We start from the raw sequence: 109,510 nt of genomic DNA on the forward strand, positions 1-109,510 counted from the left end.
CAAGAGAAAGTGACCCGCATGCGCAGCAGGCGGAAGCCGTTGACTTTCGTGACGAAGAGACGAAAGCAAAGCCAAAGCAAATCCTCCCCAACCCTCCTTTGATAAAGGAGGGRGCCAAAAGCCAGAGAAAGTGACCCGCATGCGCAGCAGGCGGAAGCCKTTGACTTTCGGTCTGAAAAGACGAAAGCAAAGCAAGAGCAAATCCTCCCCAACCCGCCCGGCCAGCAGGCACAGCCTGCCGGCGTTCAGCCGCGCACGAACCTGCGGTTCGTAAGCCGCACGGCTTCACCCTTTTACAAAGGAGGGAGCCAGAAGCAAAGACGCAACCTGGGGGGCAAGAAGACGCCAAAGGCACTGGACGTCCGGCTCCGTCGAAGTAAAGCCGAGCCCGCCTTCGCGGCGATGACGAGCAACAGCCAAAGCCAAGCGGATTCGAAGAGCGGGAAGCAACGAGCCAGAGGCAAGGACAACCTCAGACCCCAGGATCAGCTCAAGCCCCGGGCTTGTTCGCAGCCGCCGGCACAGGATCAACCGCAGGAGTCGCCTCAGGAGCGGGAGCGGGAGCCGGAGTCGGCGTCGCCGCCACCGTAGCCCCCTGCGGCGCGAGCGCGCGACGCGGGCCGAAACCGAAGGCCTCGTCGCTGCGTGCCGACACGATCATGCGCACCATGCTGGTCGGCACCATCAGCTCCAGCGAGATCGGCCGCCCCTCGCTGGTCTGCATCTCCAGCGTCATCTCGATCAGCGCGCCGGCGGTGTCGATCTCGCGGCACAGCACGTGCGGCCCGGCCGGCCCGTCTAGCAGATACGGCTTGATCGCTTCGCCCAGCGCCTCCATGGCCTGCGGAAAAAGGAATACGGCGTAGCCTCGGGACTCTTCCATGGGCGGATCCCCCTGTCAGGATCGTGGTTCGAATGATGGATGGATGCGCCTAGCGCAGCTCGATGTCCAGTGCCGCGGCCGCGCGCCGCGCGTGTTCGCGCGCGCCGTCGATGTCCTCGGCCACGGCCAACGTCACCGCGACCCGGCGCTGGCCTTCCACCCGCGGCTTGCCGAACAGGCGCAGCTGGGTGTCGGCCTGGCTCAGCGCGGCGTCGACGCCGTTGAACACCGGCACGCCGTGCCCCTGCGCCAGCACCGCGCACGAGGCCGACGGCCCGTGCTCGCGGATCAGCGGAATCGGCAGGCCGAGGATCGCGCGCGCGTGCAGCGCGAACTCGCTCAGGTCCTGCGAGACCAGAGTGACCAGGCCGGTGTCGTGCGGACGCGGCGAGACCTCGCTGAACCAGACCTCGTCGCCCTTCACGAATAGCTCCACGCCGAACACGCCCCAACCGCCGAGGTCGTCGGTGATGCCGCGCGCGATGCCCTGCGCGCGCGCCAGCGCGCGCGTCGACATCGGCTGCGGCTGCCAGCTCTCGCGGTAGTCGCCGTCGCGCTGGAGATGACCGATCGGCGCGCAGAAGGTGGTGCCGCCGACATGGCGCACGGTCAGCAGGGTGATCTCGTAATCGAAATCGATGAAGCCCTCGACGATGACCCGGCCGGCGCCGGCGCGGCCGCCGGTCTGGGCGTAGTCCCAGGCCTTGTCGATGTCGTCGGCGCTGCGCACCAGGCTCTGGCCCTTGCCCGAGGACGACATCACCGGCTTGACCACGCAGGGCACGCCGATCTGCGCGACCGCGGCGCGGTAATCGTCCAGGGTGTCGACGAAGCGGTAGGGCGAAGTCGGCAGGCCCAGGGTTTCGGCGGCCAGGCGGCGGATGCCTTCGCGGTCCATGGTCAGGCGCGCGGCGCGCGCGGTCGGGATCACCCGGGTGTGGGTGCCGCGCTCGGCGAATTCCTGTTCCAGCTCGACCAGGGTCTGGGTGTGGATGGCCTCGATCTCGGGCACGATCAAATGCGGCCGCTCGGCCGCGATCAGCGCGCGCACGGCCTGCCCGTCCAGCATGTCCAGCACGTGGCTGCGGTGCGCGACCTGCATCGCCGGCGCGTCGGCGTAGCGATCGGCCGCGATCACCTCCACACCGTAACGCTGCAGTTCGATCGCCACCTCTTTGCCGAGTTCGCCCGAACCGAGCAGCAGCACGCGGTATGCGTGCGGGGACAAAGGCGTACCGAGGGTGATCATGCGCGTTCCTGAGAGGGGCCGTAGGCTGACGCTAGTCTAACTTTCCGCGCGCCCGACCGGGTCCGGATCTGTATCGGCGCGGGGGCCGCATGCGATGCTGTAGGCATGCCGCGTTCCGTGTCGCTACCGCTGCGCGCCGTCGTACTTGCCGCAGCCCTGGCCGTGGCGAGCGCCTGCGCGCGTCACGAGCCCGGCGAATCCGGCAGCGAGCTCAGCGGCATCCTGGTCGACGGCCAACTCGACGAGATCAGCGGCCTGGCCGCCTCGCGCCGCCACCCCGGCGTGCTGTGGATGATCGACGACGGCGGCAATCCCGAACGCCTGTTCGCGGTCGCCGACGACGGCGAGCGCCTGGCCACCTTCCGCATCGAAGGCGTGACCAAGACCGATTGGGAAGACATTTCCTCGTTCCGCTTGAACGGCCGCAACTATCTGCTGATCGCCGACACCGGCGACAACGGCGGCCTGCGCCGCAGCCTGCAGCTGCACATCGTCGAGGAGCCGGCCAAGCTGGAGAACGCGCGCCTGCGCCCGGCCTGGTCGATCGCATTCCGCTGGCCCGACGGCGCGCGCGACTGCGAGGCGGTGGCGGTGGACGCCGCCAACGGCCGCATCCTGCTGATCTCCAAGAAGCGCCAGCCGCCGGAACTGTTCACCCTGCCGCTGCGCCCGGCCGGCACCGGCCTGCTCACCGCGCAACGCAGCGGCGCCCTGGCCGGGGTGCCGCAGCCCAGCGCCGAGGTCCTCAAGCGCAACCCGCGCAGCGCGCGCCTGCAAAGCCAGGTCACCGCCGCCGACGTCTCGCCCGACGGGCGCACCCTGGCGGTGATGACCTACCGCTACCTGCTGCTGTACCCGCGCCGCGGCGGCCAGAGTTGGAGCGCGGCCGTGGCCGCGCCGCCGAAGCAGCTGACCCTGCCCTGGCTGCCGCAGGCCGAAGCCCTGGGCTGGTCCGCCGACGGCCGCAGCCTGTACGCGACCGGCGAGTTCGTGCCCGCGCCGCTGTACCGCATCACGCCCTGAGCCCCGCCCCCTGTAGGGGCGGCGCAAGCCGCGACCGCGCAACTGGGACGCCGGCGCCTCGGTCCGATAGGGCCGTTCGACCTCCCGTCTCCCATCGCCCCTGCGCCCGCCATCCAGCACCGCGACCGTGCGGGTCGGGGTCGCGGCTTGCGCCGCTCCTACCCTCAGGACCCGGATTAGGCAGCCTACCGCTCGTCCGAAACCCCTTGCGCCGATAGATATCATTTTGATATCACATGTTGAACCCATCGACGACGCGAGCACGCGCCATGAAAGAGAACCCGACCCACTCCCTGCCCGGGATCCCGACCCTGCTGTTCCTGCTGCTGGTCGGCGCCTTCGGCTTCTGGCTGTTCATCGGCGGGGTCGCGGCCAAGGCCGACCTGCAGATCGGCGCCGCCATCGTCGTCGGCATCCTGGTGTTCCTGGCCCTGACCGGCCTGTACAAGGTCGAACCCAACCAGGCCGCGGTGCTCAGCCTGTTCGGCAAGTACGTCGGTACGGTCAAGGACAACGGCCTGCGCTGGAACAACCCCTTCTACGCCAAGAAGAAGATCAGCCAGCGCGTGCGCAACTTCGAAAGCGGCAAGCTCAAGGTCAACGAACTCGACGGCAGCCCGATCGAGATCGCCGCGGTCATCGTCTGGCAGGTGGTCGATTCGGCCGAGGCGGTCTACAACGTCGACGACTACGAAAGCTTCGTCCACATCCAGTCCGAATCGGCGCTGCGCGCGATGGCCACCAGCTATCCCTACGACCAGCACGAGGACGGCCAGTTCGCCCTGCGCAGCCACGCCGCCGAAATCTCCCAGCACCTCAAGGACGAGTTGGCCGAGCGCCTGGCCGACGCCGGCGTGCAGGTGAACGACGCGCGCATCAGCCACCTGGCCTACGCGCCCGAGATCGCCCACGCCATGCTGCAGCGCCAACAGGCCAACGCGGTGATCGCCGCGCGCACCCGCATCGTCGCCGGCGCCGTCGGCATGGTCGAAATGGCGCTGGCCGAGCTGCAGAAGAACGGCGTGGTCCAGCTCGACGAAGAACGCAAGGCGCAGATGGTCAGCAACCTGCTGGTGGTGCTGTGCGGCGACCGCAGCACCCAGCCCATCGTCAACGCCGGCACCCTGTATTGAGGCGAGGCACGCATGGATCAGTCCACCCAAGCGCTGCTGCTGCCCGCGATCATCGTGGTCAGCGGGCTGCCGATCCTGATCGCCGCGGTGCTGGTCGCGCGCGGCAACCTGCACCTGCTCAACGGCCTGGATGCCTCGCGCCTGCGCGATCCGGCCGCGGCCGCGGCGCGCTTCGCACGATTGCTGGCGCTGATGGCGATCGCGATCTTCGTGTCCGCGCTGGGCTACTACTGGGCGCACGGCGACGACGGCCGCATGCTGTGGGTCACCGTGGCGCTGCTGGTCGCGGTCAACGGCTTGGCCGTGGCCTTGATGCTGGCGCTGGCCCGGGCCAAGCGCGACTACCGCCAGCCGCGCGACGACGAACGGACCGGCCGCCGGTGAGCGAGAAGAAAGCCTACCCGCTGCGCATCAACGCCGACGTGCTGGCCGCGGCGCAGCGCTGGGCCGACGACGAACTGCGCTCGCTCAACGCCCAGATCGAATACCTGCTGCGCGACGCGCTGCGCAAGGCCGGCAGGCTGCCCCACCCCAAACCCGCAAACCCTGAAGGAACGGACGACGCATGAACCACACCCAATGGAAATACCACGTCAGCGAGATCGGCCTGCAACTGTTCGGCGCCTCCGCCTTCGACCGCATCCGCGAGGAGCTCGACAAGCGCGGCGCCCTGGGTTGGGAGCTGGTCACGGTCGCTCACAATTCCAACAACTCCAGCACCTGGCTGTACTTCAAGAAACCGGCCTGATCGCTTGCGGCGAACCATCGCCGCGCACTACCTGGGAGCCCGTCATGCTGCATATCGTCAAACTGATCGAACGCCGCTATCCGCGCCACGACCCGGCCCGCCCGGCGCCGCTGGCGCGGCTGGCCACGGTGGCGCTGCTGGCGCTGTCGGCGGCCGCGTTGATGGCCGGCATGCTGTTGCAGCTGCGCTGAGATGAGCCGCTACGCCATCTCCGCGCCGGGGCCGGGCGCCGCCCTGGTGCCCACGGTCTCGCTGCTGCTGGTGCTGATCGGCATCGTCTTCGCGGTGCTGCGCGCACCGCAGGACCCCAAGATCCTGCAGTTGCTATGGATCGCCGTGCCGGTGCTGGCGTTGGTCGGCGGCCTGATCTGGCTGGGCGCGCGGCGGCGATCGGTGGAACTCGAATCCGGCCTGCTCACGGTCAAGGCCGGGCCGCATACCGTGCGGGTCGCGGTGGCGAGGCTGGACCTGGATCGCGCGCGCATCGTCGACCTGGACGAGCACGTCGGCCTGCGTCCTTCGATCAAGACCTTAGGCTCCGCCCTGCCCGGCTATCAGGCCGGCTGGTTCCGGATGCGCGATCGCTGGCGCAAGGCGTTTTACCTGCTGACCCAGCGCCGGCGCGTGCTGTGGCTGCCCGAGCGCAACGACGGCCCCTCGCTGCTGTTGTCGCTGGAGCAACCGCAGGCCCTGCTGGAGGCGCTGCAGGACGTGGCAAGGCGCGCGCGCAGCCGTTAACCTGCGCGCATGCGCGGCATAGTTCCGGTCCTGATCAATACGCCCGAGATCGAGCTCTGGCCCGGCGGTCTGCTGCGTGCGCGCAGCAACCACGACGCGCGCGCACTGGCGCGCGCGCGCCACGTGCTGCGGCGCAAGCGCGACGGCCAGTACCTCGCCGCCGACCTGCCCGAAGGCCTGCTGCCGCTGATCCCGCGCCTGGGTCACGAGCCCGGCTTGGACGCCGCGCTGGACGCGCTGGAGCACTACAGCCAAAGCCGCCGCGCCGGTCTGGAGCGCGTACGCGAGCTGCCGCTGGATCGCCTGGAAGAACGCCTGCACGCGCTGGGCCTGGACGATGGCTACGGCGAGCGCACCGGCCTGGCGCTGGTGCCCGAACCCGATCGGCTCGGTTTCGCCGGCCACGACCGCTACCGCCGCCCGCTGTGGCTGCACCCGTCGGCGGCGCGCGCCTGGGCCCACCTGCACGCGGCCGCCCTGGGCGACGGCGTGGTGCTGGAAGCGATCTCCGGCTATCGCAGCCACGACTATCAACTGGGCATCTTCGAACGCAAGCTCGCGCGCGGCCAGAGCGTGGAACAGATCCTCACCGTCAACGCCGCGCCCGGCTACAGCGAACACCACTCCGGCCTGGCCCTGGACATCGGCGCGCCCGACCAGCCGCCGGCGGAGGAATCCTTCGAAACCACCGCCGCCTTCGCCTGGCTGCGCGCCCAGGCCGGCGGCTACGGTTTCGTCATGAGCTACCCGCGCGACAATCCGCACGGCATCGTCTACGAGCCCTGGCACTGGCGTTTCGCACCGCCCTGACTCGTCGCCATCGCAGCCCCGGGCTAGGATGCAGGCCCGCGCCGCGCGCGCCGCTCCGGGAGTGCCGCCTTGATCACCTGCTATCTGCGCTACGTGCTGGATCCGGCCAAGCTGGCCGAATTCGAAACCTATGCGCGCATGTGGATTCCGCTGGTCGCGCGTTTCGGCGGCACCCATCACGGCTATTTCCTGCCCGGCGAAGGCCCCAGCAACATCGCCCTGGCGCTGTTCTCCTTCCCCAGCCTGGCCGAATACGAGACCTACCGCAGCCGCGCCGCCGACGATCCGGACTGCCAGGCCGCGATGCGCTACTACGAAGACACGCGCTGCTTTCTCAGCTACGAACGCAGCTTCTACCGCCCGGTCTTCGAGTGAGCGCGATGAGCGAGGTCGAGGTGCGCCTGCTCGGCCGCGACGAGATCGCGGTGCTGGACCGCGTCGCCGCCGACGTGTTCGACCACGCCGTCGCCCCGCGCTGGGCCGGCGAGTTCTTCGCCGACCCGCGCCACCATCTCGCGGTCGCCGTGCTCGATGGCGTGGTAATCGGCATGGCCTCGGCCCTGCATTACGTGCATCCGGACAAGGCGCCGGCGCTGTGGGTCAACGAAGTCGGCGTGAGTGCGGCGCAGCAGCGCCGCGGCATCGGCCGGCGTTTGATCCAGGCCTTGATCGCGCATGCGCGTGAGCTGGGCTGCAGCGAAGCCTGGGTCGGCACCGAGCTCGGCAACGCCGCCGCACGCGGCCTGTACGCCTCGGTGGGCGGGCAGGAAGCGGCGATGGTGGTGGTGGCACTGCCGCTGCACGGCGCCGGCTGAGCGCATGCCCTTCACGCCCATCCACCTCGGCCCCGGCTTGGCGCTCAAGGCGATCGGCGGCCGCCATTTCAGCTTCATGGTGTTCGGCGGCGCGCAGGTGCTGATGGACATCGAGCCGCTGATCGGCATCCTGCGCGGTTGGCCGGTGCTGCACGGCCGTACCCACAGCCTGCTCGGCGCCCTGTTGATCGGCCTGCTCGCGGGCGCGATCGGGCGGCCGATCAGCGCCGTCTGCCTGCGCTGGCTGCGCATCCCGCATGCGCCGTTCACCTGGCGCGCCGCGTTCGCGGGCGGCCTGCTCGGCACCTACTCGCACGTGCTGCTGGACGCGATCATGCACTACGACATGCAGCCGGCCTGGCCGCTGTCGCTGGCCAACCCGCTGCTGCGCTGGATCTCGGTGGACCAGCTGCATCTGCTCTGCGTGGGCCTAGGCCTGTTCGGCGCCGGCTGGATGATCGTGCGCGCCGCCTGGAACAGCCTGGAATAGGCGGGCCGCGCCCGCAGCGTCGGCCGGCCCGCTTCGGGCACAATGCGCCGGACCCGCTGTGTTCGGCGACCGAATCCCATCCGCTCACGACTCATGACGCCGCGCACCCTGGCCGAGGGCCACGCCCAGCCCCGCAACAACTTCAACCTGATCCGCCTGGTCGCGGCCTGGCTGGTGATCTACGGGCACAGCTACGCGGTCACCGCTAGCGGCGGCCAGGACCTGCTGCTGCAGCTGGTGCGGATCAAGTTCGCCGGCGGCATCGCGGTGGACATGTTCTTCGTCATCAGCGGCTTTCTGATCGCGGCCAGTCTGGAGCGCAACCGCCTGCCCGGGTATCTGGCCGCGCGCGCGCTGCGCATCTTCCCGGCCCTGATCGTGTGCGTGGCCCTGTCGGTGCTGGTGCTGGGCCCGCTGCTGAGCACCGCGGCCGACTACTGGCGCTCGCCGATCACCTGGAAATACCTGAGCGCCAACGCCCTGCTCAGTCGCGACACCCAATACTTCCTGCCCGGCGTGTTCGAGACCCTGCCCAGCCACGCCATCAACGGCTCGCTGTGGTCGCTGCCGATCGAGGTGCGTCTGTATCTGTGGCTGGCCCTGATCGGCCTGCTGCGCCTGCTGCCGCGCCTGCGCTTCAACCTGCTGTGCCTGGGCCTGCTGGTGTTCGGCTACGCCAAATACGGCGGCCAGAGCCTGTCGCCGGAGAAGATCAACTGGCTGTACTGCACGGCCTACTTCCTCACCGGCAGCCTGGCCTGGGTCAACCGCGACCGCGTGCCGTTGCGCGGGTGGTTGCTGGTCGCGGTGCTGGCGCTGGCCGCGCTGTTGCGCGACAGCAGCTACTACTACCTGGGCTATTTCGTCGCGCTCAGCTACACCACGCTGTTCCTGGCCTTCGTACCTAAGCTGCCGCAGATCCGCCGCACCGATCTGTCCTACGGGCTCTACCTATACGGCTGGCCCGCGCAACAACTGGTGCAGTACTACGCGCCCAGCACCGGGCCGCTGATGAACACCCTGTGGGCGACCCTGATCGCGGGCACGCTCGCGGCGCTGTCCTGGCATCTGATCGAACGCCCGGCGCTGCGCCTGAAATCGCGCTTCGGCGGCCGCAGCGATCCGCACGCACCGGCGGCGGTCGAGGACGCGGCCGTCGCGCCGGCCACGGCGCAGCGCGAATGAGCGCCTCCGACGACGAGGCGGTGCTCGCGGCCTGGCGCCGCAACGCCGCGCCCTGGACCCAGAGCGTGCGCGCGGGCGGCATCGAGAGCCGGCGCCTGGTCACCGACCGCGCGATCGTCGACGCGGTGCTGCGGCAGGCGCCGCGCACCGTACTGGACCTGGGCTGCGGCGAGGGCTGGCTGGCGCGCGCGCTGAGCGAACGCGGCCTGGCCGTGACCGGCGTGGATGCGGTGGCGGAACTGGTCGACGCGGCGCGCGCGGCCGGCGGCGGCGAACGCTATCTCGCCTTGTCGTACGCGCAGATCGCGCAAGGCGCGTTGGACGCGCGCTACGACCTGGCGGTGTGCAACTTCTCCCTGATCGGCGAGGCTGAGGTCGAGACCTTGCTGGGCGCGTTGCCCGGCCTGCTGCACGCCGACGGCCGCGCGATCGTGCAGACCCTGCACCCGATCGCCGGCTGCGGCGATCTGCCCTATGCGGAAGGCTGGCGCGCGGGCTCCTGGGCCGGCTGCGACGGCGACTTCGCCGATCCCGCGCCCTGGTACTTCCGCACCCTGGGCGGTTGGCTGGCCCTGCTCACGCGCTGCGGCCTGCGCACGCTCGCGATCGAAGAGCCGCTGCATCCGCGCACGGGCAAGCCGGCCTCCTTGATCCTGATCGCCGAGCCTATCCGCACTTAGCCCGCCGGATCTCGTCATAGGATGCGGTGCGCGCAGCGCACCGCATCGCGCTAGGCGGCGCGGCTTGCGAAGGTGCGTGTGGCGCGATGATGCGGTTCGCTACGCTCACCGCATCCTACGAATCCGCATCCGGAGGCCGGCAAATCTGCCGCATCGATCCTGATCGCCGAGCCTCCCCCCTCCAGATCGGGCCCAGCTTCAACACCTCGTAGGATGTGGTGAGCGCAGCGAACCGCATCGCGCTGCGCGGCGTGGCTTGCGAAGGTGCGTATGGCGCGACGATGCGGTTCGCTACGCTCATCGCATCCTACATACGGCAGCGGATCAATCCTGCGAGCGCTTGGTCTCGGTCTTGCTCGGCGCGGCCAGGTCGGCGATGCGCCACAGATACAGGCTGGCGTAGGTGCGGTATGGGCCCCAGCGCTCGCCGATCTCGATCAATTCCTTGGGCGTGGGCATGAGCGCGGCCTTGTCCACCGCCTGCGCGCCCTTGCGGATGCCCAGATCGTCCACCGGCAGCACGTCGGGGCGGCCTAGCCGGAACATCAGCATCATCTCCACCGTCCAGCGCCCGATGCCGCGGATCGGCACCAGCGCCTCGACGATGGCGTCGTTGTCCATCACGCTCATGCGGCGCAGGTCCGGAATCTCGCCGCGCGATTCGCGCAACGCCAGGTCGCGCAGCGCGAGCAGCTTGTTGCCCGACACGCCGCAAGCGCGGATGGTCGCGTCGTCGCAACGCGCCAGTGTGTCGCAATGGAAGCGGTCGCTGGCGATGGCCGTCTCCACCCGTCCCACGATGGTCGCGGCGGCCTTGCCGCTGAGCTGCTGGTAGAGGATCGCGCGCGCCAGCGCGTCGACCGGATCGAAACTTTTGCGCCAGCGCGGATCGGGCGCGATCGTGCCGACCCGTTTCATCCACGCGCCCAGCTTGCGGTCGCGCTTGGCCAGATGGGCGTAGGCGGCGTCGGTGTCGAAGCCGCGACTATGGCGCGGCACGCTCAGCGCCTCGCCGCGTCGGCCGCGTACAGCAGCCAGGCCAGGATCATCAGGCCGCCGCCGAACGGCAGCAGGCGGGTGCTGGTGCCGAAGAAATACGCCGAGGCCAGGCCGCCGGCGAACAGCAGCACGCCGATCAGCAACGCGGCCAGCGCGATCCGCGCCAGCCGGCGCGCCGCCGCGGGCGCGAGCGCGGCCAGGGCGATGCCGTGGCCGAAGGCGAACAGCGCCGCCATCTGCAGGCGCGACTGCGCGGTCGGATCGGCGACGTGCGCGGCATAGGCCGACAGCGCCACCGACAACGCGGCGAGCAGCGCGCCGGCGACGGCCAGCGCGCGCGTGGAAGGAAGCGAAGAGGTGGGCGACGTCATGCGAAGGGTCCGCTCGTGCGTGTCGGCACGATAACAGGCGGGGTGCGCGTGGCAAGCGGCGCAGCTTGCGATTCGGTGTGACGGTGAGTTCGGGTTTGGGCGTGTTCGGCGGGTGCGTGGCCGGTCGAATTCCACCCGGTAACGAATCGCGGCTTACGCCGCTCCCACAGAAAGCGGCGACGCGGCTTCGGCTTTCTGTGGGAGCGGCGTAAGCCGCGATCCCCACTCCGGTGCTGGAGCCGATCCATCCGCCGAACGACCCCACAAAAAAACGCGCCGCGGAATCCGCGGCGCGTTCGGTGTAACGCAGAACCGGAAGACTTATTCCTTGACGGTCCAGTACACGTCGTAGTCGCCTTCCTCGGTGAAGCTCTTCTCGACGCCGGCCTTCCAGGTCTCGTACGGACGGTCGATGGTCTCGTCGCCCTGGGTCATGGCCCACGCGCGCAGCGCATCGCGGACCTTGGCCAAGTTGGCCATGTGACCCTTGAACGGGACAGTGGCGACCTTGGCCGGGCCCAGGAACACCGACTTGACCGGGCCCTCGAGGTTGACCTGCAGTTCGGTGGCCGGACCGGTCGCGCCGATCTTGCGCACCGGCTGGGCGACGTCGAACGAATAGGTCTCGGTGCCGAACTCGTTGGTGATGATGCGCACCGGACCGGCGGCTTCCAGGCCATTGGCGGCCATCACCTTCTTGATCCACTCGATGTTGCTGTTCATCTGCGCCTGGACCTTGGCGTTGTCGCGGTCCACGGCGGCGGTGACGATCAGCAGGTTCTCGGATTCGCGCTGGACGAACTTCGGCTTGTTGGCCGGGTTGTCCTTGCTCAGGTCGGCGTAGTCCAGGTTGGGCACCGCGGCCAGCATGTTGCTCAGGCGCGAGAGGCCGAGCTTGATGTCTTCGCCGACGCTGCTGCTGACGTACAGACCGGAATAGCGGCCCAGCATGTTCCAACCGTACTCGACGTCGTAGGTCTGGGTGATCTCGACGTTGCGGTTGTTGCGGCCGGTCGGACGCAGGGTGAACTCGGTGCGCTTGTTGTTGCCGCGCAGGATGTCGTCGATCTTGTAGGCGACGCGCTTACCCGGCTCGGAAGCGGTGATTTCCCAGCTGCCGTCGCCCAGGTTCTTTTCCTTGGAGGAGTACTCGAGGCGCGCGCCCACGCCGGCGTCCGGGCCAGCCAGCTTCAGCTGCATGTTCGGGTCTTTCATGACCAGCGGGTTCCAATCCTTGAACCGGTGCAGGCTGTTCAAGGTGTCGAACACGATCGTCATCTTGCGGTTGGTCTCAACCGAGTGCGACAGGTGGCGGCTGGACGGCAGCACGACGCCGACGACCAGGAACAGCACGGCGACGATCGCCAGGGAAATCAAAAACTCGATCAGACGGGTCATTCAGGTTTCTCCAAGGCCGGGACCCGGATCGGGCCGGGGCGCAGACCCACAATCGTATCAAGGAAGCTGCAATCGGGGCAGTCATCCGTCGCAACCGGCCGATGCGGGCAAGCCGGGGCCGGGGCGCCCCGGGGGCCGGCCCGGCGAAATCGCAAGCTACGGCAAGGCACGCTGCCGGCGTGCGCGGCGAACGCGCCGCGAGCCGTATCGATCGGGGCTGAAAGTGGGCGCAACGGGTGCGCAACGCCCCCGCCGCCGGGCCCGACGCGGCGCGCCGGGCCCATGGAGCGCTGGGCTCAGACCAACTGCAGCTCGAAGGCCTTGAGCACGGCCCGGGTGCGGTCGCGCACGCCGAGCTTCGACAGGATATTCGACACGTGATTCTTGATCGTGCCCTCGGCCACGCCCAGGGAGTTGGCGATCTCCTTATTGGAGAAGCCGCCGGCCATCAGGCGCAGGATCTCGGTCTCGCGCTCGGTCAGCGGGTCCGGGCGGTCCAGGCTGACGAAATCGTTGCGCATGTGCTCCAGGCCCGACAGCAGGCGCTGGGTCACCGCCGGTTGCACCAGCGAACCGCCGTCGGCCACGGCCTGGATCGCGCCGACCAGTTGCTCCAGCGACACGTCCTTGAGCAGGTAGCCCTTGGCACCGGCCTTGAGCCCGGCGAGCACCAATTGGTCGTCGTCGAAGGTGGTCAGGATGATGGTCGGCGGCAGGTTGCCGGCCCGGGCCAGGGCCTGCAAGGCCTCCAGGCCGGACATCACCGGCATGCGCATGTCCATCAGGACCACGTCCGGACGCACCTGCGGGACGATCTCGACCGCCTGGCGGCCGTCGCCGGCCTCGGCGACCACTTCGATGCCCTCGGCCAGCGCCAGCAGCGAGCGCACGCCTTGGCGGACCAAGGTCTGGTCGTCGACGAGCAGGACGCGGATGGTGCGGGCGGGACGGGCATTGTCGGAGCTGGGGGTCATGCGGTGACTCCTTCACAAGCGGCGGCCGCGGCCGCCGAGGCCGGCAACGTGAGGTGCAGGCAAAAGCCCGCCTCCGGCCGGGTTTCGATACGCAAATCGCCGCCGTACTGGACCAGGCGCTCGCGCATGCCGCGCAGGCCGTTGCCGGAGACGGGATTGTCGGCGCCGTGGCCGTCGTCGCGCGCGTCCATCACGATGCAGTCCTGGTGGCGACGCACCTGGATGTCGAGATGACGCGCGCCGGCGTGGCGCACGGCGTTGGTGATGATTTCCTGGGTGCAGCGCATCAGCACGTGGGCGCGCTCGGGATCGTCCAGGGTCAGCGGGGACTCGATGTCCATGCGGATATCGAGCGCGGGTACGTTCTCGGCCAGCGGCCGCAGGGCCACGGCCAGGTCGATCGCGCCGTTCTCGCGCAGTTGGCTGACCGCTTCGCGCACGTCGGTCAGCAGCAACCTGGCCAGAGTATGCGCCTGCTGCACGTGTTCCTTGACGCGGCCGTCGGACAGATGGCCGGCGACCTCCAGGTTCAGGCTCAGCGCGGTCAGGTGATGGCCCAGCAGGTCGTGCAGCTCGCGCGAGATGCGGGTGCGCTCGTTGATGCGCGCGCTTTCGGCCAGCAGGGCGCGGGTGGCGCGCAGCTCGGCGTTGAGGCGGCGCTGCTCTTCGCGCGCCTGGGTCTGCTGCAACGCGACCATCGCGGTCACGAACACGAAGCTGGAGAACCCCATGTACAGCAGCGACTGCAGCACCGCCACCAGCGGCGGGATGTCCAGCGCCTGCACGAACACCGGGGTGATCGCCAGGTTGCCCACCAGCAGCCAGACGATGCCCACGCGCAGCGGCAGCATCCACGGCAGCAGGCCGGCGATGACCATGAACAGCACGCTGCCCAGGCCGGTATTGGAGTAGTAGCTGACCCCGATCGCGCAGCCGGTCAGCACCAGCAGCAACAGGTGGTCGACGATGCCGGTCTCGCGCTCGCCCAGCGAACGGGTGATCCACCAGTAGACGACGCCGAAGGTCAGGTAGACCGCGACCCAGCGCAGCACCTGCAAGTAGACCGGTACCAGCGACTGACCCGGCTCGAGCTGGAAATAGCCCGGGTCCAGCCAAATCGAAAGCAGCCAGCAGCCCAGCAGGACCCACGTGAACAGGCCCGCATAGCGCAGCAATCGGGTATGGGTGAGGCGTGCCAGCATGAACGCATGCTAACGGCTGCGGCCCGCCCCGGAGCCGTCCGAAAGTAATGGAACGCCTGAGGGCACGCCCAGCGGCCCGATTCGGCATCTCGCCGGCCGTCGAGCGCGGCGGTCGCCCGGAGGGGTCCGCCATGCGATAATCGGCCCGCCGGCCACCTATTTCGTGGCCGGCTTCGAATACTGGAGCCCGGAATGTCGATCGTCGTCCGCGACGTGCGTGAGCACGAGCTGGATTCCGTCCTTGCACTGAACAACGCCGCCGGACCCGCGATCCTGCCGCTGGATGCAGCCAGACTGCGCCACTTCTTCGACCGCGCCGAATACTTCCGGGTCGCCGAACGCGACGGAACCATGGCCGGTTTCCTGATCGGCATGGGCAGTCATTGCGAGCACGACAGCAGCAATTTCCGCTGGTTCCGCGAGCGCTATCCGGACTTTTTCTATATCGACCGCATCGTGGTCGCCAGCCGCCGTCGCGGCGGCGGCGTCGGTCGCGCGTTCTATGCCGACGCCCAGAGCTATGCCGAGTTGCGCTATCCGCAGCTGGCCTGCGAGGTGTTCCTGGAAGGCGGCAACGACCCGGCCCTGCTGTTCCACGGCAGCTTCGGCTTCCGCGAGGTCGGCCAGCACGTGATGGCCGAGGCCGACGTGCGCGCGGCGATGCTGATGAAGCCCTTGTGCAGCTACGCCTGGGTGCGCGACACCTACGGCGACCAATTGCCCGATCAGCCCTGGCTGACCCGTCCGCGCATCGCACTCGCCCACGACGACTCCCTGGCGCAGCGCCCGACGGGCACCTGCCCATGAGCGTGGCGGTGGATTACGAGCAAGCGGGCGAACTCAAGATCGGCCAGGTCGGCATCGCCAATCTGCGCGTGCGCACCCTCGACGTCGCGCGCCTGATCGAGGAAATGCGCGGCCGCGTGCAGCGCGCGCCCAAGCTGTTCGGGCGAGCCGCGGTGGTGATCGATTTCGGCGGCCTCAGCCACACCCCGGACGCGGCCACCGCGCAGGCGCTGCTGGACGGCCTGCGCGCCGCCGGCGTGCTGCCGGTCGCCCTGGCCTACGGCACCAGCGAGACCGAGCGCCTGTCCGAGGCCCTGGGCCTGCCGCTGCTGGCCAAGTTCCGCGCTCAGTACGAGCGCGGCGACGACGAACCCGCGCCGACGCCGGCACCCGCCGCGCCGGCTGCCGCGCCCGCCCCGGCGCGCCGCGAAGCCGCGGCCGCCGCCGCGCCGGCCAAGCCTGCCGCGCCCGCGGCCGCGCCCGGACTGATCCAGTCCGCGCCGGTGCGCTCGGGCCAGCAGATCTATGCCGAAAACCGCGACTTGACCGTGCTGACCGCGGTCGGCGCCGGCGCCGAGGTGATCGCCGACGGCTCGGTGCATATCTATGGCCCGCTGCGCGGGCGCGCCCTGGCCGGCGCGCAGGGCAATCCGCAGGCGCGCATCTTCTGCCGCGAGTTCCATGCCGAACTCGTGGCGATCGCCGGCCACTACAAAGTGCTGGAAGACATTCCCAAGACCCTGCGCGGCAAGCCCGTGCAGGTCTGGCTCGAAGACGAACAAATCATGATCGCGGCGCTGGATTGAGGCCGCACTTTAGGAGGAATACAACTTGGCCGAAATCATCGTAGTCACCTCGGGCAAGGGCGGCGTCGGCAAGACCACGACCAGCGCCAGCGTCGCTTGCGGGCTCGCGCGCCGCGGCCACAAGGTCGCCGTGATCGACTTCGACGTCGGTTTGCGCAACCTCGACCTGATCATGGGCTGCGAACGCCGTGTGGTGTACGACTTCGTCAACGTCGTCAACGGCGAAGCGACGCTCAAGCAGTCGCTGATCAAGGACAAGCGCTTCGACAACCTGTTCGTGCTGGCCGCCTCGCAGACCCGCGACAAGGACGCGCTGACCAAGGAAGGCGTGCAGAAGGTGCTCGACGATCTGATCGCCGACGGCTTCGACTACATCGTCTGCGACTCCCCGGCCGGCATCGAGAAGGGCGCGTTCCTGGCCATGTACTTCGCCGACTCGGCGGTGGTGGTGGTGAACCCGGAAGTGTCCTCGGTGCGCGACTCCGACCGCATCCTCGGCCTGCTCGCGTCCAAGACCCGCCGCGCCGAGAACGGCGAGCGCGTCAAGGAACACCTGCTGCTGACCCGCTATAGCCCCAAGCGCGTGGAAACCGGCGAGATGCTCAGCATCGGCGACGTCGAGGAAATCCTCGGCCTCAAGACCATCGGCGTGATCCCGGAATCCGGCGACGTGCTCAACGCCTCCAACAAGGGCGAGCCGGTGATTCTGGAAACCGAGTCCGACGCGGCCCAGGCCTACGACGACGCGGTCGCGCGCCTGCTCGGCGACACCCGTCCGATGCGTTTCGTGCAAGTGGAAAAGAAAGGCTTCTTCAGCAAGATCTTCGGAGGCTGAACATGGGACTGTTCGACTTCCTGCTGGCCAAGAAGCAGACCGCCTCGGTCGCCAAGGACCGTCTGCGCATCATCGTCGCCCACGAGCGCGCCGGTCGCGGCGGCCCGGAGTACCTGCCGATGCTGCAGCGCGAGCTGCTCGAGGTGATCCGCAAGTACGTCAACGTCGACGTGGAGTCGGTCAAGGTGGACCTGGTCAAGGAGGGCGAGCACGACGTGCTCGATATCTCCGTGGCCCTGCCCGATCGGACCAATCCCGCGCAGGCGTGAAGCGAGGAGCGAGCAACTAGCTATGAGTGACTGGTAACGAGTAGCGGCAAAAGCGCCGCGCACTTGCTAGTCGCTCGTTACTGGCCACTCGTTACTAGCTCCATGCTCACCCTCTCCGACATCGACCCCGCCGCCGTCGCCGCCCTGCTCGCGCGCTACGGACTGAGCCTGGTGCGGGTGGCCGACGGCGAGCCCATTCCGGGCAGCTATTGGGGCGAGTGCGAGGCCGGGCTGATCGGCAGCCGCGTGTACGCGCGCGGCGACACGCCGGTGCATTCGCTGCTGCACGAAGCCGCGCATCTGATCGTGCTGCCGCCGCAGCGCCGCGCCGCGGTGCATACCGACGCCACCGACTCGGTGGAGGAAGAGGACGCCGTGTGCGTGCTGCAGAGCCTGCTCGGCGAGGCCCTGCCCGGCGTGGGCCGCGAGCGCGTGCTCGCCGACATGGATGCCTGGGGCTACACCTTCCGCCTGGGGTCGGCGCAGGCCTATGTCGAGCACGATGCCGACACGGCTTGGCGCTGGCTGCACGAGCGCGGCCTGGCCGACGCGACTCAGCGGACCCTGCTGCTGCCGACGACGTCCTGACGCCGACCGCCCGATCCCTCGACTACCGCGGCGCCGCCGCGCAGCGCGCCCGCAGGCGCTGCCCGGCGACGGCCACCGCGGCCGTCGCGCACGCCCTCCGGGCGCACGCATTGGGGCTCGCTACAGCCCCGCATCCGATACCGTCCCTGGCACGGTCGATCCAATGGGTACCCGCTACGGGCGATCCTTCGCCGCGGCCGCCGTCCTCCGGAGGTTGCCGCCAAGCCTGTAACTCCACACCCACCGCCATCGCCGCTGACGTCCCGACGGCTTCCCTAGCCGCCGACGACCGGTCCATCTCCTACCTCGCGCCCGCCGCTCCGCAGAGCGCCGGACGAGCATCCATGGCTCGGCACGGCCATCCAGGCCGACGCCGTCGAGCATTCGCTACCGCTCCCTGAAACCCCTTTCACGATCGGGCAACACCGCCGCCCCGCACTCCCGACGCCCTCCCCGGCGTCTTAATGGTCGGTCCTGCGCGGCGCGTGGCGCGCCTGCGCGAGTTCAGACCTTCCATGGCGTACCGGGCAACCATCCCCATGGCCATGCAGCACTGCCCTGGAGCGTCACCTTTCCCGCTTCTTCGTCACAAATCAAATGATTCTTTTATGACTGCTGTCGGTTTTAGTCGATGATCCGGGCCGCAACAAGCCCGGCTGACGCAAGGAGCTCAATCCGAAATTGCGTGCAGTTGGCGCCTTTAGAGTGCATGAAGCCGACCATTTACCAACATAACGGGCATCGTCTTCACCCGTTCTTCACGCAAGCATGAACGCCAGCTGTACGCAATTAACCAGCCGGTTGCCGCTCCGCGTCACCGATTCCGTTAGCGCCCGCCCGGGTCGGGCGCCGTTTGCGCGAAAAGCGCCGGCGCGCGCGCGCCGGTTCGCCGGAACCTGGCAAGCCGCCCGGCTGCCCGCGCACAGGTCGCGGCCAGCGCAGGCAAGCCGGCCTTCGCGGCCCGCGCCGCAGCCGCATGCGGGCACCCGGGTTCCGTCTTTTCGGCCTTGCGCCGCACCGGACGGCCCTCTAGCCTCGGGGCACCCCGCGCCCGGCGCGGTGCATTCGTCCCGGAGAGAACACCCTATGAAGCCCTTACGCGCCCTGCTCGCGCTCAGCATTACCGCCGCTGTGATCGGTCTGGCCGGTTGCAAGAAAGAACCGACCGCGCCCACCACCGGCACCGCGCCGACCACCGCGCCCCAGGGCGAGACCGCCGATCAGTTCATCGCCCGCGTCAACGCCGAATACAAGGCGATGTACCCGGAGATGAGTTCGGCGCAGTGGCTGTCGAACACCTACATCAACGACGACAGCGCGATGATCGCGGCCAAGAGCAACGAGCGTTGGCTGACCCAGCTCAACAGCTGGATCGAGCAGTCCAAGCGTTTCGAAGGCCAGCCGATGTCGCCCGACACCGCGCGTTCGATCCAGTTGCTCAAGCTGCTGACCTCGATGCCGGCGCCGAAGGATCCGGCCAAGCTCGCCGAGCTGACCAAGATCGCGACCAAGATGGACGGCATGTACGGCTCCGGCAAGTACTGCACCGGCGAAGGCGACGCCAAGAACTGCCGCCAGCTCGGCGACCTCGAGGACGTGCTGCGCAGCAGCCGCGACTACGATGCCCAGCTCGACGCCTGGCAGGGCTGGCACACCATCGCCCAGCCGATGCGCAAGGACTACACGCGCTTCGTCGAACTGGTCAACGAAGGCGCGCGCGACATGGGCTACGCCGACACCGGCGAGATGTGGCGCTCGGGCTACGACATGAGCCCGGCCGAGATCGCGGCCGAGACCGACCGCCTGTGGGGCCAGGTCAAGCCGCTGTACGAGCAGCTGCACTGCTACACCCGCACCAAGCTGGAAGCGACCTACGGCGCCGACAAGGGCCACGTCGCCGGCAACATGCTGCCCGCGCACCTGATGGGCAACATGTGGCAGCAGGACTGGGGCAACCTCTGGGATGTCCTGGCGCCGTACAAGAACGCCGGCAGCCTGGACATCAACGGCGCGCTGGCCGCGCAGTACCAGCAGCAGTTCGACGCCCAGATGGCCAAGAATCCGGACTCGCGCGAGCCCGAGCAGCAGGCCCAGCTGGAGGTCGACGCCCAGCTCGCCACCGCACGCCAGATGACCGAGCGCGCGCAGGACTTCTACGTTTCGCTGGGCATGCCGAAACTGCCCGAGACCTATTGGAGCAAGACCCAGTTCGTCAAGCCGCGCGACCGCGACGTGGTCTGCCACGCCAGCGCCTGGGACATGAACATGGCCGGCGACGTGCGCACCAAGATGTGCATCAAGCCGAACGAGGAAGACTTCACCACCATCTACCACGAGCTCGGCCACGTCTACTACTACATGGCCTACAACAAGCAGCCGCCGCTGTTCCAGGGCGGCGCGCACGACGGCTTCCACGAGGCGATCGGCGACACCATCGTGCTGGCGATGACGCCCAAGTACCTGCAGTCGATCGGCCTGGTCGGCGATCAGCAGCAGAGCAACGAGGCGCTGATCAACGCGCAGATGCGCATGGCCCTGGCCAAGGTCTCGTTCCTGCCGTTCGGTTTGATGATCGACCGCTGGCGCTGGGGCGTGTTCGACGGCTCGATCAAGCCGGGCGATTACAACAAGGCCTGGTGGGATCTGAAGGCCAAGTACCAGGGCGTGGCCCCGGCCACCGCGCGCGGCGAGGAGTTCTTCGACGCCGGCGCCAAGTACCATGTGCCGGGCAACACCCCGTACACGCGCTACTTCCTCTCGCACGTGCTGCAGTTCCAGTTCTACAAGGCGCTGTGCGACGCATCGGGCTACAAGGGCCCGCTGTACGAGTGCAGCTTCTACGGCAACAAGGAAGCCGGCGCCAAGTTCCAGGCCATGCTGAGCAAGGGCCAGAGCCAGCCCTGGCAGAAGACCCTGAAGGAACTCACCGGCGGCGAGAAGATGGACGCCTCCGCGGTGCTGGAGTACTTCGCCCCGCTGCAGACCTGGCTGAAGCAGCAGAACGAAGGCAAGACCTGCGGCTGGCAGCCCGACGGCAAGGTCGCCGCGGCGACCAAGCCCGCGGCCGGCAAGGGCTGATCGCCACGCGCCATGTTCCTAACGAAGGCCGGCATTCGCCGGCCTTCGTTTTTCTGCGGGCGTCGCGACGAACCCCGCCCCTTTCCCAGGAGCGGAACCGCCATTCATCCCACGCACCTTTCCAAAGAAGCACCGCCATTCATCGCCCCCTTTGAAAAAGGGGGCGGGCGCCCCGTACGAATCGGTGTCGATTGTCTACTCGCGGCGCCGGGGGATTTGCTGTTGCTCGCGCGAAGCCAAAGCAAATCCCCCCTAGCCCCCTTTTTCAAAGGGGGGAACGAGGCGACTTCGAAACAGCGCATCTCGCGCCGCCTCACAAAAAGGAGCCACCATTCATCGCCCCCTTTGAAAAAGGGGGCGGGCGCCCCNGGGGGGAACGAGGCGACTTCGAAACAGCGCATCTCGCGCCGCCTCACAAAAAGGAGCCACCATTCATCGCCCCCTTTGAAAAAGGGGGCGGGCGCCCCGTACGAATCGGTGACGATTGTCTACTCGCGGCGCCGGGGGATTTGCTGTTGCTCGCGCGAAGCCAAAGCAAATCCCCCCTAGCCCCCTTTTTCAAAGGGGGGGAACGAGGCGACTTCGAAACAGCGCATCTCGCGCCGCCTCACAAAAAGGAGCCACCATTCATCGCCCCCTTTGAAAAAGGGGGCGGGCGCCCCNCACTTCGATAATCCCCCCTAGCCCCCTTTTTCAAAGGGGGGGAACGAGGCGACTTCGAAACAGCGCATCTCGCGCCGCCTCACAAAAAGGAGCCACCATTCATCGCCCCCTTTGAAAAAGGGGGCGGGCGCCCCGTGCGAATCAGTGTCGATTGTCTACTCGCGGCGCCGGGGGATTTGTTGTTGCTCGCGTGAAGCCAAAGCAAATCCCCCCTAGCCCCCCTTTTTCAAAGGGGGGAACAAGGCGGCGCCGAAACGGATGCAGCGCATCGCGCAGTGCGAGCACGCATCTCGCCCCACCTCGCAAAGAGGAACCGCCATTCATCCCACGCGCCTTTCCCAAAGAGGAACCGCCATTCATCGCCCCACTTTGAAAAAGGGGGCGGGCGCCCCGTGCGAATCGGTGTCGATTGTTTACTCGCGGCGCCGGGGGGTTTGCTGTTGCTCGCGTGAAGCCAAAGCAAATCCCCCCTAGCCCCCCTTTTTCAAAGGGGGGAACAAGGCGACGCCGAAACGGATGCAGCGCATCGCGCAGTGCGAGCACGCATCTCGCCCCACCTCGCAAAGAGGAACCGCCATTCATCGCCCCCTTTGAAAAAGGGGGCGGGCGCCCCGTGCGAATCGGTGTCGATTGTTTACTCGCGGCGCCGGGGGATTTGCTGTTGCTCGCGTGAAGCCAAAGCAAATCCCCCTAGCCCCCCTTTTTCAAAGGGGGGAACGAGGCGGCGCCGAAACGGATGCAGCGCATCGCGCAGTGCGCGCACGCATCTCGCCCCGCATCGCTTCGTTGTGAGCCTCGTCAAGTTATGCCCGAGCATGCGCTGCTACGGTCGTCGACATGTCCAACCCCACGCCTACGGATAGCCGGGTGGTCTCGCGCCGGACCCTGCCCTTGCTGATCGCCGCGCTCGCGCTGGCCAGCGCGCTGGTGGTCGCGCTGGGCTGGCAGTTGCACCAGGCGCGCGAGAACCAGCGTTGGTTGGCGCAGCGCGCGACCCAGCCCTACATCGGCATGTACGTGCCGCGCATCGCGATGACCTCGCTGGACGGCGCCAGCCGCACGCTGGGCCAGCCCGAGCGCGACTACCAGGTGCTGTATTTCTTCACCACCGGCTGTCCGCACTGCCGCGCCTCGGCGCCGTTGGTGAAGGCCATCGCCGCGCAGCTCGACGCCGCATCCGAAGGACGCGCCGAAATGCTGGGCGTGGCCCTGGACCCGGCCGCCGCCGCGGGCGCGTATGCGCGCGAGCACGGTTTCGCGTTTCCGGTGATCTCCACCCAGGACCGACGCAGCGCGATGCTGTTCCGCGCGCGCAACGTACCCCTGCTGCTGGTGATCGGCCGCGACGGCCGCGTGCGCTATGCGCGCGTGGGCGCGATCAATACCAAGGAAGGCGTCAACGGCGTACTGACCGCGGTGCGGCGCAAGGAGGCGTCGGCAGCGGGCCCCACCACCAAGGAGAGTTGAGATGAAGCATCGGACACGCAGTGTGCGCATCGCCCTGGCTGCCTTGCTGTTCTCCACCGCGATGAGCTTCGGCGCATTCCAGGTCGTCGCCGGCGACGGTAGCGGCGTGCAAGCCGAAAACGAAGCCTGCAGCGCCTGGGCTTGTCGCCAGGAATGCCAGGGTTTCGGCGGCGACCTCGGTCCCGGCGGTCCGGGCCAGCCCTTGCAGTGCTATTGCTGCGGCTGAGCCCCGCTCCGGCACCATCGCAGTTCCCGACCGGCCGGCGGAGCGATCCGCCGGCCGGTCGCGTTGGCAAACCCCTTTGCGGACGGCACGCGCGCGGCGCAATACTGCGGCCATGAGCCCGCGCCCCACCCTCGTCGCCGAACTCGCGCCGCAGCCGCTGCAACACGCCACCGCCCTGCCCGCGCGCTACTACACCGAGGCCTCAATGGCCGCGCTGGACCGGCGCCTGATCTTCGATCCGGGCTGGCAGTTGATCGCCCACCTGTGCCAGCTGCGGCAGCCCGGCGATCACGTCGTGGCCGACCTGGCCGGTTTGCCGACGATCGCGGTGCACGGCGAGGACGGCGAGATCCGCGTGCTGCACAACGTCTGCCGCCATCGCGCCGGGCCGATCGCCAGTTGCGACGGCCTGGCCGCGCGTTCGCTGCGCTGCCGTTACCACGGCTGGACCTACGGCCTGGACGGAGTACTGCGCTCGGCCCCGGAAATGGGCCAGACGCCGGACTTCGCGGTCGCCGACGTGCGCCTGCCGCAACTGCGCGTGCGGATCTGGCAGGGCATGGTGTTCGCCTGCGTGGGCGAGCCTTCGATGAGTTTCGACGAACTGGTGCAAGGCATCGACGAACGCATCGGCGGCGAACGCGGGCTGGCCGACTACGGCCACCACCACCGGGTGAGCTACGACGTGGCCTGCAACTGGAAGGTCTACGTCGACAACTACCTCGAGGGCTACCACGTCCCGCACATCCACCCCGGCCTCAACCGCCTGCTCGACTACCGCAGCTACGTCACCGAGACCGCGCGCTGGTACTCCTACCAGTGGAGCCCGCTGGAAAGCGGCGACGGCCTCTACGGCGACGGCGACGCGCTGTACTACTGGCTGTGGCCGAACACCATGCTCAACATCCTGCCCGGGCGCCTGCAGACCAACCGGGTGGTGCCGGTCGGCGTGGACCGCTGCCGGGTGGTGTTCGACTTCTACTACCGCCGCGACGATTCCGGCGAAGCACGCGCGCGTCGCGACGCCGACCTCGCCTTCAGCGACGAAGTGCAGTTGGAAGACCTGACCATCTGCGAGGACGTGCAGCGCGGCCTGGCCTCGGGCTCCTACGTCGCCGGCCGCTTGAATCCGCTGCGCGAGAACGCGGTCCACCATTTCCAGGAACTGCTGCGCGCGACCTACCGCGACGCCTGGGCGCCGGACGGGGCGTGAGCGCCGTCGGCCGGCCGCTGGGCGTGTGGTCGGCCACCGCGCTGGTGGTGGGCAGCATGATCGGCAGCGGCGTGTTCCTGCTGCCGTCCGCGCTGGCGCCCTACGGCGGCGCGACCCTGATCGGCTGGGCGATCACCCTGTGCGGCGCGCTGCTGCTGGCGCTGACCTTCGCCCGCCTGTCGGCGCGGTGGCCGCACAGCGGCGGGCCCTATGTGTACGCGCGTCAGGCCTTTGGCGACACGCCCGGCTTCGTGATCGCGTGGAGCTACTGGATCTCGATCTGGTGCGCCAACGCCGCGATCGCGGTGGCGTTCGCCGGCAGCCTGGGCGCCGTGTTCCCGGCCGCGACCGCGACGCCGGCGCACGCAGCCGCCTGCGCGCTGGCGGCGCTGTGGCTGTGCAGCGCAGTCAACCTGGCCGGCATCCGCGAGGCCGGCCGCATGCAGCTGCTGACCACCGCCTTGAAGCTGCTGCCGCTGCTGCTGTTCGGCGGCGTCGCGCTGTGGTTCGCCGACACCCATGCGCGCATGCCGTTCAATCCCAGCGGCGAGTCCTTGCCGCAGGTAGCGCACGCGACCGCGGCGCTGAGCTTGTGGGCCTTCCTGGGCCTGGAGGCGGCGACCGTGCCGGCCGGCGCGGTGCGCGACGCCGAGCGCACGGTGCCGCGCGCGACCGTGTTCGGCACCTTGATCGCGGGCGCGGCGACCATCCTGGCCTGCACCGCGGTGCTGGGCGTGCTGCCGGCCGCGACGCTGCAGGCCTCGCAAGCGCCGATGGCCGACGCCGCGCGCGCCTTGTGGGGCGCGCCGGCCGGCATCGCGCTGGCGCTGGTGGCGGCGGTGTCCTGCTTCGGCGCGCTCAACGGCTGGGTGCTGCTGTCGGCGCAGCTGCCGTTGGCGGCGGCGCGCGACGGCTTGTTCCCGCAAGTGTTCGCGCGCGTGGACGCGCGCGGCACGCCGGTGGCGGGCGTGCTGATCGGCAGCGCGCTGGCATCGGCCCTGGTGCTGTCGAACTACAGCCGTTCGCTGGTGCAGCTGTTCACCTTCTCGATCCTGCTGTCGACCGCGGCCACCTTGCTGCCCTACGTGGCCGGCAGCGCGGCCTGGGCCTTACGCGGACGAGGCCGCGCCAGTCGCGCGATCGCGGTCGCGGCCTTGCTCTACAGCCTGTATGCCTTGTTCGGGATCGGCGCGCAGGCCCTGCTGTGGGGCGCGGCGCTGGTCAGCGCGGGCCTGCCGCTGCATTGGTGGCGGCGTCGACGCGCGGCAGCGGCGCCCCCGTAGCCGCAAACCTGTCCGTCGCCCGGCCGCCCGCCATTCGATCCGATCGCGCGGCGGCTTTCGCTGTAACGAATCGCCGTAACGAATCGCCGGACCTATTCGCCGTTCAGTTCGCGCAGCTCGGCCGCTCGATCGGCATTGAGCTTCATCGGGCAGTAGCCGTACATCGGCGAGCCCACGTACGCGCCGGCCAAGCCGCAATGGGTGTTGCGGTACTTCAACCAGGCCTTTTGCGACTCCTCGAACTTGGCTGCGTCCTCAGGATGGTCTGCGCTCAGGCGCGCGTGAATGGCCTGGTAGTGGCGCGTGATCTCAAGCTTCGCCCGCTCGGAGACTCGGTCGGAACACACCTCGACCACCGCGTTGTTGATCGGCCCGTGTTCGTCGACGCAGGCGCTGTAGAGGGCGTCGTAGTTCGGCGCAGTCTGCGCGTTCGCCCGACACGGCAGCAGCATCGGCAGCGCCGCGAGAACAACCAGGATCGTCTTCATCGCCTGCGACTCCCACGCCGCGCGCGCTGGCCGATCGACGGATCGACCCGGTACGCGCGGCGAATTGAACTTGAAGGTATGCCCGACGCCATTGTGCATCAGCCCGGGCGCGAATCCGTCATCACCTAAGCGCTCGCACCGCGTCCACGCCGCGCGCGCTTGCGCCTCATCGCGCAGGCGCGGACGGATAGACCCAGGTCGCGAAGAACGCGCTGAGATCGCGGCCGCTGGCCTGTTCCATCGAGCGCTCGAAGTCCTGGCTGGTCACGGCGGTGCCGCGGTGGGCGCGCGTGTATTCGCGCAGGCCGTTCCAGAACGCCGCCTCGCCGAGTTCCTCGCGCAGCAGGTGCAGCACGTAGGCGCCCTTCTGATAGACCACGGCGCGATCGTCGCCGCTGGGCTTGTCCCAGTCCGGGAACACCAGCGGCTTGTCCTTGCCGGTTTCCTTGAGCTTCTCGTAGCGGCGGCGCCAGCCGTCGACCTGCTTGAGGTATTCCTCGCGGCCGAAACGTTGTTCCATGTAGCTGGCGGCGAGGAAGTTGGCGAAGCCCTCGTTGAGCCAGAAATGGCCCCAGTCGCGGCAGGTGACCAGGTTGCCCCACCATTGATGCGCGGCCTCGTGCGCGATCAGCGATTCGTCGCGGCGGTCGCCGAGCACGCCGCGGCCGTACTCCTCGGACAGCAGCGAGAAGCCCGCATGCTCCTGGCCGATGGTGCGCGCGACCAGGGCCTGGGTGTAGACGCCGCCCGGATACGGCACGCCGGCGCGGCGCTCGAAATAACGCAGCATGTCGCCGCTGTCGGCGAAGATCCGGCGCAGTTCGTTCTGGCTGTAGCCGGCGCCCAGGTAGCGCAGGCGCACCTTGCTGCCGCGGTCGCTGGCCTCCTCGAAGGGGCCGGCGGCGAAACCGTAGGTGTAGGCCGGCATCGGCACGGTCTGGCGCCAGCGGTGCAGTTCGCTGCCGTTGCCCAGGCTGCGGCGGCCGACCAGATAGCCGTTGCCCACCGCCTTCAAGCCGGTCGGCAGGACCACGCTGAGGTCCAGGCTGGCGCGCTCGTCGGGCGCGTCGATGCCGACCAGCCACTGCGCGGTCGAGAACAGGGTGTAGATCTGGCGGCGCTCGGGATGGAACTGCAGGCCGAAGCGCGGGCTGCCGTGGTAGGCGACGGTGATCTCGCGCAACTGGCCGCGCAGGGCCGGCCGCGACAGCCGCACCTTGAGCACGCGGCCGGTCTGGTCGAACGACAGCGAGCGCTCGCCTTCGCGCACGCGGTCGATGTCCAGGCCGTCGCGGTCCAGCACGATCAGGTCGGTGGCGTCGACGGTGGCGACGAAGCGGATCGCGACCTCGCCCTTGAGGCTGCGGGTCTTGAGATCGGGTTCGATGCGGGCGACGTAATGGCGGATGTCGATATCGCGCGCCGACGCAGCGGCCGTCCATGCCAAGGCCAAAGCCAGGCCGGCGCACCGAAGGGCGCGCGCCCCGACTCGTGTCCTCGCTGGGTTTCTGTCCTTGCCTACTGCCATGCCGTTCCGTCATGCCGCCCGTCTTCGGGGCGAAGTCTAGCGTCCCCGGACGCGGCTCGTTTGAACGCGTCCGTACCGATGCGTCGGCCGCGGTTCATGGGGACGGCGGGCCCGCCACGCTCGCGCGTACCGCCTCGGCCAGGCGGCGCAGGTCGTCCTCGTCTTCGGGGGCGGGCAGATACACGACCGCGGCCATGACGCGTCGCAGGTCGTCGGCGCCCGGCGCGGCATCGCCGGGCACCGCGTACAGACTGGAGGCGCCGCAGGTGGCGTCGAAGCCGCGTGCGAGCAGGCCGGCGATCAGCTGCGGCGGATCGTCGCTGAGCACCGGCAGCACCCAATGGGTGGCCTGGGCGGCGGCGCGGCCCGGCCGCGCCAAGGGTGAGGCCGACAGCAGGCGCTCGCCGCGCTGCGCGCGTTGAGCCACCCGCGCGGGCGGATAGCCGCGCAGGCGCCGCAACAGCAGCCGGGACTGCGCCGCGCAGGGCCGGTGGCGGATGCGCTGGAACAGCTCGCCGCCGGCGAAGCCGCGCACCGAGCGATTGATCAGGGCATCGTGATCGATGCCGAGCGCGCGGCAGGCGCGATAAAACAGGCGGTAGGCGGCGCGAACGGTCAACGCCTTGAGCAGCGCGTACTTGCCGACCCGCTGCGCGAATGCCGCGGTTTTCTGCAGCGGCTGGCGCGCCTGCGCCGCGCCCACGCGCTCGCGCAGGTCCGGGTCGGCGAAACGCAGCAGGGCGCCGCCCAAGGCGGTCGCGGTCTTGATCGGGCCGAAACTGAGCAGGCTGACGTCGCAGCCCGCCTCGCCGAACCAGCCGTCGCCGGTGTAGGCCTGGGCGCCGTCCTCGACCAGCAGCAGGCCGTGGCGGCGCGCGAATCCCTGCGCCGCCTGCAGCGGCATGCGGCTGCCGAACAGGTGCGCGACCAGCAGCATGCGGCTGCGCGGGGTCAGGGCCGCAGCCAGCGCGGTTTCGTCCAGGCTCAGCGTGTCGGCGTCCACGTCGACCGGCACCGCGCGCAGGCCGTGCCGCTCGATCACCGCGATCATGTCGCGGATGGTCACCGCCGAGACCAACACCTCGCTGCCCGGCGGCAGTTGCAGGGTCGCCAGCAGACGATCGAAGCCGCTGCGCACCGACAGGCTGACCAGGCTGCGGCGGCCGTCGTCGGCCAGCGCATCGGCGCCGGCCTCGGCGGCGGCCTGGGCGCGCTCGGGGTCGCCCCCGCGCACCGCATACGCCAGCGCGTGGGCGAGATCGAGCCAGCCGATATCCGGGCGTTGCCGCGGCAGCATCGCTGGCGCCCCCTCGCTAGAGCGTTTCCGGCGGTTCGATCGCGGGCGCGTCCTGGGTCGGCGGCGGCTGCCGCGAACGCGCCGACTCCCAACGCCAGAACGCCCAGCCCACCACCACGAAGGCCAGCGCGGCCAGGGCCAGCGAGGTGCCACTGTCGCTGACCAGCGGCGACAGCACGCCGGCGATCAGGGCGTTGAGGACCAGGCCGGTGAAGGCCTGCAGCGAGGACGCCGACCCGCGCTGACGCGGGTACATGTCGAGGATCGCCAGGGTCACGATTGGGAAGACCAGGGCGACGCCGAACGAGCACAGCGAGATCGGAATCACCGCCCACGGCACCCGCGGGGTGGCGTCGAACAGGTTGTAGGCGACGTTCAACGCCATCGCCAGGATGGTGCAGGCGAAGCCGATCCGCACCATGCGCTGGCCGCCGACCTTGCCGGCGGTGCGTCCCGATACGAAGGCGCCGATCACCATGCCGCCGATCATCGGCACGAAGAACCAGGCGAACGAGCGCTCGTTGAGCTGCAGCAGGTCCAGCACGAACGCCGGCGCCGAGGCGATGTACAGGAACAGCGCGCCGAAGTTGAAGGCGCTGGCCGCGGTCAGGCGCTGGAAGCGCGGGTTGATGAAGATCGCCACGTAGTCGCGCAGCAGCCGGCGCGGCACCAGCGGCAGGCGCGAGGCCGGCGGGTGGGTTTCCGGCAGCACGCGCAGGGTCGCGATCAGCAACAGCACCGAGAACGCGACCAGGAACCAGAAGATCGCCGGCCAATGGCTCCAGCCCAGGATCCAGCCGCCGATGATGGGCGCGATCGCCGGGGCGATGCCGAAGATCATCGAGACATGGCTCATCAGGCGCTGGGCGTCGTCGCCCTGCAGCACGTCGCGGATCACCGCGCGGCCGACGATCAGGCCGACGCCGGCCGACAGGCCCTGGATCGCGCGGAAGATCAGCAAGGTGCTGAGGTCGCGCGACAGCGCGCAGCCCACTGACGCCAGGGTGAACACGAATAGCCCGCCGATGATCACGCGCCGGCGTCCGATCGCGTCGGACAGCGGGCCGTGCACGATGCTCATCAGCGCGTAGGCGATCAGGTAGACGCTGATGGTCTGCTGCATCGCCAGCTTGTCGGCGCCCAACTCGGCGCCCATCGCCGGAAACGCCGGGAAGATGGTGTCGATCGAGAACGGCCCGAACATCGCCAGGCCGGCCAACAGCGGAGCGAGGTAACGCGCGGGTTTGGCGCCCGCTCGCGATGTCGCAGGTTCGGACATCAGTGCGCGGCCACCGCGCCGGCGTCCGGCGGGCCCTTGAGTTCGACCAGGTTGCCCTCCGGATCGAACAGATACTGCGACGGGCCCTCGCCTTCGGCGCCGTAGCGCGAACCGAAGTCGCCGATGCGCACCGCGTGCGCGTTCAAGTGGGCGACGATGGCCTGGCGATCGAAAGGATCGGCGCGCAGGCACAGATGATCCATGTTGCGGCCCTCCACGCCCGGCGCGGCGCCGCCCATGCGGCCGAGCTTGCCGTCGATGCCGACTAGGTCGATCAGCGACTGGCCGGCGCGCAATTGGATCAGGCCGATTTCGTCCTGGCGGCGCTCCAGCGAGCAGCCCAGCACCTCGCAGTAGAACGCGACCATGGCCTCGGGATCGCGCACCCGCAACACCACGTGATCGAGTTGCAGCAACTGGAACGGGGGTGCGCTCATGCGATGGATCCGCGGCCTCGTGAGGATCGCGACAGCATACAACCGCGTCGTCGCGTCGGCGTCGCGCGCGACTGTCCGGATCGGTCGTTTGGCCGTCGCGATCGCGCCTTCGCGTTCAAGACGCAGGCGCGGTTGCGGCAGGCGCGGTTGCGGGCAGCGGCGCCTTCGCGGGCGCGGCATCGCGCTTGCGCGACCGCGGCAGTGCCTGCAGGCGGCCCACGCCTTCGATCGGCACCGCTTCGGCGCGGCGCGCGCCGGGCCACCACAGGAACACGTAGGCGCTGCTGGCGCCGAGCAGGCGCGCCTGCCCCGGCAACGGCGCGGCCGCGCCGGCCAGGGTCACGCGCACGGCGTGGCCGGCGCCTTCGTCGCGGATCCGATTGGCCTTGGCGATCACGTAGGAACAAGTGCTCAAGGCCATGCCCATGAACACCACGATCGCGATGCCGGTCTCCGGCTTCAATCTCAGCAGTGTCCAGCGGAACCAGTCCGACTGCGGAAACACGAAGCGCCCCCACCACCGCCGTTGCAGTTCGCGCACCCGGCGCGGGTGCTGCTTGCGGTACATCTCCGGCCAGCTGACCAGCCACGAGATCGTCACCGACAAAGCCAGCACTAGCGCGTAGCCCGGATCGCGCAGGCCGGCGACCAGGTAGTCGCTGGCCTGCATGTATTCCAGGATCGGCAGACCGAACTGGCGGTAGAACCAGTAGTTCGCCCACAGCCCGATCATCGACACCAGCACATAGCCGGTGCTCAAGCCCAGGCTGGGCTCGCGCAGCATGCGGCGCCAGGCGCGTACCGCCCAGGCCTCGCGCGCCAGCGCGGCTTCGGCTGATAGCGGCCGCCGGTCCGCCTGGGGCGAGGTCTCGATCGCGGGCGCGCCCTGGCCGTCGCCCTGGCCGCCGCGACGGCGCCTGCGCTTGGCCCGCGGCGAACCGGGGCCGCCCGAACCGTCGCTCATGGCGTCCGGCTCCGGCGCGCCGGCGCGCGGCAGGCGCGTGGACGTGTCGCGGCCCCCCGGATCCCTACCCCCTGGCATGCCTGCATAGACGATCGACGGCCCGCGAACGACGAAGCCGCCATGGTACGGCGGATCGCCGCAAACTGAACCGGCCGCCTCCTGACCCGGCGCCGGCATCGGGCTATAATCCCGAGCTTGAAACACGCGGTGGGAGAAGCCGGCCGGCCCCGCAAGGGCGTCGACCGCTGCCGAAGGCGCAACGCCCGTAATCGCTCAGGCCCTATACCGCCGCGTGTACAAAACTCTGGAGAGACCGACCGTCCGGATCATCGGACGGAACCGGCGCCGAAGGGGCACGAAGCGAGCCGTACAGGAGCGACCCTCCCCCCGCTGCCTGTTGCGCAGCGCGCTTCCAAACTCTCAGGCAAAAGGACAGAGGGGCGAGCGGGGCTTTCGAGCGGCATTGCCGCGAGCCCGCGAGCGCTCGTTGGCCGTGAGGCCGACGGGCCGCAACGCCCCTTCCTAAGCCTTCGGACGCCCCTGCCATGACCCAAGCCTCTCTGCGCGACCTCGAGCACCACGACGCCTTCCTGGAACGTCACATCGGCCCCAACGACGCCGAGATCGCGCACATGCTGCGCACGGTCGGCCACGACTCGCTGGAAGCGCTGACCGATGCGATCGTGCCGTCCAAGATCAAGTCGCCCGCGCCGCTGGCGCTGTCGGCGCCGATGACCGAAGTCGAGGCGCTGGCCAAGATCCGCGCCGTCGCCGACAAGAACCAGGTCTTCCGCAGCTTCATCGGCCAGGGCTACTACGGCACGCTCACCCCGAACGTGATCCTGCGCAACATCCTCGAGAACCCGGCCTGGTACACGGCCTACACGCCGTATCAGGCGGAAATCTCGCAGGGCCGCATGGAAGCGCTGATCAACTTCCAGACCATGGTCGCCGACCTGACCGGGATGGAGATCGCCAACGCCTCGCTGCTGGACGAAGGCACCGCCGCGGCCGAGGCCATGACCCTGGCCAAGCGTTCGGCCAAGTCCAAGTCCAACCTGTTCTTCGTCTCCAAGGACGTGCACCCGCAGACCCTGGAAGTGCTGCACACCCGCGCCGAGGCCATGGGCATCGACCTGCAGGTCGGCGACGACGGCGAAGCGCTCAACAGCGACAGCTTCGGCGTGCTGCTGCAATACCCCAACACCCGCGGCCAGATCGGCGACCACAAGGCCCTGGCCGACGCCGTGCACGCGCGCGGCGGTCTGGTCGCGGTCGCGACCGATCTGCTCGCCCTGACCCTGATCGCCGCGCCCGGCGAATGGGGCGCCGACATCGTGGTCGGCAACAGCCAGCGCTTCGGCGTGCCGTTCGGCTTCGGCGGTCCGCACGCGGCCTTCATGGCCTGCCGCGACGCCTACAAGCGCTCGATGCCGGGCCGCCTGATCGGTGTGTCCATCGACGCCGAAGGCAAGCCCGCCTACCGCCTGACCCTGCAGACCCGCGAGCAGCACATCCGCCGCGAGAAGGCCACCTCCAACATCTGCACCGCGCAGGTGCTGCTGGCGGTGATGGCCTCGATGTACGCCGTCTACCACGGCCCCGAGGGCCTGACCCGGATCGCGCGCCGCGTGCACCGCCTGGCCGCGATCCTGGCCGGCGCGCTGCGCCAGGCCGGCCTCACCGTCGGTCCGGACTTCTTCGACACCCTCGACATCGTCGGCGTCGACGCCGATGCCCTGCGCGCCAAGGCCGTCGCGGCCGGCATCAACCTCAACTACTGCGGCGATCCGGCCCGCGTCGGCATCAGCCTGGACGAAACCACCACCCGCGCCGAAGTCGCGCAGCTGGCCGCGCTGTTCGGCGCGCGCATCGACGACATCGACGCGCTCGACGCCGCCACCGCCGACGCCCTGCCCGCCGGCCTGCGCCGCAGCAGCGCGTTCCTGCAGCATCCGGTGTTCAACACCCACCACAGCGAGCACGAGCTGCTGCGCTACATGCGCGCCCTGGCCGACAAGGACCTGGCGATGGATCGCACCATGATCCCGCTGGGCAGCTGCACCATGAAGCTCAACGCCACCGCCGAGATGATCCCGGTGACCTGGCCGGAGTTCGGCAACATCCATCCGCTGGCGCCGGCCGATCAGACCGTGGGCTACCAGCAGCTGATCGACGAACTCGAAGCCATGCTGGTCGAGTGCACCGGCTACGACGCGGTCAGCCTGCAGCCCAATTCGGGCGCGCAGGGCGAATACGCGGGCCTGCTCGCGATCCGCGCCTATCACCGCTCGCGCAACGAAGGCCACCGCGACATCTGCCTAATTCCGGAATCCGCGCACGGCACCAACCCGGCCTCGGCGCAGATGTGCGGCATGCAGGTCGTGGTCACCAAGTGCGACAGCAACGGCAACGTCGACGTCGAGGACATCCGCCGCGCGGCCGAGAAGTACAGCGACCGCCTGGCCGCGCTGATGATCACCTACCCGTCCACGCACGGCGTGTTCGAGGAGGACGTGGTCGAGATCTGCGAGATCGTCCACGCCCACGGCGGCCAGGTCTACACCGACGGCGCCAACATGAACGCCCTGGTCGGCGTGGCCAAGCCCGGCAAGTGGGGCTCGGACGTGTCGCACCTCAACCTGCACAAGACCTTCTGCATTCCGCACGGCGGCGGCGGTCCCGGCGTCGGCCCCTGCGCGGTCAAATCGCACCTGGCGCCGTTCCTGCCAGGTACTTATGCCGACATCCCTGTCGGCGAGAATCAAACAGCGGCCATCCATGGCCGCACTTCTCGCAAGAAAGCAGTGGGCATGGTGTCTGCGGCTAGTTATGGCTCGGCCTCGATCCTGCCGATCTCGTGGATGTACATCACCATGATGGGCGCGTCCGGCCTGCGCCGCGCGACCCAGGTCGCGCTGCTCAACGCCAACTACATCGCCAAGCGCCTGGCCCCGCACTACGAGACCCTCTACACCGGCCGCAACGGCCTGGTCGCGCACGAGTGCATCCTCGACCTGCGCCCGCTCAAGGACGCCACCGGCATCGGCGCCGAGGACGTGGCCAAGCGCCTGATCGACTTCGGCTTCCACGCCCCGACCCTGAGCTTCCCGGTCGCCGGCACCCTGATGGTCGAGCCGACCGAAAGCGAATCGCAGCACGAGCTGGACCGCTTCATCGACGCCATGATCCAGATCCGCGACGAAATCCGCGCGGTCGAGCAAGGCACGCTGGACCGCGAGGACAACCCGCTCAAGCACGCCCCGCACACCGCCACCGCGGTCTCGGCCAGCGAGTGGACCCACGCCTACCCGCGCGAGCTGGCCGCGTTCCCGCTGCCCAGCCTGAAGCTGCAGAAGTACTGGCCGCCGGTCGCGCGCGTGGACAACGTCTACGGCGACAAGAACGTCATGTGCGCCTGCATCCCGGTGGACGCTTACAAGGAAGAAGCCGAAGCGTAAGCTGTAAAGCGCGACCGGCCCGCGGGCCGGTCGCGACGCGGCGACCGCGCCGCGCGACCATGGCGAACGGAGTCGCGGCTGAATGTATCGGCTGGGTTTCGCGACAGGGCCCGGCCGCTGAGGCCATACCGGTTCGCCCCTCATGAAAAATGCACAACAAATGCGCACCTTGTGTGCGCTCGCCGCGATGCGATCCGTTCCGCCTACCCGGCTGTCATCGGCACGCGTTATGTTGATACCGGTTCTCCGCCGGAGCCGCCCATGAGCGCGGTCGAAACGCCCGCAGCCGACGACGCCGCGCGCCTGCTGCAAGTCATCGAAACCCAGACCGAGATCGCGCGCCTGGGCCTGGACCTGGGCGGGGTGATGGACCTGGTCGCGCGACGGGCGCAGATCCTGACCGGCGCGGTCGGCGCGGTGGTCGAACTGGCCGAAGGCGAGGACATGGTGTATCGCGCCGCCTCCGGCATCGCCGAGCCCAGCCTGGGCCTGCGCCTGCGGCGTGCGGCCAGCTTGTCCGGCGCCTGCGTCGCGGTCGGCGCGCCCTTGAACTGCGAGGATTCGGAGACCGACCCGCGCGTGGACCGCGAGGCCTGCCGCAGCGTCGGCCTGCGCTCGATGATCGTGGTGCCGCTCAAACATCACCAGACCGTGGTGGGCGTGCTCAAGGTGATGGGCGCCGCGCCGTCCGCGTTCGACAGCGACGACCTGCGCATGCTCGATCTGATGTCGGGCCTGATCGGCGCGGCCATGTACCACGCTGCCCGCTACGAAACCGACGAGCTGTTCCACCAGGCCACCCACGACCAGCTCACCGGCCTGCCCAACCGCGCCCTGTTCTACGACCGCCTGCGTCACTGCCTGGCGCAGGCGCAGCGCGATCGGCGCCGCATCGGCATCCTCAACCTCGACATGGACGGACTCAAACCGGTCAACGACCGCATGGGCCATCGCGCCGGCGATGCGGCGTTGGTGGAGTTCGCCGCGCGGGTGCGCCGCAGCGCGCGTAGCGGCGACACCGTGGCCCGCGTCGGCGGCGACGAATTCGGGGTGATCCTGCCTGGCATCGAGCACCGCGACGGCGCCTTCGCCCAGGCCCAGCGCCTGGCCGAATCGCTGGACCCGCCGTTCGCATTCGACGACCGCAGCATCGCGCTGCAGGCCAGCATCGGCTGCGCGATCTATCCCGACGACGGCGAGGACCTGGGCGAGCTGCTGCACAAGGCCGACCAATCCATGTACAGCGCCAAGCGCCGCAAGAAGGGCGAGCCGGGCTGAGCGGACTGCGGCAGGGCCCGGGCCGCGCTGCGCACGCCCCACCGCGGTGCTAGGCTGCCGCCAAGGCCCCGGGAAGGCCCCGGCGCCACAGGGGGCGCGCCGCTGGCGGCGCGGCCGTAGGACAAGGAGTTCCGCCATGCCCGAGTTCGATATCAACGCCTCGGCCGAGCAGGTCGCCATTTTGTTCAATCAGGGTCGCGGGGTGGACGCCGTCGCCCGTCTCGACGCCCTGCGCCGCGATCAGCCGCCGGTGGTGCAGGAAGCCCTGGACCGCTACGTCGCCACCCGCGCGGCCGGTCCGATCACCGCCCTCTACGGCATGACCCTGCTGCCGATGCCGGGCATGAGCGCGGTCACGCCGCCGCGCGAGGATCTGGGGCGTTTGCTGGCGGCCGGCCACACCGCGCCGCGCTTCCCCGAAGATCGCGAGACCGCGCGCCTGTCGCAGGCGCAGCAGTACGACGTCTACGCCAGCGTGATCGGCGTGCGCGGCGATCAGGCCGCGCGCGACGCGCTGGGCACGCAGGACCGCGTGATCCTGGGCATGCGCAACGACACCCGCAGCACCGCCAACCGCGGCGCCGGCGAATACGACGACCGCATCGTGGTGGTGTGGAAGGACGCCAAGGGCGGCCGCCACGCGCGCGAGTTCAACCACTCCAACACCGAACCCAGCGCGCAATACGACCACCACGCCGGCAGCGACGGCACGCGCCTGATCGCCGAAAGCGGCGGCCAGGTGGCGCCGCGCCTGGCGCGCTCGCCCGGCTACGAGAACGTCGACCGCCGCAAGATCGAGGGCGAGGACGTCAACAACGACCGCGTGCGCGACCTCGGCCGGCTGGCCGAAGGCACCACCGAGATGAAGGCCGACACCCATCCGACCTACGGCGCCAACCCGGGCGAGGAATTCGCCCTACGCCCGACCGCCGCCGCGGTCGCCGCCGGGCAGAACCGGGTGCAGCGCGACACCAACGCCGACGGCTGGTTCAACGCCCGCGACGTCAACGGCCGGCAGGACTTGAACGACACCTTCAAGATCCACCGCGGCGGCAGCGCCAACACCGATTCGGCCGGCTGCCAGACCATCGGCGGCGGCGAGTACGACGCCTTCATCACCGCCGCTGGCGGCAACCCGCGCCAGACCCGCTGGCAGTACGTGCTGACCTCGGTGGCGCCGCCACCGCCGCCGCCGCAACGCGCGCAGCCGCAGGGCGGGCGGCGCGCCGACGCGCATGACGAGGCGCCGTCGCTGCATCCTTCCGACCCGCGCCACGCCGATCATCGCCTGCACGGCCAGATCGACGGCCATCTGCGCGCGCTCGGCGGCGACTACGCGCGCAACGCCGAGGCGATCGGATTGAGCGTGCTCGCCGCGGCCAAGACCCACCACATCACCCAGGCCGACGGCCTGGTGCCCAACCGGGCCAACGGCGAGGTGCCCGCCGACCAGACCCTGTTCCTGCTCCAGGGCCGCCCCGGCGACCCGGGCGCGCAGCGCGTGGCGATCTCGGTCGAGGTCGCGGCCAATACGCCCGTGCAGGCCAGCCTGGCGCGTCTGGACGAACTCAATCGGGCCGCGCCGCAGCCCCCCGGGCCGGAGCAGGCGCACAGCCAGGACGCCTCGCCGCGCCGTATGGGCTGACGCCGGCGGCGCCGGGTCTGGCCCCCTGCATCCGGCCTGGCCGGCGCGACGTACTTGGGTAGGCGATCGACGCGAGCAGGCGGGCCACGCCCGCACTGCCTCGCGACACGCACCAGTGCTAACCTCGCCCCGAAACGCCTCCGAACGGCACGGGGCGTCTTCACGCGAACCCGTAACGACCTGCTACGCCCGCTCAATCGGAAAAGGAATTCCCATGCCCGAACTCGATATCAACGCCTCGGCCGACGAAGTTGTCGGCATGCTCAACCGCGGTCAGAACCGCGAAGCCGCCGCCCGTCTGGACGCGCTGCGTCTGAACCAGGACGCGGTGGTGCAGGAGGCATTGGACCGTTACGTCGCCGTGCGCGGCCAGGAGCACCTGACCGCGTTGCGTGCGCCGAACGCGCTCTCGGCCGAGGACGCGACCGCGCTCAATCCGACCCTGGACCGCCTGCGCGGCGCGACCGCGGCGCCGCGCTTCCCGACCGACGCCGAAACCCAGAACCTGTCGCAGGCGCAGCAGTACGACGTCTACGCCAGCGTGATCGGCGCGCGCGGCACCCAGGCCGCGCGCGACGCCCTGGGCACGCAGGACCGCGTGATCCTGGGCATGCGCAACGAAAACTCCACCCTCGACAATAACGGACGCGGCGAGTTCAACGACCGCCTGGTCGTGGTCTGGAAAGACGCCGACGGCGGCCGCCACGCGCGCGAGTTCAACCACGCCACCACCGAACCCACCGCGCAGTACGACCACCACGCCGGCAGCGACGGCAACCGCATCTACGCCGATACCCAGCGCCAGGCGCCGCGGCTGGCGGCCTCGCCCGGCTACGAGGATGTGCGCACGCGCAAGATCGAGGGCGACGACGTCAACGGCGACCGCGTGCGCGACATCGGCCGTCTGGCCGAGGGCACGGTCGAGATGGTGCGCACCGAGCATGCCAGCAACGGCCACACCCGCAGCGGCCGCGAGTTCTCGCTGCGTCCCTCCGACGAGGCGGTGCGCAACGGCGCCAACATGGTCGAACGCGACACCAATGCCGACGGCTGGTTCGACTCGCGCGACGTGAACGGCGTCCAGGATCTCAACAACTCGTTCAAGATCCATCGCGGCAGCAACACCAACACCGACTCCGCCGGTTGCCAGACCATCGGCGGCGGCGAGCACACCGCCTTCATCGACACGGTGCGCGCCAATCCGGACCAGACCCGCTGGCAGTACGTGTTGACCTCGGTCGCGCCGGGCCAGCAGCAGGAGCGCGCGCAGGCGCCCGCCGAGCAAGCCCCGAACGGCCAGGGCCGCGCCGCGTCCGATCCGCGCGATCCCGGCCACGCCGACCACCGCCTGTACACCCAGATCGACGGGCACGTGCGCGCGCTGGGCCCGCCCTACGACCGCAACAACGAAGGCGTGAATCTGCATCTGCTGGCCGAGGCCAAGCAGGCCCATCTGTCCGACATCAGCGCCATCGCCACCAACAACGCCACCGCCACGCGCGCCGCCGGCGAGACTTTGTTCATGGTCCAGGGCCGGCCCGGCGATCCGGCGGCCGCGCGCGTGGCGGTGTCGGCGGACGTCGCCACCCATGCCACGCCGGAGGCCAGCCTCAATCGCCTAGACACGATCAATCGCAACCAGCCGGCGGCGCCCGCGCCGGCCCTGGAAGATCCACAGCGCACGCAGCAGCAGGAAGCGCCGCGGCGCGCGCACCAGTAACCGTAGAGGAGTTCGCCTGTGCCCCCCAGTTCCAAAATCCTGCTCGCCGCCGCGCTGTTGAGCGCGTGCGCCACCGTCGGCGCCGCCGCGCCGACGAGCAAGGCCGGCAGCACCGGCCTGGCGGGGTTCTCGCCGGTCAGCGGGCCGGTGATCCAGAACGGCCGCTACACCGCGGCCCCGGAGGCCATCGTCGCGTTCGTGGCTGCGCTGCCGACCCGCGATGTGCTGCTGCCCAAGCAGTTGCGCCACCGCCTGATGACCGCGCAGGTCTATCTGCGCAGCGTCCCGGGCACGGGCGACCGCACCGAGTACCTGCTCGCCGACAAGAACGGCGCCCGCTACAGCCTGTGGGTGCGCAGCTTCGAGGGCCGCCGCCGCGGCAGCGCCGGCTATCTCGTGCAGATGCGCATGCCCTGCGCCAGCGTCGCCACGGTGCAGACCGAGTCGACCGAGGATCTGGCGGCGGCGCGACGCGCCTGCGCGCGGCCCCAGGCCGAGTTCGCCGATAGCGGATTGCGCGCTTATCTCGTCGCCGCGGGCAAGGCGCCGGTCGATGTCACCGCCAGCTTGCGCGCGCCGGAGCTGAGCCTGGGCCGCGAACGCCTGGACCGCTACCGCGCGCTGGGCGCCAATCCGATCGCGCTGGACGACAGCCGCGCCGCCGTCGCTCCGACCTTGCGCTGGGTGGTGGAAGCCGACCCCGAGCGGCCGCTGCCGGCCAAGGACACGCGCGGCTTCCAGGGCGGCATGAAGGCCCACGCCGGCTTCGTGATCTGGAACGGCGATCGTTTCGAGGTGCGCGACAGCCTGCCGCGCAAGCTGTGGCCCTGCCCGCCGCGCGACGAGAGCTGCCCGGACCCGCAGGACCGCTACGTGCTCGGCAAGTAACGAGCCGCCCAGTTCCATCGCAGGCGCGTCGAACGGCGCGCCTGCGGCGCCCGGCACCCGCGGCGCCCCGTTTCGTCGTCCCACGCCCGCTTTCGTCGCGCGCCGCTGGCCCTGGCGCGGGGCGTCGCTATGCTTGCCTGCAACGACGTAGCCGGGCCGCACCGTGATCAAGAGCTTGTTCTTCCTAGTCCGCATCATCGCCGCGTGGACGGTGCTGTTCTTCATCCTGGCGCTGGCGTGGTCGGCGCTGCCCAGCGTCGACGGCAGCTACGGCAACAACGATCCCTGGCCGGTGTTCCTGGTCGGACTGATCGTCGCTGCGTTCGTGATCACTGGCGCGTTCTCGCATCTGCGGCGGGTGCGCCTGATCGCCGGCCACATCGACGGCAGCGCCCTGGCCAATCGCCAGCGCCGCCAGATCGAGGTGCCGTTCGAGGCCGGCGAAGCCTTCGACCTGCTCGACGCCGCGATCCGCGAACTGCCGCGCAGCGAAGAAATCGAGAGCGCACGCGACAGCTTGCAGGTGCGCGCCAAGGTGCGTCGCCCCGACACCTACGGCCGCCGACCCCTCGGCCGCTACAACCCGCTCAACTGGTTCGGCGTGCCGCGCAATCAGATCCTAGCCCTGGTCGCCCCGCGCGACGGCAGCGGCAGCGTCACCCTGGTCTGCGAGCCCGAAAGCGGCGCCTGGAGCGACTGGTTCCGGGTCGACGACGGCACCAATCTGGAGAACGCCGAGGCGATCACCCGCGCCATCGCGCGCCGCGTCGCCGAGCGCCGTCGCAACGAGCAGGCCGCGGTCGCCCAGACCGTGACCGAGAAGGAACTCACCGTCGCCAAGCTCAGCCTGTTGCACGCGCAGGTCGAACCGCACTTCCTCTACAACACCCTGGCCAGCGCGCAGTACCTGACCCGCACCGATCCGGCGCGCGCCGACGAGATGCTCGGCCATCTGATTCAGTACCTGCGTCACTCGCTGCCGCGCACCGAAGACGCGCTGTCGACCTTGGGCCAGGAGCTCGAGCGCGCGCAGGCCTATCTGGAGATCCTACGCATCCGCATGGGCCCGCGCCTGGCCGTGCAGATCGAGGTACCCGACGCGCTGCGCCAGACCCCGCTGCCGCCGATGATGCTGCAGACCCTGGTCGAGAACGCGATCAAGCACGGCCTGGAACCGCGCAGCGGCGGCGGCATGGTCTGGATCCTCGCGCGCCGCGACGGCCACGCGGTCGCGGTGACCGTGGCCGACGACGGCGAAGGCTTCGGCGCCCAGCCCGGCGGCACCGGCATCGGCCTGAAGAACGTGCGCGAACGCCTGCGCCTGGTCTACGGCGCCGACGCGTCGCTGGCCGTGGTCGCCAACTTCCCCAACGGCGTGGCCGCGACCATCACGGTCCCCGCCGCTTTCGATCGAGACGCACGTCATGGCTAAGGCCGTCATCGCCGAAGACGAAGCGCTGCTGCGCCAGGCCCTGCTGGATCTGCTGGCCCAGGCCTGGCCGGAGCTGGACATCGCCGCCGCCTGCGAGGACGGCGCCGAAGCGCTGGAGGCCATCGCCGAGCACAAGCCCGACGTCGCCTTCCTCGATATCCGCATGCCCGGGCTCAGCGGCCTGGAAGTGGCGGCCGCCGCGGCCGAGGCCAGCCCGCAGACCCGGATCGTGTTCGTGACCGCCTACGACCAGTACGCGGTGGATGCCTTCGAACGCGGCGCGATCGATTACCTGCTCAAGCCGATCGCGCCGGAGCGCCTGGCCGCGACGGTGCAGCGCCTGCAGGCGCGCGTGGCCGGCAGCGGCGGCGACAGCGCCGCGCTCGCCGATCTGCTGCGCCAGCTGGGCGCCCAGATGCCGCGCCCCGAGGCGCCGCCGCTGACCTGGATCACCGCCAGCGCCGGCCGCGAAACCCGCCTGATCCTGGTCGACGACGTGGTCTACTTCCGCGCCGACCACAAGTACACCACCGTGGTCACCGCCGATGGCGAGGCGCTGCTGCGCACGCCGATCCGCGAACTGCTGGGCGTGCTGGACCCGAACGTGTTCAAGCAGATCCACCGCTCGACCATCGTCAACCTGAAGGCGATCGCCGCGATCGTGCGCGACGACAGCGGCCGCGGCACGGTACGACTCAAGCAACGCCCGGAAACGCTGAGCGTGAGCCAGCCGTTCATGGCGCTGTTCCGACACATGTAGTTCCAGGCCCCGCCGTTCCCAAACGCAGCAACGCCCATGCGACCCGGTCGCGTGTCGGCGGCGCTCGTCCACTCTTCGAGGTGTCGCATGCGAAATCTGATCGCTCTGGCTTATTTCCTGTTCGCCCTGCTCGGCTGCGACACCGGCGGCAGCACCCTGATCGCGCGCGCCACCAGCAACGGCCACGACACCCTGCATGCGCGCACCCGCGTGCAAGCCGGGATCGGACGTTTCGAATGCATCGCCAGCGACAGCGGCCGCTGCCACTACGCGCTGTTCGCGCGCGAGTGCGCGCCGCGGCAACCGGACTGCCGTGAGCTGGCGTTCGAGCGCTTCAGCATGACGGTCGGCGACAGCCGCGAGATCGTCGGCCTGCCGATGGCGCTGGACCTGTGCGTCGGTCAGCACGAGCATCCGGCCACGAGCGGCCCCGATTGCAAATCCTCGCAGCCCGACACCGCGCTGGCCGCCAGCATCGAGGCGGCGCGATGAGCGCGCAAGCGCGGCCCGGGCCAGGCCTGCGGGCCGCCCTCGCCTGCGCGATCGCGGTGCCCTTCGTCTACTACGCCACCCAACTGATCGCCGCGCCGTTCTTTCCCGATTACAGCTTCCTGCGCCAGGCCGCGAGCACGCTGGGTTCCCACAGCGCGCCGCTGCCGTGGATCTTCAACAGCGGCGCGGTGCTGACCGGCATCGCCACCCTGATCGGCGCGGCCGGTATCGCCGACGCGCTGCGCCGGCTCCGTCGCCCGCCGCTGGCGATCGCGCTGGTGACCCTGGCCCTGCTCATCAATGCCGTGGTCTCGATCAAGGCCGCGTATTTCCCGCTGCCGCACCCGCGTCATGGCTCGGGGCCGCTGATGATCGGCATCCTGCTGTTTCCCTCCTTCATGATCCTGGCGCTGTGGTCGCTGGAGCGCAGCGGCGCGATCAAGCGCTATCTGCTGGCGACCAATCTGTGGATCCTCGCCCTGATCCCGTTCATGGCGCACTGGACCGGACTGGACACCCGCGCCTGTACCGGTCTGCTGCAGCGCTTGGCGACCCTGGCGATCTACCCGCCGATCGGCATCGCGGCCTGGTACCTGGCGCGGCGCCTGCGCGCGCCCGAACCGCGCGCCTGAGGCGATACGGCGCCCGCGCGCCGCGCCCCGCTCACGCGAATTCGCAAAATCGGCACTTGACGCCTGACCTGCGCGGATGTATATAACCTTCAAGTTACATAACTTCTAGGTTATATAAATGCAGACCCAGCGTCTCGACGCCACCTTCGCCGCCCTGGCCGACCCCACGCGACGGGCGATCCTGGCCCGCCTCGCCAGCGGCGAGGCCACGGTGACCGAACTGGCCGAGCCGTTCGCGATGAGCCAGCCGGCGATCTCCAAGCACCTCAAGGTGCTCGAACACGCCGGCCTCATCACCCGCGGCCGCGATGCGCAGCGCCGCCCCTGCCGGATCGAAGCGCAGCCCTTGGCCGAGGCCAACGTCTGGCTCGAGCACTACCGCCGGATCTGGGAACAGAACTATCAGCGCCTCGATGCGCTGCTCGTCCAATTGCAGGCCGAGCAGGCGCCCAAACCCACCAAGAAACGCTCACGCTAAGGAGTTACGCCCATGCACGCCCACAACGCCCTCTCCGTCACCGCCCCCGGCGAACGCGACATCGTGATCACGCGCGCGTTCGATGCGCCGCGCGAACTGGTGTTCGACGCCCTGACCAAACCCGAACTGCTCAAGCGCTGGTTCCACGGCCCGGACGGCTGGACCCTGACCGTCTGCGAGGTCGACCTGCGCGTGGGCGGCGCCTACCGCTACGTCTGGAGCGGGCCGGAAGGCGTGGAGATGGGCATGGGCGGCGTGCACCGCGAGATCGAGCGTCCGCAACGCATCGTGCGCAGCGAACGCTTCGACATGGACTGGACCGGCGGCGAAACCGTGGGCACCGCGGTGCTGAGCGAACGCGACGGCAAGACCACCCTGGTCACCACCGTGGTCTACGCCTCGCGCGAAGCGCGCGACGGCGCGCTCGCCAGCAACATGGAACAGGGCATCGCCGCCGGCTACGACCAGCTCGACGCCTTCCTGGCCGGCGCGGCCGCGACCGCACCGTGATCCCACGCGCGGGCGCGCGGCGCCCGCGTCCTCCCGCCGCAATCCAGCGCGCGCAGCGCGAAGGTCCTGCCATGAATGCTCAAACCATCCATCCCGCCGTTCCCCAGCGACGCACCGGCCGCAGCATCGTCGCGGTGCTGCTGGGCCTGCTCTCGGTGATGCTGCTGTCCACCGTCACCGACGTGATCCTGCACGCCAGCGGCGTGTTTCCGGCCTGGTTCCAGCCGATGAGCACCGGCCTGTGGCTGCTCGCGCTGGGCTATCGCGCGGTCTACACCGTGCTCGGCGGCTATTTGTGCGCGCGCCTCGCGCCGTACCGGCCGATGGCGCACGTCTGGGCGCTGGGCCTGATCGGCACCGTGTTCGGCATCGCCGGCGTGGTCGCGACCTGGGGCCGCGGCCCCGAGTTCGGGCCGGCCTGGTACGCGATCCTGGTCGCGCTGACCGGCCTGCCCTGCTGTTTGATCGGCGGCTGGCTGTACGCGCGCCGCCGCTGATCGCGGGTCGCCCTGCGTCCCCGCCCTTTCGCGCCGACGCACGCAGCAGTAGAGCCGCGCATGCTCGGGAAGGTCGCGTGCACTAGGCATCCGATCCGCGACGTGCCGCGCGCACGCAAGTTCCAAGAGAAAACCTTCGGGCGCGCGGCTGCGCGCGCGCCCGGCCGCTTCAATGCGACGGCGCCTGCGCGCCCGCGCGGCGGGCGATCTCGGCGACGAATTCGTCTAGATCGGCGCTGCCGGCGTTGCTCAGTAGCACCACGCTGATGCGCGGCTCGATCACGCGCAACAGCTGGCTGCGCGCGCCCATGATCTGGCCCGGGCGCTTGGCCACCCATAGTTTGCGGCCGCCGATCTTCATCTCATAGCTCCACAGGCCATAGCCGTAGTCGTCCAGGCCCGGGCGCAGCATGCGCTGCAGCGAATCGGCGCTGAGCAGGCGACCGCCGTACAGCGCGTCGGCGAACGTCGCCAGGTCCTGCGCGCTGGAGTACATGGCGCCGGCCGCGTACCAGTTCTCCGGATAGGCGGGCAGATCCGGCGTCATCGCGCCCGCCCCGTCGCGTCCGAAGTAGGTATCGGCCAGGCGCTCGACGATGCGGTCCTGGCGCAGCAGCCCGGTGTCGGCCAGGCCCAGCGGCTGCAGGATGCGTTCGCGCAGCGCCTGCTCGTAGCTTTGCCCGGTTACGCGCTCGACGATTTTGCCGAGCACGATGTAGTCGCAGTTGTTGTAGTCGAAGACGGTGCCGGGCGCGGCCACCAACTTGCCCGCGCAGTACCGCGACAACAGCGCATCGCTGCTGTGCGGAAGTTGGTACACGGGCAGTCCGTCGCGGATCGCGGTCTGGGCGTCCTTGACCGTGTCCAGATTGTTCAGGCCCGACGTGTGGTTGAGCAGTTGCCGCAGGCGAACGCCACGCGCGCCCTCGCCCGCGTAATCGGGCAGATAGGCGGCGATGCTGCGCTCCAGATCGAGCCGGCCCTGATCGCGCAGCTGCAGGATCAGCACCGCGGTGAAGGTCTTGGTGATCGAGGCGATCTTGTAGCGCGTGCGCGGGGTGTTGGGCACGCGGAACGGCAGATTGGCCAGACCGAAACTGGCCAGGTACTCGGCCTTGCCGTCGCGCGCGACCAGCACCGTGCCGCTGAAGTCGTGGCTGCGGGCGTAGTCGGCGACGAAGGCGTCGAGGGTGGGCGCGACGGCCTGCGCTTGCCCGGCGCTCGCCGCGGGCCATAGCAGGACCAAGCTCAGAATCCAGGATTTCATGCGCGGCTCCGGTGCGAACGGGCGCCGGCCGCCGATGCGGCCCGCCCCCAGGCTTGGCGCGAGCGCCAAGGTCGGAACCGGAGATACCGCCGCGGCGCGCCCGGTTGCGGCGCGCCGCGGGTCGCTTAGCCGACGAAGCCCGCGCGGCCGCGCAGGCGTGCCTGCAGCGGCTCGATGTAGGTGCGGCTGGCGCGCACCGGGGTGCCGTCGCGCAAGCGCAGCATCGCGTCGCGGTTGGACAGCGGCTGCAGTTCGGCCACGCAGTCCACCCGCACGATGGTGGATCGGTGCACCCGCACGAACTGGGCCGGATCGAGCCGGCGCGACAAGCGCCCCATCGATTCGCGCAGCAGATAGCCGCGATCGCCCACGTGCAGGGTCGCGTAGTCGCCGTCGGCCTGGATCCATTCGACCTCGGAGGCTTCGACGAAGGCCACACGCCGGCCCACGCGCACCACGAAACGGGTCAGCCAGTTGCTCTCGTCGTCGTCGTGGTGGGCGCTGGGCGCGGCCAGCGTGCCCGGCGGCTGGGTGCCGGCGCGCCGATAGGGATGGGCCTGGCGCGCGCGTTCCAACGCTTCGGCGAAACGCTCGTCGTCGATCGGCTTGAGCAGGTAGTCGATCGCGTGCAGCTCGAACGCGCGCACGGCGAAGTTCTCGTAGGCGGTCAACAACACCGCCAACGGCCGCTGCTCCGGCGACAGCGCCGCCAGGGCTTCCAGGCCGGTCATGCCCGGCATCTGCACGTCGATGAACACCAGGTCCGGCGCCAGCGCCACGATGCCGGCCAGGGCCGAGGTGCCGTCGGCGAACTCGCCCACCACCTGCATGTCCGGCTGCGTCGCCAAGCGGGCGATCACACCGCTGCGGGCCAGGGGTTCGTCGTCGATTACCGCTACTCGCATCATGCTTCAGTCTCCTTGACCACCAGCGCCGCCGGTGCCTCGTTGAACGGCAGCGACATGCGCACCTCGTAACCGCCGTCGGCGCGCGCACCGGCGGCGAAGCTATGGGCATCCGGGTACAGCGCCTGCAGGCGTTCGGCGATGTTGCGCAGACCGATCGCGCCGGCGCGGCGCGATTCCTCTCCCGAGGCCGCGGGCGCGGGCGCGCCGTCGTTGCCCACGTGCAGGTGCAGGCGGTCGCCCTCGCGTTCGATCCGGATGTCCAGGCGGCCCGGCTCGCTGCGCTGGGCGATGCCGTGACGGATCGCGTTCTCGACCAGCGGCTGCAGCAGCAGCACCGGCACCCGCGCGCGCAGCGTGTCCGGGCCGATATTCCATTTCAGACGCAGGCGCTGGCCCAGGCGCGCGCGCTCGATTTCCAGATAGGTATCGGTGAGCGCCAACTCGTCGGCCAGCGCGACCTCGTGGCCCTCGGCGCCGTCCAGGGTCACCCGCAGGAAGCCGGCCAGGCGCGTGATCATCTGTTGCGCTTCGCGATTGCGGTCCTCGGCGACCAGGGCCGAAATCGCGTTGAGGGTGTTGAACAGGAAGTGCGGGTTGATCTGGTAGCGCAGCGCGCGCAGTTCGGCGTCCTGCGCCAGCACCAGGGCCTGGCGGTTGCGCTCGCGCGCGTCCTGCAGATCGGCGTAATAGGTGATCACCGACTGGATCGCGCAGTACGCGATCAGCACCAGCCAGCAGCCGCCGACGCCGCCGAAGATCAAGGTCCAGTTGGTCGGATCGCGGAATTCCGAGCCCTGGGTGTTGGCGATCCAGTGCGCGGCCAGGTTGCTCAGCACCGACATCACGTAGGTGATCGCCAGCAACGCGATCACCATCGTCCACTTGGAGATGCCGCGCCGCCAGAACAGGTGCTGGATCGCGGTCAGCGGCGACATCCAGATCAGATTGGCGAGCAGGAAGGTGGCCCAGTAGGCGGTCTCGTGCGGGTCGTCCAGCGACGGCAGCGCGATCAGCAGGGTGCACACGCCCAACAGCAGGCGCGCCAACAGAGACAGCCACAGCCGTCCCGAACCGGGCGACTCCTGCGCCGGCGTATCGGCCGAGGCCGGCTCGGCGCTTGAATCCGGTATCGCGGCGGGGGTGGTCATGTCGGGTTCGGCAGGTCGTTACGTAGCGGCAAGCCGATTCTCCAGCGTATGTCGCCCGCGACCAAGCCCGATGTGCCGTTCGTGTGCCGGCGCGCAGGCCGGCGGAGCGGCAGTAAAGAGTCGCCGTCCTTGGCAACGCAATAGGCGCTCGAAACGGCGCCGACGCGCCGTGGACGCGTGACGGAACGGCGATGCCGGTTCGAGCGAGGCTCTATTGGGCCTCAGCGCGCGGCACGCGGCCAGCGCGCGCACGCGCTCTTGCGACGAAGCGGTAGGCGCGTGCGGCGGGACGAAACGCCGGTGCGCCGGCCGCCGGTGCCGTGCCGTCTCGGCCCTGGGCGCGACTGCGGCGGGCCGCGTTCAGCCGGCCACGGTGGCCGCCCCGGCTTCCCGGAACGGCAGCGACAGCCGCACTTCGTAGCCGCCGTCGGCGCGTCCGCCGGCGGCGAAGGAATGCGCCTGCGGGTACAGCGCGCGCAGGCGTTCGATGATGTTGCGCAGCCCCAGCGGGGCGACGCCGCGGCCGGACTGGAACGGCCGGGTCTCGCCGGCGCCGTCGTTGCCCACGTGCAGGTGCAGGCGGTCGCCGTCGCGCTCGATCCGGATCTCGAGCTGGCCCGGCGCGGTGCGCGGGGCGATGCCGTGGCGGATCGCGTTCTCCACCAGCGGCTGCAGCAGCAGCGCCGGCACGCGCGCGCGCAGGGTGTCCGGGCCGACGCTCCAACGCAGGCGCAGGCGCGCACCCAGGCGCGCGCGCTCGATCTCCAGATAGGTCTCGGTGAGCGCCAGCTCCTCGGCCAACGCGACCTCGTGGCGATCGCCGCTTTCCAGGGTGGCGCGCAGGAACTCGGCCAGGCGCGCGATCATCTGACGCGCGTCGCCGCTGCGGTCCTCGGCCACCAGGCTGGAGATCGCGTTGAGGGTGTTGAACAGGAAATGCGGGTGCAGCTGATAGCGCAGCGCGCGCAACTCGGCCTCGCGGGTCAAGGCCAGCGCCTGGCGGTTGCGCGCCTTGGTCTCCTGCAACTCGCTGTAGTAGGCCGTGCCTGCATGCACCATGCAGTAGGCGATCATCACCAGCCAGCAGATGTCGCAGCCGGTGAGCAGCACGCTCCAGTCCAGCGGATAGTCCGGCGGCCAGCCGCGCGCGCGCGAGATCGCAGCGCAGGCCAGGTTGTTGCCCACCGACATCAGGTACGTGACCACCAGCAGCACCAGCGCCATCGCCCACTTGGCCGAGCCGCTGCGGCGCATCGTGTCCTGAATCGTGGTCAGCGGCCACATCCAGAACAGATTGCAGAGCAGGAAAGCGCCCCAGAAATACATCGCCTGCTCGCTTCCGAATACCGGCAAGGCCATCAGCACGGTGCATGCCATCAAGGGCAGGCCGACCAGCACCGGCAGCCAGTACGGCGACATCGGCGTGGCCTGCAAAGCACTGCCGATCGAGCTCGGCGGCGCCATCGGATCGCGCAGTTCGCCGCCCAGGGACGCCGTACGATCCACGCGCCGCTCCGCTAGCCGCCCGCGTCGCGCGCGAGCGCGCGGCACAGCTCGGCGGTGGCGTCGTCGACCGGGAAGCAGCACTCGATGTGCAACTCGTCGATGGTGACGTCGCGCGGCGTGCCGAAAGTGGTGATGGTGGAGAAGAACCGCAGCAGGTGTTCGTCGCGGCGCAGCACCGTGGTCAGCAGCGGCGTCGGCGTCGCACCGAGGTCGCGATGGCGCCAGCGCGCGGGTACGCCCGGATAGGCCAGCACTTCGTCCAACAGGGCGCGCGCGGCGGCATCGCCGGGCGCGGCCGCGACCTCGTCGTGCAGATGGCGGATCAGGTCGCCGGCCACCTCCTCCCAATTCGCCACCGCCGGGCGCAGGTCTTCGGGATCGAAGAACTGCCGGATCATGTTGGCGTGCGCGCTGGGCTTGCCGCGCATCACGTAGGCGTTCACGCGCATCGCGGCGGCGTTGGCCATCAGCACGTCCCAGCGCCGGTTGAGCACGAAGGCCGGGTACGGCTCCTGCTGGGCCAGGATGAACTCGATCGCGCGCCGTACTTGCGACAGCTCGGGCGTGTTGAGCGCGGTCTCCGGGTACTTGGGCGCGTAGCCGGCCGCGACCAGCAGCGCATTGCGCTCGCGCAGCGGCATCTCCAGCGCATCGGCCAGCCGTGCGATCACCTCGCGGCTGGCCTGGGCCTTGCCGGTCTCGACGCAACTGAGGTGGCGCGCCGACAGGCCCGCGTCCAAGGCCAGGTCCAACTGGCTCAAGCGCCGCGCCGCCCGCCATTCGCGCAGCAGGGCGCCGACCTGGGTCGGCGCGGCGGACGGGGTGAGGCGTGCGACGGCTGTATCCATCGCCTGCATCTTACGACGCCCGGTAGCGAAAACCATGACCTGCCAGGTCATGGAAGCATGACCTGCGACGACATTGAGGGCATGACCTCCAGCACCAATCATTTGCGCCAACGAAGGACGGTCCTTCGACGGAGCTACCCCATGAACCGCAGGCGCTTTCTCGCTCTCTCCACCGGCGCACTCGCCGCCGGCGCCCTCGCCACCAGCGTCGGTCTGGCCGCGGCCGCGCCGGCCGCGACCGGCCCCTTGAACGCGGCCGCGTTCAAGGCCGCGCGCCGCTATGCGCGCACCCGCTACGGCCGCATCGCCTATGTCGAACGCGGCCGCGGCGCGGCCGCGCTGTTCCTGCACGGCTTTCCGCTCAACAGCTTCCAATGGCGCGGCGCGATCGAACGCCTGGCGCCCTACCGCCGCTGCGTGGCGCCGGACTTCATGGGCCTGGGCCATACCGAAGTCGCCGACGGCCAGAGCGTGGCCCCGGACGCCCAGGTCGAGATGCTGCTGGCGTTGATGGATCGCCTGTCGATCGAACGCGCCGACGTGATCGCCAGCGACAGCGGCGGCGCGGTCGCGCAGTTGCTGCTGGCGCGCCATCCCGAACGCGTGCGTTCGCTGCTGCTGACCAACTGCGACACCGAGATCGAATGCCCGCCCGCGGCCATGCTGCCGGTGATCGCGCTGTCGCGCGAAGGCAAGTTCGTCGACCAGTGGCTGGCGCCCTGGCATGCCGACCACCGTCTGGCGCGCTCGTCCGAGGGCATCGGCGGCATGTGCTACCTGGACCCGTCCAACCCTAGCGACGAAGCCATCGACACCTACTTCTCGCCGTTGCTGGCCTCGGCGCAGAGCAAGGCGCGCGTGCACGCCTACGCGGTCGCGCTGGACCATAACGTGCTCGAAGGCGTGGGCGCATCGCTCAAGCGCAGCACCGCGCCGGTGCGCGTGGTCTGGGGTATGGGCGACACGATCTTCTCGCCGGCCGGCGCCGAGCACCTGGAACGCAGCTTCGGCCGCTACCAGGGCACCCGCCGCCTGGAGGGCAGCAAGCTGTTCTGGCCGGAAGAACGCCCGGACGTGGTCGCCGAGGAAGCCCTGCGCTTGTGGGATGCGGTGTGAGCGCCCGCGCGGCGTCCCGGCAAGACCGGGGCGCCGCCGCTCAGGCCATTTCCTGCCAGCGGTACCAGCGCCGATGCGCGAGCGCCAGCATGTCCAGGTCTTCGCGCGTATCGCCGTAGGCGTAGATCTGCGCGTAAGACGACAGGTCGTAGCGCTCGCCGACGCAGCGCGGCTTTTCCGGACCCACGCATTGCGCGCCGCGGTAGCGGCCGGTCAGTACGCCGTGTTCGACTTCCAGACTGGAGCAGAGAAGGTCCAGGCCGTGGCGTTCGCACCAAGGGCGCAGATACAGGTCGAAGGCGCCGGAGACCACCACCACGGTATCGCCCTGCTCGCGATGCCAGGCGATGCGTTGCAAGGCACCGGGCCGGATCGCGCCGGGCAGCACTTCGTCGGCGAAGCGGCGCCCAGCCTGTTCGGCCTGCGCGGCGTCCAAGCCCTGGAAGCCGAACCGCGCCACTCGCGCGCGGATCGTGCTGCCCGACACCAGGCCCAGCTTGTAGCCCAACACCATCGGCGCGAACAGCCAGCGCCCCAGGCGCAAGCGTTGCGGCGGCACCGCGCGCGCGACGAAATCGGCGAACAGTTCGCGATCGGTGATGGTGCCGTCGAAATCGAAGAGCGCCAGATTCATGCGGCTGCGGTTCGCCTGCGATGAGGGAACCGCAGCATAGCGGGCGGCGCCCGCGCCGGCGCGCGAATCGGACCGGCTCAGGCCAGGTTGGTGAAGCGGTCCACCGCCCACTGGCCGTTGTTGAAGTAAGTCCAACTGGTCCAGGTGGTGGCGCCGCCGACGCCGGGTTTGAACGTGAGCGAGGCCACGGTCTTGAACTTGTTGAAATCCAGCGGCGTCGGATAGTCCTTGCCGCCCTTGGTCACGTCGACGTAGTTGTCGGCGACTTCGCGGGTCGCGTTGTACGGGCCGCAGACTTTGCCGGACTTCAGGGTGAACGTTACTGCGCCGAGTACGGGCATGTGGCACCTCTCGCGTTGGGCTCCGCCTGTGGGAGCGGGAACGGCCGCCTGCGCAAGGCGCCGGCGCCGGTGGGGCCGGCCGTGGTCCGGCCTGAGTCCCCATCCCTAGTAACGCCCCCGAACGGTCCACGTGAACGCAACCCGGCCGCCCCCTAAGATGGCCGAAATTATTTTTCGCCGGCATGTAGAGCAGCCGCCCCCTGCTCCGACTACTTCATGCCAGCGCCCATTCCGGGCGCCGCCAACGACAGGAACCTAGCCATGAAGTACATGCTGATGATGACCTTCCCGAACGCAGACTGGAAAGTGTCGCGGATGGAGCTGTGGCCCGAGCAGGACGTGAACACGCATATGGAGTACCTGCGGCGCATGAACCACGACCTGGTCGAAGCCGGCGAATTCGTCCAGGTCCAGGGCCTGACCGGCCCGGAGGCGGCGACGATGGTGCACGCGCGCGCCGACGGCAGCCCGGCGGTCACCGACGGCCCGTTCCCGGAGTCCAAGGAATTCCTGGCCGGCTATCTGATCGTCGACGTCGACAGCGCCCAGCGCGCCTACGAGATTGCCGCGCGCTGGTCGGCCGGCCCCGGTCCCGGCGGCGCGGCGCTGAACCTGCCGGTCGAGGTGCGCCAGGTCATGGACCATTCGGCGTGCGAGGCCTCGTAAACCCCGTGTCCAACGCCCCCGCCGAACACCTGCTGCGCAGCCTCGCGCCGCAGGTGCTGGGCGCGGTGGTGCGCCGCTACGGCGACTTCGCCGCGGCCGAGGACGCGGTGCAGGAGGCGCTGCTGGCCGCGGCCACGCAATGGCCGCAGCAGGGCGTGCCCGAGCATCCGCGCGCCTGGTTGATCCAGGTCGCGGCGCGGCGCATGACCGACCATATCCGCAGCGAACTCGCGCGCCGACGGCGCGAGGCCGAGGCGCTGCGGCAAACGCCGGACGACGAATGGCTGGCGCCCGCGCCCGACGCCGCCGACGTCGGCCACGACGATGCGCTGATCTTGTTGTTCATGTGCTGCCATCCCGCGCTGACGCCGCCATCGGCGATCGCCTTGACCCTGCGCGCGGTCGGCGGCCTGAGCACGGCCGAGATCGCCAACGCCTTCCTGGTACCGGAGGCGACCATGGCCCAGCGCATCAGCCGCGCCAAGCAGCGCATCCGCGACTCCGGCGTGCCGTTCGAGATTCCCGATCCGCGCGAACGCGGCGAACGCCTGGCCAGCGTGCTGCACGTGCTGTACCTGATCTTCAACGAAGGCTACGTCAGCAGCGCCGGCGAGCGCCTGCAGCGCGAGGATCTGGCCCAGGAAGCGATCCGGCTCGCGCGCGAGGTCCAACGCGGCCTGCCACAGGACGGCGAAGCGGCGGGCTTGCTCGCGCTGATGCTGCTCACCGACGCGCGCCGCGAAGCCCGCAGCGGGACCGACGGCGAACTGATACCGCTGGAGGCGCAGGACCGCACGCGCTGGAACCGGCGCGCGATCGCCGAGGGCGTGGCGCTGATCAGCCGCACCCTGTCGCGCGGCGCGGTCGGCCCCTATCAACTGCAGGCGGCGATCGCGGCCGTGCACGACGAAGCGCAACGCTACGAGGACACCGACTGGGCGCAGATCCTGGCCTTGTACGGCTTGTTGCAGCGGATGTCGGACAACCCCATGGTCGCGCTCAACCACGCCATCGCCGCCGCCATGGTTCACGGCCCCGCGCACGGCCTGGCGCGGCTGCGCGAGCTCGACGCCGACCCGCGCCTGGCCGGTCATTACCGCCTGGATGCGGTGCGCGCGCACCTGCACGAACGCGCCGGCGAGCGCGAGGCCGCGATCGCCTGCTACCGCGGCGCGGCCGTGCGCACGGCCAGCATTCCGGAGCGCGACTATCTGCGCCGGCAGGCCGCACGGTTGTCCGAGCAGGCCTAGACGCGCGCTCAGCCGCGGCGCGCGCGGTGCCAGTCGTACAAGGATTCGGGCAGGCGTCCATCCAGGGCGAGGCCCAAGGCCGGATAGGCGTCCAGAGTGTCCAGCACCTTGGCGCGCAAGCCCGCGAGGGCCGGCGCATCCAGTTGCCCGGGATCGCCGCCCAGGGCGTCCAACACGCTCGCGGCCCAGGCGTAGAGCGCATCGGAATGCGCCAACAGGTCCTGCGCCAGCCATGCGCGCAAAGGCGCATGCACGCGATAGCCGCGCCCGCCCAGCGCATCGGCCTGCGCGCGCAGCAAGGCGTAGGCGCCGCGGTACCACTCGGTGTGGCCGGCGGCCTCGCGCCGGATCAGCAGCGGCGCCGGCGCCTGGTGTTCGCGCAGGGCATGCCGCAGGCTGAGTTCGAGGTCGCGCGCGTCGCGCACGGTTTCGGTTTCGACCAGGAACGCGCGCTCCAGATCGAAGGTTTCGTAGTAGCGCGTCTGCAGCTCGCCCAGGCGGCGCAACGGGCTGCGCGAGAAGCCCAGCTTGAGCAGGTCCTCGTACGCGCAAGGCAGTACGTACAGATAGCAACGCCCCGCGCTGGCGCTGTGGGTGACATCGGGATCGCCGGTGGACAGGAACGCCATCGCCACAGCCTAAATCCTCAAGCGCGCATCCGCTGCGACGCACCGCCTGTTGACCTCAACTTCGCTTGAGGTCGCAGACTGCGCGCCTGCCCGGCCGTCGCGGCCGACACCCCACGTCAAGGATCGCGCATGTCCCTGCCCGTCTCCCCGGTCTATCGCCTGGATCATTTCGTCGTGCCCGCCGCGGCGATGCCCGCCTTCATCGAACGCCTGCGCTACACACAGCAAGCCCTGGACGCCCTGCCGGGCTGCAAGCAGAACCTGGTATTGAGCCGGACCGGGCCCAGCGGCGAGTACGACGTCGCCACCCTGGTCGAATGGGAAAGCGCCGAAGCGTTAGCCGCAGCCAAGGCCGCGATGCAGCGGCACTACGCCGAAGCCGGCTTCGACCCCGCACAGTTCATGCGTGTGCTCGGCATCCGCGCCGACCTGGCCTCCTACGTGCCGACGCCGTTCGCCGTAGCTTGAAGGGGCGCTCAGGCGATCGCGCGCGTCAGCAAGTCCTGCATCGCCGCGCGCATCGTCTGCGCATCCGCACCGGCGTCGATCTCCAAAGCCGCGCGATCGAACGCGGCCGACAGCAGGCGCGCATAGGCGTCGATCTCGGACGGTGCGCGCGCCATCGCCGCGGCCAGTCCCTCGCGCAGCGTGCGCGCGGCGTGGGCGTCGTCCAACGCGGTCAGTTCGGCCAGGCCCAGCACCGCCGGGCCGTCGATCAACAGCAATCGGGTCCGGCCGGGTACCGCCATCGCGGCAAGGTAGGCCTGGCTGCCGGCCAGCAGGGCCGCGCGCGGATCGGCGAGCGCCGGCGCCGCGGCCTCGATGTCGGCCGCCACCGCCTCGGCCTCGCGCGCCAGCACGTGGCGGAACAGATCGCGCTTGTCGGCGTAGTGGTGATAGAGCGCGCCGCGGGTGATGCCGGCGGCCGCGCAGATGTCCGGGGTCGAGGTCTCCGCGTAGCCGCGCTCCACGAACAGGCCGCGCGCGGCCTCAAGCAGAGCCAGGCGGGTGGCCTCGGTGCGTTCGCGGTTGCTGCGGTGGGCGCTCATTGAAATACATTCAGCCTGTATGTTAATGTGGATTTCGCATACAGACTGTATGTTAATTCCCAGGAGCCGACCGTGAAAGTGACCAGCTACTACCCCGTGCTCATGACCGACGACGTCGCCGCGACCGCCGCCTTCTACCGCCAGCACTTCGGCTTCGTCGCCCTGTTCAGCGCCGACTGGTACGTGCACCTGCAACTGGACGGCGACCCGACCGTCAATCTGGCCGTGCTCGACGGCAGCCACGAAACGATCCCGGCGGTCGCTCGCGGCCGCGCTGGCGGCCTGCTGCTGAACTTCGAGGTCGAGGACGTCGACGCCGTGCACGATCGCCTGCGGGCCGCCGGCCTGCCCATCCTGCGCTCGTTGCGCGATGAGGATTTCGGCCAGCGCCACTTCATCACCGCCGACCCCAACGGCGTGCTGATCGACGTGATCAAGCCGATCCCGCCCAGCGCGGACTACGCCCTGCAGTACGAGGCCGGCGCGCTGCCGACCTGAGTTCGCGCGCTCAGGCGAAAGGCAGCAGCGGCCCGCCCAGCCACAGCCAGCGCGCCATCCAGGCCACGGTCAGACCGATCAGGCTGGTCAGCGGCATGCCCACGCGCAAGAAGTCGCCGAAGGTGTACTGGCCGGGATTGAGGATCAGCAGATTGCCGTGGTGGCCGATCGGGGTCAGGAACGAGGCCACCGCGCCCATCGCGGTGCAGACCACGAACGGCAGCGGCGGCAGGCCCAGGCTCTGCGCCAGGGCCAATGCGATCGGCGCCAGCAGCACCGTGGTCGCCGCGTCCGACAGGATCTGCGTCAACAAGGCCGACGCGGCGAACATCAGCAACAGCAGGCCCAGCACCGGCAGGCCCTGCGCGTGCGCGGCCAGCAGCTGCGCGATCAGATCGGCGGTGCCGGTCTTGTCCATCGCGATGCCCAGCGGAATCACACCGGCGATCATCACGTAGATGCGTACGTCGATTTCCTCGTAGGCGCGCTCGATGCTCACGCAGCGCGTAAGCACCATCGCCACCGCGCCCAGCAGAAACGCGATCTGCGGCGCCAGCGATTCGGTGGCCGCCAGCGCGATCGAGGCGGCCATGATGCCCAGCGCCAGCGGCGCGCGCCGGCGCGTGCTGCCGCGCGCGTCGAAGGGCATCAGCATCAGGAAGGCGCGATGCGTGGCCAGTTGCTCCAGGCGCGCCTGCGCGCCCCACAACACCAGCAGATCGCCCTCCTCCAGGCGCAACTCGGACAGCTCGCCGCCCAGCCAGCCCTCCTTGCGCCACAGTCCGACCACGACCACGCCCAACGTGCTGAGAAAATCGATCTCCGACACGCTGCGGCCGAGGAACTCCGAGCGCGGCGCGACCACCGCCTGCACCAGCCGCTCCTCGCCCAGCGCTTCGGCCTTGCCGTCCTCGCGCGGCTTCTCGCCGTACTTGACCACCGCGTGCAAAGACAGGCCGGGCTCGTCGCGCACAGAGGCGATCTCGTCGGGCGAAGCGCGCACCAGCAGCACGTCGCCCGCCGCCAGCGGCGCCTGCGCGCGCTGATCGCGGCGGCGGATGCCGTGACGCAGCCAATCCACCACCTGCAGCCGGCCCTGGAAGGCCTTGTCGAACGCGGCCAGGGTCTTGCCGCTCCAGGGCGACCCCTCGTCCACCAGCAACTCGGTGTAGTAGCGGTCCAGCTTCAGGTACTCGACGTTGCCGCTCTCGCCCTGGCGCTTGGGCAGCAGCCAGCGCCCGGCCAGCATGTAGATCGCGCCGATCGCCACCAGCATCGCGCCGATCGGGGTGATCGCGAACAGGTCCATGCGCCCGGCGCCGTTGCGCGCGAGCAGATCGTTGGCAAGCAGGAACGCCGGCGCGCTGATCAGGGTCAGCGTGGTGCCCAAGGACGCGGCCAGCGACATCGGCATCAACAGACGCGAGGCCGCGAGTTTGCGCTCCTGCGCGAGGCGCATCAGGATCGGCAGCATCATCGCGGTGACCATCAGATGGTGCGAGAACGCCGCCATCGCCGCGGTCGCGGGCATGATCACCGCGATCGCGCGCGCCTCGCTGCCGCCGGCCGCGCGCCCGATCGCCGCGCCGATGCGGTCGGTGATGCCGGTCGCGGACAGGCCCGCCGACAGCACGAACACCGCCGCGACGATGATCGCCGGTTCGCTCGCGAAACCCGACAGCGCTTCCTTCGGCGACAGCACGCCGGTCAGCGTCAAGGCCAGCATCGCCAGCATCGCCACCAGGTCCACGCGCAGCTTCTCGCTGATGAACAGCGCCAGCGCCGCGGCCAGGATCAATAGGAATACGATCTGCTGCGGATCCATCCCCGCCCCTGTTCCGAAATCTGCGTACTAACTTAGCCGATGCGCATGAAGGCGATATTCATGCGTGCCGCGAAGCCGCGCCGATTCGTACAGCCTGGACAGCGGACGGATTGATCCGCCAGCGCCGATCAGATCGTTTGCGCCAGCATGAAGATCGGCGCGTACAAGGCCGCCATGCACGCGGGAAGACCCACCACAAGGATAGCCAGCCCCGTCCAGAACGCGGCCAACCTGCGCCTGTCCGGCCTGGGCCAGAACCGCCAGACCGCCAGCACGATCACGGGCAATAGCCACAACGCCGGATAGGCCCGCAACAACCAGAGCGTGGGCCACGGCAGGTCGGCGCCGAAGGCGCTGAACGTCAGATCGAAACTGGGCACGACCAGGGTGGGAATCAGCGCCGTCAGAATCGCGCAGACCACACCGACCACGACCAACGCCGGTCGTTGCGCACCCGGCGTCGCCGGCACGCGAGTTGAAGGCGCTTGATAAGGATTGTTCATGAGCGTCGGCTTGCGAGCGTGAGGTGGCCTACTTCGTCGACAGCAGGGCACGGACCCGATCGAGGTCGACGCCGTCCCGCCGCTTGGCGGGCCCGCACAGCGATACCTGCACCGCGTCCTCGCCCGCGCTTATCACCAGCACGCTCTCGCCCGGAAACAAATGGATCTGCTCCGCCATATGCATGGCGGTGTTCTTGACAGGGTCGTTATACAAGCTGGTCGTATAGACACGCCTGACGGATGCGGGATCGCCCTTGAACGACTCGCGCACCACGAAAGCATGATCGATGCGATACCCATCCTCGTCCTTGAGCTTGCCGACCGCGCCCGCCAGCTTGGACTCGGTGATCGTCGCCAGGAACACGGTCTTGGCCGCTTTCAATTCGTCTTCCAGCGGCACCGCCAGGCAAATCGCGCACGCGGGCAAGGAAAAACAGGTCGCCGCAATGGCCAGCAGCAGGCGATTCGCCGCCCGCATGGGCTTCGCACTCTGTGTACGCATGGCCGTCCCTCTCCATCGACTGGCGCCAGCCTAGCAAAGATGCGAGCCGGCCCAAGGCGTGATGCGACGAACCGATTCGGCGCGCGGCCAGCATCGAGAGGCGGATCAGACCTCGCGCGCGAGTTCCGGATGTTTGATCCGCCACACCAGCATCGCGGTCAGGCCCAGCAGCATCAAAACCAGCTCCGGCCAGAAGTCGCTCAACGCGTCGCGGCCGCCGGACTGCGCGACCCACAGCTTGCCCAGCAACATGCCCAGGCCTAGCCAGAACAGCCAGCGGTAGCGATACGATGGGTAGCGCCGATCGAGTTCCTCACGTTTGGCAATGCGTGCGCGCATCGCGCTCGGCAGCGGCAGCAGCTCGTGCAATGCGCCGAAGCCGGTCATGACGATCGCCATGACCACTAATAACAGAATCACGCCCTTGGCTTCCCAGGCCACGAACACCGCCAGGCTCGCCAAGGTCACGACGAACAAGGCGATCAGCACGCGCATGGTCTGGGAACGCGGTGGATGGCTCATGCCCTGCCCCTATGGATGGCGACGGTCGGGCACGGCCCGGACGGCTAAAGATACGAAAAAGCCCCGCATCGCGGGGCCTTTTCGCAACACCGCTCCGCTTGCGCGAGAGCGTCCTGAGCGGGCCTCAGGCCCAGGGATCGCGCAACACGATGTTGGCGTCGCGGTCCGGACCGGTGGAGACCATCGCCAGCGGGCAGCCGGACAGTTCCTCCAGCGCGCGCAGGTAGGCGCGCGCGGCGGCCGGCAGCTTGTCCCACTCGGTGACGTTGTGGGTGCTTTCCTGCCAGCCCGGGAACTCCAGGTACACCGGCTCGCACTCGTCCCAGCCCTGCGCGTCTAGCGGGGCGTACTCGGTTTCCTTGCCGCGGTAGCGGTAGGCGATGCACAGCTTGAGCTTCTCCATGCCGTCGAGGATGTCGAGCTTGGTGATGCACAGGCCGGAGATGCCGTTGATCGCGACCGCGCGCTTGAGCGCGACCAGATCGATCCAGCCGCAGCGGCGCGGACGGCCGGTGGTCGCGCCGAATTCCTGACCGCGCTTGCGGATGCCCTCGCCGATCTCGTCGTCCAGCTCGGTCGGGAACGGGCCGCCGCCGACGCGGGTGGCGTAGGCCTTGGCGATGCCCAGCACGTAGTCGATCGAGTCCGCGCCCACGCCGGTGCCGGCCAGCGCGCCGCCGACGGTGGTGTTGGACGAGGTCACGTAGGGATAGGTGCCGTGGTCGATGTCCAGCAGCGAACCCTGCGCGCCTTCGTACAGCACGCGCTTACCCTGCTTGCGCAGGTCGTGCAGGATGCCGGCGACGTCGGACTTCATCGGCTCGACGTATTCGCCGAAGGCCAGCGCCTCGTCCAGGGTCTGCTGGTAGTCGACCGCGTCCACGCCCAGGTACTGGGTGAGCACGAAGTTGTGGTAGTCCAGCGCGCTGCGCAGCTTCTCGGCGAGCTGGTCGGGATAGTGCAGATCGGCCACGCGGATGCCGCGGCGCGCGACCTTGTCTTCGTAGGCCGGGCCGATGCCGCGGCCGGTGGTGCCGATGGCCTTGCCGCCGGCGGCCTTCTCGCGGGCCTGATCCAGGGCGATGTGGTACGGCATGATCAGCGGCGTGGCCGGGCTGATCTTCAGGCGCGAGCGCACTTCCACGCCGGTGGCTTCGAGTTCGTCGATTTCCTTGCGCAGCGCGGCCGGGCTCAGCACCACGCCGTTGCCGATCAGGCACAGCGCGCCGTCGCGCAGGATGCCGGACGGGATCAGGTGCAGCACGGTCTTCTTGCCGCCGATCACCAGGGTGTGGCCGGCGTTGTGGCCGCCCTGGAAGCGCACGACCGCGCCGATCTGCTCGGTCAGCAGGTCGACGATCTTGCCCTTGCCTTCATCGCCCCATTGGGCACCGAGAACGACGACTGACTGACCCATTACACGCACTCCGAATTGGTTTGGCACGGCCCGGCGGGACCGGCATCGCGGAAGGCCCCGCATCGTGCGGAAGCCGAAAACGACAAAAGCCGGCGGGAATCCCCGTCCGGCTTTTGTGCATTATCCGGGTTTCGGGTGGCCGCGGCCACCCCGGCCGCCACAACGGACAGATTCGGCTCAGCCGGAGGCCGGAACGCCCGTGGGGCGGCCCTGGCGGGCACCGGCCGCGCGCAGGGGCGCTCGGCCGCGCCACCCCGGCACCGTCCGTCATCGACTGGCGTGGCCCGTCGCCCGCATCCCGTCGCCCATCGCGCCCCCGCTGGCGCGCCCCGCGGCCGCCTGCGAACACTGCCGCGGACCGCACCCGGAGCCACCGCGATGATCCCGACCTCACCGGCGACGCCTCAGTCCGCCCCCGACCCGACCGTCGCCGCGACCGCGCCCCGCCGCCGCAGAGCCGGCGTCGCGCCGGAGCGCGGCGCGTGCCGCTGGTTCGCGGCCGCGGCCCTGAGCCAGCTGCTGTGCGTGGCGTATGCGATCGGCCACGACAACGTCGCCCTGCAGGGCGCTTGGCAGGCGTCGCCGATCGCGCTTCCGTTGCCGCCGCCGCGCCACGACCGCGAATCCGGCCGATCACCCGTGGCCGCCGTCGACGTCCTTGCGCACTCCGCTTCGGAGCCGCCGCGATGATCCCGACCGCACCGGCGCCCACCTATCCCGACGCCGACGCCGACATCGTTGTCGCCGCGAGCAGGTCGCCTGCCGACACGCTCAGCCGCAAGGCCGGCACGGCCCTGAAGCTCAGCGCGAGCGCCTGGTTCGTTGTCGCGGCCCTGGGCCAGTTGCTGTTCGTGGCCTATGTGCTCGGCTACTACGGCCGCGCCGCTCTGCAGGGCCGCTGGCAGGCCTGGAACGGCGTGTTTCCGCGCGGCTACGTGGCCGGCGACACCGCGGGCAATCTGGTGGTGGCCGCGCACCTGGGCTTCGCCTGCCTGATCGTGGTCGCCGGGCTGCTGCAGCTGACCCCGGCGGTGCGGCGGCGTTGGCCCGCGTTCCACCGCTGGACCGGTCGCGCCTATCTGGCGATGGTGGCGGTGATGAGCCTGGGCGGGCTGAGCATGATCCTCACCCGCGGCTCGGTCGGCGACCTCTCGCAGAAGCTCGCGATCGGCCTCAACGCGCTGCTGATGCTGGCCTTCGCTTATCAGGCCTATCGGCATGCGCGCGCGCGCCACATCGACCTGCACCGGCGCTGGGCGCTGCGCCTGTTCCTGGCCGTGAGCGGGGTCTGGTTCTTCCGCATCGGCCTGATGTTCTGGATCGTCGCCAACCAGGGCCCGGCCGGCTTCGATCCCGCCAGTTTCCGCGGCCCCTTCCTGACGTTCCTCGCGTTCGCCCAGTACCTGCTACCTCTGGCGGTGCTGGAGCTGTACCTGCGCGCGCAGGACCGCGGCGGCGCCGGCGCGCGCATCGCCGCGACCGCGCTGCTGTCGATGCTGACCCTGGTCACCGCGGCGGGCGTCGGCGCGGCCACCATGCTGATGTGGCTGCCGCGCCTGTGAGGCCGACGCCGCCGCCGTCTTAGTTGCTATCGTCGCGCCATGCCCGAACCGGCCCCGCCCCTGTTGCCCGCTCCGCCCGCGCGCATGCTCGGCTGGCGGCGCGTGCGCTTCGTGCTGATCGCCGCTTTCGTCAGCAGCCTGCTGATGAAACTGGGCTCGCAGGCGCCGTACCCCATCGTGCTGCTGCGCATGCTGATCGTCGGCTTCGCGACCGTGCTGGTGTTCGGCGTGTTCGAACGCTGGCCCGCGCGCCTGCCGCGCTGGAGCGCGCGCTGGGTGCTGCAGGTGGTGGGCGTGGCGGCGACGATTCCGTTCGCCGCGATCCTGGCCTACACCCTGACCACCGCCGACAACTCGCTGCCGTGGTGGCAGGACAAGCTGTATCTGGCCGGCGTGACCAAGGTCATCGTCTACGGCCTGCTGGTCGCGCCGTGGATGGCGATCGCCGCGTTGCTGCGCCAGATCCGCGGCGAAGCGCAGCGCCAGGCGCTGGCCTTCGAACTGGAACGCAGCCGTTACGAACGCAACGCGCTGGACGCGCGCCTGCGCATGCTGCAGGCCCAGGTCGAGCCGCATTTCCTGTTCAACACTCTGGCCAATGTGCGCGAACTGGTCGACGCCGGCTCGCCGCAGGCCTCGACCGTGCTGGCCAGCCTGATCGCCTACCTGCGCGCCGCGGTGCCGCGCCTGCACGGCCCGGCCGCCACCCTGGGCCAGGAGCTGGAACTGGTGCGCGCCTATCTGGAAGTGATGCACATGCGCATGCCCGACCGCCTGCAATACGCCCTGCATGCCGACGAGGCCGCGCTGGCGCTGGACTGCCCGCCCATGACCCTGCTGACCCTGGTCGAGAACGCGGTCCGCCACGGCATCGACCCCAGCGAGGAAGGCGGCCGCATCGACGTGCGCGTGCGCCTGCGCGACGGCCGCTGCCTGGCCGAGGTCGCCGATACCGGCATCGGCCTCAGCCGCACCGGCGACGGCCTCGGCACGGGGCTGGCCAATCTGCGCGAACGCCTGCAGCTGGCCTACGGCGACGACACCCGTCTGGTGCTGATCGAATTGCAGCCGCACGGCGTGCGCGCCGAAATCGAATTCCCCGCCCAGCGGAGCGCGCCATGAACGCGCAACGCCCGACCGCCCTGATCGCCGACGACGAACCGTTGCTGCGACGCGCGCTGACGCGCCAGCTGGCGCAGGCCTGGCCGGAGCTGGAGGTGGTCGCGCAAACCCGCAACGGCCGCGAAACGGTCGAGCGCTTCGAGGCGCTGCGCCCGGACATCTGTTTCCTCGACGTGCACATGCCGGGCCTGTCCGGCGTGGAAGCGGCGCGCCTCATCGGCCGGCGCGCGCATCTGGTGTTCGTGACCGCCTACGACCAGTACGCGGTCCAGGCCTTCGCCCAGGGCGCGCTCGACTACCTGGTCAAGCCGGTGGAAGCCGAGCGTCTGGCCGACACCATCGCGCGCCTGCGCGAGCGCCTGCGCGCCGCGCAACCCGCGCCCGACACCGAAGCCCTGCTGGAACGGCTGGCCGCGCAGCTGCAGAAGAAGAGCGCGCCGGAGACCCTGCGCTGGATCCGCGCCTCGGTCGGCCAGGCGCTGCGCCTGATCGGCGTCGACGAGATCGACTTCCTGCGCTCGGACGAGAAGTACACCCGCATCGCCTGGCGCGGCGACGGCGGCAAACCCGGCGAGGCGCTGATCCGCACGCCCTTGAAGGAACTGGCCGCGCAACTGGATCCGGCCCAGTTCGTGCAGGTGCATCGCGCGGTGGTGGTGAACCTGCGCGCGATCAGCCACGTCACCCGCGGCGCCAACGAGACCGCGCACATCCACCTCAAGGGCCGCGACGAAGTGCTGCCGGTCAGCCGCAGCTACCTGCACCACTTCCGCCAGATGTGAGACGCGCGGCGCCGCCGCGCAGCGGATCTCAGGCGCGCACCGCCCACAAGGCCAGCACGCCGACCGCGACCGCCACCGCGCCCACGATGCGCAACTGGCGGTCCGGCATCGCCTGCAGTTGTTCGGCGGCGCGCTTCCAACCGCGCGGCGCCACGAACAGGAACAGCCCTTCCAGCACCGCGACCAGGCACAGTGCCGAAATCAGCTCACCGCTCACTCAACGGTCCGACTTGAGGTATTGCAGGAACGGGTCGTCGCGGTCGAGCACGATCACGCTGTCGCCGTCCTTGAAGGACTGGCGATAGGCCTCGAGGCTGCGCTGGAAGGCGTAGAAGCTCGGATCCTTGTTGGCCGCCGCCGCGTAGGTGCGCGCGGCCTCGGCATCGCCTTCGCCGCGCAGGCGCTGGGCGTCGCGTTCGGCCTCGGCCACGATCACGGTCTTGTCGCGGTCGGCGGTGGCGCGGATCGCCTGCGACAGCTCCACGCCCTCGGCGCGCTTCTGGCTGGCCACCTGCAGACGCTGCGAGCGCATGCGGTTGTAGACCGAGGCCAGCACGTTGCTGTCCTGCGGCAGATCGATGCGCTTGATGCGAATGTCGATGATGCGCACGCCCAGGGTGGAGGCGGCGCGGTTGATGCCGACCAGCTGCTTGCCGATCACGGTGGCGCGGTCGCCGGAGACCACCTGGGTCAGGGTGCGCGAGTTGATCTCGTTGCGCAGCGAGTCCTTGATGATCGGCGCCAGGCGCGCGGCGGCGGTGTTCTCGTCGCCGCCGGTGGCCTGATAGAAGCGGCTCAGGTTTTCGATCTGGCCGATCGCGAAGAAGTCGACGCTGACATCGAGCTTGTCGGCGGTCAGATAACGTTCTGGCGCGGCGGTCAGCACCTGCAGGCGGCGATCGAACACCGAGGCGTTCTCGATCAGCGGCCACTTGAAGTGCAGACCGGGGCCGATGTCGCGGCGCACGATGGTGCCGAGGCGGAACACGATCGCGCCGTGCCCTTCCCTGACCACGAACATCGATCCCAGCAGGGCCAGCAGCACGGCTACGACCACGGCGATCCAGGCGGAGAATTTCATTGTGCGGGCTCCTCGCGGCCATCCGGGCGCTTGCTGCGGGCCGGGCGCGACATGGTTTCGTTACCCGATTCGGACGAAGGCGTCGCGATGGTCGGCGCCAGCAGCTCCGGCGTCAGCAGCGGCGTCGAACCGCCGCCACGCCGTTCCGGCAGCGGCACGTACAGCATCTGGCGCGAGTCGCCGCCGACGATCTTGCGGTTGTCGCCCATCACCTGCTGCACGGTTTCCAGCCACAGGCGCTTGCGGGTGACTTCCGGCGCGGACTTGTACTGATCGACCAGCAGCGAGAAGCGGCTGGCGTCGCCTTGCGAGCGCGCGATCACCGCGGTCTTGTAGCCCTCGGCCTCGGTGCGCACCTGCGACGCCTGACCGCGCGCTTCCGGCACCACCTTCTTGGCGTAGGCCTCGGCCTGGTTGATCGAGGTGGCCTTGTCGGCGTCGGCGCGCTGGGCTTCATCGAACGCGTCCTTGACCTCGTCCGGCGGCCGCGCGTTGGGCAGGTTGAGCTCGGTCAGGGTCAGACCGGTGCGGTAGGCCAGCAGCGATTCCTGCAGGCGCGCGCGCACCACCGTGGTCAGGGCGCCGCGGGCGCTCAGCACGGTGTCCAGGTCGGACCGGCCGATCTGCTCGCGCAACACGCTCTGCGCGGCCTGCTGCAGCACGTCGGCGGAATCGCGCGAACCGAACAGGTACTGCTGCGGATCGCCGATGCGGTACTGCACGTTGATTTCGACGTTGACCATGTTGCCGTCGCGGGTCAGCACCGGCACGGTCTCGGTGTAGGCGTTGCTCTGGGTCGCGTTGACCTTGGTCACGCGCTCGATCGGCCACGGCGCCTTCAAATGCGGACCGGGCTGGAGGATGCGCGAGAAATGGCCGAAGCGCAGGACCACGCCGCGCTCCTGCTCGGTGACCAGCACGAAGCAGTTGAAGACCAGCCACAGACCCAGGATCGCGGCGGCCCAGCGCAGGATGCTGCCTCCGCCCATGCCGCCACCGCCGCCGAACAGGCCGCGAATAGAGTCGAGCAAGGCATCCAGGCCGCGGCCGTCGGACTTGCGTTGCCGCGGCGATCGACCGTTGGGGTCGGATCCGCCGGAATTGTCACTGCCAGGGGTGTTCCAGGCCATGCCTGCTCCAAAGAGGGAACTGCACCCGTGTTCAGCTGACGGGTCGGTTGATTCTAGGTGGGGGCCCTGGCCGTCTCAAGCAAGGTCGTCCGGTACAGCCACCGATTCCAGCAAAGACCGCAGCGGTTCGCCGTGCGGCTGGGCGAACAGGCGCTGGGCGTCGGCGATGGCCAGATCGACCTCCAGCTCCCAGCCGTGCTCGTCGGCGCGTTCAGCGCGGACCGCGCCCAGCTCGTGCAGACGGGCGCGCAGGCGCGCGCCCTGCGACGGCACCCGCAGCGCGCCGGCGACATGGCGCAGCTCCAGGGCCTCGGCCAGCGCGGTGCGCAGCAGGTCCAGGCCCCGGCCATCGCGCGCCGACAGCCAGACCCGGGTATGGCCCTCGCCCGGACGGTCGATGCGCGGCTGAGCGCCGTCCAGGCGGTCGATCTTGTTGAACACCAGCAGCTGCGGCAAGTCGCCGGCGCCGATCTCCTGCAGCACCGCGTCGACCTGGGCGATACGCTCGTCGCGCAGCGGGTCGGCGGCGTCGATCACGTGGATCAGCAGGTCGGCCTCGCGTGCCTCCGACAGGGTCGAGCGGAACGCGGCCACCAGATCGTGCGGCAGATCGCGCACGAAGCCGACCGTGTCGGCCAGCACCGCCGCGCCGCCGGACAGGTCGATCCGGCGCACGGTCGGGTCCAAGGTCGCGAACAGCTGGTCGGCGGCGTAGGCCTCGGCGCCGGTCATGGCGTTGAACAGGGTCGATTTGCCGGCATTGGTGTAGCCCACCAGGGCCACGCGCGGCAGCTCGCTGCGCATGCGCGCACGGCGCATCTGAGTGCGCTGCACCTCGACCTTGTCCAGGCGCTTCTGCAACTGCTCCAGACGCTTCTGCAGCAGGCGGCGGTCGGTTTCCAGCTGGGTTTCGCCGGGGCCGCGCAGGCCGATCGAGCCGCCGCGCTGACGCTCCAGGTGGGTCCAGCCGCGCACCAGGCGCGTGGCCATGTGCTTGAGCTGGGCCAGCTCGACCTGCAGCTTGCCCTCGGCGCTCTGCGCGCGCTGCGAGAAGATGTCCAGGATCAGGCCGGTGCGGTCGACCACGCGCCGCTCAAGCGCGCGTTCCAGGTTGCGTTCCTGGCCGGGCGACAGCGGGTGGTTGACCAGGATCAGGTCGGCGCCGGTGGCATCGGCCGCGGCCTTGACCTCGGCCAGCTTGCCGCTGCCGATCAGCATCGCCGCGTTGGGGCGATCGATGCGCGCGGTCAGCACGGCGGCCACGGTGGCGCCGGCCGACTTGGCCAGCTCGGCGAATTCTTCCAGCAAGCCCTCGTCCGGCGGACCGCCGGCGTGGGGCTGGATCAGTAAGGCGTGTTCGCCTTTGCGTGAGCGTTCGAACATCGAGTCAGCAAGATGGGGAGGAAAACCGGGAATGCAAGCGCGGCGGGACGCTGCGGCCCCGCCATCGTCTCATCCCTGCCGGCCCCTAGCCCGCACTCACTCGTTCTCGTCGTCGCCCTCGGCGCCGCCGCCTTCGCTGGACTGCACGTAGCCGCCGCCGGGACCGACGCGGACGTTGCGCGCGGGCACCACGGTCGAAATCGCGTGCTTATAGACCATCTGGCTCACGGTATTGCGCAGCAGGACCACGAACTGGTCGAAGGATTCGATCGTGCCCTGCAGCTTGATGCCGTTGACCAGGTAGACCGAGACCGGTACGCGTTCGCGCCGCAGCGCATTCAGGAAAGGATCCTGTAAGGATTGCCCCTTGGACATCAGTAGTTCCCCAGCTTTCTAGTTATAAGGTTCGGTGCCAAAGACGGCCCTGGACATCCTGTCGGACCGCGTCGCCGGTAGCTGTCCCCACAGCGGTGACCGGCCGATGGTAACGCAAGTGGCCGTTGCGGATACGGCCCGAACTCAGGCTTTGCGATGGGCGTGCCGGGATCCGCCGATGAACAGCGCGGCGGCCCGTTCCAAGGCCTGGGCGTCGGCGGCCGGGTCGAACCAGCGGGCATCCAACTGCCCGCGCAGCCAGGTCAATTGGCGCTTGGCGAGCTGGCGGGTGGCGTAGATGCCGCGGTCGCGGAACTCGGCCAAGGCCTGCGCGCCGCCCTCGCCGTCCAGGAATTCCCAGGCCTGGCGGTAGCCGACCGCGCGCAAGGCCGGCAAGTCCAACGGCCGCGGATGCGCCTGCAATTCCGGCAAGCCGCGCAAAGCCCGGACCTCGTCGAGGAAGCCGCCGGCCAGCATGGCGTCGAAGCGCTGGGCGATGCGCGCGTGCAGGACGGCGCGATCGGTCGGCGCCAGCACCAGCTTCAGCACCCGGTACGGCAGGCGCGGCGCGCCGGCGGCCTCGCGCCGCCAGTCGCTGATGCGGCGGCCGGACAAGCGGTAGACCTCGAGCGCGCGCTGGATGCGCTGGGCGTCGGTGGCGTGGATGCGCGCGGCCGCCTCCGGGTCCAGCGCGGTCAACTCCGCGTGCAGGGCCGCCCAGCCGCGTTGACCAGCCTCGGCTTCGAGCTGGGCGCGCACACCAGGGTCGGCCTCCGGCATCGGCGCCAGCCCCTGCAACAGGGCGTGGAAGTACAAGCCGGTGCCGCCGGCCAGGATGGGCAGGTGCCCGCGCGCGGCGATCTGGTCCAGCGCGCGCCGGGCATCGACGGCGAACTCGGCCGCCGAGTACGGCTGCCAGGGCTGGCGCAGGTCGATCAGATGGTGCGGCACCCGCGCCTGCTCCTCCGAGCTCGGCTTGGCCGAGCCGATGTCCAGCCCACGGTAGACCAGGGCCGAGTCGACGCTGACGATCTCGCCGCCGTAGCGCTGCGCCCAGTCCAGCGCGAGCGCGGTCTTGCCCGAAGCGGTCGGGCCCATCAGGGCGATCGCGAGCGGGCGCGGGTCGGCGGACATGCGGAGGCGACGGTTCCGGTACGGAGGCGAGCGCGCAGACTCGCACAGCCGCGCACCTCGCGGAAGCACGCACCACCCAGCGGTTTCCACAAAGCTTGTGGGCAAGCGCTGGGGCAAGCCTGTTGATAAGCCGCTGCGGCGCAGGCGCAGCAAGGCCCGCGCGCGGTTCGATCAAATTTTCGCCAGCGCCTGCGCGCTATCCACAAAGCCTGTGGACAAACCTGCGGACAGTATTGGGACGACATGGCTGAGAGCCAGGCGCAGCAAGGAGCGCAAGAGGTCTGTCGAAAAAATGACCAGCGAAATCGCTTGACTTGCCTGCGCGAAGACGCATGCCCGACGGTCGCCGCGCGAACCGCGGATGCGGAACGAATGCGATCGGATTCGTCAATACGCAATCGCCGCCATTGCGTGCTGCAACGCAATACGACGCGGGCGTCGCGACTAATCCACATGGCCTGTGGACAAGCCTGCGGACAGTCTCGCGCGAAGCCCGCGCAGAGCCAGGCGCAGCAAGGCCCGCAAGGAATTTGGCTAAAAATTAGCCAGCGAAATTGTTTGACAGATTCCGGCTTTTCGGCATCCCGAACGAACGCGTGCGCATGCCCAGATTGGCGATCGCGTCAAGCTTGAATTTCCCATTCCGATGCGCTTGCACGCGCATCGCGCGCGACTATCCACATCGCCTGTGGACAAGCCTGCGGACAGTTGCGTGATGAACCGCGCGCAAGCCAGGCGGCGCAAGGGGCGCAAGGGGCGCAGCAAGTTTGGCGACAAATTCGCCATCGCTGCGAACGGCCGACGCCGAAGCGCGGCGTTCGCGCACCAAGGTGCAATGCGACGCGAAACGAGCGCCTCGCGGAGCCCCTCTCCCGCGTGCGGGAGAGGGGTTGGGGTGAGGGGCTACGACAGAGACGTCGTTCGCGCTTGGTCGCGCGCCCTCATCCGCCCTGCGGGCACCTACTCCCGCCTGCGGGAGAAGGGAATGCGCAGCCCGCTCGGATGCGCGCAAAAAAAATCGCGCGTCTTGCCCACGTTGCGCCATGAAGCACAAGGCCATCGCATCGCCGCGCGCAGACGCCAGATGCGGCATGCCCGCGCAACCGTGCGCGCCATGCCACGACCGAATGCATGCGCCGGCCAATGCCGGCACGTCTGCGGCTTATTCGTCGTCCGGCCACTTCGGCATCGACGGCGCCGCCGCGCGACGCGGCATCGCCTGCGCCGCCACCGCCCCCCACACCTTGAGCGCGTCCACCGTCGCGGCGACATCGTGCACGCGCAGCAGGCGCGCGCCGCGCTGGGCCGCGATCAGGTGCGCGGCGACCGAACCGTGCACGCGCTCGCGCGCCGATTCGCGACCGGTGAGCTCGCCTATGCTCTTCTTGCGCGACAGGCCGGCCAACACCGGCACGCCGAGTTCGGCGTAGCGTTCCAGTTGCGCCAGCAGGGTCAGGTTGTGTGCCAGGGTCTTGCCGAAACCGAAGCCTGGATCGACCACGATCTTTTTCTTGGCGATGCCCGCCATCTCGGCGGCGAAGATGCGCTCGGCCAGGAAGCGATGCACTTCCGCGACGACGTCGTCGTACTCCGGCGCGGCCTGCATGCTGCGCGGCTCGCCCTGCATATGCATCAGTATCACCGGCACGCCCAGCGCGGCCGCGGTATCGAGCGCGCCCTCGCGGCGCAGCGCGTACACGTCGTTGATCAGGCCGGCGCCGGCCGCGACCGCGGCGCGCATGACCTCGGGCTTGGAGGTGTCGATGCTGATCGGCAGCGGCGTGTCCCGCGCCAAGCGCTCGATCACCGGAATCACCCGGCGCAGCTCTTCCTCCACCGGCACCTCGTCGGCGCCCGGTCGGGTGGACTCTCCGCCGATGTCGAGCACGTCGGCGCCCTCCTCCGCCAGGCGCAGCCCATGCGCGACCGCGGCCTCCGCGCTGTCGTGCGCGCCGCCGTCGGAGAACGAATCGGGGGTGACATTGACGATGCCCATCACGCGCGGCCGGTCCAGCTTGAGGGCGCGGCCGTTGCAATCCAGGATCGGGGCGAGGTCGAACATGGGCGGTCTCGTGCGGCGTCGGGGCGAGCCGGCATGCTACCGCGCACGGGTGGAGGATGCGTTCGAGAACGGGAGCGGGGGTTGCCGATAGACGACTGCGCACGAGCGGTCGTCGGCAAGCGCGTGTCGCGATCGCGGCTCACGCCGCTCCCACAGGAAGCAGCGGCCGCACTCAGGCGCGCGGCAGGGCCTGCGCGCCCGCCGATCCGCTCGCTTCCTGTGGGAGCGGCGTAAGCCGCGATGAACCTTCCCACCCGACGCCTCCCGCCCCAAACGAAAAACGCCGGGGCTAGCCCGGCGTTCTCGTAAGCGAATCCAGCGAAGCCCGTGGCCGTACTCCGCGCGTGGCGGGGGATGCACGCCCGCCGATCCGCTCGCTGCTTCCTGTGGGAGCGGCGTAAGCCGCGACGAACCTTCCCACCCGACGCCTTCCGCCCTAAACGAAAACGCCGGGGCTAGCCCGGCGCTCTCGTAAGCGAATCCAGCCTGATTCAGGTCTGCGCGGCGGGACCGCCGATCGCGCCCGGACGGCCCTTGTCGTCCTTGCTGGTCTTGCCCGACTTGACCCAGTCCGCCGGCGGACCCGGTTCGCGTCCGGCCATGATCTCGTCGATCTGGCCCGCGTCGATGGTCTCGTACTGCAGCAGGGCGCCGGCCATCATTTCCAGCTTGTCCAGGTTGCCCTTCAGGATCTGGGTGGTGCGGGCGTAGGCGTTGTCGAGGATGCCGCGCACGACCTCGTCGATCTTGCGCGCGGTCTCGTCGGACACGTTCTTGTGCTGGGTGACCGAACGGCCCAGGAAGACTTCGTCCTCTTCCTCGCCGTACGTGATCGGGCCCAGCTCGGACAGGCCCCACTTGGTGACCATGTTGCGGGCCATCTTGGTGGCGCGCTCGATATCGTTGGACGCGCCGGTGGTGACCATGTCGGCGCCGAAGATCAGCTCCTCGGCCACGCGCCCGCCGTACAGCGAGCACAGGCGGCTTTCGATGTTGATCTTGTTGTAGCTGTAACGGTCGCCTTCCGGCAGGTACATGGTTACGCCCAGCGCGCGGCCGCGCGGGATGATGGTGACCTTGTAGACCGGGTCGTGATCGGGAACCAGGCGGCCGACGATCGCGTGGCCGGCCTCGTGGTAGGCGGTGAGCTTCTTCTCTTCCTCGCTCATGGCCATCGAGCGGTTCTCGGTGCCCATCATGATCTTGTCGCGCGCGCGGTCGAAGTGCTCCATGCGCACTTCCTTGCCGTTCTCGCGCGCGGCGAACAGCGCCGCCTCGTTGCACAGGTTGGCCAGGTCGGCGCCGCTGAAGCCCGGCGTGCCGCGCGCGATCGTCATCGGCACCACATCGTCGGACAGCGGCAGCTTGCGCATGTGCACGCGCAGGATCTGCTCGCGGCCCTTGACGTCGGGCAGGCCGACCACGACCTGGCGGTCGAAACGGCCCGGACGCAGCAGCGCCGGGTCGAGCACGTCGGGGCGGTTGGTCGCGGCGATCACGATCACGCCTTCGCCGCCTTCGAAACCGTCCATCTCGACCAGCAACTGGTTGAGGGTCTGCTCGCGCTCGTCGTGACCGCCGCCCAGGCCGGCGCCGCGATGGCGGCCGACCGCGTCGATCTCGTCGATGAAGATGATGCAGGGGGCGTGCTTCTTGGCCTGCTCGAACATGTCGCGCACGCGGCTGGCGCCGACGCCGACGAACATCTCGACGAAGTCCGAACCGGAGATCGAGAAGAACGGCACCTTGGCCTCGCCGGCGATCGCGCGCGCCAGCAGGGTCTTGCCGGTACCCGGCGGGCCGACCATCAGCACGCCGCGCGGAATCTTGCCGCCCAGCTTCTGGAACTTGGACGGATCGCGCAGGAACTCGACCAGCTCGCCGACTTCCTCCTTGGCCTCGTCGCAGCCGGCGACGTCGGCCAGGGTCACCTTGACCTGGTCCTCGCCCTGCAGCTTGGCGCGCGAACGGCCGAAGCTCATCGCGCCCTTGCTGCCGCCTTGCTGCATCTGGCGCATGAAATAGACCCAGATGCCGATGAACAGCAGCCAGGGCAGCACGTTGATCAGGATCAGGAAGATCGACGGACCGCTCTGCGGCGGCGCCTGCTCGATGGCGACCTTGTGGTTGATCAGATCGTTGACCAGTTCCTTGTCGTCGGGCGAGTAGGTCGTGAACGTGGTCCCGTCCTTGCGCTCGCCATTGATCGTGGTCTTGTCGTCGGAGATGTTGACCTTCTTGATCCGGTCGCCCTGCACCTGCTGCACGAATTGGTCGTAGGCGACCACATCGCTGGCACCGGCCGGCGGACCGAACGCGCGGAACACCAACATCAATACGACGGCGACGATCACCCAGAGCAACAGATTCTTGGCCAAGTCGTTCATTCAGTTCCTGCCTGCTGCCCGTGGGGGGCCTGGTTGCCGCTGGCGCGTCTGTGCGCCGTGAGATCGGAATACCGGGCCTGGGCCCGAATCCCGCACCTTACTTAATTTGTGCCCGCTTGCCCTGTGCCAGGGCGTAAACCTCGGGCGAACGCTTGCGCGAGGCCGCGGGTTTGCGGATCGAGACCTTGGCGTAACGACGGCGCAGCTCGCGCACGTAGTCGTCGAAGCCCACGCCCTGGAACAGCTTGATCAGGAACGCGCCGTCCACGCGCAGATGACGGTCGGCGAAATCCATCGCCAGCTCCGACAGGTGCATCGCTCGCGGCAGGTCCACCGCATCCACACCGCTCATATTGGGGGCCATGTCCGACAGCACAAGGTCCACCGTATGTCCGCCCAGGCTGGCCTCCAGCTGGGATAGGACCGCATCCTCCCTGAAATCGCCATGAAGGAACTCGACCCCGGCCAGGCTGGGCATCTCCAGAATGTCCAGGGCGATGACCCGGCCCTTGGGGCCCAAGGCCTGCCTGACCCACTGCGACCAGCCGCCCGGGGCCGCGCCCAGGTCCACCACGACCATGCCCGGCTTGAGCAGACGGTCGCGCTCGACCAGCTCCTCCAGCTTGTAGGCCGCGCGCGAGCGCAAACCTTCGGCCTTGGCCTTCTTCACGAAGGGGTCGGAGAAGTGTTCCTTGAGCCAGCGTTGGCTGCTTTTACTGCGGGTTGCCATGGCGGCCGGCGGGGCTAGTGGGCCGCCATGATACCCTGACGCCCCCTCCGTACCCCGTTGCGTGCCCGAATGCCCACCCTCCTGACCTCCTCCCAGACTCGATTCCTGCGGGGCCAGGCGCATGACCTGAAGGCGATGCTGCAGGTCGGCGGCAAGGGCATCACCGACGCCCTGGTGGCCGAGATCGACCTGGCCCTGGAGCACCACGAGCTCATTAAGGTCAAGGTCGGCGCCGACGACCGCGAGGTCCGCGACGCCATGATCGTCGAGCTCGCCGAGCGCACCGGCGCGGCCCTGGTCCAGCGCATCGGCCATACCGCCGTGTACTACCGCCAGAGCAAGGACAAGCGCCAGATCGTGTTGCCGCGGGCCTGAACGGCTTAACGGCTGGGATTAGGGAGTCGGGATTGGGGATTCGGCAAAGCTGAACGGCCCAACCTCCCGCCTAGCCGGCCCGCCCCTCGTTCAAGCCCCCAAGCCCCTCGTTCAAACGAATCCCGAATCTCCAATCCCGAATCCCAGCCCTATGCAACTGACGCTGGAAAACCCGGACCACACCTACTTCCTGCGCGGCGCCGACGGCCAGGTCGCCCTGGTCAACGAGCGCCGGCTCGAAGCCAGCTTCGTGCTTTCCCCCGACACCCTGATCGAGGGCTGGGCGGTCCAGGACGTGCGTCAACTCAGCCTGGACGACCTCGCGCCCCTGCTGGCGCTGGACCCCGAACTGATCGTGCTGGGCGCGGGCGCCACCCAGGCCTTCCCGCCGCCGGCCACCCTGGCCGCCTGCCTCAGCCGCGGTGTCGGCCTGGAAACCATGACCAACGCCGCCGCCGCGCGCACCTTCAACGTGCTCGCCGGCGAAGGCCGGCGCGTGGTGGCGGGGTTCGTGCTGGGCGCATGAGCCAACGCGCCGGGTTGTGGGTACTGCTGGTCGCGCTGGCGATCGGCGCCTGTACGCCTCCTCCCCCTGCCCCGACGCCCGCCGAACGCTACGCCAAGTGGCACCGGACCCGCGCCGGGGCTGCCGACGCCTATCTCGGCTATCTGCGCACGCACGGCGTCGCCGACGTGCTGCCGCCGCAACAGTTGCTACGCAGCGCGCGGCGTTGGCGAGGCTGCGCGGACGAGGAATTCGCGGTGCCGCCGCAGTCGCAGTGGCCGGCGATAGTCCCGACCCTGCGTCTGGTGCGCGAACTGCACGGCGCCGGCCTGCTGGATCGGGCCAGCGTGGGTTCGGGCTATCGCAACCCGGCCCTGAACCGCTGCGAGGGCGGCGCCCCGGGCAGCAAGCATCTGAGCAACGCGGCGCTGGATTTCGACCTGGCCCACGAGGACGGCCTGCACCAACAGCTGTGCGCCTACTGGCGCACGCATGGCGCCGCACGACGCTTCGGGCTGGGCTTCTACGACTCCGGTGCGATCCACATCGACACCGCCGGTCATCGGACCTGGGGTTACGATTACACGCGGCGCAGTTCGGTGTGCGTGCCCCCGCCTAAGCCGTCCCGCATTGGCGAAAGCAAACCCCATCGCCGCGGCTAACACCGCCTCCCGTAGGAGCGGCTCAAGCCGCGACCGCGCAACTTCGGCCACGACGAGGTCGCGGCTCACGCCGCTCCTACCCCAAAGCAAGACCACCCGTCGCAGCGTAACCGCTGGCTTCCTGTGGGAGCGGCGTAAGCCGCGACCACGCAACTTCGGCCACGACGCAGTCGCGGCCCACGCCGCTCCTACCCCAAAGCAAGATCCACCCGTCGCGGCGTAACCGCCGCCATTCTGTGGGAGCGGCGTAAGCCACGATCGCGCAACTTCGGCCACCACGCAGTCGCGGCTCACGCCGCTCCTACCCCAAAGCAAGATCCACCCGTCGCGGCGTAACCGCCGGCTTTCTGTGGGAGCGGCGTAAGCCGCGATCGCGCAACTTCGGCCACAACGAGGTCGCGGCTCACGCCGCTCCTACCCCAAAGCAGAATTCGATATCGCGGTGTGGTGCCGTCGGCGCCCGATCACTTCTTCGGCAGATACAACAACGGATCAACCGGCTTGCCGTTGTAGCGGACCTCGAAGTGCAGCATGTCGCGCGCGGCGCCGCTGCGGCCCATTTCGGCGATCTGCTGGCCGGACTTCACCAACTGGCCTTCGTTGACCATGCGGTTGCGGTTGTGGCCGTAGGCCGACAACCAGGCATCGTTGTGCTTGATGATGATCAGTTCGCCGTAGCCGACCAAGCCCGAACCCGAATACACCACGACGCCGTCGCTGGCCGCGCGCACCGGCGCGCCGCTGCTGCCGGCGATGTCGATGCCCTGCTTGGTCGGTTCGCCGGCGACGTAGCGGCTCAGCAGCTGACCGTCGGCGGGCCAACGCCAGTCGATGCCGCTGCTGACCGGCGCGGTCGGCGCCGGCGGCGGACGCGAGGGCGCCGTCGCTACCGGCGGACGCACCGTCGGCGCGCTCGGCGTGCCGGTGACCGGCGTCGTGCCGCCCGGGCGCGCCGGCACCGGACGCGACACCGGCGGACGCGAGGCGGTGGCGTTGCCGCTGCCCGGATACAGCTTCAGGCGCTGACCGGGATAGATCGTGTACGGCGCGCTGATGCCGTTCCAGGCGGCCAGATCACGCGCGTCGATGCCGTTGCGGAACGCGATGCCGTACATGGTGTCGCCGCGCTGGACCACCGCGCTGGCGCCGTATTTGGGCGTGGACACGCGCACCGGGGTCCGGCCGCCGCGTGAGGGTTCGCGGACCACCGTGCTCGAACAAGCCGCCAGCACAAGCGCCGCGGCGACCACGACCAGAGCTCGGCCGGTCTTGGCCGAGCCGGCGGGGATGGTGTCGATGAGCGACAGTCCGTTGTTAGTCATGCGCGCTTTCATGCTCCAGATTGGGCGTGCCACCACAGCCAGCCGATGCCGGCCACCACCACCGCGGTCGCGATCCAGCCCAAGGGCTCGATATAGCGACGCAGCGCGGCCTCGGCGCGCGGCCCGCCGATCCGGATCACCAGCGCCAGCAGGAACACCCGCTTGCCGCGACCGATCAGCATGCTCAGCACGTATTGCAGCATGGGAACGCCGACGATGCCCGACGCCCAGGTGAACACCTTCATCGGAATCGGCATGAAGCCGCCGATCACCAGGAAGGTGAACACCGCCCACGGCGATTCGACCATCTTGGCCTGGACCGTGGCGATGCCCGCCTCGATGTTGTCCAGCATGCCCAGGGCCGCGAACATCGGCTTCAGGGCCTCGAACGCGTAATGGCCCAGCGCGTAGCCGACCAGGGCGCCGGCCATCGAGCCGATCAGGCTCAAGGTCGCGAACCAGAACGCGCGCTTGGGCTGGGCCACGCACATCGGCGCCAGCATCACCTCGGGCATCACCGGGAAGATGATCGCTTCGACGAAGCTCAAACCGGTGAGATAGGCCGGTGCATGACGGTGGGCGGCCCAGGCCAGCGTGCGCTCGTAGAGCGGACCGAAAATCTTCACTCAGTATCCCTGTGGCGCGCGGCGTTCAATCGATCATGCCCGACAGCAGCGGCACGAACACCACCGGCGCGAGCGTGGTTTGGCTGACGTTGCCGTCGGCGTCCTTGCGCAGCTTGAGCAGCGACTGCGACGAGGAGCCGCCGACCGGCGCGATCAGGGTGCCGCCCGGCGCCAGCTGCGCGGTCAGCGCATCGACCAGGGCCGGCGCGGCGGCGGTGACGATGATGGCGTCGAAGGGGCCGTTCTCGGGCCAGCCGATGCGGCCGTCGTCGTGTTTGCTGCGCACGTTCAAGCCGAGCTGGCGGAAGCGCTTGCGCGCGGTGCGCAGCAGCTCGCCGATGCGCTCGACGGTGTGCACGTCCAGACCCAGCGCGGCCAGGATCGCGGCCTGGTAGCCCGAGCCGGTGCCGATCTCCAGCACCTTGCCCGGCATGCCGTCGGCGAGCAGGGCCTCGGTCATCTTGGCCACCACCCACGGCTGCGAGATGGTCTGGCCGTGGCCGATCGGCAGCGCGGTGTCTTCGTAGGCGCGCGTGGCCAGCGCCTCGTCGACGAACAAATGACGCGGCACGGTGCGGATCGCGTTGAGCACGCGCTCGTCGCCGATGCCGTTGTCGCGCAGGCGCTCGACCAGGCGGTCGCGCACGCGCTGCGAGGTCATGCCGGTGCCGATCGCCTCGGGTTGCAGACGCATGCGCACGTTCATGCGCCCTGCTCCAGCTCGGCGGCGAGCCCGCCGACCCAGCTGGCGACCTGATCCAACGCCTGGTAACGGGTCAGGTCGACGTGGATCGGGGTGATCGAAATGCAGCCGCGGCGCAGCGCATGGAAATCGGTGCCGGGGCCGGCGTCCTGTTCGGGGCCGGCAGCGCCGATCCACCACCACTGGCGCCCGCGCGGATCGCGTTGCGGGATGCAGGCCTCGGCGCGGTGACGGTTGCCCAGGCGGGTGACCTCGAAGCCGGCGATCTCGCCCCAGGGCAGGTCGGGCACGTTGACGTTGAGGATGGTGTCGGCCGGCAGCGGATCGGTGCGCAGACGCGCGATGATCTCGACCGCGGCGCGCGCGGCGGTCTCGTAATGTTTGCCGTCGTGGTCCACCGTCTGCAGCGACATCGCCAGCGCCGGCAGGCCCAGGAAGCGGCCTTCCATCGCCGCGGCGACGGTGCCCGAATAGATCACGTCGTCGCCGAGGTTGGCGGTGTTGTTGATGCCGGAGACCACCAGGTCGGGCTCGACCTCGAGCATGCCGGTGATCGCGACGTGGACGCAGTCGGTCGGAGTGCCGTGCACGCGCCAGGTCGAAGCGTCGAGCTGGTGCACGCGCACCGGGGCATCCAGGGTCAGCGAATTGCTCGCGCCGGAACGGTCGCGGTCGGGGGCGACCACCAGCACCTCATGGCCGGCCTCGCGCAGGGTCTGCGCCAGGACGCGGATGCCGGGGGCGTCGACGCCATCGTCGTTACTCACGAGAACTCGCATGGACTCCCTTGCGTTACCGCACAGCTTCGAAACGGGGTGGGCACCGAGGTCCGTGGAACGTAAGTTCTTCGCAACCTCGGGAGCGCGCGAACGGCGCACGGGCCCATGATAGCCGATGGGCGTTACCGGCTCCCGCACCGCTCGCGGCGCTGGACCACGATCCGGATCGCTGCGGCCAGGATCGGAAAGATCGCGCTGGGTTTGGCCCCTGCCTTGGGGTAGGAGCGGCGTGCTGGCCGTGATCTCGTGGTCGCGGCTCACGCCGCTGCTACCGCGAATCGGGAGCGTGCGAGGCATCCGTATCCGAGGGCAGGCCCCGACCGCCCTGCTAAAGTTTCCGCATGGCCGATCCGAACGACGACGACGAAGACGCCGCCGAACTGTTCCGCTCCGCGATCGGGCCGGTGCGGCGGCTGCCCGAGGCCGCGCTGCCGCCCAGCGCGCCCAAGCCCAAGCCGCGCGCGCGCATGGCCGAACGCGACGAGGCGCAGGCGCGCGAGGAATTCCGGCATGCGCTGGACGCCAGCCTGGCCGGGGCCGGCGAGCTCGAATCCGGCGACGCCCTGTCCTACCGCCGCGACGAACTGCCGCCGCGGGTGTTCCAGCGCCTGCGCCGCGGCGAGATCTCCGCCCAGGAGGAACTGGACCTGCACGGCAGCGACGTGCGCGAGGCCGAGGCGCTGCTGCGCGCGTTTCTGCACGACGCGCGCGAGCACGGGCTGGGATGCGTGCGAGTGATCCACGGCAAGGGCCACCGCCGCGGCACGGAGTACGTCGACAGCCGGGGCCTGCCGGTGCTGAAGAACCTGGTCGACCGGCTGCTGCGGCAGCGCGGCGACATACTGGCCTTCCACTCCGCACCGCCCTCGCAGGGCGGTACCGGAGCGGTGCTGGTGCTGCTCGCGCCGCCGCTCAGGCGGCGCTGAGCAAGGTCAATCTTCGTGCTTGGCGAGCGGCTTGCGCGGCAGGTTGACCCAGGTCACATCGATGCCGCGGCGACGCGCGATGCGTTCCACCTGCGCCATGTAGAGCTCGTCGTTGTCCATGATCGACGGCGCTTTCTGCGGCGGTACGTAGGCGCTCTTGGTGCTATGCCCAGCGCAGGCGGCCAGACCGAGGACGGACAGCGACAGCAAAACGACTTTCAAGGACGCGTTCATATTCCCGTCTCCTGAGGCTTGCAGCGCCCGGCACCATTGCCGGTCGCTCTTTTGGCTTATACGCCCGCCCTCAGGAGCAACCAGTGCCCCCCGTTGCTTTCCGACGAACGGTCGATCAGGGCCGAACGAGCGTCGAGATTTCGCCCAGTTCGGCGAGTACGACCGTGGCATAAGCGCCCGCCGGCAGCACGAAATCCAGTTCCAGTGCGACGCCTTCCGGGCCGTCAAGCCAACGCCAGTTCAGCGCGGTCGGACGCAGGCGCAGGGCGCGCCGTTCCTGGTTGAGGCCGGCCTGCTCCAGGCCCGCGCGCAACGCGGCGGCGTCCTCGCCGGCCAGCGCCGCCAGCTCGATGGCGGCCGCGGCCTCGCGGCTGCGCAGTTCGCCGCGGCCCCAGAGCGGGCCGCTGGGATGGATGTCGAACCCGGCCAGGCGCGCGGCCAGCGTGTCGTCGTAGGGCTCCGGCCCGAACACACTGCGGCTGCCGTCCAGCATCCAGACCTCGCCGTCCAGGGGCCGATCCCAGCAGCCGGCGCCCACGCGCGCGGCCAGGACCCGGTTGAACAGCTCCGAGCGCGCGGCCGACAGCAGCAGGCTGCGCTGTTCGCGCTTGACGCGGCGGCCGCCGAACATCGCCAGCGCATTGGCGACGTTGTCGCCGTCGCGGCCGAAGCGCTGCTCGCCGAAATAGTTGGGCACGCCGCGCGCGGCGATCGCCTGCAAACGGGTTTCGATCGCCGCCCGCTCGCCTTCCGGCTCGCGCAGGGTCAGCACGAAGCGGTTGCCGGCCAGGGCGCCGCGCGGCAGCTTCTTGGCGTGCCATGCGCTGTCGAGCACGCGCAAGCCCTCGCCCGACGCGGAGGCTTCCTGCAGCGTCGCCAGATCGGGCGCGACGCGCTTGGGCAGGTGCACACTGAAGCGTTGGCGGGTGAGCGCGTGACGGTCCTTGAGGCCGGCGTAGCCGATCGCCAGCTCGCCGACGCCGGCCCAGGCGGCGATCCGCTTGGCCGCGAAGGCGGTGTTCATGCCGCGCTTTTCTATCGTCAGCAGCAGGTGCTCGCCGCTGCCGCTGGGCGCGAAGCCCGGCAGTTCCTCGACCAGGAAATCCTCGGGCACGCTGCGGATGCGCGCGCGCAGAGCCGGCGCGCCATGCGCGCGCGCCAGCGCGGGCTCGCCGCTCACGCCGGCACCAGCAGACAGATCGCGGTCGCGGCGATGCCTTCGCCGCGGCCGGTGAAGCCCAGCTTCTCGCTGGTGGTGGCCTTGACGCTGACCGCGTCCAGGGCGATGCCCAGGTCCTGCGCGATCGCCTCGCGCATGGCCAGCGCATGCGGACCGACCTTGGGCCGCTCGCAGACCACGGTGACGTCGGCGTTGCCGACCCGATAACCGCGCTGCGCGATCAGCTCGTTGCAGTGACGCAGAAAACGACGACTGTCGGCGCCGCGCCAGCGCTCGTCGCTGGGCGGAAAGTGCTGGCCGATATCGCCCAGCGCCAACGCCCCGAGCATGGCGTCGCACAGCGCATGCAGGACCACGTCGCCGTCCGAATGCGCAAGCACGCCGCGATCGTGCGGCACCCGCACCCCGCCGAGCATGACGTGGTCGCCATCGCCGAATGCGTGGACGTCGTAGCCTTGGCCGATGCGCATGAGTGGGTGCCGCCTGAGGGAATCGGGGGCAATTATGACGAAATTCCCGGGGGAGCCGTCGACTCAGCAGCCCGCGAAGCCTGGTTTTTTGCCGTCATTCCCGCGAAAGCGGGAATCCAGTGACTTTAGCGGCATGTCCAAACGGCAGGCAAAAGCCCCGCAGATTCGACAATGCAGGAACAGCCTTAGGGCTGAGGTCGCCGACAGAAGCGGACCTACCTCGGTTCTTTCCGCATCGCGCTGAAGTCACTGGATTCCCGCTTTCGCGGGAATGACGAGCGAGACGCAGCTGCGATCGAGAACCAAGCGCGGCAGCGTTCGTACTTGCCGGCGTCCGTACTTGCTGTCATTCGCCCCTACGCCGTTTGTTCTTGCCGTCATTCCCGCGAAGGCGGGAATCCAGTGACTTTAGCGGCACATCCAAACCGCAGGCGAAAGCCCCGGAGAATCGGCAATGCAAAACAGTCTTAGCGCTGAGGCCATCGGCAGAAATGGAGCCACGTCGGCTCTTTCCGTATCGCGCTGAAGTCACTGGATTCCCGCCTTCGCGGGAATGACGATCAAGAGCGGCGACCCAAGCGGGAGCGACGCCGAAAGAACCGCTAAACCTTCCCCAGCAAATACTCCGCCAGCGCCAAATCCGCCGGCGTCGTCACCTTGAGATTGTCCTCGCGGCCTTCCACCAGACGCGGATGCAGGCCCGCGTATTCCATCGCCGCGGCCTCGTCGGTGACGACCAGGCCGGCCACCGCGGCGTCGCGCAGCGCGGTGCTCAGCGCGCCGCGGCGGAAGGCCTGCGGCGTGAACGCGCGCCACAAGCCCTGGCGCGGTTCGGTGGAGAGAATGCGTCGATCGTTGGCGCGCTTGAGGGTATCGCGCAGGGGCGCGCCGAGGATGGCGCCGTCGGAGTCGGCTTCGGCCGCGACGATCAAGGCATCCAGGTCGGCGCGGCGCAGGTTCGGGCGCGCCGCATCGTGCACCAGCACCAGGCTGTCGTCGCCGACGCCGTCGGGCAGCGCGCGCAGTGCCGCCAGTACCGAATCGGCGCGCTCGCCGCCGCCGACGCAGCGCAGCACCGGCTTGCCCTGGCGCTCGCTCCAACCCGGCCACAGCGCGTCGTCCGCGGCCAAGGCCACCATCGCGCCGGCCACGCGCGGATGCGCGAGCAAGGCGTCCAGCGCGTGCGCGATCAGCGGCTTACCGGCCGCGACCAGGTATTGCTTGGGGGTTTCGCCGCCGAAACGCGTGCCGCGACCGGCCGCGGGCATCACCGCCCAGATCGGCGCGCTCATCGGCCCGGCTCCGCGTCGATCCGGAACGGGCGGTACACCGCCGTCACGGCGCCGGCGCGTCCGTGCCGGCCGGCGCGGCCTGCGCGTTGGTCGGGGTTTCGGGTTCGACCACGCGGTAGAAGGTTTCGCCGGGCTTGATCATGCCCAGCTCGCTGCGCGCACGCTCCTCGACCGCCGCCTCGCCGGACTTGAGGTCCTCGACCTCGGCCGCGAGGGCGGCGTTGCGCTGACGCAGCCCGCCGTTGTCGCGGGTCTGCTGCTGCACCTGTTGCTCCAGCGCGGCCACCGAACGGGTACCGCCCTGGCCCATCCACAGACGGTACTGCAGGAAGGCGAGCAGGCCCGCCAGGACGATCACCAGCACTCGCAGCCAGCGCATGTCCGCCCTCCCCGGCCGCTCAGCGCTTCAAGGACACGAACGCGTCGCGGCCGGCGTAACGGGCCGCGGCGCCCAGCTGTTCTTCGATGCGCAGCAACTGGTTGTACTTGGCGACGCGGTCGCTGCGGCACAGCGAGCCGGTCTTGATCTGGGTCGCGGTGGTGGCCACGGCGATGTCGGCGATCGTGGTGTCCTCGGTTTCGCCCGAACGGTGCGAGACCACGGCCGCGTACTTGGCCGCGTCCGCCATGGCGATCGCTTCCAAGGTCTCGGTCAGGGTGCCGATCTGGTTGACCTTGATCAGGATCGCGTTGGCGACGTGCTTGTCGATGCCTTCCTGGAAGATCTTGGGATTGGTCACGAACAGGTCGTCGCCGACCAGCTGCACCTTGTGGCCGATCTTCTCGGTGAGCAGCTTCCAGCCGGTCCAATCGTCCTCGGACATGCCGTCCTCGATGGTCACGATCGGATACTGCGCGGCCCAGTTGGCCAGGAAGTCGACGAACTGCTCGCTGGTCAGGCGCTTGCCCTCGCCCACCAGGTGGTACTTGCCGTTGTCGTAGAACTCGGTGGAGGCCACGTCCAGACCCAGCAGGATGTCCTCGCCGGCCTTGTATCCGGCCTTGCCGATCGCTTCCAGAATGGTTTCCAGCGCTTCCTCGTTGCTGCGCAGGTCGGGCGCGAAACCGCCCTCGTCGCCGACCGCGGTGCTCAGGCCGCGGCCCTTGAGCACCGACTTGAGCGCGTGGAAGACCTCGGCGCCGGCGCGCAGCGCCTCGGCGAAGTTGGGCACGCCCACCGGCAGGATCATGAACTCCTGCAGATCGACGTTGTTATCGGCATGCGCGCCGCCGTTGATGATGTTCATCATCGGCACCGGCAGCACCGGCGCGCGGCCGTTGGCCAGGTACTGCCACAGCGGCAGCTTCTTCGACGCGGCAACCGCATGCGCATTGGCCATCGACACGCCCAGCAGCGCGTTGGCGCCCAGGCGGCCCTTGTTCTCGGTGCCGTCCAGGTCGATCAGGCGACGGTCCAGACCGGTCTGGTCGGCGGCGTCGAAGCCGGTCAGCGCCTGGGCGATCGCGGTGTTCACGTTCTCCACCGCCTTGCGCACGCCCTTGCCCAGGTAGCGGGTCTTGTCGCCGTCGCGCAGCTCCACGGCTTCCTTGCTGCCGGTGGAGGCGCCCGAGGGCACCATCGCGCGGCCGAAGCTGCCGTCGGCCAGGGTGACCTCGGCCTCCAGCGTGGGATTGCCGCGGCTGTCGAGGATTTCGCGGGCGTGGATCTTGGTGATCGTGGTCATGGGCGGGAATGGGACCGGAGATTGAGGGGTATGGAATGAAATTCGCGGCGGCGACGCAAGTTCGGGCTCAGGGCTCGGGCGGCACGCGCGCGATCGCGGCGGTCAGCTCGGGCGACACCTTGCAGCGGCCCTCGCTGACGCCCGCGATCTCGGTCGCGACGATGGCCACGGCCTTGGCGCTGAGCAGGTTCTGGCGAATCGAGTTCGCATCGCTGCTGCCCAGCATGCCCATCGCGACGATCAACGACTGGGTCTGGCCGACGCTGCCGGCGGGGTTGTCGCGCGCCGATAGCACGGTCAGATGGCCGGAACCCAGCACGCTGGACGCGCTGACCACCAGGGCCGGATAGCGACCGGCGGCGTAGACCTTGGCCGCGACCTTGGGGCCGCCGACTTCCTGCATGTAGGGCCCGACGCACTTGTAGAGCTCGCCGGTCAGGTCGGCCAGCGACATATAGAGGGTCTCGTCGGCGGTCTCGGCCGGAACGGGCGCGGCGGGCGGCGGCGCGGGCGCGGCGCTCGCCGCGAAGGCGAACGCCAAGGGCGCGGCCGCGAACGCGGTGATCCGCCTGCCGCGACGTCTGTCGCCGCCGGGGCCCATCAGAACGAACTCTCGAGGAAGCCGTTCTTCTTGGTGATGCGGTCCAGCTCCACCAGCGTTTCCAGCAGCGCGCGCATCTTCGGCAGCGGCACCGCGTTGGGACCGTCGGACAGGGCTTCCTCGGGGCGCGGATGGGTTTCCATGAAGATGCCGGAAATGCCCACCGCCATCGCCGCGCGCGCCAGCACCGGCACGAACTCGCGCTGGCCGCCGGACTTGCCGTCCATGCCGCCGGGCAGCTGCACCGAATGGGTGGCGTCGAACACCACCGGGCAACCGGTGTCGCGCATCACCGACAGCGAGCGCATGTCGCTGACCAGGTTGTTGTAACCGAAGCTGGCGCCGCGTTCGCAGGCCATGATCTGCTCGTTGCCGACGGCCTTGGCCTTGGCGGTGACGTGCTTCATCTCCCAGGGCGAGAGGAACTGGCCCTTCTTGATGTTGACCGGCTTGCCGGCGCGCGCCACGTTCTGGATGAAATCGGTCTGCCGGCACAGGAAGGCCGGGGTCTGCAGCACGTCCACGACCGAGGCGACCTCGTTCATGGGCGTGTACTCGTGCACATCGGTCAGCACCGGCAGATCGAGCTGGCGCTTGACCTCGGCCAGCACCTTCAGACCTTCCTCCATGCCCGGGCCGCGGAAACTCGTCGCCGAGGTGCGGTTGGCCTTGTCGAAGCTGGACTTGAAGATGAAGGGGATGCCGAGCTCGCCGGTCATCTCCTTGAGCTGGCCGGCGACATCGAGCTGCAACTGCATCGATTCGATCACGCAAGGGCCGGCGATCAGGAAGAACGGCCGGTCCAGGCCGACTTCGAATCCGCACAAATTCATCGGGCAGCTCCGTCAGGGATCGAACGATTGAGGACCGGCTTCATGCGCTGGCTTCCTTGAGCAGGCGGCCGCCGGCTTTGGCCTCGCGCGCGGCGCGCACGAAGCCGATGAACAGCGGGTGGCCGTCGCGCGGGGTCGACAGGAATTCCGGATGCGCCTGGCAGGCCAGGAACCACGGGTGCTGCGACCTTGGCAGTTCGACCATCTCCACCAGCAGATCGTCCATGGACTTGGCCGCGATCACCAGGCCGGCGTCCTCGAGCTGAGTGCGATAGCGGTTGTTGAACTCGTAGCGGTGGCGGTGACGCTCACCGACCACGTCCTTGCCGTACAGCTCGCGCGCCAGGGTGCCGGGCTTGATGCGCTGATCCTGCAGGCCCAGGCGCATGGTGCCGCCCAGGTCGCTGTCCTCGCTGCGGCGCTCGACCTCGCCGGTGGCGGTGCGCCACTCGGTGATCAGGCCGATCACCGGATGCGCGCAGGCCTTGTCGTTCTCGGTGCTGTTGGCGCCGTCCAGGCCGGCGACATGGCGCGCGTAATCGACCACCGCCGCCTGCATGCCGTAACAGATGCCGAAGTAGGGGATGCCGTTTTCGCGCGCGAACTTCGCGGTCGCGACCTTGCCCTCGAAGCCGCGGTCTCCGAAACCGCCCGGCACCAGGATGCCGTCCACGCCCTTCAGCGACTCGACGCCGTCGCGCTCGATTTCGCTGGACTCCAGCCACTTCAGCTTGACCTTGGTGCGCTGGCGCAGGCCGCCGTGCTTGAGCGCCTCGGCCAGCGACTTGTAGGCGTCCTGATGGTCGATGTACTTGCCGACCACCGCGATCGAGACTTCGTCCACCGGGTGTTCGGTGGCGTCGACCACTTCGTGCCACTCGCGCAGGTCGGCCGGACCGGCGTTGACGCGCAGGCGTTCGAGCACGATCGCGTCCAGGCCCTGCTCGTGGAACCACTCCGGCAGTTTGTAGATGTTGTCCAGATCGACCGCCGAGATCACCGCGCGCTCGGGCACGTTGGTGAACAGCGCGATCTTGCGGCGGTCGCTGTCGGGCAGCGGCTGTTCGCTGCGGCACAGCAGCACGTCGGGCTGGATACCGATCGAACGCAGTTCCTTGACCGAGTGCTGGGTCGGCTTGGTCTTGAGCTCGCCGGCGGCGGCGATGAACGGCACCAGGGTCAGGTGCATGAACAAGGCGTATTCGGGGCCGCGCTCGGTACGCAGCTGGCGGATCGCTTCCAGGAACGGCAGCGACTCGATGTCGCCGACCGTGCCGCCGACCTCGACCAGGGCCACGTCGTAGCCTTCGGTGGCCTCGACGATGCAGCGCTTGATCTCGTCGGTGATGTGCGGGATCACCTGCACGGTGCCGCCCAGGTAGTCGCCGCGGCGCTCCTTGCGGATCACGTTCTCGTAGATGCGGCCGGTGGTGATCGAGTTCTTGCGGCTGAGCCGGGTGCGCAGATAGCGCTCGTAGTGGCCCAGGTCCAGGTCGGTCTCGGCGCCGTCGTCGGTGACGTAGACCTCGCCGTGCTGGAACGGGCTCATCGTGCCCGGATCGACGTTGATATAGGGGTCGAGCTTCATCATCGTCACGCGCAGGCCGCGCGATTCGAGGATGGCCGCCAGCGAGGCTGCCGCAATGCCCTTGCCTAGCGAGGACACCACGCCGCCGGTGACGAAAATCAGGGGAGTCATGGTTTTACTGCCGCTGGAAAGCCGTAGTTTACCGGCAAGGCGGCCGGCCCGCGACTGCTTGACAGCGGCGCCGACCGGCCGAATCGGGCGCAAAGCCCGTCCTGACTGGCTTTCCGCGCTCGGGGCCGAGCTGCCAGCCCCCGCCGCGAGCCCGCTCCGGGGTAGGAGCGGCGTGAGCCGCGACCGCGCCGCCCGACCGGATTTCAGGGTCGCGGCTCACGCCGCTCCTACCCCAAGGCGGCGGTCCCGGCGCCCTAGGCCAACTTCGCGCCGCGCTCCACCAACAGCGCCCGCAGCACCGACCGGTGGCAGTGCGCCTCGTCCTCGCAGTAACAACCGACCGAAAAGTCGCTGTCCTGGGATAGGGTCGCCAGCAACTGCAGCGCATGGCTGGCGTCCGGCACGGCCATTTCGGCCTTGTACTTGCGTACGAAGGCGGTCCATTGCGCCGGCGTCTGCGCGGCCTGGGCCTGCTTCATGGTGTCCAGGCTGGGCGCGAGATTCGGGAACCAGACGTCGTACCAGTCCTGACGGGCGAACTCGCTCTTGGGTACGCCGCGTGGCGGCCGCCGCACCGTGCCGATGCGCAGGCCCTCGCCGGGCGCGCGCGGGCTGCCGAGTCTGACGATGCGTACGGCCATGGCGGCCTCCTAGGCGGATCCAGTCCCAACGCGTCCCGGCGCTCGCGCGGACAGGCCGGGCCAGGTGCGTCGCGCATCACGATAGCCCAGGGCGATACCGCCAGCCAGGACCGCGCAGCACAAGGCCATAAAGATCATGTCGCCCAGATACGCATCGAGCGCTTCGCTCGGCGTCATATAGACCAACTGGTCGTACTCGCACAGTTCCGTCCACACCAGCACGAACAGGATCAGCGCCGGGGCCATCAGATAGCGCCCCGCGATCCAGCCGGCGACCATCCCGGCCAGGCCCAGGAAGCCCAGTCCGACCAGCCAGAGCCAATCCGGGCCGCTGCCGTCGAGGTCGAAGCTGATCAACACCGCCAGATACATGCCGCCCAGCTGGATGCACAAGCCGGCGACGACCCGCGCCAGCGCGATCAAGATCCGCTTCATACATCCTCCCGGCGTTCGCCGATGTCCCAGGTCGCGGACCAATCTATGCCCGCAGCCACGGCGCGCGGCGTACTTGCCGGCAGCGATCGGCCAGGTAGCGCGTGCGTGTACCCGCGGCCCCCTCGGGCGCTACCCGAAACCGCGCGCGGCGCGGCGTCCACGGCGGGGCCGCGCGAAAACGCGCGGTCCGCCCTACTCCACCACGCCCACCATCGGCCCCAGCTTGGGGCCGGAGTCGTAGCGGCGTAGCGCCGGCGCGTACAGGCCGGAGATCGCGCCGTCCAGGTAGAGCGCGTCCGAACACTTCAAGGTGTCGCGGAAGTACTGCGCGAATTCGTAGAAGGTGACCGGATCTTCGCTGATCACGAAATAGGCGATCTCGCCGTCGACCCCGACGCCGTTGCGGATCTGACGCGACTTCGAGCCTGGGTCGAAACGCGGGTGGATCGCGCCTTGCTGCAACAGCAGCGGCCCGGACTGCGTGGCCAGACGCACGCCCGAGGCCAGCGCCGGATAACGCGAGGATTCCACGACCTTGGGGCCGTCGGCGCCGAGCAGGAACACCCCGTTGGGCTTGAGGTAGAAGTTGCCTTCGCCCTCGGCCAGGTTCAGCGGCGCGAGCTGGCGGCCGTCGGCCACGTACAGCCCGACCGGCGCGTAGTCGGGCTCGTACATGCCGGCGTTCATGGCAAAACGCAGACGCTTGCCTTGCGACTTCAACCAGGTATCCAGACGCTTGAGCCGATGCAGCGGCGCGCCCTGCTCGTCGCGCAGGAACAGGCGCAGATCCTCGCTGCGGGTGTCCACGCGCATCACGGTGTAGCGCGGCTCGCGCGCGTGCGCCAGACCGAAGAACGCCGCCAATGCGAACAAGAACCCTGCTTTCATGAGGCCCATCCTAACGCCGGATCGCCGCCAGGCGATCGTCGCGGCGGCACCCAAGACGATATCGGCGAGCTTGTGGGTCATCGGCGGTCTCCAGCCCTGGCGTCCTCAACACGATCGCCCGTGCCGCGTCGAGCACCAAGGACGCGGCGGTGCATCGATCCGCGCTGATGCAGCGGCCGCACGCCTGCGAAAATCCAGAGCCGTGGCTTACTCCCCACGCTCCGAAATGGCCGACGTTATCCGGTTCTGCGCATTCAGCTCCTCGAGACGGAACCACATCATCCGAATCCGCAGGTACTCGATCACGTTGTCCAACTCGAGCCCGCGCGCCATGGTCAACTCGGTCTGGGCATCGTAGTAGCGGGACCAGGCCACCTGGCTGGCCACCAGCTTCTCGCGCTGCGCCGGTGGCAAGCTCCGGCTCAAGCGGTAATAGGTGTCGTCCAGCTGGTGCTGGACGCGCTCACGGGCTTCGCGCAGGCAGCGCATGCTGCGGCCAACCGGATCGTCGCTCCTTTGCGCCTCTTCGGCGCAGGCGCGCAGCACTTGGTCGTCCGTAGGCGCCTGAGCGGTCTCGGCGGGCGCTCGCCCGGCGATCAAAAGCAGGCCGAGTAGCCATGCCGGTTCAAGTTTCATCGTGCCCCCTGTTGCCGGCATTCTCCGCCGGCGCGGGGATCCATCTCAAGGCGATTGGCAGGCCATGCGCCGAACCGAGCCGCGTCAGCCGACCGGAACACTCCGCGCATTCGACATGGAGGTCCGCGCCGCGTCGATCAGATCGTCAATTTCAGCACCAGCACCCCGATCAAGCCTGCGCACATTGCAATGAACGGCAGGCCGATGCCCAGGAATTCCATGGCGCGAGCGAGCGACCGACTGGACGAGTCGAGGTAAGCCATGAGCGCGGCGAAGAACGCCGCCGAGAACAGCGTGATCGACACCACCACCGATACGATCATCCACAGCAAGCCCAGCAAGCCGCAATGCACGCCGCCGACGGCATCCGACGAGCCCGTGTCCACCGCCCATAGCACCGCATAGGCCAGTAGCGGCGTCGCAAACGCGGTGGCGAAATACAACCACGAACGCGAACGCGGCGACGCGAATAGGTCCGACAGGCGGTCGATTCTGGACATGCCGCGCATCCTAATTCATTTCCGGCGGTCCTTCGCCCGACGGGACGGGCCCGCCAGCCGCCCGCTCACGCCCACTCGACCTCAGGCACCCATAACTGGGTCCAGCGACCGATCTTCTGCTCCCGGCTCAAGAGCTGGGGCGAGGCCCCGACGGCCGGGGCGAAAGCGTCGCGCTCGTCCAGACAGCCAGCGTTGACCGCCGCGTACATGCGGCCGTCCTGCTCGTAAGTCACCGCCACCAGCACGCCGCAACGCCCGCACAAGCGGAACAGGGCGGCCTCGGAGCCTTGGCGGTACGACTGCAAAGTCTGCGCGTCGGCCACGGAGATGCGCAGCGCGCCGGCCGGGTCGGAAACATAGGCCGCGCCATGCATGCGGCAGAAGCTGCAGTCACAGGCGCGCGGATGAGTGTCCGCCGGCAGCAGCGCGCTGGTGTAGACAAGCCGCACCGAACCGCAGTGGCAGCCACCGGCCAGCGAGGATGCAGCCGATAGGGGGCTCGACATCGCGCTCATCCCACCAGGAGGTCGAAGATCTGGGCGCGCGACGACAGGTCGGCGCGATAGAACTCGGTATAGCCGCAGGTCTCGCAACTGACGTACTTGAACTTGTTGGTCGACACGTCGAGCACCGAGGAAACCAGACCGCCGGCCGCGCGCAGCTCGCCTACGGTGCAGGACTCGCCGTTACATTTGACGCAGCGGAAGGATGACATGCCGTTCTCCTCGGGTTGCATGGTCAGGGGGTGCAACGATGGCTCGCGAATTCCATCAACCTTTCGGTCAGCGAGCCACCCTCCTGCCACCGGATGTCGAGTATCACCCAGCGCCCGCGCTGCTTGCCCAGCAGCACTGCATCGGTCCAGCGCACATCATCGTCGACTAAAGCGACCCAGACCCGTGCGACATCGCGGTCGACCCGCTCAGTCGCCGCCACCATCGCGTCGGCTTCGTCCGCACCCCAAAAAAAGGGATTCTGATCGAGCATGTAGGGCTTGATGCCGCGCGGGGTGATGCGTGCGCAGGCGTTCTCGTACACGTCGTATGCGGCCAAAGCCCGGTAAAGATCCTCGCCCAACAGCGGAGCCATCGTCGCGAACCGCCCCTGTACGGGCTCGGGTCGGTCGGGATGGATCGCCAGTCGATAGAAATCCGCCGCCACTTGGGCGGGGCGCTGACCGGCCATCACGGCGATGGGCGCAGCAAGCATCGCGAGGACGAACCCGCACCGAAGAAGTTTCACGCGCCCAGTCTCCCATCCGGCTGCGGGCGAGACGCCCGGCCTGAGCCAACTATCGGGCTAGCAGCGCCGAAACGGCAAGTATCGGCCGAGGGTTCCAGCGCTCTCCGTCCCAACCGCGCAGGTCGCAACTAAGACAGCGCGACCGCCACGCCTGCGAGGTAACACAGCAGCGAAATCGCGATACCGATCAGCGGCGCCCTGAACCAGTAGATCTTGGCCACCACGAACAAGGTGCCCAACATCAACGCGCCGACCGTGAGCAGATAAGCCGAGGAGAAGAGCACTTCGGGATGCGCGATGGCGAGATATCCGTAGATCAGGCCATACAGCATCGCCGCCAGGCTGTGACTGACATTGAAGCCGACCCAGAAACCCCACATGCTGGCCTGCCGGGTGATGCCCGGCGACACCTCGCGCATCCGCGCCTCCAGCGCCGGATCGCGCGGGCGCAGCTTGGGGCCGACGAAGGTGATGACCAGGTGGATGGTACCGAGCGTGAGCAGCACCGCCGCGCTCACGACCAACAAAAGGACGGCTATCACTGAGCACGACTCCTGATCGCGAATTGTCCGAACCCGACCTGCGTTGCCACGTTAGTTTAGCCCGTCGATACCGAAGCCGAGCCACCGCGCGGATCGAAGGGCTGCGTCGCTTCCGCCGGGGCGCGCTACTCGCGACGGCCGTCAACAGGCGCATGATATCCGGACCCGATCGATCCAGGTTTCAGGGAGTCGCCGGATGACCAACACAGACACGAACGCTGACGACCACGAGCGCTACCGGACCTTTCTGGAGACGGTGGTGTCGTCCGGGCGCCTATGGGGGATCTGGCGCGGTGAAACCTGGGCTACGGCGGACGATCCCTCCGGCCGCCGCAGCGCCTTGTTTCTGCTGTGGCCGACCCGGAGTAGCGCGGAGGAAAGCCTCAAGGCCAACCGTGCCGCGTTTCCGGGCGAGGCCGACGTCGATGCCATCGAACTGGGTACGTGGCTGGAGGCGTACACCGACGAGCTGATCCAGCGCTCGGCCAGCCCCTTCGTGCATCCGGACCTGCGATTGAACGGCTCGATCGTCGACCCGGAGGATTTGCGCAAGGACCTGATAGCCGTGCAGGGCGGTTTGCGTCTGCAGGCTACGGATTTGAATAAGCTGCGAAAGAAGATCGAAAGCCAGACGCGAAGCCAGGCGCCGCACGCGATCGCGCCGTCGGACCGGTCCAGACCTCGGGAACCAGGTACATGACAGATCCCGCCTCCACTCCAGCCTGTCCGAAATGCGCAAGCGCCGCGCATACGCGCCCCAAGCTGTTGCTGATCGAGCCGTTCGACTCCGCGCATTTCGAGCAGGCTCCCGACACCCGGTTTGGCTGCGAATGCCATGGGCAACTCCGCGTCGACGGCCTGAAGCCGCATGCCGTAGCCGAGGCACCCCTGCAGCAATTCGTGTCTGGCCTCTACTGCCAAGCCTGCGGCATCGGCTTCGTCCCGGATGAGATGGCCAAACCTGCGCCGCAACGGTGGATGCCAACGCCACAGGGGTTTCGTCCGATCCAGCCGGACGGCTCGCTGGGGCCACCCCAAGCGCGCATGGGCGAAGGCCATAGCGACGCCGAATAATCCGAAGTAGCGCCCTTCCCTAGGTGTCGTAATCCCCATCCCAGGGCGGATTGAAGGCCATGTAGTTGCCGGGCTCCACCGTCACGGTGATGTAGGGCTCGTCGTTGCCGTCGTCCTCGTCGCCCGGATCGAAGATCAGACCGAACGGGCGACCGAAGCGCTCCACGCTGAACGGAGCGACCTTGATGTCGGCGAATTTGTACTTGCCCAGGCCCGCCAGCAGCTGCGCCGTGAATTCCTGGATCGCGGTCTTGGTGGTAAGCCCCTGCTCGTGCTCGCTGTAGACCTTGGCTTCCTTCAGCAAGCCGAACTCATCGAAAAGATACAGCGCGATGTACTCGCCGCCCGTTTCGGAGCCCAGCCGCGGCACGAACGGGAAGGTCAGGAAGAACTGATCGCCGCCGGCGGTCTTGCCGACGTATTGAGCGTGATAGTCGTCGTGATTGATCCGAACGAAGCGCGGCGGCAAGCCCTGGACGTACTCGGGAACCGCGCTCAAATCGCCTTCCAGATAGCCCTTGCGCCGTTTCGCCAGGACCTCCTTCTCGGCCTCTCGCAGCGCCGCGCCGGCGTCGTCGAAGCTGGCGCGCGTCTCGCGCGGCTTGGCACCGATCCGGCCATTGGTGGTGACCACTTCCTTGCCTTGAACCTCGACGGTCCAGTACTTGTTCGACTGATCGTCCTGCAGATAGAACTCACGCCGTTTCATTTCGCCCCCACGCGAAGCATCAGAACCATCCTCAAAGACCGATGCTTAACCTATTTGTGCATCGACGTCGTCCGAGCACACGACTGGATTCGCCCGATCGCTAGCCATGATCGGCACGAATCTGCCAGAGAAAGCTTGCGATCAAGCCGACCACGCCGACCGGAACGCAGATCGCCCACTGCGCGGTCTCATTAGGCACTACCGATACGGTCAGCCAGCACAGCCCAGCAGTCACAGCCAGGCCGACGTACATCCGCCAGGACATCAGCAGGTCGCCGATGGCGAGAATCAGATCCAACAAGCCCAGCATCGTCCATTCTCCGTTCAACCCCCAACGGGATCCGTGGCGACGGAATCCCGATCTACCCGCCGCCGTCGCGCCGCAACACTGCCTTCGTGGTCTCGTGATCGATCGGCGCCGAAGTATGCTCGTGGAAGACCTTCCAGGTCTCACCGGTCCAGCGCATCGCCACGGTGATCCGGTTGTCTAGCGACCGCAGCCGCTGGCCGTCTGCGGAGTAAGCCGTGTAACTGAGCAGGGCGTGGCCCACGGCCAGCGCACCGTCCACGCTGGCCTCGACCTCGTCGAAGCCGACCACGACATAGTCGCTGCCCAGCGCCCCGAACCACTCCGTCGCCATTTCGCGCCAGGCCTCGAGGCCGCGCAGCGACCAGCCGCCCCACATATCGAACACCTGCAGGTCGTCGGCGTACATCGTCAGGAAGGCTTCGACGTCCTTGGCGCGCACGGCGGCTTGGTAGGCACTCAGCACCTGATGGAAGGGAGTGGGCTCTGGATTCATACGCATGCCGTCGCTGGCGTGGGTGCCAGCTGCGGAATGTAGCGGCAAGCCGCAAGCGTGCGCCACCGTGGCGGCGCTCAGACCTTGCGCTTGCGCCGAATCGCGCTCCATTGCCAGGCCAGGCCCACGCCGACGCCAGCCAGCACGATCAGCACCGACACGGCGGCGGCCAAGGCATCGTCCGGAACTCGGGGAGGGAAAATCAGCAGGGCCGCGATCGCGACCAGAACCGGCAGGTGGAAGCGCCACATGAGCCCGGCGTCCAAAGCGGTGAGAGTCCGACTGATCGAAAGCCGCATGCCAGCATCTCCGTTTACCGCTAACGCGTCGGCGCGCGCGGCGCCAGCTCGGCATAGGCGAAACGGGCGCGCCCTGGCGGACGCGCCCGATCGGGTGGGACTTAGCGCTTGCCGTCCTCTTCCTCGGGCTCGACGGTGGGATCGGCGGCCTTGTCCTTCTTCTTGTCTTTCTTCTTGTCCTTGGCGGCCTGCTCGGCCTTGGCCTTCTCGGCCTCTTCGGCCTTCTTCTGGGCCTGCGCGGCGGCCTGCTCGGCCGTCGGGTTCTGGGCGGCGTCCTGCGCCATCGCCAACGGCGCCACCAGGGCGGCGGCGATCAGGCTGGGAATCCAATACTTGCGGGTGGTCATGGTGCGGTCCTCCGATGTCGTGGGGCTCACAGGAAAGGCGGGGCGCCTAGGCCGCTCCCCTCAGCGACGGCGCGACCGTAGCGGCTGCTTCCCTGCTCGCGACTGAACGGCCAAATGTTAACCCGTACGGACCACTCATTCCGGGTCGTCGCTGCCTTCGTACGGTTCCCTAGACCAAGCGTCTTGCGGGCTGGCCCTGTAGGCGCACCACCCTGGCGGCATATCGGCCAGATCAAGCCGGCTTGGATCGCGGCCGATCATGCAGCCCAAGCACACCAACTTACAGTCCGCTGACGCGCTCGTCGTGCCGCACATGAATTGCCATTCGCCGTCGTGGTCGTGATACACCTCCAAAATAGGAAGCGTTCCTTCGATGACATGCCTGGTCGTGAACGACGCGCTGTTGACTGGAACGTCGAAAGGCCAGTCTGCCTCACTGAAGTCGTGATCGTGTCCCATCGTCCGTACCCGACTTGATTGAATCATTGGAGGGCGAGCCCTCAGTCCCAATAGATCGTACAGACCTCGTAAGAAGCGGCGGACTCCCGCCCTATGCGCCATCAGCCACCATTTCGGCAGGACTCAATCGCATCCTGCGTCGCCCTCCGGGTGACCTCGCTCGCTTCCTTGTTGGCCACATCTGTTATCCACAGGTACTTCTGGCCCGTGGAAGAGCTTACAAATCGATTAATTGCCGTGATCTCAGCTCGACTGAACTGGATCGGACCATCGATGACCGCCCCTTTGCTTCTATAGAACAGTTCTCGAGCGTACAAACTGTAGCGAGCCCCTGGATCCGACCCGCTGAACGCGTTCATTTCATCAAGCTCCTCTTGAGTCAGCGTGGAGCGTAGATATGCCTCATACGCCGGCGCCATCGAGCCGCCATCAATACTCATAACGCAATCGCTGAATTTTCGCCCCGCGCCGGGGTCGTTCTTGACGGCAAGCCTTAGTCCTGCAACCGATTGCTCGGACAAACTCCTCGCCGCCGCACCAGGGAGCTCATTCGCTGCGGTAGCGACGCTCGCCAGCAGTAAGAAGACAAGCATGACAAAGCCTCGACGTCGTCTCATATATCCCCACTATAGGACCAGGCGCAGCCCCGCCTCTAATGAACGGCTGGACTCACCGACTCTCGAACTGCTTCTCTGAATTCCTAAGTACCTATTACAAGCGCCACATGCTTGGCGACAGCGTCGCTACGAAGCCCAGCCTTACAACCCTTGAACATCGCCGCGCGAGACCCATCCGACGCCGGAGTCCAGCCCACTCGCGAAGCGGTTTGGACAGAGTGAAGCGTAGTAGTGCCTACGGTGTATTGAGCTGTGAAAGCTCGACACAGTAAGAACGTCCACCAGCCGTCTTGAATTCAACTCGACAATCGTACGCTACAGACCCGCCGGGCACGGGCAATGGGTCGTTGGACCGTGAATAAGTGTCTTATCGGAGCGAACCTGTCGCACACCCATTTCCTAGGAGTTACCTCCACGAAGCCTTTTGGCTCCAGGGAACTTCCTACGACCCACCGAAAGGCCGAATCAAGCTCTTCTTTGGATAGAAACGACATTTCCATCTACGGATCAAGCGCTGAACTTGGCCAGCTCACGACAGCGAGCGAGCCCGGATGAATTCTCAGAACGCACGCCAGACGGCATACACGCCCCACGCTACCGATAGCGCCACAGACACACGAGCCAGCCCACCCCACACGGGACTGTTCGCATTGTGGGCGCAACGCCAAATGCTCACCAAGGCAAAAACCATGTAGAACAAGAGCATTGCGACTAACAGCAGGCTAACCGACAGGCTCGACAGGGCGGAGTATTGGCGGAGTGGCGCAAGCACAAAGGCAACCGCGCCAAAGGCCGCCAAAGCCACGAATTGCCCGAGGACGCCTACCAGCCAGTAGGCTTGCCAGAGCCGCGCGGAGCCTGACCAACAGCGAGCGAAGAAATTTTGACTGGATGCCGATGGGGTTGAATTCACTGGGAATGCTCTACGCCTGAGTCAAGCCGGCCCGGGAGGCGGATTCTGCTTGAACGAATTGTTTGACTGAACGAGCCACTGCCTAACTCTCTCGTGATGCGGACCCCATGCATCCCAAGCCGACTGCGCCCAGCGCCTCACCATTGCCGCATGCGCCGACGTTTCCGTCGCCTGCAGAACGTCATGTACCGTGACGGCACCCAGCGCCGAAGGTGGCTCGAGCCAACTAAACGTATGCTTGATCCGTCCCGCGGCGAGCATGGCCTCATTGGCCCTGTCGGGCGCCAAGCCATGCTCCAGGAACAGGCAGAGCCGGATCAAGTGGACCCCGACGGACTGGATGCTTTGTCGGCAGGGGCTGCCTGGATGCTGCACCGCATAGGCATCCACGCTCAATCTGTGGATCGATAGCAATGCGGGCTCACTGTACTCGCGCGCCAAGACCTCGCCGAAGGCCGCCCAGCAGGCCGGCGACGACACCATATAGGGATGCATCGGGCCATCGCGCCGAGGGAACGCAGCGCCGCAACCTGGGCATGTTTCAAGGTTCATGCGTGGTGCCGGTGCGATCTAGCGCCTGAATTAGGCCGAATCGCGAAACGGCTTCGGCGTGCATGAATGTTAGGCGACACCATGACGACGGCGCCGAACAAGAGCCGCAATAACCGCCACTTGCCAGAACAGCCAAAGCGCAAGCCAAGCAACGGCGAAGGGCCAAACCGCGTACATGTAATGGACACCCTCTCGCAGTGTCCTTGCAACCAGCGCCCCATCCAGAAAGACCGCGAGCACGGCAAGCAAGACCAGGCCGAGCCCAGGGCCTCGGTTGGTATACGCAACCGAGACGCAAGGGTAAAGGACAAGGGACATAAGCCCGAACGGCAATGCGGAGTTCCAGCCGTGCCCACCGCCGGCCGCCATGAGCGACAGGAGAGCTGAAAGGAGTCCGAGCGCAATTCCGGCGATCAAGTATTTGAGCATTCGAAGGAACCGTTGGCGCGCCTGATGTCTGAACTAAGCCCTGCCCATAAGGGGGTTCGACTTGAGTGAGTTGCCCGGCCACATGCCCACGCTCTTCCAGTCCGAACATTTTTCAGCCGGGTCTATGAGTTGCGCACGCCAAGCGCCGGTCAGAGGATCCCAAGCTCTTTGGTCCATCAAAATGCGCCCGTCGAGTAGCGAAAAGGTAAGCGAGTAGTAGTCGTTGGTCGAACTGCGCATGTGGTGCCACGAACCACTGGCTTGAACTTGTGAAACGTTCTTCAGCTTAACGAGAATGCATCGATTGAGATTGATACTGAAGCGCGGTGACGTTATCCGAACTTGCGTCCAAGCCTGCGAACTGGCCGGATCACGGGAATGTGCACCTTAACCGGCCCATAGGTCGCGGGAATCGCGCTCAGAGTGCCATCTGCCTTAATGGGCAGTATCCGGTTTTGGTGGGCAGATACCGAGCCTGTCACAAGCGAAAACACCACAGTTGCCGCGAGCTGTTTCATATGGCCCAAGCTGGGCCACAAGGATCGAGCTGCGCAGAAGCGCCCGGCATTTGCCCGCAGCCTGAGACCGTCGGTTTCGGTCCGGTTGACATTCAGAACCCCAATCGGTGAAGCAAGTGAGTCAGCTCGAATTGCTGGCAGGGCGCCTCCGGCAGCGCCCCGTCCTCGAGAATCCCCATCTCGAAACCTCCTTCGACATCCTCGTAGTAGAGCAGCCCCTCGGGAAGCTCTGCTACCACCAGAACGGACCCCATGGCGCCGTACCTGCGTATCGGAACGGCGTAGAACGGTACGCGCCGAGTAGCGAATGCCGCCCGCTCTGAGGGCGAACACGCTTCAAGTTGCTCCACAACCAGCAGCTCCAGCTCCGCGACCGTGATCGGCTGCCATGCATCCAATGCGGAACCCCGAACAGGATCGGATGCGGCTGGCTTCGCAAGCGCGCGCCATCGCAGCAAGGCCCATATCAACATGGCGAGCGCCAGTAAATTGACGCCCACCTTCCCGGCGTCTATCCAGCCCAGCGTGATGTTCAGATGCACGCCAAGCCAGACCGAGTAGAAGAACCAAGGGGTCTGAAATGAAGGCACTTGAGCGGCAAAGACCGCGATACCTAGCGATCTGGCCCAAGACAGATTGCGGAAAGAGCCGACGCCCGCGATGAGCGCCGTCACGATGGCGGGGGCCAGAACCAGCAAGACGCCCGTCGAGAGCCCGCCTAAGACCGCGAGCCACAGTGTCGTGGCGATGCCGGCAAGACCTTGAAAGATGAGAAATACAGCTATGAACTTGTCTTGCTTGGTCATCGACCGGCCCCCGCAACCCTGCACGCCGCCAAGCGCGCCGCGCGAGGCCCATGCCATTCACTTTACGGTGTTGCGAGGAGCCGACGGCACCGGCTGGACGACCCCATCGACCGGATGGGCGCGCACCACCCCCAGCTTGACCCCGCCCCACCCCGTCGCCATGCTCGCTGCGCTCACTCAGGGGACCTTCCATGCGCCGTCTGGCTATTTCGTTCATGTTGTGCCTGGGCCTCGCGGCCGTCGCGCCGGCCTGGGCTGGCCATACCGGGGTGCCGGTGGGGCAGATCCGGATCGACGAGCTGATGGGCGATACCCAGAAGACCGGCGGCGGGATCGGCAGCAGCGAAATGATCTGGTGGCTGCCGCCGCAGCTGTGGGCCTATGTGCTGGACCAGCAGAGTGCGGGCGCCAAGGACGCGACCAAGCAGGCGACCCAGGAGGCGTCTGCGCAGTTCCAGAACCTGTTCTCCCGGCATACGGTGATCGCGGCCCTGCGGATCAACAATGAGACCCAGGACATCAGCTTCACCAGCGAGGCCGATCTGCGCAGCCAGCTGAAGCTGGTCGACATGCATGGCGGGGTGCACCGGCCGATCGCGGCCGACAAGGTCGACCCGGCCCTGAAGGGGCTGCTGAACACGATGAGGCCGCTGCTGACCAGCATGATCGGTCCGGCGGGCGAGAATATGCAGTTCTATGTGTTCCCGGGCCGTACCGCCGACGACAAACCCGTCGCCGACCCGCTCGGGGATGGCAAGATGCTGGTCCGGCTGGACCGTAGCGAGTTCAGCTTCCGCCTGCCCCTGGGCGGCCTGTTGCCGGCGCGGCGCGACCCCGCCAATGGCGAGCTGTTCCCGGGCGGCTACCGCTACAACCCCTACACCGGCGCCGAATTGCAGGCCGTCGGCGCCGGGCGCTAACCGATTCCCCCTTTGCTTCACTACCCCATGCAGGTTTCATGAGCAGTCGTTACAACGCCGCCGATATCGAAGTCCTTTCCGGCCTGGACCCCGTCAAACGCCGTCCGGGCATGTACACCGACACCACCCGGCCCAACCACCTGGCCCAGGAAGTGATCGACAACGCCGTCGACGAAGCCCTGGCCGGGCATGCGCGCAGCATCGAGGTGATCCTGCATGCCGACGGCAGCGCCGAGGTGTCCGATGACGGCCGCGGCATGCCGGTCGACATCCACCCGGAGGAGAAGATCCCCGGCGTGGAGCTGATCCTGACCCGCCTGCACGCGGGCGGTAAGTTCAGCAACAAGAACTACACCTTCTCCGGCGGCCTGCACGGCGTCGGCGTCAGCGTGGTCAATGCGCTGTCGACTCTGGTCGACGTGCACATCAAGCGCGACGGCAACGAATACCGCATGACCTTCAAGGACGGCGACCGCGCCACCCCGCTGGAGGTGGTCGGCACGGTCGGCAAGAAGAACACCGGCACCCGCGTGCGCTTCTGGCCCGACGCCAAGTACTTCGACACGCCCAAGTTCAACCTGCGCTCGCTCAAGCACCTGCTGCGCGCCAAGGCCGTGCTCTGCCCCGGCCTGAGCGTGAAGCTGCACGACGTCGCTAGCGGCGAAACCGCCGAGTGGTACTACGAGGACGGCCTGCGCGACTACCTGCGCGGCGAGCTCGAGGGTCGCGGCGAGCTGCTGCCGCCGGACCTGTTCGTCGGCCAGCTCAAGAAGGACACCGAAGTGGCCGACTGGGCGGTGGCCTGGGTGCCGGACGGCGAGCTGGTGCAGGAAAGCTACGTCAATCTGATCCCGACCGCGCAGCACGGCACCCACGTCAATGGCCTGCGTACCGGCTTCACCGACGCGCTGCGCGAGTTCTGCGACTTCCGCAATCTGCTGCCGCGCGGCGTCAAGCTGGCGCCGGAAGACGTGTGGGACCGGGTCGCGTTCGTGCTCAGCATCAAGATGACCGACCCGCAGTTCAGCGGCCAAACCAAGGAGCGTCTGTCCTCGCGCCAGGCCGCCGGCTTCGTCGAGGGCGCCGCCCACGATGCGTTCTCGTTGTGGCTGAACCAGCACACCGAACTGGGCGAGAAGATCGCCCAGCTCGCGATCGAGCGCGCCACGGCGCGTTTGAAGACCGAGAAGCAGATCGTCCGCAAGAAGATCACCCAGGGCCCGGCCCTGCCCGGCAAGCTCGCCGACTGCACCTCGCAGGATCTGTCGCGCACCGAACTGTTCCTGGTCGAAGGCGACTCGGCCGGCGGCAGCGCGCGCCAGGCGCGCGACAAGGATTTTCAGGCGATCCTGCCGCTGCGCGGCAAGATCCTCAACACCTGGGAGGTCGCGTCCGGCAGCGTGCTGGCCTCGCAGGAAGTGCACGATCTGGCGGTCGCGATCGGCTGCGATCCGGGCAAGGACGACATCACCGGCCTGCGTTACGGCAAGGTCATCATCCTGGCCGACGCCGACTCCGACGGCCTGCACATCGCGACCCTGCTGAGCGCGCTGTTCCTGCGCCACTTCCCGGCACTGGTCGCGGCCGGCCACATCTTCGTGGCGATGCCGCCGCTGTTCCGCGTCGACGTGGGCAAGCAGGTGTTCTACGCCCTGGACGAAGAAGAGAAGCGCATCCTGCTGGAGAAGATCGAACGCGAGAAGATTCGCGGCGCGATCAACGTCACCCGCTTCAAGGGCCTGGGCGAGATGAACGCCTCGCAGCTGCGCGAGTCGACCATCCACCCCGACACCCGCCGCCTGGTTCAGCTGACCGTCGACGACGGCACCGAAACCCACTCGCTGATGGACATGCTGCTGGCCAAGAAGCGCGCCGGCGACCGCAAGCAGTGGCTGGAGACCAAGGGCGATCTGGCGACGCTGGAGGTTTGAGCGTCGCCGCGCTTTCAGGAACCGCCGTGGAAGACGACAGGCCATTGACCGCCGCGGACGGTCGCGCGGAATCCGCGCTGCACTACGCGGCATGGTCGGGCGATCTGGATGAGGTGCGGGCGCTGATCGCGGCCGGGGCCGACGTGAACTGGCAGGATTCCATCGGGGAAACGGCGCTGTTCGGCGCCGCAGCCTGCGGCCGTACGGATATCGTGCGTTGCTTGCTGGAGGCCGGCGCCCGCCACGACCTACGCGAACGCAGCGGCTACACGCCGCTGCACTGGGCCGCCAGCCACGGCAATCTGGCCACGCTCGAAGTTCTGGCGCTCGCGGGCGCGGATACGGCGGCCACGGACGACGCCGGTCGCTTGCCGATCGATGCGGCGCATATCCACGGAAAAGGCGCACATGTTGCGTATCTGAAGACAGTGGGACCGGCGCGCGCCTCGCGGCGACGCTAGGCTTGGTGTATAGCTGAGGCAGCGCCGCGCTGCCTTAAGCGCGTCGCCCCGCTTGCGGCGCCGCCTCCGCTCGGTCGCCGCGCACGCTCATCGGACCGAGATCTGCGATGAACAGCAACGAGCAACCCACACCGCGCCCTCTTCTGTTCTGGCTGGCGATCGCCGCGGCGGTCGCGCATGCGCCCTTGGTCTGGTTGATGCGCACCTTCGGCGGGCCCTGCGGCGATGGCTTGTGCGGGTTCTGGGAAGCGATCTTCCGGTGGCTGATGTCGGGGGTCGGCGGCGTGGTGTTGGCGCTGGTCGGCTGGGCACGCGGCGAGCGGCCGCGTTGGCTGGTGGCGCTGGTGCCGGTGGCCTTGGTCGTGCCGGTGGCCGCGTTGTTTATCACGGCGATGTTGACCCAGGGCTAGGTCGAACCGCTGCGCGACGACACGCCGCACAACGCGTCGCGCTTTGGGGTAGGAGCGGCGTGAGCCGCGATCGGGGAGACAGACACGCTTGCGCAAGATGGTCACGAGCCCTGCGCCAGGTGCGTCGTATGTGTTGTGGCGTGGTCGCGGCTTGCGCCGCTCCTACAGGGCGCTGGCGGCGGTACCGTGGCGATTGCGCGCGGCGTCTACCCCAGAGCAGCTTGCCTAGGCGGATTGAAGCGCGCGCAGGGCCGCGCGCAGCGGCGTGCGCAGGGTTGCGGGGCGACAGCGTTGCAGGTCGACCTTGGGGGTCGCATGCCAGCGCGCACAGTCGTCGATCGCGCGGGCGATATCGGCGATCAGGGCCTCGTCGGCGACGACGTCCTCTTCCAGGAACAGCGCCTTGACCTCGAATACGCCCTCGCGGCGGTGCGCCTTGGCGTCGAGGCGGCCGACCAGACGACCGCGCGCGAGGATGGGCAGCACGAAGTAGCCGTAACGGCGCTTGGGCTCGGGGGTGTAGCACTCCAGGGTGTAGTCGAAGCCGAAGAATTCGCTGGCGCGTTCGCGATCCCAGACCACCGGATCGAAAGGCGACAGCAAGGTGGCGTGGCTTGCGCGCAGGCGTCCCGTCGCGGCCAGCGCGAGCGCGGCGGCGTGGTCGGGATGCACGTAAGCCGGCGCGTCCCAGCCCTTCACCGCCACCCGCAGCAAGGCGCCCTGCTCCACCAGCGGGTCCAAGTCGGCGTCGCGCAGGCGCGGTTTGGTGCGGTAGTAATCGGCGATCCAGCGCGCCTGGGTCAGGCCCAGCGCGCGCACGGACTTGAGCAGGGTCTCGCGCCGTACCGTGGCGATATCCAGGCGCGCGGTGTTCCAGTCGGGCACGACGCTGCCGGCCACGCGCTCGGTGAGGTCGTAAACGCGGTGAAAGTTCTCGCGCCGCGCGACCATCAGTTCGCCCAAAGCGAACGCAGCTTCCAGCCAGCGCTTCTCGTCCTTCCAGCCCCACCAACCGCCGCCGCCCGCCTGCTCGCGCTCGAAGTCGGAGGATTTGACCGGGCCCAGGCCGCGTATGTGTTCGAGCAGGCGCTCGATCTTGGCGCCGCTGCTGCTGCGATGGGCCTGGGCGTTGCGGATCGCCCAGTGATGGGCGCGCTGCGGCATGGCGTTGCGATGCAGCAGGTAGTCGCTCATCGGCGCGAAGCAGGCTTCGTGTGCCCAGACCTCGAAGATCTCGCGCTGGGCCAGCAGTTCCTCCAACCAGGTCTGCGGGTAGGCCCCCAGGCGCGAGTACAGCACCAGATACGGGCTGCGCGCGACGATGTGGATGGTGTCGATCTGCAGCAGTTGCATGCGTGCGATCGCGGCCAGCAGATCGGGCTTGCGCGCACGCCGGCGCGGACGCGCGAGCAGGCCTTGCGCGCTCAGGTGCAGCGCGCGCGCCTGCGCGAGCGTCAGGACGGGCGCCGCGACCGCGGTCTTCATCCGGCCAGACAGGTGCGCAGCAGCTCGGCCAGCAGCGGCTGCAGCTTCGCGGCCTTGGCTTCGTCGTAGGCGAAGCTGGCCTCGTCCATGTAGTTGCGCTGGCTCAGTTCCAACTGCACCGCCTGCACGCCGGTCTCGGGCGAGGCGTAGTGGCGGGTAATGTAGCCGCCCTTGAAGCGGCCGTTGACGATCCAGTCGTAGCCGCCCTGCCCGGCCAACACCGCTTCCAGGCGCGCCTGCAACTGCGGCGAGCAGCTGGCGCCGCCGGAAGTGCCCAGGTTGAGATCCGGCAGGCGGCCCTCGAACAGGAACGGCAGTTCGCTGCCCTTGATCGAGTGGCCTTCCCACAGCACCACGCGACCGTGCTCGCCGCGCAGGCGCGCGAGTTCGGCGTCTAGATTCTCGTGATACGGCCGCCAATATTTCTCGACGCGCTCGGCGACTTCCTCAGGCGACGGCGCCTGGCCGTCCAGATACACCGGCTCGCCGGTGAACTGCACCGCCGGGCACAGGCCGGTGGTGTTCTGACCGGGGTACAACGAAGTGTCGTCGGGCGGGCGGTTGAGGTCGACCACGTAGCGCGAATAGCGCGGCACCAGGATCGAAGCGCCCAGCTCGCGCGCGAACGCGTACAACACCGACACATGCCAGTCGGTATCGGGCGCGCGCCGCGCCGAGGGCTGCATGCGCTCGGCCAGCGTCGGCGGGATCGCGCTGCCGTCGTGCGGCAGGCTGATCAGCAGCGGCGCACTGCCGTGGTGGAGTTCGAAGACCGGTTCGGTCGGCGCGGGGACGGTGCTCATGGCGGTTCAGGGTTTCAGTTGGCGCTCGAAGAAGGCCATGGTACTGCGGTGCACCTGCATCCAGGTCGCGTAGCGCAGGAAGAAGTGGTCTTCGTCGGGAATCACCAGGCTTTCCATGGGCACGCCGCGCGCACGCAGGCGCTCGACCAGGTCCACGCTCTGGCTGAACTTGACCGCGCGGTCGTCGTCGCCGTGCACGAACAGCACCGGCGAGCGCCAGTTCTCGACCTGCGCGACCGGCGAGGCCTGCCCCGCCAGTTCCAGTTCGTCGGGCTTGAGGCCCCACAGGCCGCTGTTGTCGCCGCCCTTGGCGCTCTCGCGCCAGTCGTGCACGCCGTGGCGGTCGACGCCGGCGGCGAACAGATCGGAATTGCGCGACAGGGCTTGCGCGGTCAGATAGCCGCCGTAGGAGCCGCCGTAGATGCCGATGCGGCGCGCGTCGACCTCGGCCAGGCCGGCCAGGTGCGCGCGTGCGGCCAGCACGTCCTGGTATTCGCTGGCGCCGCGCGGGCCTTGCTTGGCCGCGCGCCGGAACGCCTGGCCGTAACCGGTGCCGGCGCGGAAGTTCAGCGCCAGCACCACGAAGCCGCGGCTGGCCAGCCACTGATTGCTGGCGTAGTCGTTGTAGTAATAGCTGCTGTAGTGCCAGCCCGGCAGCATCTGCCGGATCGGCCCGCCGTGCACGTAGATCAGCGCGGGGCGCTTGCCCTTGAAGCTGGCCGGCGGCAGGAACACGGTCGCATGCGAGACCACGCCATCGGCGGCGCGCAAGGTCAGCGTCTTGGGCTCGACCAGCGCCTGCGACGGGAACGCCGCCGGCAGCTGCGCGGGGAAGATCCGGCGCGGCTCGCCGCCCGCGGCGGGCATCACCGCGATCGCGGTCGGACGGCGCGCGTCGGCGTGACGGAACGCGATCCATTGCGCGCCGGACAGCGGCAACGGGTCGGTGGCGATCTGGCCGTCGCCGCTCAGGCGCTTGGGCGCGGCGCCCTCGGAGGCCGCGTATAACTGGCGGCGCTCGATGTCGTCGCAGTTGGCGCTATAGACCAGAGTGCCGGTGTCACTGAGGCCCGCGGTTTCGACTTCGCAGTCGCCGCGACTCACCGCGACCGGCGCGCCGCCG

122 protein-coding genes and 1 riboswitch (1 of these 123 only partly in view) are annotated in these 109,510 nt (G+C 68.7%); of the genes, 54 read left to right on the top strand and 68 right to left on the bottom strand.

Annotation, left to right across the window (positions count from 1 at the left end):
• Positions 1-490: 490 nt before the first annotated feature.
• Both ASE43_RS17445 and purT read right to left on the bottom strand, forming a co-directional pair.
• Positions 491-883, bottom strand: a complete 393-nt coding sequence (locus ASE43_RS17445) for a hypothetical protein (protein WP_057161351.1) — start codon at positions 881-883, stop codon at positions 491-493.
• Between the two features lie 49 nt (positions 884-932).
• On the bottom strand, positions 933-2,132 hold the full coding sequence (purT, locus tag ASE43_RS17450) for a formate-dependent phosphoribosylglycinamide formyltransferase (protein WP_057161352.1): 1,200 nt from the start codon (positions 2,130-2,132) through the stop codon (positions 933-935).
• Positions 2,133-2,237: 105 nt separating this feature from the next.
• On the opposite strand from purT, the gene ASE43_RS17455 reads away from it, so the two are divergent.
• From ASE43_RS17455 to ASE43_RS17510, 13 genes are all read left to right on the top strand, one after another.
• A complete protein-coding gene (locus tag ASE43_RS17455; protein ID WP_057161353.1) occupies positions 2,238-3,155 on the top strand; it encodes a hypothetical protein in 918 nt (305 codons plus the stop codon).
• Between the two features lie 269 nt (positions 3,156-3,424).
• A complete protein-coding gene (locus tag ASE43_RS17460; RefSeq protein WP_056173098.1) occupies positions 3,425-4,288 on the top strand; it encodes an SPFH domain-containing protein in 864 nt (287 codons plus the stop codon).
• Positions 4,289-4,300: 12 nt separating this feature from the next.
• On the top strand, positions 4,301-4,672 hold the full coding sequence (locus ASE43_RS17465; RefSeq protein WP_057161354.1) for a hypothetical protein: 372 nt from the start codon (positions 4,301-4,303) through the stop codon (positions 4,670-4,672).
• Positions 4,669-4,857 carry a hypothetical protein gene (locus ASE43_RS17470; protein ID WP_056173091.1) on the top strand — a complete coding sequence of 63 codons (189 nt, stop codon included), beginning with the start codon at positions 4,669-4,671 and terminating at the stop codon, positions 4,855-4,857. Before ASE43_RS17465 ends, ASE43_RS17470 begins: the two co-directional genes overlap by 4 nt.
• On the top strand, positions 4,854-5,036 hold the full coding sequence (locus tag ASE43_RS17475) for a DUF4177 domain-containing protein (RefSeq protein WP_056173089.1): 183 nt from the start codon (positions 4,854-4,856) through the stop codon (positions 5,034-5,036). The genes ASE43_RS17470 and ASE43_RS17475 overlap by 4 nt, the downstream gene beginning before the upstream one ends.
• 44 nt (positions 5,037-5,080) lie before the next feature.
• The gene (locus ASE43_RS21950; RefSeq protein WP_157489212.1) at positions 5,081-5,227 is read left to right on the top strand and encodes a hypothetical protein; all 147 of its coding nucleotides are present in this window, start codon (positions 5,081-5,083) and stop codon (positions 5,225-5,227) included.
• 1 nt (position 5,228) lies between these two features.
• Positions 5,229-5,774 carry a hypothetical protein gene (locus ASE43_RS17480; RefSeq protein WP_056173086.1) on the top strand — a complete coding sequence of 182 codons (546 nt, stop codon included), beginning with the start codon at positions 5,229-5,231 and terminating at the stop codon, positions 5,772-5,774.
• Positions 5,775-5,783: 9 nt separating this feature from the next.
• Positions 5,784-6,584, top strand: a complete 801-nt coding sequence (locus tag ASE43_RS17485; protein WP_057161355.1) for a M15 family metallopeptidase — start codon at positions 5,784-5,786, stop codon at positions 6,582-6,584.
• 69 nt (positions 6,585-6,653) lie between these two features.
• Complete coding sequence (locus ASE43_RS17490; protein WP_056176394.1) at positions 6,654-6,959, top strand: NIPSNAP family protein; 306 nt, start codon at positions 6,654-6,656, stop codon at positions 6,957-6,959.
• 5 nt (positions 6,960-6,964) lie between these two features.
• The gene (locus tag ASE43_RS17495; protein ID WP_057161356.1) at positions 6,965-7,399 is read left to right on the top strand and encodes a GNAT family N-acetyltransferase; all 435 of its coding nucleotides are present in this window, start codon (positions 6,965-6,967) and stop codon (positions 7,397-7,399) included.
• 4 nt (positions 7,400-7,403) lie between these two features.
• Positions 7,404-7,889, top strand: a complete 486-nt coding sequence (locus ASE43_RS17500; protein ID WP_057161357.1) for a metal-dependent hydrolase — start codon at positions 7,404-7,406, stop codon at positions 7,887-7,889.
• A gap of 93 nt (positions 7,890-7,982) precedes the next feature.
• The gene (locus tag ASE43_RS17505; protein ID WP_057161358.1) at positions 7,983-9,074 is read left to right on the top strand and encodes an acyltransferase; all 1,092 of its coding nucleotides are present in this window, start codon (positions 7,983-7,985) and stop codon (positions 9,072-9,074) included.
• Positions 9,071-9,754 carry a methyltransferase domain-containing protein gene (locus tag ASE43_RS17510; RefSeq protein ID WP_056173072.1) on the top strand — a complete coding sequence of 228 codons (684 nt, stop codon included), beginning with the start codon at positions 9,071-9,073 and terminating at the stop codon, positions 9,752-9,754. The genes ASE43_RS17505 and ASE43_RS17510 overlap by 4 nt, the downstream gene beginning before the upstream one ends.
• Positions 9,755-10,078: 324 nt before the next feature.
• Here the strand turns inward: ASE43_RS17510 and ASE43_RS17515 are convergent, their stop codons facing one another.
• From ASE43_RS17515 to ASE43_RS17535, 5 genes are all read right to left on the bottom strand, one after another.
• Positions 10,079-10,753 (bottom strand): DNA-3-methyladenine glycosylase, encoded by a 675-nt coding sequence (locus ASE43_RS17515; protein WP_056173070.1) that lies wholly within the window; start codon positions 10,751-10,753, stop codon positions 10,079-10,081.
• A 2-nt stretch (positions 10,754-10,755) separates the two neighbouring features.
• Positions 10,756-11,124 (bottom strand): DUF423 domain-containing protein, encoded by a 369-nt coding sequence (locus tag ASE43_RS17520; protein WP_057161359.1) that lies wholly within the window; start codon positions 11,122-11,124, stop codon positions 10,756-10,758.
• Positions 11,125-11,445: 321 nt separating this feature from the next.
• On the bottom strand, positions 11,446-12,522 hold the full coding sequence (locus ASE43_RS17525; RefSeq protein WP_057161360.1) for an SRPBCC family protein: 1,077 nt from the start codon (positions 12,520-12,522) through the stop codon (positions 11,446-11,448).
• A gap of 296 nt (positions 12,523-12,818) precedes the next feature.
• On the bottom strand, positions 12,819-13,496 hold the full coding sequence (locus ASE43_RS17530) for a response regulator transcription factor (protein ID WP_056173064.1): 678 nt from the start codon (positions 13,494-13,496) through the stop codon (positions 12,819-12,821).
• Positions 13,493-14,698, bottom strand: a complete 1,206-nt coding sequence (locus ASE43_RS17535) for a sensor histidine kinase (RefSeq protein WP_057161361.1) — start codon at positions 14,696-14,698, stop codon at positions 13,493-13,495. The genes ASE43_RS17530 and ASE43_RS17535 overlap by 4 nt, the downstream gene beginning before the upstream one ends.
• Before the next feature lie 192 nt (positions 14,699-14,890).
• Here ASE43_RS17535 and ASE43_RS17540 point away from each other — a divergent pair, with 192 nt between their 5' ends.
• From ASE43_RS17540 to ASE43_RS17585, 10 genes are all read left to right on the top strand, one after another.
• On the top strand, positions 14,891-15,505 hold the full coding sequence (locus ASE43_RS17540) for a GNAT family N-acetyltransferase (protein ID WP_056173054.1): 615 nt from the start codon (positions 14,891-14,893) through the stop codon (positions 15,503-15,505).
• A complete protein-coding gene (minC, locus tag ASE43_RS17545) occupies positions 15,502-16,290 on the top strand; it encodes a septum site-determining protein MinC (protein WP_056173051.1) in 789 nt (262 codons plus the stop codon). The genes ASE43_RS17540 and minC overlap by 4 nt, the downstream gene beginning before the upstream one ends.
• A 25-nt stretch (positions 16,291-16,315) precedes the next feature.
• On the top strand, positions 16,316-17,125 hold the full coding sequence (gene minD, locus ASE43_RS17550; RefSeq protein ID WP_056173048.1) for a septum site-determining protein MinD: 810 nt from the start codon (positions 16,316-16,318) through the stop codon (positions 17,123-17,125).
• A 2-nt stretch (positions 17,126-17,127) separates the two neighbouring features.
• On the top strand, positions 17,128-17,394 hold the full coding sequence (minE, locus tag ASE43_RS17555; protein ID WP_056173045.1) for a cell division topological specificity factor MinE: 267 nt from the start codon (positions 17,128-17,130) through the stop codon (positions 17,392-17,394).
• Between the two features lie 102 nt (positions 17,395-17,496).
• Complete coding sequence (locus ASE43_RS17560) at positions 17,497-17,982, top strand: hypothetical protein (protein WP_057161362.1); 486 nt, start codon at positions 17,497-17,499, stop codon at positions 17,980-17,982.
• 1,086 nt (positions 17,983-19,068) lie between these two features.
• Entirely contained in the window at positions 19,069-21,060 is a 1,992-nt protein-coding gene (locus tag ASE43_RS17565; protein WP_057161363.1) for a M2 family metallopeptidase, read from the top strand.
• Between the two features lie 1,500 nt (positions 21,061-22,560).
• Positions 22,561-23,190 (top strand): TlpA disulfide reductase family protein, encoded by a 630-nt coding sequence (locus ASE43_RS17570; protein WP_082607352.1) that lies wholly within the window; start codon positions 22,561-22,563, stop codon positions 23,188-23,190.
• A 1-nt stretch (position 23,191) separates the two neighbouring features.
• On the top strand, positions 23,192-23,416 hold the full coding sequence (locus tag ASE43_RS17575; RefSeq protein WP_056173035.1) for a hypothetical protein: 225 nt from the start codon (positions 23,192-23,194) through the stop codon (positions 23,414-23,416).
• 112 nt (positions 23,417-23,528) lie between these two features.
• Entirely contained in the window at positions 23,529-24,629 is a 1,101-nt protein-coding gene (locus tag ASE43_RS17580) for an aromatic ring-hydroxylating dioxygenase subunit alpha (protein WP_057161364.1), read from the top strand.
• Complete coding sequence (locus ASE43_RS17585; protein ID WP_057161365.1) at positions 24,626-25,912, top strand: amino acid permease; 1,287 nt, start codon at positions 24,626-24,628, stop codon at positions 25,910-25,912. Before ASE43_RS17580 ends, ASE43_RS17585 begins: the two co-directional genes overlap by 4 nt.
• Positions 25,913-26,004: 92 nt before the next feature.
• Here the strand turns inward: ASE43_RS17585 and ASE43_RS17590 are convergent, their stop codons facing one another.
• The 6 genes from ASE43_RS17590 to ASE43_RS17615 all read right to left on the bottom strand — a co-directional run bounded on the left by ASE43_RS17590 (position 26,005) and on the right by ASE43_RS17615 (position 31,905).
• Positions 26,005-26,400: a lysozyme inhibitor LprI family protein gene (locus ASE43_RS17590; protein ID WP_200956281.1), complete on the bottom strand. Its 396-nt coding sequence runs from the start codon at positions 26,398-26,400 to the stop codon at positions 26,005-26,007.
• Between the two features lie 166 nt (positions 26,401-26,566).
• Positions 26,567-27,847, bottom strand: a complete 1,281-nt coding sequence (locus ASE43_RS17595; protein ID WP_162250597.1) for a M1 family metallopeptidase — start codon at positions 27,845-27,847, stop codon at positions 26,567-26,569.
• Positions 27,848-28,022: 175 nt separating this feature from the next.
• The gene (locus tag ASE43_RS17600) at positions 28,023-29,225 is read right to left on the bottom strand and encodes a DegT/DnrJ/EryC1/StrS family aminotransferase (protein ID WP_057161366.1); all 1,203 of its coding nucleotides are present in this window, start codon (positions 29,223-29,225) and stop codon (positions 28,023-28,025) included.
• A gap of 16 nt (positions 29,226-29,241) precedes the next feature.
• Complete coding sequence (locus ASE43_RS17605) at positions 29,242-30,504, bottom strand: multidrug effflux MFS transporter (protein WP_057161367.1); 1,263 nt, start codon at positions 30,502-30,504, stop codon at positions 29,242-29,244.
• Positions 30,504-30,941 (bottom strand): VOC family protein, encoded by a 438-nt coding sequence (locus ASE43_RS17610; protein ID WP_057161368.1) that lies wholly within the window; start codon positions 30,939-30,941, stop codon positions 30,504-30,506. The genes ASE43_RS17605 and ASE43_RS17610 overlap by 1 nt, the downstream gene beginning before the upstream one ends.
• 115 nt (positions 30,942-31,056) lie before the next feature.
• Complete coding sequence (locus ASE43_RS17615; RefSeq protein WP_057161369.1) at positions 31,057-31,905, bottom strand: hypothetical protein; 849 nt, start codon at positions 31,903-31,905, stop codon at positions 31,057-31,059.
• Between the two features lie 294 nt (positions 31,906-32,199).
• Positions 32,200-32,351, top strand: a riboswitch (glycine riboswitch).
• Between the two features lie 99 nt (positions 32,352-32,450).
• On the opposite strand from ASE43_RS17615, the gene gcvP reads away from it, so the two are divergent.
• The 12 genes from gcvP to ASE43_RS17675 all read left to right on the top strand — a co-directional run bounded on the left by gcvP (position 32,451) and on the right by ASE43_RS17675 (position 45,698).
• Positions 32,451-35,366 carry an aminomethyl-transferring glycine dehydrogenase gene (gene gcvP, locus ASE43_RS17620; RefSeq protein ID WP_057161370.1) on the top strand — a complete coding sequence of 972 codons (2,916 nt, stop codon included), beginning with the start codon at positions 32,451-32,453 and terminating at the stop codon, positions 35,364-35,366.
• 261 nt (positions 35,367-35,627) lie between these two features.
• The gene (locus tag ASE43_RS17625) at positions 35,628-36,644 is read left to right on the top strand and encodes a sensor domain-containing diguanylate cyclase (RefSeq protein WP_057161371.1); all 1,017 of its coding nucleotides are present in this window, start codon (positions 35,628-35,630) and stop codon (positions 36,642-36,644) included.
• A gap of 136 nt (positions 36,645-36,780) precedes the next feature.
• Positions 36,781-38,289 carry an XVIPCD domain-containing protein gene (locus tag ASE43_RS22390; protein WP_057161372.1) on the top strand — a complete coding sequence of 503 codons (1,509 nt, stop codon included), beginning with the start codon at positions 36,781-36,783 and terminating at the stop codon, positions 38,287-38,289.
• 214 nt (positions 38,290-38,503) lie between these two features.
• A complete protein-coding gene (locus ASE43_RS17635; protein ID WP_056173002.1) occupies positions 38,504-40,009 on the top strand; it encodes an XVIPCD domain-containing protein in 1,506 nt (501 codons plus the stop codon).
• Between the two features lie 18 nt (positions 40,010-40,027).
• Entirely contained in the window at positions 40,028-40,897 is an 870-nt protein-coding gene (locus tag ASE43_RS17640; RefSeq protein ID WP_056173000.1) for a hypothetical protein, read from the top strand.
• A 163-nt stretch (positions 40,898-41,060) separates the two neighbouring features.
• Complete coding sequence (locus ASE43_RS17645; RefSeq protein ID WP_056172997.1) at positions 41,061-42,329, top strand: histidine kinase; 1,269 nt, start codon at positions 41,061-41,063, stop codon at positions 42,327-42,329.
• Positions 42,322-43,089, top strand: coding sequence for a LytTR family DNA-binding domain-containing protein (locus ASE43_RS17650; RefSeq protein WP_056172995.1), 768 nt, complete (start codon positions 42,322-42,324; stop codon positions 43,087-43,089). Before ASE43_RS17645 ends, ASE43_RS17650 begins: the two co-directional genes overlap by 8 nt.
• An 87-nt stretch (positions 43,090-43,176) precedes the next feature.
• Complete coding sequence (locus ASE43_RS17655; protein ID WP_057161373.1) at positions 43,177-43,581, top strand: hypothetical protein; 405 nt, start codon at positions 43,177-43,179, stop codon at positions 43,579-43,581.
• Positions 43,578-44,213, top strand: coding sequence for a DUF998 domain-containing protein (locus tag ASE43_RS17660; protein ID WP_057161374.1), 636 nt, complete (start codon positions 43,578-43,580; stop codon positions 44,211-44,213). The genes ASE43_RS17655 and ASE43_RS17660 overlap by 4 nt, the downstream gene beginning before the upstream one ends.
• 118 nt (positions 44,214-44,331) lie before the next feature.
• Positions 44,332-44,691, top strand: a complete 360-nt coding sequence (locus ASE43_RS17665; protein WP_056172984.1) for a metalloregulator ArsR/SmtB family transcription factor — start codon at positions 44,332-44,334, stop codon at positions 44,689-44,691.
• Between the two features lie 12 nt (positions 44,692-44,703).
• Positions 44,704-45,201, top strand: a complete 498-nt coding sequence (locus ASE43_RS17670; RefSeq protein ID WP_056172981.1) for an SRPBCC family protein — start codon at positions 44,704-44,706, stop codon at positions 45,199-45,201.
• Positions 45,202-45,272: 71 nt separating this feature from the next.
• Positions 45,273-45,698, top strand: a complete 426-nt coding sequence (locus tag ASE43_RS17675; protein WP_057161375.1) for a hypothetical protein — start codon at positions 45,273-45,275, stop codon at positions 45,696-45,698.
• Positions 45,699-45,867: 169 nt separating this feature from the next.
• Here the strand turns inward: ASE43_RS17675 and ASE43_RS17680 are convergent, their stop codons facing one another.
• The 5 genes from ASE43_RS17680 to ASE43_RS17700 all read right to left on the bottom strand — a co-directional run bounded on the left by ASE43_RS17680 (position 45,868) and on the right by ASE43_RS17700 (position 51,375).
• Positions 45,868-46,965: a serine hydrolase domain-containing protein gene (locus ASE43_RS17680; RefSeq protein WP_057161376.1), complete on the bottom strand. Its 1,098-nt coding sequence runs from the start codon at positions 46,963-46,965 to the stop codon at positions 45,868-45,870.
• Between the two features lie 125 nt (positions 46,966-47,090).
• Positions 47,091-47,873: a LytTR family DNA-binding domain-containing protein gene (locus ASE43_RS17685; RefSeq protein ID WP_056172972.1), complete on the bottom strand. Its 783-nt coding sequence runs from the start codon at positions 47,871-47,873 to the stop codon at positions 47,091-47,093.
• Positions 47,870-49,021, bottom strand: a complete 1,152-nt coding sequence (locus tag ASE43_RS17690; RefSeq protein WP_056172970.1) for a histidine kinase — start codon at positions 49,019-49,021, stop codon at positions 47,870-47,872. The genes ASE43_RS17685 and ASE43_RS17690 overlap by 4 nt, the downstream gene beginning before the upstream one ends.
• Positions 49,022-49,381: 360 nt before the next feature.
• Positions 49,382-50,527 (bottom strand): histidine kinase, encoded by a 1,146-nt coding sequence (locus ASE43_RS17695; protein ID WP_157500033.1) that lies wholly within the window; start codon positions 50,525-50,527, stop codon positions 49,382-49,384.
• A gap of 11 nt (positions 50,528-50,538) precedes the next feature.
• Positions 50,539-51,375, bottom strand: a complete 837-nt coding sequence (locus tag ASE43_RS17700) for a helix-turn-helix transcriptional regulator (RefSeq protein ID WP_200943923.1) — start codon at positions 51,373-51,375, stop codon at positions 50,539-50,541.
• A gap of 141 nt (positions 51,376-51,516) precedes the next feature.
• Between ASE43_RS17700 and ASE43_RS17705 the strand changes: the two genes are divergently transcribed.
• Entirely contained in the window at positions 51,517-52,491 is a 975-nt protein-coding gene (locus ASE43_RS17705; RefSeq protein WP_057161378.1) for an alpha/beta hydrolase, read from the top strand.
• 40 nt (positions 52,492-52,531) lie between these two features.
• Here ASE43_RS17705 and ASE43_RS17710 read toward each other — a convergent pair whose 3' ends face one another.
• Together ASE43_RS17710 and ASE43_RS17715 are read right to left on the bottom strand one after the other, a co-directional pair.
• Entirely contained in the window at positions 52,532-53,125 is a 594-nt protein-coding gene (locus ASE43_RS17710; protein ID WP_056172955.1) for an HAD family hydrolase, read from the bottom strand.
• Between the two features lie 77 nt (positions 53,126-53,202).
• A complete protein-coding gene (locus ASE43_RS17715; protein ID WP_056172952.1) occupies positions 53,203-53,466 on the bottom strand; it encodes a hypothetical protein in 264 nt (87 codons plus the stop codon).
• Between the two features lie 261 nt (positions 53,467-53,727).
• Here ASE43_RS17715 and ASE43_RS17720 point away from each other — a divergent pair, with 261 nt between their 5' ends.
• Together ASE43_RS17720 and ASE43_RS17725 are read left to right on the top strand one after the other, a co-directional pair.
• Positions 53,728-54,132, top strand: a complete 405-nt coding sequence (locus ASE43_RS17720) for a YciI family protein (protein ID WP_057161379.1) — start codon at positions 53,728-53,730, stop codon at positions 54,130-54,132.
• Positions 54,133-54,137: 5 nt separating this feature from the next.
• On the top strand, positions 54,138-55,382 hold the full coding sequence (locus ASE43_RS17725) for a sigma-70 family RNA polymerase sigma factor (protein ID WP_057161380.1): 1,245 nt from the start codon (positions 54,138-54,140) through the stop codon (positions 55,380-55,382).
• 8 nt (positions 55,383-55,390) lie between these two features.
• On the opposite strand, the gene ASE43_RS22935 is transcribed toward ASE43_RS17725, so the two are convergent.
• Entirely contained in the window at positions 55,391-56,011 is a 621-nt protein-coding gene (locus tag ASE43_RS22935; RefSeq protein ID WP_057161381.1) for a GIY-YIG nuclease family protein, read from the bottom strand.
• A gap of 129 nt (positions 56,012-56,140) precedes the next feature.
• Here ASE43_RS22935 and ASE43_RS17735 point away from each other — a divergent pair, with 129 nt between their 5' ends.
• Positions 56,141-56,479, top strand: coding sequence for a hypothetical protein (locus ASE43_RS17735; protein ID WP_057161382.1), 339 nt, complete (start codon positions 56,141-56,143; stop codon positions 56,477-56,479).
• An 8-nt stretch (positions 56,480-56,487) separates the two neighbouring features.
• Here the strand turns inward: ASE43_RS17735 and ASE43_RS17740 are convergent, their stop codons facing one another.
• The gene (locus ASE43_RS17740) at positions 56,488-57,060 is read right to left on the bottom strand and encodes a TetR family transcriptional regulator (RefSeq protein ID WP_057161383.1); all 573 of its coding nucleotides are present in this window, start codon (positions 57,058-57,060) and stop codon (positions 56,488-56,490) included.
• A 72-nt stretch (positions 57,061-57,132) separates the two neighbouring features.
• Here ASE43_RS17740 and ASE43_RS17745 point away from each other — a divergent pair, with 72 nt between their 5' ends.
• Entirely contained in the window at positions 57,133-57,558 is a 426-nt protein-coding gene (locus ASE43_RS17745) for a VOC family protein (protein WP_057161384.1), read from the top strand.
• Between the two features lie 10 nt (positions 57,559-57,568).
• Here ASE43_RS17745 and ASE43_RS17750 read toward each other — a convergent pair whose 3' ends face one another.
• The 5 genes from ASE43_RS17750 to ASE43_RS17770 form a co-directional block, all read right to left on the bottom strand.
• Positions 57,569-59,383, bottom strand: coding sequence for an SLC13 family permease (locus tag ASE43_RS17750; RefSeq protein WP_057161385.1), 1,815 nt, complete (start codon positions 59,381-59,383; stop codon positions 57,569-57,571).
• 128 nt (positions 59,384-59,511) lie between these two features.
• Positions 59,512-59,886, bottom strand: a complete 375-nt coding sequence (locus ASE43_RS17755) for a hypothetical protein (RefSeq protein ID WP_157500035.1) — start codon at positions 59,884-59,886, stop codon at positions 59,512-59,514.
• A gap of 28 nt (positions 59,887-59,914) precedes the next feature.
• Positions 59,915-60,388 carry a hypothetical protein gene (locus ASE43_RS17760; RefSeq protein ID WP_157500037.1) on the bottom strand — a complete coding sequence of 158 codons (474 nt, stop codon included), beginning with the start codon at positions 60,386-60,388 and terminating at the stop codon, positions 59,915-59,917.
• 105 nt (positions 60,389-60,493) lie between these two features.
• Positions 60,494-60,910: a hypothetical protein gene (locus ASE43_RS17765; RefSeq protein WP_157500039.1), complete on the bottom strand. Its 417-nt coding sequence runs from the start codon at positions 60,908-60,910 to the stop codon at positions 60,494-60,496.
• Between the two features lie 124 nt (positions 60,911-61,034).
• A complete protein-coding gene (locus ASE43_RS17770) occupies positions 61,035-62,327 on the bottom strand; it encodes an adenylosuccinate synthase (RefSeq protein WP_057161389.1) in 1,293 nt (430 codons plus the stop codon).
• 378 nt (positions 62,328-62,705) lie between these two features.
• On the opposite strand from ASE43_RS17770, the gene ASE43_RS17775 reads away from it, so the two are divergent.
• Genes ASE43_RS17775 through ASE43_RS17790 form a run of 4 tightly spaced genes read left to right on the top strand, consistent with a single transcriptional unit; the run spans position 62,706 to position 65,793 of the window.
• Positions 62,706-63,017, top strand: a complete 312-nt coding sequence (locus tag ASE43_RS17775) for a hypothetical protein (RefSeq protein ID WP_057161390.1) — start codon at positions 62,706-62,708, stop codon at positions 63,015-63,017.
• On the top strand, positions 63,014-63,889 hold the full coding sequence (locus ASE43_RS17780; protein WP_057161391.1) for a DUF2306 domain-containing protein: 876 nt from the start codon (positions 63,014-63,016) through the stop codon (positions 63,887-63,889). The genes ASE43_RS17775 and ASE43_RS17780 overlap by 4 nt, the downstream gene beginning before the upstream one ends.
• 39 nt (positions 63,890-63,928) lie before the next feature.
• A complete protein-coding gene (locus tag ASE43_RS17785) occupies positions 63,929-65,011 on the top strand; it encodes a histidine kinase (RefSeq protein ID WP_082607353.1) in 1,083 nt (360 codons plus the stop codon).
• Positions 65,008-65,793 carry a LytTR family DNA-binding domain-containing protein gene (locus tag ASE43_RS17790; protein ID WP_056172906.1) on the top strand — a complete coding sequence of 262 codons (786 nt, stop codon included), beginning with the start codon at positions 65,008-65,010 and terminating at the stop codon, positions 65,791-65,793. Before ASE43_RS17785 ends, ASE43_RS17790 begins: the two co-directional genes overlap by 4 nt.
• A gap of 28 nt (positions 65,794-65,821) precedes the next feature.
• Here ASE43_RS17790 and ASE43_RS17795 read toward each other — a convergent pair whose 3' ends face one another.
• From ASE43_RS17795 to rlmE, 9 genes are all read right to left on the bottom strand, one after another.
• Positions 65,822-66,010 (bottom strand): DUF2065 family protein, encoded by a 189-nt coding sequence (locus ASE43_RS17795; protein ID WP_056172904.1) that lies wholly within the window; start codon positions 66,008-66,010, stop codon positions 65,822-65,824.
• Positions 66,011-66,874: a protease modulator HflC gene (gene hflC / locus ASE43_RS17800; protein ID WP_056172901.1), complete on the bottom strand. Its 864-nt coding sequence runs from the start codon at positions 66,872-66,874 to the stop codon at positions 66,011-66,013.
• The gene (gene hflK, locus ASE43_RS17805; RefSeq protein WP_056172899.1) at positions 66,871-68,004 is read right to left on the bottom strand and encodes an FtsH protease activity modulator HflK; all 1,134 of its coding nucleotides are present in this window, start codon (positions 68,002-68,004) and stop codon (positions 66,871-66,873) included. Before hflK ends, hflC begins: the two co-directional genes overlap by 4 nt.
• Positions 68,005-68,079: 75 nt before the next feature.
• Positions 68,080-69,387, bottom strand: a complete 1,308-nt coding sequence (gene hflX, locus ASE43_RS17810) for a ribosome rescue GTPase HflX (RefSeq protein ID WP_057161392.1) — start codon at positions 69,385-69,387, stop codon at positions 68,080-68,082.
• Positions 69,388-69,483: 96 nt separating this feature from the next.
• A complete protein-coding gene (gene hfq, locus ASE43_RS17815) occupies positions 69,484-69,762 on the bottom strand; it encodes an RNA chaperone Hfq (RefSeq protein ID WP_056172892.1) in 279 nt (92 codons plus the stop codon).
• A gap of 144 nt (positions 69,763-69,906) precedes the next feature.
• Complete coding sequence (gene miaA / locus ASE43_RS17820; RefSeq protein WP_057161393.1) at positions 69,907-70,896, bottom strand: tRNA (adenosine(37)-N6)-dimethylallyltransferase MiaA; 990 nt, start codon at positions 70,894-70,896, stop codon at positions 69,907-69,909.
• Positions 70,897-72,058: 1,162 nt separating this feature from the next.
• Positions 72,059-72,958, bottom strand: a complete 900-nt coding sequence (gene folP, locus ASE43_RS17825) for a dihydropteroate synthase (RefSeq protein WP_057161394.1) — start codon at positions 72,956-72,958, stop codon at positions 72,059-72,061.
• Between the two features lie 491 nt (positions 72,959-73,449).
• Positions 73,450-75,345 carry an ATP-dependent zinc metalloprotease FtsH gene (gene ftsH, locus ASE43_RS17830; protein WP_056172880.1) on the bottom strand — a complete coding sequence of 632 codons (1,896 nt, stop codon included), beginning with the start codon at positions 75,343-75,345 and terminating at the stop codon, positions 73,450-73,452.
• Positions 75,346-75,442: 97 nt separating this feature from the next.
• Positions 75,443-76,075 (bottom strand): 23S rRNA (uridine(2552)-2'-O)-methyltransferase RlmE, encoded by a 633-nt coding sequence (gene rlmE, locus ASE43_RS17835; protein WP_056172877.1) that lies wholly within the window; start codon positions 76,073-76,075, stop codon positions 75,443-75,445.
• Positions 76,076-76,144: 69 nt separating this feature from the next.
• Here rlmE and yhbY point away from each other — a divergent pair, with 69 nt between their 5' ends.
• The 3 genes from yhbY to ASE43_RS17850 all read left to right on the top strand — a co-directional run bounded on the left by yhbY (position 76,145) and on the right by ASE43_RS17850 (position 77,617).
• The gene (yhbY, locus tag ASE43_RS17840) at positions 76,145-76,450 is read left to right on the top strand and encodes a ribosome assembly RNA-binding protein YhbY (RefSeq protein WP_057161395.1); all 306 of its coding nucleotides are present in this window, start codon (positions 76,145-76,147) and stop codon (positions 76,448-76,450) included.
• 151 nt (positions 76,451-76,601) lie between these two features.
• Positions 76,602-76,976 carry an MTH938/NDUFAF3 family protein gene (locus tag ASE43_RS17845; RefSeq protein WP_056172870.1) on the top strand — a complete coding sequence of 125 codons (375 nt, stop codon included), beginning with the start codon at positions 76,602-76,604 and terminating at the stop codon, positions 76,974-76,976.
• Positions 76,973-77,617, top strand: a complete 645-nt coding sequence (locus ASE43_RS17850; protein ID WP_057161396.1) for a D-Ala-D-Ala carboxypeptidase family metallohydrolase — start codon at positions 76,973-76,975, stop codon at positions 77,615-77,617. Before ASE43_RS17845 ends, ASE43_RS17850 begins: the two co-directional genes overlap by 4 nt.
• A gap of 464 nt (positions 77,618-78,081) precedes the next feature.
• Here the strand turns inward: ASE43_RS17850 and ASE43_RS17855 are convergent, their stop codons facing one another.
• Genes ASE43_RS17855 through surE form a run of 4 tightly spaced genes read right to left on the bottom strand, consistent with a single transcriptional unit; the run spans position 78,082 to position 81,047 of the window.
• Entirely contained in the window at positions 78,082-78,939 is an 858-nt protein-coding gene (locus tag ASE43_RS17855; protein WP_057161519.1) for a peptidoglycan DD-metalloendopeptidase family protein, read from the bottom strand.
• Between the two features lie 8 nt (positions 78,940-78,947).
• Entirely contained in the window at positions 78,948-79,565 is a 618-nt protein-coding gene (locus ASE43_RS17860; RefSeq protein WP_056172864.1) for a YqaA family protein, read from the bottom strand.
• Between the two features lie 25 nt (positions 79,566-79,590).
• Positions 79,591-80,271, bottom strand: coding sequence for a protein-L-isoaspartate(D-aspartate) O-methyltransferase (locus ASE43_RS17865; RefSeq protein WP_056172861.1), 681 nt, complete (start codon positions 80,269-80,271; stop codon positions 79,591-79,593).
• On the bottom strand, positions 80,268-81,047 hold the full coding sequence (surE, locus tag ASE43_RS17870; RefSeq protein WP_056172858.1) for a 5'/3'-nucleotidase SurE: 780 nt from the start codon (positions 81,045-81,047) through the stop codon (positions 80,268-80,270). Before surE ends, ASE43_RS17865 begins: the two co-directional genes overlap by 4 nt.
• 341 nt (positions 81,048-81,388) lie before the next feature.
• On the opposite strand from surE, the gene ASE43_RS17875 reads away from it, so the two are divergent.
• The gene (locus tag ASE43_RS17875) at positions 81,389-81,973 is read left to right on the top strand and encodes a Smr/MutS family protein (protein ID WP_057161397.1); all 585 of its coding nucleotides are present in this window, start codon (positions 81,389-81,391) and stop codon (positions 81,971-81,973) included.
• 6 nt (positions 81,974-81,979) lie between these two features.
• Here the strand turns inward: ASE43_RS17875 and ASE43_RS17880 are convergent, their stop codons facing one another.
• The 18 genes from ASE43_RS17880 to ASE43_RS17965 all read right to left on the bottom strand — a co-directional run bounded on the left by ASE43_RS17880 (position 81,980) and on the right by ASE43_RS17965 (position 94,851).
• Positions 81,980-82,207, bottom strand: coding sequence for a hypothetical protein (locus ASE43_RS17880; RefSeq protein WP_056172853.1), 228 nt, complete (start codon positions 82,205-82,207; stop codon positions 81,980-81,982).
• 115 nt (positions 82,208-82,322) lie between these two features.
• Positions 82,323-83,387: a tRNA pseudouridine(13) synthase TruD gene (gene truD, locus ASE43_RS17885; RefSeq protein WP_057161398.1), complete on the bottom strand. Its 1,065-nt coding sequence runs from the start codon at positions 83,385-83,387 to the stop codon at positions 82,323-82,325.
• The gene (gene ispF / locus ASE43_RS17890) at positions 83,384-83,857 is read right to left on the bottom strand and encodes a 2-C-methyl-D-erythritol 2,4-cyclodiphosphate synthase (protein ID WP_056172848.1); all 474 of its coding nucleotides are present in this window, start codon (positions 83,855-83,857) and stop codon (positions 83,384-83,386) included. The genes truD and ispF overlap by 4 nt, the downstream gene beginning before the upstream one ends.
• A 602-nt stretch (positions 83,858-84,459) precedes the next feature.
• The gene (ispD, locus tag ASE43_RS17895; protein ID WP_057161399.1) at positions 84,460-85,149 is read right to left on the bottom strand and encodes a 2-C-methyl-D-erythritol 4-phosphate cytidylyltransferase; all 690 of its coding nucleotides are present in this window, start codon (positions 85,147-85,149) and stop codon (positions 84,460-84,462) included.
• A gap of 43 nt (positions 85,150-85,192) precedes the next feature.
• Positions 85,193-85,528 (bottom strand): cell division protein FtsB, encoded by a 336-nt coding sequence (gene ftsB / locus ASE43_RS17900; protein WP_056172842.1) that lies wholly within the window; start codon positions 85,526-85,528, stop codon positions 85,193-85,195.
• Positions 85,529-85,547: 19 nt separating this feature from the next.
• Complete coding sequence (eno, locus tag ASE43_RS17905; protein WP_057161400.1) at positions 85,548-86,834, bottom strand: phosphopyruvate hydratase; 1,287 nt, start codon at positions 86,832-86,834, stop codon at positions 85,548-85,550.
• A 67-nt stretch (positions 86,835-86,901) separates the two neighbouring features.
• A complete protein-coding gene (locus ASE43_RS17910; RefSeq protein ID WP_057161401.1) occupies positions 86,902-87,435 on the bottom strand; it encodes a hypothetical protein in 534 nt (177 codons plus the stop codon).
• Positions 87,435-88,268, bottom strand: coding sequence for a 3-deoxy-8-phosphooctulonate synthase (gene kdsA / locus ASE43_RS17915; protein ID WP_056172832.1), 834 nt, complete (start codon positions 88,266-88,268; stop codon positions 87,435-87,437). The genes ASE43_RS17910 and kdsA overlap by 1 nt, the downstream gene beginning before the upstream one ends.
• Before the next feature lie 40 nt (positions 88,269-88,308).
• Positions 88,309-89,967, bottom strand: a complete 1,659-nt coding sequence (locus ASE43_RS17920) for a CTP synthase (RefSeq protein ID WP_056172829.1) — start codon at positions 89,965-89,967, stop codon at positions 88,309-88,311.
• Positions 89,968-90,221: 254 nt separating this feature from the next.
• Positions 90,222-90,608: a DUF488 family protein gene (locus ASE43_RS17925; protein ID WP_057161402.1), complete on the bottom strand. Its 387-nt coding sequence runs from the start codon at positions 90,606-90,608 to the stop codon at positions 90,222-90,224.
• 9 nt (positions 90,609-90,617) lie between these two features.
• A complete protein-coding gene (locus ASE43_RS17930) occupies positions 90,618-91,043 on the bottom strand; it encodes a hypothetical protein (protein WP_057161403.1) in 426 nt (141 codons plus the stop codon).
• 192 nt (positions 91,044-91,235) lie between these two features.
• Positions 91,236-91,931, bottom strand: a complete 696-nt coding sequence (locus ASE43_RS17935) for a phosphodiester glycosidase family protein (RefSeq protein ID WP_057161404.1) — start codon at positions 91,929-91,931, stop codon at positions 91,236-91,238.
• A 207-nt stretch (positions 91,932-92,138) separates the two neighbouring features.
• Positions 92,139-92,567: a lysozyme inhibitor LprI family protein gene (locus tag ASE43_RS17940; RefSeq protein WP_162258808.1), complete on the bottom strand. Its 429-nt coding sequence runs from the start codon at positions 92,565-92,567 to the stop codon at positions 92,139-92,141.
• Between the two features lie 137 nt (positions 92,568-92,704).
• The gene (locus ASE43_RS17945; protein WP_157500041.1) at positions 92,705-93,067 is read right to left on the bottom strand and encodes a hypothetical protein; all 363 of its coding nucleotides are present in this window, start codon (positions 93,065-93,067) and stop codon (positions 92,705-92,707) included.
• Between the two features lie 65 nt (positions 93,068-93,132).
• Positions 93,133-93,573: a GFA family protein gene (locus ASE43_RS17950; RefSeq protein WP_057161520.1), complete on the bottom strand. Its 441-nt coding sequence runs from the start codon at positions 93,571-93,573 to the stop codon at positions 93,133-93,135.
• 5 nt (positions 93,574-93,578) lie between these two features.
• Positions 93,579-93,782: a zinc ribbon domain-containing protein gene (locus ASE43_RS17955; RefSeq protein WP_162258809.1), complete on the bottom strand. Its 204-nt coding sequence runs from the start codon at positions 93,780-93,782 to the stop codon at positions 93,579-93,581.
• A 23-nt stretch (positions 93,783-93,805) separates the two neighbouring features.
• A complete protein-coding gene (locus ASE43_RS17960) occupies positions 93,806-94,309 on the bottom strand; it encodes a hypothetical protein (protein ID WP_157500045.1) in 504 nt (167 codons plus the stop codon).
• A gap of 128 nt (positions 94,310-94,437) precedes the next feature.
• Positions 94,438-94,851: a hypothetical protein gene (locus ASE43_RS17965; protein ID WP_057161409.1), complete on the bottom strand. Its 414-nt coding sequence runs from the start codon at positions 94,849-94,851 to the stop codon at positions 94,438-94,440.
• Positions 94,852-95,047: 196 nt separating this feature from the next.
• On the opposite strand from ASE43_RS17965, the gene ASE43_RS17970 reads away from it, so the two are divergent.
• Together ASE43_RS17970 and ASE43_RS17975 are read left to right on the top strand one after the other, a co-directional pair.
• Positions 95,048-95,551, top strand: a complete 504-nt coding sequence (locus ASE43_RS17970; RefSeq protein ID WP_056172807.1) for a DUF2750 domain-containing protein — start codon at positions 95,048-95,050, stop codon at positions 95,549-95,551.
• A complete protein-coding gene (locus ASE43_RS17975) occupies positions 95,548-95,925 on the top strand; it encodes a hypothetical protein (protein ID WP_157500047.1) in 378 nt (125 codons plus the stop codon). Before ASE43_RS17970 ends, ASE43_RS17975 begins: the two co-directional genes overlap by 4 nt.
• Positions 95,926-95,944: 19 nt before the next feature.
• Here the strand turns inward: ASE43_RS17975 and ASE43_RS17980 are convergent, their stop codons facing one another.
• The 7 genes from ASE43_RS17980 to ASE43_RS22715 all read right to left on the bottom strand — a co-directional run bounded on the left by ASE43_RS17980 (position 95,945) and on the right by ASE43_RS22715 (position 102,377).
• On the bottom strand, positions 95,945-96,634 hold the full coding sequence (locus tag ASE43_RS17980; RefSeq protein ID WP_057161411.1) for a WGR domain-containing protein: 690 nt from the start codon (positions 96,632-96,634) through the stop codon (positions 95,945-95,947).
• 100 nt (positions 96,635-96,734) lie between these two features.
• Positions 96,735-96,944 (bottom strand): hypothetical protein, encoded by a 210-nt coding sequence (locus ASE43_RS17985; protein ID WP_056172800.1) that lies wholly within the window; start codon positions 96,942-96,944, stop codon positions 96,735-96,737.
• 52 nt (positions 96,945-96,996) lie between these two features.
• The gene (locus ASE43_RS21960) at positions 96,997-97,443 is read right to left on the bottom strand and encodes a nuclear transport factor 2 family protein (protein ID WP_235568789.1); all 447 of its coding nucleotides are present in this window, start codon (positions 97,441-97,443) and stop codon (positions 96,997-96,999) included.
• A gap of 71 nt (positions 97,444-97,514) precedes the next feature.
• On the bottom strand, positions 97,515-97,736 hold the full coding sequence (locus ASE43_RS21965; protein ID WP_157500049.1) for a hypothetical protein: 222 nt from the start codon (positions 97,734-97,736) through the stop codon (positions 97,515-97,517).
• A 101-nt stretch (positions 97,737-97,837) separates the two neighbouring features.
• Positions 97,838-98,083, bottom strand: a complete 246-nt coding sequence (locus ASE43_RS17995; RefSeq protein WP_057161413.1) for a hypothetical protein — start codon at positions 98,081-98,083, stop codon at positions 97,838-97,840.
• A 560-nt stretch (positions 98,084-98,643) separates the two neighbouring features.
• Positions 98,644-99,135 (bottom strand): hypothetical protein, encoded by a 492-nt coding sequence (locus ASE43_RS21970; RefSeq protein WP_157498876.1) that lies wholly within the window; start codon positions 99,133-99,135, stop codon positions 98,644-98,646.
• A 2,528-nt stretch (positions 99,136-101,663) separates the two neighbouring features.
• Complete coding sequence (locus tag ASE43_RS22715; RefSeq protein ID WP_235568791.1) at positions 101,664-102,377, bottom strand: hypothetical protein; 714 nt, start codon at positions 102,375-102,377, stop codon at positions 101,664-101,666.
• Positions 102,378-102,568: 191 nt separating this feature from the next.
• Here ASE43_RS22715 and ASE43_RS18025 point away from each other — a divergent pair, with 191 nt between their 5' ends.
• The 4 genes from ASE43_RS18025 (at position 102,569) to ASE43_RS18040 (ending at position 106,099) form a co-directional block, all read left to right on the top strand.
• Entirely contained in the window at positions 102,569-103,297 is a 729-nt protein-coding gene (locus tag ASE43_RS18025) for a hypothetical protein (RefSeq protein WP_157500051.1), read from the top strand.
• A 38-nt stretch (positions 103,298-103,335) separates the two neighbouring features.
• Positions 103,336-105,228, top strand: coding sequence for a DNA topoisomerase IV subunit B (gene parE, locus ASE43_RS18030; RefSeq protein ID WP_057161418.1), 1,893 nt, complete (start codon positions 103,336-103,338; stop codon positions 105,226-105,228).
• Between the two features lie 26 nt (positions 105,229-105,254).
• Positions 105,255-105,689 carry an ankyrin repeat domain-containing protein gene (locus tag ASE43_RS18035; protein WP_162259004.1) on the top strand — a complete coding sequence of 145 codons (435 nt, stop codon included), beginning with the start codon at positions 105,255-105,257 and terminating at the stop codon, positions 105,687-105,689.
• Positions 105,690-105,796: 107 nt separating this feature from the next.
• Positions 105,797-106,099 carry a hypothetical protein gene (locus ASE43_RS18040; protein WP_057161420.1) on the top strand — a complete coding sequence of 101 codons (303 nt, stop codon included), beginning with the start codon at positions 105,797-105,799 and terminating at the stop codon, positions 106,097-106,099.
• 225 nt (positions 106,100-106,324) lie between these two features.
• On the opposite strand, the gene ASE43_RS18045 is transcribed toward ASE43_RS18040, so the two are convergent.
• The 3 genes in view from ASE43_RS18045 to ASE43_RS18055 are tightly spaced (at most 6 nt apart) and all read right to left on the bottom strand, a layout consistent with a single transcriptional unit that may run on beyond the window.
• Complete coding sequence (locus ASE43_RS18045; RefSeq protein WP_057161421.1) at positions 106,325-107,584, bottom strand: crosslink repair DNA glycosylase YcaQ family protein; 1,260 nt, start codon at positions 107,582-107,584, stop codon at positions 106,325-106,327.
• Positions 107,581-108,387: an N-formylglutamate deformylase gene (gene hutG / locus ASE43_RS18050; RefSeq protein WP_057161422.1), complete on the bottom strand. Its 807-nt coding sequence runs from the start codon at positions 108,385-108,387 to the stop codon at positions 107,581-107,583. Before hutG ends, ASE43_RS18045 begins: the two co-directional genes overlap by 4 nt.
• 6 nt (positions 108,388-108,393) lie before the next feature.
• A protein-coding gene (locus ASE43_RS18055; RefSeq protein WP_082607357.1) for a prolyl oligopeptidase family serine peptidase crosses the window boundary here: on the bottom strand, positions 108,394-109,510 show its 3' portion. Its footprint extends 962 nt past the window's final position; the window shows 1,117 of its 2,079 coding nt (coding positions 963-2,079); the start codon falls outside the window, past its right edge; it ends in the stop codon at positions 108,394-108,396.

The sequence above is a fragment of the Lysobacter sp. Root983 genome, assembly GCF_001429345.1.
In the GTDB taxonomy this organism is placed as follows: Bacteria; Pseudomonadota; Gammaproteobacteria; order Xanthomonadales; family Xanthomonadaceae; genus Lysobacter.

Excerpts from the sequence above, each read along its gene's own strand:
- ASE43_RS17445 (WP_057161351.1), bottom strand. The coding sequence starts at position 883 with ATGGAAGAGTCCCGAGGCTACGCCGTATTCCTTTTTCCGCAGGCCATG.
- purT (WP_057161352.1), bottom strand. The coding sequence starts at position 2,132 with ATGATCACCCTCGGTACGCCTTTGTCCCCGCACGCATACCGCGTGCTG.
- ASE43_RS17455 (WP_057161353.1), top strand. The coding sequence starts at position 2,238 with ATGCCGCGTTCCGTGTCGCTACCGCTGCGCGCCGTCGTACTTGCCGCA.
- ASE43_RS17460 (WP_056173098.1), top strand. The coding sequence starts at position 3,425 with ATGAAAGAGAACCCGACCCACTCCCTGCCCGGGATCCCGACCCTGCTG.
- ASE43_RS17465 (WP_057161354.1), top strand. The coding sequence starts at position 4,301 with ATGGATCAGTCCACCCAAGCGCTGCTGCTGCCCGCGATCATCGTGGTC.
- ASE43_RS17475 (WP_056173089.1), top strand. The coding sequence starts at position 4,854 with ATGAACCACACCCAATGGAAATACCACGTCAGCGAGATCGGCCTGCAA.
- ASE43_RS21950 (WP_157489212.1), top strand. The coding sequence starts at position 5,081 with ATGCTGCATATCGTCAAACTGATCGAACGCCGCTATCCGCGCCACGAC.
- ASE43_RS17480 (WP_056173086.1), top strand. The coding sequence starts at position 5,229 with ATGAGCCGCTACGCCATCTCCGCGCCGGGGCCGGGCGCCGCCCTGGTG.
- ASE43_RS17485 (WP_057161355.1), top strand. The coding sequence starts at position 5,784 with ATGCGCGGCATAGTTCCGGTCCTGATCAATACGCCCGAGATCGAGCTC.
- ASE43_RS17495 (WP_057161356.1), top strand. The coding sequence starts at position 6,965 with ATGAGCGAGGTCGAGGTGCGCCTGCTCGGCCGCGACGAGATCGCGGTG.
- ASE43_RS17500 (WP_057161357.1), top strand. The coding sequence starts at position 7,404 with ATGCCCTTCACGCCCATCCACCTCGGCCCCGGCTTGGCGCTCAAGGCG.
- ASE43_RS17505 (WP_057161358.1), top strand. The coding sequence starts at position 7,983 with ATGACGCCGCGCACCCTGGCCGAGGGCCACGCCCAGCCCCGCAACAAC.
- ASE43_RS17510 (WP_056173072.1), top strand. The coding sequence starts at position 9,071 with ATGAGCGCCTCCGACGACGAGGCGGTGCTCGCGGCCTGGCGCCGCAAC.
- ASE43_RS17520 (WP_057161359.1), bottom strand. The coding sequence starts at position 11,124 with ATGACGTCGCCCACCTCTTCGCTTCCTTCCACGCGCGCGCTGGCCGTC.
- ASE43_RS17525 (WP_057161360.1), bottom strand. The coding sequence starts at position 12,522 with ATGACCCGTCTGATCGAGTTTTTGATTTCCCTGGCGATCGTCGCCGTG.
- ASE43_RS17530 (WP_056173064.1), bottom strand. The coding sequence starts at position 13,496 with ATGACCCCCAGCTCCGACAATGCCCGTCCCGCCCGCACCATCCGCGTC.
- ASE43_RS17535 (WP_057161361.1), bottom strand. The coding sequence starts at position 14,698 with ATGCTGGCACGCCTCACCCATACCCGATTGCTGCGCTATGCGGGCCTG.
- ASE43_RS17540 (WP_056173054.1), top strand. The coding sequence starts at position 14,891 with ATGTCGATCGTCGTCCGCGACGTGCGTGAGCACGAGCTGGATTCCGTC.
- minC (WP_056173051.1), top strand. The coding sequence starts at position 15,502 with ATGAGCGTGGCGGTGGATTACGAGCAAGCGGGCGAACTCAAGATCGGC.
- minE (WP_056173045.1), top strand. The coding sequence starts at position 17,128 with ATGGGACTGTTCGACTTCCTGCTGGCCAAGAAGCAGACCGCCTCGGTC.
- ASE43_RS17560 (WP_057161362.1), top strand. The coding sequence starts at position 17,497 with ATGCTCACCCTCTCCGACATCGACCCCGCCGCCGTCGCCGCCCTGCTC.
- ASE43_RS17565 (WP_057161363.1), top strand. The coding sequence starts at position 19,069 with ATGAAGCCCTTACGCGCCCTGCTCGCGCTCAGCATTACCGCCGCTGTG.
- ASE43_RS17570 (WP_082607352.1), top strand. The coding sequence starts at position 22,561 with ATGTCCAACCCCACGCCTACGGATAGCCGGGTGGTCTCGCGCCGGACC.
- ASE43_RS17575 (WP_056173035.1), top strand. The coding sequence starts at position 23,192 with ATGAAGCATCGGACACGCAGTGTGCGCATCGCCCTGGCTGCCTTGCTG.
- ASE43_RS17580 (WP_057161364.1), top strand. The coding sequence starts at position 23,529 with ATGAGCCCGCGCCCCACCCTCGTCGCCGAACTCGCGCCGCAGCCGCTG.
- ASE43_RS17590 (WP_200956281.1), bottom strand. The coding sequence starts at position 26,400 with ATGAAGACGATCCTGGTTGTTCTCGCGGCGCTGCCGATGCTGCTGCCG.
- ASE43_RS17600 (WP_057161366.1), bottom strand. The coding sequence starts at position 29,225 with ATGCTGCCGCGGCAACGCCCGGATATCGGCTGGCTCGATCTCGCCCAC.
- ASE43_RS17605 (WP_057161367.1), bottom strand. The coding sequence starts at position 30,504 with ATGTCCGAACCTGCGACATCGCGAGCGGGCGCCAAACCCGCGCGTTAC.
- ASE43_RS17610 (WP_057161368.1), bottom strand. The coding sequence starts at position 30,941 with ATGAGCGCACCCCCGTTCCAGTTGCTGCAACTCGATCACGTGGTGTTG.
- ASE43_RS17615 (WP_057161369.1), bottom strand. The coding sequence starts at position 31,905 with ATGAGCGACGGTTCGGGCGGCCCCGGTTCGCCGCGGGCCAAGCGCAGG.
- gcvP (WP_057161370.1), top strand. The coding sequence starts at position 32,451 with ATGACCCAAGCCTCTCTGCGCGACCTCGAGCACCACGACGCCTTCCTG.
- ASE43_RS17625 (WP_057161371.1), top strand. The coding sequence starts at position 35,628 with ATGAGCGCGGTCGAAACGCCCGCAGCCGACGACGCCGCGCGCCTGCTG.
- ASE43_RS22390 (WP_057161372.1), top strand. The coding sequence starts at position 36,781 with ATGCCCGAGTTCGATATCAACGCCTCGGCCGAGCAGGTCGCCATTTTG.
- ASE43_RS17635 (WP_056173002.1), top strand. The coding sequence starts at position 38,504 with ATGCCCGAACTCGATATCAACGCCTCGGCCGACGAAGTTGTCGGCATG.
- ASE43_RS17650 (WP_056172995.1), top strand. The coding sequence starts at position 42,322 with ATGGCTAAGGCCGTCATCGCCGAAGACGAAGCGCTGCTGCGCCAGGCC.
- ASE43_RS17655 (WP_057161373.1), top strand. The coding sequence starts at position 43,177 with ATGCGAAATCTGATCGCTCTGGCTTATTTCCTGTTCGCCCTGCTCGGC.
- ASE43_RS17660 (WP_057161374.1), top strand. The coding sequence starts at position 43,578 with ATGAGCGCGCAAGCGCGGCCCGGGCCAGGCCTGCGGGCCGCCCTCGCC.
- ASE43_RS17665 (WP_056172984.1), top strand. The coding sequence starts at position 44,332 with ATGCAGACCCAGCGTCTCGACGCCACCTTCGCCGCCCTGGCCGACCCC.
- ASE43_RS17670 (WP_056172981.1), top strand. The coding sequence starts at position 44,704 with ATGCACGCCCACAACGCCCTCTCCGTCACCGCCCCCGGCGAACGCGAC.
- ASE43_RS17675 (WP_057161375.1), top strand. The coding sequence starts at position 45,273 with ATGAATGCTCAAACCATCCATCCCGCCGTTCCCCAGCGACGCACCGGC.
- ASE43_RS17680 (WP_057161376.1), bottom strand. The coding sequence starts at position 46,965 with ATGAAATCCTGGATTCTGAGCTTGGTCCTGCTATGGCCCGCGGCGAGC.
- ASE43_RS17685 (WP_056172972.1), bottom strand. The coding sequence starts at position 47,873 with ATGATGCGAGTAGCGGTAATCGACGACGAACCCCTGGCCCGCAGCGGT.
- ASE43_RS17690 (WP_056172970.1), bottom strand. The coding sequence starts at position 49,021 with ATGACCACCCCCGCCGCGATACCGGATTCAAGCGCCGAGCCGGCCTCG.
- ASE43_RS17700 (WP_200943923.1), bottom strand. The coding sequence starts at position 51,375 with ATGGATACAGCCGTCGCACGCCTCACCCCGTCCGCCGCGCCGACCCAG.
- ASE43_RS17705 (WP_057161378.1), top strand. The coding sequence starts at position 51,517 with ATGAACCGCAGGCGCTTTCTCGCTCTCTCCACCGGCGCACTCGCCGCC.
- ASE43_RS17710 (WP_056172955.1), bottom strand. The coding sequence starts at position 53,125 with ATGAATCTGGCGCTCTTCGATTTCGACGGCACCATCACCGATCGCGAA.
- ASE43_RS17715 (WP_056172952.1), bottom strand. The coding sequence starts at position 53,466 with ATGCCCGTACTCGGCGCAGTAACGTTCACCCTGAAGTCCGGCAAAGTC.
- ASE43_RS17720 (WP_057161379.1), top strand. The coding sequence starts at position 53,728 with ATGAAGTACATGCTGATGATGACCTTCCCGAACGCAGACTGGAAAGTG.
- ASE43_RS22935 (WP_057161381.1), bottom strand. The coding sequence starts at position 56,011 with ATGGCGTTCCTGTCCACCGGCGATCCCGATGTCACCCACAGCGCCAGC.
- ASE43_RS17735 (WP_057161382.1), top strand. The coding sequence starts at position 56,141 with ATGTCCCTGCCCGTCTCCCCGGTCTATCGCCTGGATCATTTCGTCGTG.
- ASE43_RS17740 (WP_057161383.1), bottom strand. The coding sequence starts at position 57,060 with ATGAGCGCCCACCGCAGCAACCGCGAACGCACCGAGGCCACCCGCCTG.
- ASE43_RS17750 (WP_057161385.1), bottom strand. The coding sequence starts at position 59,383 with ATGGATCCGCAGCAGATCGTATTCCTATTGATCCTGGCCGCGGCGCTG.
- ASE43_RS17755 (WP_157500035.1), bottom strand. The coding sequence starts at position 59,886 with ATGAACAATCCTTATCAAGCGCCTTCAACTCGCGTGCCGGCGACGCCG.
- ASE43_RS17760 (WP_157500037.1), bottom strand. The coding sequence starts at position 60,388 with ATGCGTACACAGAGTGCGAAGCCCATGCGGGCGGCGAATCGCCTGCTG.
- ASE43_RS17765 (WP_157500039.1), bottom strand. The coding sequence starts at position 60,910 with ATGAGCCATCCACCGCGTTCCCAGACCATGCGCGTGCTGATCGCCTTG.
- ASE43_RS17770 (WP_057161389.1), bottom strand. The coding sequence starts at position 62,327 with ATGGGTCAGTCAGTCGTCGTTCTCGGTGCCCAATGGGGCGATGAAGGC.
- ASE43_RS17775 (WP_057161390.1), top strand. The coding sequence starts at position 62,706 with ATGATCCCGACCTCACCGGCGACGCCTCAGTCCGCCCCCGACCCGACC.
- ASE43_RS17780 (WP_057161391.1), top strand. The coding sequence starts at position 63,014 with ATGATCCCGACCGCACCGGCGCCCACCTATCCCGACGCCGACGCCGAC.
- ASE43_RS17785 (WP_082607353.1), top strand. The coding sequence starts at position 63,929 with ATGCCCGAACCGGCCCCGCCCCTGTTGCCCGCTCCGCCCGCGCGCATG.
- ASE43_RS17790 (WP_056172906.1), top strand. The coding sequence starts at position 65,008 with ATGAACGCGCAACGCCCGACCGCCCTGATCGCCGACGACGAACCGTTG.
- hflC (WP_056172901.1), bottom strand. The coding sequence starts at position 66,874 with ATGAAATTCTCCGCCTGGATCGCCGTGGTCGTAGCCGTGCTGCTGGCC.
- hflK (WP_056172899.1), bottom strand. The coding sequence starts at position 68,004 with ATGGCCTGGAACACCCCTGGCAGTGACAATTCCGGCGGATCCGACCCC.
- hflX (WP_057161392.1), bottom strand. The coding sequence starts at position 69,387 with ATGTTCGAACGCTCACGCAAAGGCGAACACGCCTTACTGATCCAGCCC.
- hfq (WP_056172892.1), bottom strand. The coding sequence starts at position 69,762 with ATGTCCAAGGGGCAATCCTTACAGGATCCTTTCCTGAATGCGCTGCGG.
- miaA (WP_057161393.1), bottom strand. The coding sequence starts at position 70,896 with ATGTCCGCCGACCCGCGCCCGCTCGCGATCGCCCTGATGGGCCCGACC.
- folP (WP_057161394.1), bottom strand. The coding sequence starts at position 72,958 with ATGTTCGACCTCGCCCCGATCCTGGATTGCAACGGCCGCGCCCTCAAG.
- ftsH (WP_056172880.1), bottom strand. The coding sequence starts at position 75,345 with ATGAACGACTTGGCCAAGAATCTGTTGCTCTGGGTGATCGTCGCCGTC.
- rlmE (WP_056172877.1), bottom strand. The coding sequence starts at position 76,075 with ATGGCAACCCGCAGTAAAAGCAGCCAACGCTGGCTCAAGGAACACTTC.
- yhbY (WP_057161395.1), top strand. The coding sequence starts at position 76,145 with ATGCCCACCCTCCTGACCTCCTCCCAGACTCGATTCCTGCGGGGCCAG.
- ASE43_RS17845 (WP_056172870.1), top strand. The coding sequence starts at position 76,602 with ATGCAACTGACGCTGGAAAACCCGGACCACACCTACTTCCTGCGCGGC.
- ASE43_RS17850 (WP_057161396.1), top strand. The coding sequence starts at position 76,973 with ATGAGCCAACGCGCCGGGTTGTGGGTACTGCTGGTCGCGCTGGCGATC.
- ASE43_RS17855 (WP_057161519.1), bottom strand. The coding sequence starts at position 78,939 with ATGACTAACAACGGACTGTCGCTCATCGACACCATCCCCGCCGGCTCG.
- ASE43_RS17865 (WP_056172861.1), bottom strand. The coding sequence starts at position 80,271 with ATGAACGTGCGCATGCGTCTGCAACCCGAGGCGATCGGCACCGGCATG.
- surE (WP_056172858.1), bottom strand. The coding sequence starts at position 81,047 with ATGCGAGTTCTCGTGAGTAACGACGATGGCGTCGACGCCCCCGGCATC.
- ASE43_RS17875 (WP_057161397.1), top strand. The coding sequence starts at position 81,389 with ATGGCCGATCCGAACGACGACGACGAAGACGCCGCCGAACTGTTCCGC.
- ASE43_RS17880 (WP_056172853.1), bottom strand. The coding sequence starts at position 82,207 with ATGAACGCGTCCTTGAAAGTCGTTTTGCTGTCGCTGTCCGTCCTCGGT.
- ispF (WP_056172848.1), bottom strand. The coding sequence starts at position 83,857 with ATGCGCATCGGCCAAGGCTACGACGTCCACGCATTCGGCGATGGCGAC.
- ispD (WP_057161399.1), bottom strand. The coding sequence starts at position 85,149 with ATGAGCGCGCCGATCTGGGCGGTGATGCCCGCGGCCGGTCGCGGCACG.
- ftsB (WP_056172842.1), bottom strand. The coding sequence starts at position 85,528 with ATGCGCTGGCTGCGAGTGCTGGTGATCGTCCTGGCGGGCCTGCTCGCC.
- eno (WP_057161400.1), bottom strand. The coding sequence starts at position 86,834 with ATGACCACGATCACCAAGATCCACGCCCGCGAAATCCTCGACAGCCGC.
- ASE43_RS17910 (WP_057161401.1), bottom strand. The coding sequence starts at position 87,435 with ATGGGCCCCGGCGGCGACAGACGTCGCGGCAGGCGGATCACCGCGTTC.
- kdsA (WP_056172832.1), bottom strand. The coding sequence starts at position 88,268 with ATGAATTTGTGCGGATTCGAAGTCGGCCTGGACCGGCCGTTCTTCCTG.
- ASE43_RS17920 (WP_056172829.1), bottom strand. The coding sequence starts at position 89,967 with ATGACTCCCCTGATTTTCGTCACCGGCGGCGTGGTGTCCTCGCTAGGC.
- ASE43_RS17925 (WP_057161402.1), bottom strand. The coding sequence starts at position 90,608 with ATGGCCGTACGCATCGTCAGACTCGGCAGCCCGCGCGCGCCCGGCGAG.
- ASE43_RS17930 (WP_057161403.1), bottom strand. The coding sequence starts at position 91,043 with ATGAAGCGGATCTTGATCGCGCTGGCGCGGGTCGTCGCCGGCTTGTGC.
- ASE43_RS17935 (WP_057161404.1), bottom strand. The coding sequence starts at position 91,931 with ATGAAAGCAGGGTTCTTGTTCGCATTGGCGGCGTTCTTCGGTCTGGCG.
- ASE43_RS17940 (WP_162258808.1), bottom strand. The coding sequence starts at position 92,567 with ATGAAACTTGAACCGGCATGGCTACTCGGCCTGCTTTTGATCGCCGGG.
- ASE43_RS17945 (WP_157500041.1), bottom strand. The coding sequence starts at position 93,067 with ATGTCCAGAATCGACCGCCTGTCGGACCTATTCGCGTCGCCGCGTTCG.
- ASE43_RS17950 (WP_057161520.1), bottom strand. The coding sequence starts at position 93,573 with ATGTCGAGCCCCCTATCGGCTGCATCCTCGCTGGCCGGTGGCTGCCAC.
- ASE43_RS17955 (WP_162258809.1), bottom strand. The coding sequence starts at position 93,782 with ATGTCATCCTTCCGCTGCGTCAAATGTAACGGCGAGTCCTGCACCGTA.
- ASE43_RS17970 (WP_056172807.1), top strand. The coding sequence starts at position 95,048 with ATGACCAACACAGACACGAACGCTGACGACCACGAGCGCTACCGGACC.
- ASE43_RS17975 (WP_157500047.1), top strand. The coding sequence starts at position 95,548 with ATGACAGATCCCGCCTCCACTCCAGCCTGTCCGAAATGCGCAAGCGCC.
- ASE43_RS17980 (WP_057161411.1), bottom strand. The coding sequence starts at position 96,634 with ATGAAACGGCGTGAGTTCTATCTGCAGGACGATCAGTCGAACAAGTAC.
- ASE43_RS17985 (WP_056172800.1), bottom strand. The coding sequence starts at position 96,944 with ATGCTGGGCTTGTTGGATCTGATTCTCGCCATCGGCGACCTGCTGATG.
- ASE43_RS21960 (WP_235568789.1), bottom strand. The coding sequence starts at position 97,443 with ATGCGTATGAATCCAGAGCCCACTCCCTTCCATCAGGTGCTGAGTGCC.
- ASE43_RS21965 (WP_157500049.1), bottom strand. The coding sequence starts at position 97,736 with ATGCGGCTTTCGATCAGTCGGACTCTCACCGCTTTGGACGCCGGGCTC.
- ASE43_RS17995 (WP_057161413.1), bottom strand. The coding sequence starts at position 98,083 with ATGACCACCCGCAAGTATTGGATTCCCAGCCTGATCGCCGCCGCCCTG.
- ASE43_RS21970 (WP_157498876.1), bottom strand. The coding sequence starts at position 99,135 with ATGCTTGTCTTCTTACTGCTGGCGAGCGTCGCTACCGCAGCGAATGAG.
- ASE43_RS22715 (WP_235568791.1), bottom strand. The coding sequence starts at position 102,377 with ATGACCAAGCAAGACAAGTTCATAGCTGTATTTCTCATCTTTCAAGGT.
- ASE43_RS18025 (WP_157500051.1), top strand. The coding sequence starts at position 102,569 with ATGCGCCGTCTGGCTATTTCGTTCATGTTGTGCCTGGGCCTCGCGGCC.
- parE (WP_057161418.1), top strand. The coding sequence starts at position 103,336 with ATGAGCAGTCGTTACAACGCCGCCGATATCGAAGTCCTTTCCGGCCTG.
- ASE43_RS18040 (WP_057161420.1), top strand. The coding sequence starts at position 105,797 with ATGAACAGCAACGAGCAACCCACACCGCGCCCTCTTCTGTTCTGGCTG.
- ASE43_RS18045 (WP_057161421.1), bottom strand. The coding sequence starts at position 107,584 with ATGAAGACCGCGGTCGCGGCGCCCGTCCTGACGCTCGCGCAGGCGCGC.
- hutG (WP_057161422.1), bottom strand. The coding sequence starts at position 108,387 with ATGAGCACCGTCCCCGCGCCGACCGAACCGGTCTTCGAACTCCACCAC.